Raw genomic sequence first — 115,343 nt, forward strand, 5'->3', positions numbered from 1 at the left:
AGACACCTGTACTTCTATCTAGTGAAGCGGATCAAGTCGAACGTCCGGAGGTAGCTGTAGGTCTAACCGGAACCGTGTACGGAGCCTGGATCACGACTGATCCGACAGGACGTTTTGTTGTTCGCCGTTCCTTTGATGGAGGAGTAACCTTTGAGCCTCCAGTTCTCGTCTCCACCGTTTCCCTCGTTCCTACCGTACTTCCCGTTCCCGGATACGGTTTTCGTGTCCTTACCTTTGCCAGCATTTCCACTGATCGCTCTATAGGTCCGAATACAGAGGCCGTTTATGCTGTATGGCAGGATTTTCGACTGGGGTACTCGGATATATTTATGTCCAAATCTACAGACCTCGGAGGAACCTGGTCTGCACCCGTAAGTATTACCGGCGCGCCAGCTGGTTCACAGAACTTCTTCCCTTCTGTTGATGTCGATCCACTTACCGGAGTCGTTAACATCATTTATTATAGCAATCAGATCAATGGGTTCAATCTTGATGTATATGTTGCCCGCTCCATCAATGGAGGTCAGACCTTTACTAACACACGGATCACCAATGTCTCATTTAATCCAAACGGTTCAAGTCCCACCCCAGTTCCGCTGATTGGTGATTACATTGATATTATCAGTGTTCCTCCAGGGGGTTACATTGGTGTCTGGACAGATACCAGTACCGGAGCTCAAACTATCTTTGCAGGATATTCGGATATTGTCATTACTTGAATCCATATACACCTGGTTTATTCGAACAAAAATAGATCATTCGTCAAAGAACGAATGATCTATTTTAACGCCTACATGCCTCTAACACTGCTATTTGAGTCTAAAGGATGCCGTACTGAGTGCAATCAGCTCTCCACGAGGATTCGTAATTCTCGATTCCGCCGTAATGGATCGGCCCGTTTCATGAACAATTTTACCGGTAACTTTAAGATACTCCTGCTTCGCAGGCATCACAAAATGTACATTCAGATTGCTGGTAACACTGGAACGATGAGGATACTTCAGCATTACGGCAACACCCATCGTATTGTCCAATAACGAAGATAGAACACCGCCATGTACGATTCCCATGAGGTTCAAATGATGTGGAAGTGGATCAAGCGACACGACGACTTCATCATTTCCCGCCTGCTCCAATTTACATCCTAAATAACCCCAAAACGTAGATTCAGCTGCTTTTGTAATCGCCTCAAGGTACTCTCGTTGTTCGTCTGTCTGGCTGTGAGCATCTTCTTGCTCACGATCGATCCTGACCACTGCGCTCCCTCCCTTCTGTATTCACATATTTATCTTGGGCTGAAGGGACAATCGACATTAAATTACGCTGTCGGCTGCTCCTCATCCTCCTCCAGCAATTTCCGCCTTAGTACTTTACCGACCATAGTTTTGGGCAAGGACTCTCTAAATACATATTGTCTGGGCACTTTGTACGCTGCCAATTGACTGCGGCAGAACTGCTCGAGTGAAGCTGGATCCGGCTCAGCACCATCCTTAAGCACAATATAGGCCTTCACAGACTCCCCGCGATAGCTGTCCTTCACCCCAACAACGACGGCTTCCTTCACAGATGGGTGCTCATATAGCACCTCTTCAATCTCTCTAGGATAAATGTTGAATCCGCTTGCAATAATCATATCCTTTTTACGGTCAATAATCGTAAAGTATCCCTCTTCATCCATCGTAGCCATATCGCCTGTAAAGAGCCATCCATTGCGGATCGTTTCAAAAGTTTCTTCCGGTCTTCCCCAATATCCCTTCATCACTTGAGGACCTTTGACAATCAGCTCACCCGGCTCTCCGACAGGCATTTCCTCCCCTGTTTCAGGATGAATCACTCTTGCGTCAGTGTCTGGAAAAGGGATGCCAATGGTGCCGATCTTGCGTTTGCCCCATATTGGATTGGCATGAGTTACGGGAGAAGCCTCCGTGAGTCCATACCCTTCGATAAGCCGTCCTTTCGTCATTTCCTCGAATGTATCCTGAACCTCTACAGGAAGCGCAGCCGATCCGCTGATACAAGCATTAATAGACGATAAATCATATTCCTTGATTCTGGGATGATTGATCAGTGCAATATACATGGTTGGAGCTCCCGGAAATAGTGTCGGCTTCTTCTTGCGGATCAGGTTCAAGATCATATTCACTTCAAATTTAGGTACTAGGATCATCAGCCCAGCTCTGTATATGGCCTGATTTAATACACATGTCAGCCCAAAGACATGAAAACAGGGCAGTGCTGCCAAATATCGCTCTTTACCATCCTCCACCTGGTGGCACCAGTTTCCCGACTGGATTGTATTTGCAATCAGGTTCATGTGTGTGAGCATTACACCCTTTGGTACGCCGGTTGTACCACCCGTATATTGGAGCTGTGCCAATTCTTCCTTGGCATCGACGGACTCCAATATGGGATCGGCAGCGGCGCTGTTGATCAGTTTGGTGAAGGAATGGACTTGGTTATTGTAAGAAACTACAGGTAAAGGTCCCTCTTTTTTGGCCTTGATCGGATACAGCCACTTCTTAATTAGAGGCAGATAGTCTTTAACACCTGTAACGATCGTGTGCTTGATCTCCGTTTCCTGTACAGTGTTCTCAACCCGGGAATAGAAGGTATCCAGTGTAATGATGATTTTCGCTCCCGAGTCCTTCATCTGGTGGGCCAGCTCACGTTCCATGTACAAAGGATTGGTCATCACCGCTACGCCTCCAAGCAGCAGCGTACCATAATACGCGATGACTACCTGTGGACAATTAGGCAGCATTATGGCTACCCGGTCCCCTTTCTTCACGCCTAAACCGCGCAGCACATTTGCCATCTGGTATGACAGCATCAGCAGCCTCTTGTAGCTAATCGACTTACCCATAAAATACATTGCCGGCCGATGGGGGAACTTCTGTGCTGATGTGACCAGAAACGCAGCCAAATTCTGATTCGGATATTCACACGTCGGGGCCACTTCGGCCTCATAAAACGGCAGCCAGGGCTTATCGTTCATGATAATCATCCCTTTCATTCTCTTTTATCGAGAATGCTTCCTCGCTGACCTACTCCTCATCCAATACCATTTGATCTCTTCAGATTAAACCGTATAACGCTCATTATGGATAACGCGGGCAGCGATGCTGCGTTTGTACAGATTCGTGTTAACCGGATTGCTTCTCGTCAGCTTTTTGAGCACGGATAATTGCATGCGCAGCATATCGCCCGACTCTATTGTCGTCAGCAGCTCTTTTGCCACAGATTCTACTCTGAGGAATGCTTCATAAGCAAACACTTTTGTCATTTCAATCATATTTAGTGCTTTCTCTTCAGAGGTTCTAGATGCTTGTTTGTTCGTACGGGCGAGTACACTCTCAAGTGCAAAAATATCAATCATCATATCGGCAAGACCTGCGAGCACTTCCTGCTCCTTCTCGAGCTTCGTCCCGTATTTCTGCACGGCAAGACCACCAACCAGCAGGAAAATCTTCTTACTCATCTCCAGGAAATGCCCTTCCTGCTCTAAAACACCTTCAAACGTTTGATTCGGCAGAATCTGCAGGATTTCGTTTTGAAGGGCCTGTGCCTTTTGGAGGAGTGCTAATTCCCCCTTCAGCGCCTTCTTCACCAGTGTGCCTGGGATCAAAAGTCGATTGATCTCATTCGTCCCTTCAAAAATCCGGTTAATCCGCGAATCGCGGTACAGCCGCTCAATTTTATATTCTTGGATATAGCCGTAACCTCCGTGAATTTGTACACCTTCATCCGCAATGACGTCCAGATTCTCGGAAGAAAACACCTTATTAATCGAGCATTCAATGGCATAATCGGAGATTGCCGCGGCAGCCAGTGTTCCTGCATCATCTGCTGTATAGTCAATATCCTGCATTGCCTCATCCAGCAGGCCAGCCGTGCGATATACCATACTCTCCACTGCAAATGTTCGAATATTCATCTCTGCCAGCTTCTTGCGGATCAGCGGGAAATTGGAGATCGGTGTCTCAAACTGTTTTCGTGTGTTGGCATATTTGGTGCTGAGCTCAACCGCTTCCTTGGCCGCTCCCACGGAGCCTGCCGCCAGTTTGTATCTGCCAATGTTCAGAATATTAAATGCAATTCGGTGACCTTTGCCAATCTCACCTAGCAGATTCTCCTTCGGTACCTTGACATCCTCAAAGTATAGCGGGCGTGTAGATGAGCCTTTGATTCCCATCTTCTTCTCTTCCGGTCCAAGTGTAAAGCCTTCCATTTCTTTCTCGACAATAAACGCAGTAAAGTGCTCCCCATCGATTTTGGCATATACAATAAAAATATCTGCGAATCCCGCGTTTGTAATGTAGAGCTTAGATCCATTCAGAATGTAGTGCTCACCGTCGTCCGATAACACAGCGGTCGTCTTTGCGCTCATTGCATCCGAGCCTGAGGTCGGTTCCGTTAAACAATAGGCGGCAATTTTGGTCCCTGAGGCAAGATCGGGCAAGTACTTTCCCTTCTGTTCCCGTGTACCGAAGAATACGATCGGCAGTGTTCCAATCCCAACGTGAGCACCGAAGGACAAGGCAAAGGAGGAGCCCTTCGCCAGCGATTCACTGATAATCGTCGAGCTCACTTTATCCAGTCCAATTCCGCCGAATTCTTCCGGCACATCTGCTCCAAGCAGTCCAAGATCACCTGCCTTTCGAAGCAGCTCTACGGTGAGATCATAGTTCAGCTTCTCGATCTCCTCATCTCTTGTCACCACTTCGCCGTCTATAAAATCGCGAACGGTCTCTGCAATCATTCGATGCTCCTCGGTAAAATCTTCAGGCGTCAGGATACGGTCAAGATCAGCCTTTTCAATGACAAAGCTTCCACCTTTGATCTTCGGTTCTTTGGTTTGGTTGTCGCTCATGAGTTTGGGCTCCTTTCGGGAATGGGGATGGTTGATTGATGAAGAATGTTCATGAATGTGAGTGGCTCGATGATGTTGCTGTGAGTGCGGCTGTGTGTGCGGCTGTTGGCGCTTCAATGATGCTGTGAGTGCAGCTGTGGGCGCTTCAATGGCGAATCGGGTTCCGAGCCTTCTTGCCCTTGGATTCTTCTGATTCCACCTTAATGGTGAGAATCCAAGGGCAAATACGCACGCTTCGCTTCTTCACTCCGATTTCGCCCTCTCCGCTTGTTGCTGCACTCCTTGCATGAAAAGCAATTCTTCCTCTCTCAACCTGTGGGGTGAGAGGGGGGACGGGCTTCCATTCTTCTTCTTATGGAAGTCGTCTGATTTTCTTATGTGAGTGATTCAATGATGAAATGAATCTGCTGGGCGCTTCAATGATGCTGTGAGTGCAGCTGTGGGCGCTTCGATGGCGAATCGGGTTCCGAGCCTTCTTGCCCTTGGATTCTTCTGATTCCACCTTAATGGTGAGAATCCAAGGGCAAATACGCACGCTTCGCTTCTTCACTCCGATTTCGCCCTCTCCGCTTGTTGCTGCACTCCTTGCATGAAAAGCAATTCTTCCTCTCTCAACCTGTGGGGTGAGAGGGGGGACGGGCTTCCATTCTTCTTCTTATGGAAGTCGTCTGATTTTCTTATGTGAGTGATTCAATGATGAAATGAATCTGCTGGGCGCTTCGATGATGATGTGAGTGCAGCTGTGGGCGCTTCAATGGCGAATCGAGGTCCGAGCCTTCTTGCCCTTGGATTCTTCTGATTTCACCTTAATGGTGAGAATCCAAGGCAATACGCACGCTTCGCTTCTTCACTCCGATTTCGCCCTCTCCGCTTGTTGCTGCACTCCTTGCGTGAAAAGCAATTCTTCCTCTCTCAACCTGTGGGGTGAGAGGGGGGACGAGCTTCCATTCTTCTTCTTATGGAAGCGCCGAGTACAAGCTAGGCTGTTCCAGCGCTTTGTGCGTGCACCTCGAACACCCCCGCTGCACCCATCCCTCCGCCAATGCACATGCTCACCACCCCATATCCTCCACCACGGCGCGCTAGTTCGGATACCAGGCTCACGGTAAGCTTCGCGCCCGTACAGCCGAGCGGATGACCAAGTGCAATAGCACCACCGTTCACGTTAACCTTCTCTTCGTCAAGGTTAAGAGCACGGATGATGTGCAGGCACTGGGAAGCGAATGCTTCGTTAATTTCAAACAGCGCCACTTGTTCCAGCTCAATCCCCGCCATTCTCAGCGCTTTCGGTATCGCTTCGACAGGTCCTACCCCCATAATTTCCGGCTCCACTCCTGCCAAGGCAAACGAGCGGAAGGTGGCCAAGGGTTCAAGACCGAGCTCCTCTGCTTTTTCCCTGCTCATTACAGCGACAGCTGCTGCCCCATCGCTGGTTTGAGATGCATTGCCTGCCGTAACGGTGCCTTTTACCGAAAATGCAGGTCTCAAACGGGCTAGCCCCTCTGCTGAGGTATCTGCACGCACCCCTTCATCGGTATCAAAAGTGAATTGACGGTTCCTGATCCGCCCGTTGTCATCAATGGTCGTATGGGTAACCTCGACAGGCACAATTTCAGCCTTGAATCGGCCGGCAGCGATTGCCGCATGGGCTTTACGGTGACTGTTCACGGCATAGGCATCCTGTGACTCTCGGTTCACCCCGAACCTGCGGGCAACCTCCTCAGCGGTGTGTCCCATTCCCATATATACTTCCGGCATCTCCTCCACAATTCGGTAATGTGGAGCAGGCTTGAAGCCGGTCATGGGAACATGGCTCATGCTCTCCACGCCGCCCGCAACAATGACTTCAGCAGAACCGAGCATTATTCGTTCCGCCGCAAATGCAATCGCTTGTAGTCCGGAGGAGCAGAACCGATTGATCGTCAGTGCAGGAACGGTAACAGGGAAGCCGGAATACAAGGAAATGATACGGGCAACATTCAATCCCTGCTCTCCTTCCGGCATTGCACAGCCGAGGATAATATCCTCGACATCTTCCTTTTTCAGCCCTGGCGCTCGTGCAATAACAGCTTCAAGCACAGCTTTGCCCAAATCCTCTACTCGTGTATCCGCCAGGCTACCTTTCTTGGCCTTGCCTACAGCGGTTCGGGCAAGTGACACAATGACTGCTTCTCTCAAACTAATCACCTCAACCTTTAATTGATATAAGTGAATCCGTTTCATAAGACTGCTGAAATGGATCCGGATAATGATGATTTTAAGGGATGTATTTAGTAAGCTCTGCCGTCTAATGCGAGTAATGCATTGTGATCCGCTAATTGCGAAGAGGCTTACCCTTGGCAAGCATGTGCTGCATGCGCTGCTGGGTTTTCACTTCACCTAGCAGGCTCAAGAAGGCCTCCCGTTCAAGGTCCAATAAATACTGTTCTGAGACAAGGGTACCTGCCGGAACATCTCCCCCTGCCAGAATATGAGCAAGCTTCTTCGCAATGAGGTAATCATGCTCGCTAATATATCCGCTCTGCTTCATACCCAGCGCCCCCAGCTGAAGCACCGCACGTCCGTCACGCCCTGCAACTCTTGCTTTACAGGCAGGAGCTGGTGTATATCCTTCACGATCCAATTCAAGCACGGCCTGCTTGGCTTCATAGATGCGATAATCCTGATTCATCACTACACGATCCTGGGATCGTCCATAGCCCATATGCAGTGCTTCATGCCCACTGGATGAGGTTTTGGCAAGTGCAATCATTTCAAAGATGCGGTTAAGCTCTGGCTGAAGGTCATCCTGCTGATCCGGAAAGCGATCGCTCGTCATCCGCACCAGCTCTTTGCAGCCTCCTCCGGCTGGAATCAGGCCTACTCCCGTTTCCACCAAGCCAAAATAGGTTTCTGCCGAGAAGATAATTCGATCTGCGGGTAGACAGGCTTCAACGCCTCCTCCAAGCGTCATCCGATGTGGGGCAGCTGCAACCGGTTTAGCTAATTGCTTGAGCTTCATCATACTGCCTTGGAACAATCGGATAATGTCATCCACCTCATCCCAATCTCCGCTTTGGGCTTCCATAAGCATCAGCATGAGATTCGCACCCACACAGAAGTTTCTGCCTTCATTGGCAAGAACGAGACCTCTATAGTTAGCTTCGACTTCTTCGGCTGCCTGCTGAATCATGACCAGAATGTCGGCGCCAATGGCATTGTTTGGAGAGGTGAATTCCAGAAGGGCAACATCATCTCCAATATCAATCAGATTTGCGCCTGTGTTTGAACGAATGATTTTGTTCTGAGCTTTAAGTGCTGCTAAGGATATAATCTCAGGACGAATTTCTACCACTTTGTACTCCCCTTTGAAATATTGGAATACGTCTCCTTCCTTCTGCAGATAAAAGGAATTGTTCCCTGCAGCGATCCAGTTCTTCACCCATGCAGGCACGATCAGACCTTCTGCTTCCATGCGATCAACCGATGCAGGCAGACCGATCAGATCCCAGGTCTCAAAAGGCCCCAGCTCCCAGTTGAATCCCCATTTCATCGCATGATCGATATCCTGGATGGAATCTGCGATTTCCCCCAGCTTCTCTGCGGAGTAGATCAGCACTTGCTTAAGCACATTCCATGCCAGCTCTGAATATCGGTCCTTTGTGTTCAGAAAAGCCCTGATCTTCTTCCTTGCTCCTTTGACTGTCTTCGCAGCTTCAATCGACGCTGAGCTGATCTTGGCGCTTGGACTGTACTCCATGTTAGCTAGACTCAGCGATAGAATCTGACTGCCGTGATCTCCTTTTACTTTTTTGTAGAACCCCTGACCACTCTTCTCACCAATCCAGCCTCTTGTTAACAATTCCTGCAGCGCGGCAGGCACTTTAAATACATCCCTCTCCGCTCCGTCCGGCACGGAATCATACACGTTCTGGGCCACATGAATAAAAGTATCGATCCCTACCAAATCGAGCGTACGGAACGTTGCACTCTTGAGCCTGCCGAGCGCTGGTCCTGTTGCGGCATCCACTTCCTCTACCGAGTATCCGTTTTCCGCCATTTCCCTCAATGTGACGAGCAGTCCATAAGTGCCAATACGGTTTGAGATAAAATTCGGAGTATCCTTGGCAATGACAACGCCCTTGCCCAGCCTTTTCTCACAGAATTCTTTCATGAAGGATGTGATCTCAGGATCGGTGTCGAACCCTGGGATAATCTCCAGCAGCTTCATATGCCGTGGTGGATTAAAAAAGTGTGTTCCTAGAAAATGACGCCGAAACTCCTCACTGCAATCCTCCACCATCGCATTGACCGATATGCCGGACGTGTTCGTGCTGACAATGGTTCCTTTTGCACGGACCGCTTCAATCTGCTTCATGATAGACCTCTTAATTTCCAGCTTTTCGGTAACAACTTCAATAATCCAGTCAACTTGTTTCAATAGATGCAAGTGATCCTCTATGTTGCCCGGTGTAATTCGTTCTGCAAAATGAGAAGCATAAAGTGGAGCCGTGCTTGACTTGGGAAGCGCAGCAATGGCACGATTGGCAAGCCGGTTGCGTACCGCAGGATGCTCCAGTGATAGCCCTGCCTGTTCTTCTTCTGGTGTTAATTGAGCCGGTACAATATCCAGCAGCAGACAAGACAGTCCCGCATTAGCCAGATGTGCAGCAATTCCTGCACCCATGACCCCGGAGCCGATTACGGCAGCTTTGGATAAGGTCCTCTTCGTAATTGCAGATGGATGAGTAGGGGTTAACATTTGGTTCACTTCGCAACGACCTCCTGTTCATTCATTTCAGAAACACCGAAGACGGAAGCTTCGAGTATTTCTGCAATATCCTTCGTTTGCACTTTGTCTTCTATTTCTATAAGCTTCGTTCCATCCTCCAGCATCGTCAGGCAGTAAGGACAAGCAGAGCTGATCATCGTCGGTGATACAGATAATGCCTGTTCTGTCCGTGCGAGATTTACACGCTTGCCGGTATCCTCCTCCATCCACATCTGTCCGCCGCCGGCACCGCAGCACATCCCGTTCTCTCGACTGCGTTCCATTTCAACGAGCTCGACGCCTGGAATAGCGCGCAGCACATCTCGCGGTTGATCGTACACATCGTTATATCTTCCGAGATAGCAGGAATCGTGATAGGTGATTTTTTCTGATAACGTGTGCTTGGGAATCAGCTTGCCGGTCTTCACCAGCTCATCCAAGAGCTCGGTATGATGAAGCACTTCGGCTGTAAGGCCAAAATCGGGATATTCATTCTTGAACACGTTAAATGTATGGGGACAGGCTGTAACGATTTTTTGAACATCATATTTATTAAAAATTTCGATGTTCTCCACACACAGCTGCTGGAACAAAAATTCATTCCCCATTCGTCTCGGTGTATCACCCGAATTCTTCTCTTCATTGCCCAATATCGCAAAGTTGACACCTGCCTCATTCAGCAAATGAACGAGCGAACGTGTAACCTTTCGGCTCCGGTTATCATAGGACCCCATCGAGCCTACAAACAGCAGAATGTCAAAGTCCGGGTTCTCCTTCACCGTCGGAATGCTCAAATTCAAGGTGCCGTCCGGGTCAATTTCCTTCACCCACTTGCTGCGTTCTGCCCGGCTGATCCCCCATGGATTACCTTGACGCTCAATATTCTGCATTGCTCGTTGTCCCTCATGAGGTACGCTTCCCTCCATCAGCACGAGATGACGTCTGAGATCTACAATTTTGTCCACATGCTCATTTGCAACAGGGCACTGATCCTCACAGTTACGGCACGTAGTACAAGCCCATATTTCTTCTTCTGTCATGACTCCACCGATGAGCTGCACATCCTTGGCGGTAACACCTTCAACTTGATGCCAGGCTCTTTTTTGCACACTCATGGTTGGACGAATGTCAGTTACTCCTTCCCCCGTCCATTCGCTAAGTGATAGATCGGCAGTTCTCATTTCGTGGACTCCAGCGTAACCAAACACACTGGCAGGCATCCAGGCCGACTTCGACGTCAACGCCTCGCCCTTCTCGGTTAAGTGGTCTCTTAACTTGATAATCATGTGCATGGGGGACAAGAGCTTGCCGGTATTGGTCGCCGGGCATACATTCGTACATCGTCCACACTCTACGCAGGCATAGAAATCGAGCATTTGCTTCTGGGTAAAATCTTCGATATGACCGACCCCATAGGACTCTGCCTCTTCATCTTCTAAATCGAGCTTACTTAGCTTGCCAGGTGGATCTGTTCGTCGCAGCAGGATGTTAATGGGTGCAGTAATGAGATGAAAGTGCTTGGATTGGGGTACGTATAGTAGAAAGGAGAGCAGGATCAGCAGATGAATCCACCAGAAAAAGAAATACACTGCGGACACCGCTACATCAGGCATCCAGGTAAATAACGATGCAATTCCAGATGAGATGGGTGCATAGGCTGAAGATGGCAAATCCTCTCTGAGACGTTCAAATGCCATTGTGAAGAGAACGGATATCATTAGAGATGTGATATAAAAGACAACAAGGCTTGGTTTCCAGCCTCTTTTTAACCGATGCAGCTTCTCCCCATATCTTCGATAGGCAGCATATGAGATGGCGAGGAGAATAAGCACGACCGTAATCTCCTGGGTCAATATAAATCCTTCGTAACCCGGTATAGGCAGACTGTGCCCTGTGAGCCCCTTCCAGATAATGTCCAGTGCACCAAACTGCAGAATAATAAATCCGTAAAAAACGATAAAATGCATGATTCCGCTTCTCGGATCCTTGAACAGCTTGCTCTGACCGAAGACCTGCACCATAAATGCTGCAATCCTGTCTTGAATGTCCTTGCGAAGATCCGCAGGTCTGCCTAATTTGATATATAAGTAACGGTGGTATACAACTCTGGCGAATAGATAAACCGCCCAGCCGGTAATGAGGGTAAAGAGCAGTGCATTCATCATTTGTAGAATCATCCTCATCAAGCCCCTTGTATTGATAAAATTTAATTTCAGCTTGCATGGCGGATAGCTGTTAGTTTGAGCTTTAGTAACTTACTATCTTTTGATGTGCAGCTTCACTCCTTTCGGGCACAACCCCCCTAGCCATTGACAATGGTAAGTTGATTCATTAATTAAGCGCTTACATTATGTCTGCAAAAACAGACCTCCACATCGTTTGTACTCTTTGACAATATCATTGTCATACTCGCTGCAAACTTCGATATGAACGCCTAATGAACCGTCTCAACCTTGTATAACGATTTTTCAATGAGACAGGGATTGAATCGTTGACAATGACTGGAACGTATTTTATAGTGGATACAAGAAATGAATGAGTATTCATTCAGAAATTTAACTGTATTCTAACACCGGGGTGAACATATGACAAGTAAAAAAACAGAAAAATATCAACTCATACTTCAAGGCGCCCTCAAAGTGTTTGCCGAGAATGGCTACCATCGGTCCCAGGTTTCCAAGATTGCTAAGGCTGCCGGCGTAGCCGATGGGACGATCTACCTCTACTTTAAGAGAAAGGAGGACATCCTGATTCATCTGTTCCAAGAGAAGCTGGGTGAGCTGGTGCAGAAATTCCATGACAGTGTCGCTGGCAGCTCTGATCCAGTTCAGGCCCTCCGCACGGTCTGCCGCATTCATTTTACAGAGCTTGAGAATAATCCTGAGCTTGCGTACGTCACGCAGATCGAGCTAAGACAAAGTGATATTGAGCTTCGCAAGGAGATTGGCAAATCACTCAAGCCATATATTGAGCTGATTGAGAATATTCTAGAGCAGGGCATTGAACTGGGACATTTTAGAGAAGACCTGAATCTCAAACTGGTTCGAAACCTCATCTTTGGCTCCATGGATGAAGCAGTTACCTCCTGGCTGATCTCAGGGCAGAAATATTCGCTTCAAGAACAGGTTGACGACACCCTTAGCTTCTTTCTTCACGGTGTTTCCAAATAAATAAATTCATAACTCATGTTTTGAAGGGAGACGATCGAATATGAAGATAGTTGTATTGTTAAAGCAAACTTTTGATACAGAGGAGAAGATCACTCTGCAGAATGGAGTCGTGTCTGAGGATGGTGTGAAATTTGTCATTAATCCATACGACGAATATGCGGTAGAAGAAGCTGTCAAGCTTCGAGATGAACACGGCGGCAGTGTAACTCTTCTCTCCGTCGGTCCAGACCGTGCTGCAGAAGCCCTGCGTACAGCGCTCGCGATGGGTGCAGATGAAGCGGTTCTGATCTCGGATGAGCGAATCCCTGACGACGAATATGTGATCTCCAAAGTGCTCTATTCCTACTTAAACCAAGAGAATCCGGATCTCATTCTTGGGGGTAATTTCTCCGTCGATCGTGGATCAGGTCAGGTCGCCATTCGTCTGGCTGAGCTCCTCGGCATTCCTCACACCTCATCCATTACCAAGCTAACGATTGAAGGTACAACAGCCGAAGTCCATCGGGATGCTGAAGGTGATCTTGAAGTGCTCCGTGTCACACTGCCTGCGCTGTTTACCGCTCAGCAAGGGCTAAACGAACCTAGATATCCCTCCCTGCCCGGCATTATGAAAGCGAAGAAGAAACCATTCAAGACACTGCTGCTTGAAGATCTAAATCTCACAGAAGCGGATGTTCAGCCTGCTACGAAGCAAGTCGAGCTGTCGCTCCCACCTGAACGAGGTGCGGGTAAGATCCTTAAGGGCGATGCCGAGCATGTTGCGCGTGAGCTTGTCGGCCTGCTGCGTACTGAATCCAAAGTCATTTGAACGATACAATGCGTGCTGAATCATACTGATTCGTAAATTCATTGTGCAACAGTGGACTTTGCCATGCCAGATCCTTCATTTTGTATGCGGTTTCAATAATGAGCATCTCATTTACCCCAAGTGTATGGCAAACAGAATGTCCGACATGCGTTATTTTTCCATTGGCTGTTCATGCATTCAAATTCAAATGACCCGAGGAGGTTCTTGTGATGAGTAAAACATTGCTTGTATATGCCGAGAATCGAGATGGAAGGCTTCGTCAGGTAGCACTCGAAACGTTAGGTGCTGCACAACAAATCGCAGGTGCTCAGGATCGGATCCAGGCTGTAGTGGCAGGTTCTGATATAACGTCCGCCGTAAGTGAACTCGTTCCCTATGGCGTCGATTTGATCTATACCATCGAGCATTCAGCGCTTGAACACTATAATCCTGAAGCTTATTTAGCTGCATTAAAATCCGTCTTACAGAAGGCAGCACCAGACCTTGTCCTCTTCGGACATACCGCTCTGGGTAAAGATCTGGCTCCATTAGTTGCAGCTCATCTTCAGGCAGGGCAGATCTCGGACATTACTTCTATTGATCTAGAAGGAGGTCATCCTGTATTCACGAGACCACTGTATGCAGGCAAAGCCTTTGAAAAACGTGTATTTGAGGCTGGACCAGCGGTCATTACCATTCGGCCGAACAATATTGCTGCAGCGTCTGCTGCTGAGAGCAGTACTTCTCCCATTGAAGATGTTGCTTACCCCTCTCCATCACTGCGTACGATCGTTAAGGAGGTCGTTCAGAAGACGACAGGCAAGATTGATCTCAGCGAAGCCAAGATCGTCATCTCTGGTGGCCGGGGCGTCAAGAGTGCAGACGGCTTCAAGCCTCTTGAAGAGCTCGCTGGTCTGCTTGGCGGAGCTGTGGGTGCTTCACGCGGTGCGTGTGATGCAGGCTATTGTGATTATTCGCTGCAGATTGGTCAGACAGGGAAAGTAGTTACACCCGAAATTTATATTGCTTGCGGCATCAGCGGTGCCATTCAGCATTTGGCAGGAATGAGCCAATCGCGTGTCATTATTGCGATCAATAAGGATCCTGAAGCACCTATCTTTAAGGTTGCAGATTACGGCATTGTCGGCGATCTGTTCGACGTTGTGCCTCTCCTCACGGCCGAATTTAGGAAGGTACTGGTATAGGCGTTCCATTATTGGACGCCGCTCTCCGGTTGCTAACGCAAAAGTCGTTCGTTATTCAAAAAATTTCACTTTGTAGCTGGGGAGGAATTCTTGGGGGTGGGGCTGGCGTTACATTTTTTGGCTCCCTCTCTCCGGTTGCTTCGCAAAAGTCGTTCGAGATCCAAAAAATTTCACTTGTAGCTGAGGGAAGAATTCTTGAGGTGGAGCTGGCGTTGCAATTTTTTGAGCCCCTCCCTTCGGTTGCTCGCAAAAGTCGATGGGCTCTCATAATTCCACTTTGTAGCTGAAAGGAAGAATTCTTGGGGGTGGGGCTGGCGTTACATTTTTTGGCTCCCTCTCTCTGGTTGCTTCGCAAAAGTCGTTCGAGATCCAAAAAATTTCACTTGTAGCTGAGGGAAGAATTCTTGAGGTGGAGCTGGCGTTGCAATTTTTTGAGCCCCTCCCTTCGGTTGCTCGCAAAAGTCGATGGGCTCTCATAATTCCACTTTGTAGCTGAAAGGAAGAATTCTTGGGGGTGGGGCTGGCGTTACATTTTTTGGCTCCCTCTCTCTGGTTGCTTCGCAAAAGTCGTTCGGGCTCCAAAAAATTTCACTTGTAGCTGAGGGAAGAATTCTTGAGGTGGAGCTGGCGTTGCAATTTTTTGAGCCCCTCCCTTCGGTTGCTCGCAACTGTTGCTGCTTCTCTAAATAACGTACTTGCTTTCATAAATCACCGGTGTTAGGACATACCATTTCCAGATGGTAACGTTCGATTAACTGCAGGATTGGACAGCCATTCATATCGCCGTTCCCAATCTTCTTCAATAACAGGCCTTAATGTTACTCGTTGTTCGCGTAGCATATTTCCTTTCTTGTATACACTCGCCTTCATGAGCTATTCAATTAACGCTCTTATCTTCCTAATATTAATATCTCTCCCTTATCATTTACTCCTCTAAATATAAATCCACTAGCATCTTTTGTATTTAGTTCATTGTATGATGCTGCAAAACCATCTTCTAAAATTAATTCGATAAATACTGTTGAATTCTCTTTTATTTCATCCATATCATACGAAATTACGTTATCAATATTATCATTACTTATGATTACTCTTTTAATTTCAGGATTATCTGATTCCACTCCGAAAATAGTATCGTACATATTTCTTGAGTTTAGTCTCGCCGACCATGTCCCCATCAGTTCCCCTTCTGTTCCGATCAACGGTTGCATGGACTGTAACACAGCTACATTTGATACTTGATATAAGAACCCCAATTTAATTTCAACTTGCTTCACATAATTGAAATTCTCGGTTTCCCATATAACCGCTTTATTATTTTCGAATTTTTTGTTATATACTACATCACCGTCTGTGAAAGGGTATGATATTCTTAAAGCTTGTTTCTCGTTTAGTGAATAGCCATACCTATAAAGAATGAAAAATACAATCGCTAAGATTACAACAAAGAAAATTGATCTTCTCTTTATTTTCTTGTTCATAGAGTCTCCATTCATCCTATTTGCATTGATTTCCAATAACGTTCTTGCATTAACTGAACCCGAAAGGCTTAAGTGAGTTAGCTAACGACACCCAACTCTGCTGATTCGTCAATCGCTTGATATTGTTATATCGCTTTAAGAAGCGATGTTTTACTTGCGTTTGAAAACCCTTCAAGGATAATTCCTCTAATCTCATATTTATATAACGGTTTCCTTCTTTACAATGATTTCGCCTAACGTCCTTGTATTCACGACGTCCGACGTAGTCGGATGTGTCCGGCAAATGCCGGACCGAGGACGAATGTCCGATGCGTGAATATATTGTTATCCGATGCTATTCTCTCTTGTTCATTTCTTTAGCTCTAAATAATTCATATTATAATCTTCCCCTGAGAAATTCATTGTTCCGGAATATCCACTTAATTCCCACTCATCGTTTTCGTTAGGCGTAAAAATATATTCTCTGTACCAATCCTTTAACTTTTCATCATCACCAACATACTCTTCCTTGATGCTTAATGTAGTTTGATTAAAAAATTCGTTCTCGAATTCACTCTTATAAACAACCGCTTTTGTTATCGTAATTCCTTTATGAAAGACAGTTGGGTATAATGTGTTTTTATTTATGTATATATCTGAATCGGGATCGGCATCTATATCATTAATAAAGAATATAGCTAAAATATCCTTGGCGCGATTTCCAAATTCTTCAGTAAAAAATTGCTCTATTTCTTTATACTCCAGTTTTGATACCTTTTCTCTCCAAGCTAAGTCAACAATCATTTTTTCTTTCTTTTTTACCATTTCCATTGCAGTGTTCCTGTCGAAATCAATGGTTTCTTCTGTTATCGGCTTTGATTCTTGTGAAGATTGACAAGCCGTCAACAGCAAAATAACCATAATAAATAAATTGACTTTTTTCATAATCAGCTATTCTCCTTGACTTCAACCTTTTTTGTCGTTAGGCCATTGATAAATTATCTTTTTAGTTAGTTTTCTTCTAGTTCACTACATACTGTTGGTTTTGAATAGTTTCGGATAACGTTTTGTATTCACAACCCGAGAAGCTTAAGGGACCAACGGGAGCCGGGTCAAAGACTTAGCCTCGCAGGAATTGTCTGGCTGAATCCACTTCCCTGAAATCCCTCGGTCCAGACCAAGGGCGAATGCCCGCAGCGTGAATACTTTGTTAGATGAGGTTACCTTGAGCTACTCACAAAATCCCTCATGCCCTCTCGTAACATGCTAACCCCTTCTTCTACACTCTTCATATTCTCATCGTCATTCATATTATTCCTTGCATGTAATAATGCCGGTCTTAATGATTCTACTGAATTTCCAAATTGGTACATCCATTCACATCTAGGAACCTTCCATAAATGAAAGTGATGTGTTGTATCTTCATTATAAAAATAATAGACCTTTTCAATTCCCAATCGTTTTCTTTGTTCACTTCTGAGCTTATGAATTAACAAAATAAATTCTAATCGCTCTTCATTTGTTAATTCATCCATGCAATAAAAATGCCTCTTTGAAGCCAATATAACTAACCCTTTAATTGGGTAAGCAATATCCTGATGGACATGAAAGTTGCTTGATTCAAAAATTACTCAACCTGTTGAAGAAATCAAACCACTTGTCAATGCGCAGCTTACACATTCAACTTCTACTGTTCTTCCATCACCCAATGTAATCTGTCTTGGCATTATACACCTCATTGTTTTTGATAAGAACTTGCATCGTAATTTCATCTAACGTTCCTGTATTCACGAAACGCCCCAGCCTTAGATAGCTCTTATCTTGGGCTGGGGCGTTTGTTGTCTGAACTTCTTCCACGATTATACATCTAAACAACCGAGGGGCGATAGCCCCGATGCGTGAATACTATGTTATATGATGGGGATGCCATCTTCGTTTTACCGTTCAACTTATCTCTTTTTTCTTATTATCACTTTCAATATTATTTCACGCTTTGATACATTTTTTCTTTGTGATATTATATATGTAATAAAGACCAAGTGCAGCGAACACTTGGTCAGTACAATTGGCTTGGATGGTCTATTCCCTTCTAAGTCGTAAAAGAACAAAACCCACCTCTGGCCTCAACCTTTGGGTGGGTTTTTACTTTTTCTTGTTGTTATTATTGATGTATGTTAAAAGAGCAAGAATGAACGTCCCAAAGAGGAACATAATCGTTAATGCATCTTTCACTTCCATGGCTTCACCTCCTTTCGAAGGGAAACCATGCCCACCCATGATTCAATTGTAGTTATATTTTACCTTTATTTATAACTGCGTACAAGTGTTCTTGATTTGGTTTACAATCTCTATCTTGCATCCCTTTCATATAACTCTTTTATCTCTGAACTTCGCGAATAACTTCTTCACTTAAATATTCGCGCAATTGTTGAACTGTCCTGCTCTTTCGTAATAGCGTTCATTCTTAAGAAATTAAAATCCTGCCAGTACTTATGTATTCATCACTTCGTTTTTACGCAGGAAGCAACGCAAAAAAGCTGGCTTATAAAGACCAGCTTAAACAGTTCATCTATTAATTCGCAGTAATATCACTCCTGTGGCTTTCTAAACCTTGTCCGGTTACCCACCCCGTTCGGTGAACTTAAACTTTTACTGCATCCAGCCATGCTCTTGCAATGAGGGCATGTCCTGCATCTGTTGGATGCACACCGTCTCCTGCCCAGTAGGCTGGCTCCGCCTTGGTACTCGCTTGAGCAAACAGGCCATCCAGCGGCACATAATATGTTCCGAATTCACGAGCCAGCTCTCGAATGGCATGAATTTTTGGATCAAGATCTACTCTCCATCCCTTGCGATCTTCCGGAACAGGCAGTACGAACGGTTCTATTAACACGATATTCGCATTCGTATGCTCTTTGGTCCGCACAAGCAGCTCACGATATGTACGATAAAATTCATCTGCAGAAGTCTCTGCCTTGGAATCGTACCAGCGCCACGTATCATTGATTCCAATATATATGGACACCCATGTTGGGTTATGCGCCAGGCAATCCTGCTCCCACCTTTGCTCAAGATCTGTAACTCGGTTTCCATTGATGCCGCGATTCATAAACTGAATTTGCTTCTCAGGATAACGAAAATTAAGTTCCGCTGCAACCATCATGGCATAACCTCTGCCAAGGTCACCCACATTATCGTAATTTCTGCCACAATCCGTAATACTGTCTCCGATAAATAGCACTGTAGCTTGATCTTCAATCCGTGTCATATGTATATTGGCTCCTTTAGAAATGATATAAAGCTCTGAACTAATGATAGCGCTAACAGAATGGTCTTGCAACGCCAGATACGACGAATATGTCAGAATATATTTTCATAGTTTCCCTTTATCAAAAGGATTTCGATCATACCTATAGAATTACCAATTGGTATACAATTCCAGGGGGTGTCTGATGAAAGCACTGTTAGTGATTGATGTACAGAATGCCATTGTCGAGCTAAAAGATTTCACAAAAGAACTCACATTAATAGAACAAGTGATTCAAGATTTTAGAAGCGATGGACATCCGGTCATTTTTATTAGACATATTGATGATCAGGAAGAAAGTCCATTGTACCGAGATTCAGAGGGCTCACATATACATGATTCAATTCTTAAATATGCTGAAACTGTAGTTGAGAAACAGACACCGAGTGCATTTTATAACACGAATCTTGCAGAGACTCTGGAGAAGTTAGGCGTTAAACATCTCTTCATCGTCGGCTTTGAGACGGAGTTCTGCTGTATGTTCTCAGCGATATCGGCTTATGACCGCGGGTATAAAGTGACTTTAATTAAGGATGCTTCAGGTACGGGTAATACGCAGGATACGTATGAGATGAAGGATCTGGACATCCAAGGTTTTGTCGGAAAAGTGCTCGATTGGTCAGGGGCAATTGAGGTGCTCGATCACGACAGCTATGTTCAGAATTATGCCGTACACAATACCATCTAAGTCTACAAATCTAAAATCTATTAATATACAAATCTATTTCAATATAAAAGGATGAGCCAAAGCAACCAGAGTGGATAGGCCGCAATTAATTTAACCTATGACTCTATGTAAATTGCCTTGCTCATCCCTAGTAATTATTTATAACCGTTAGCAGTTAAGCATTTTGAAGAGATTCGTCAAGCTCCATTTCCAAGAATACAGGACAATGATCACTTCCCATGATATGACAGTCTGCTCCTGAATCCTTCAAGTACGGTGCAAGCCGGGTCGAAGCAAGGAAGTAATCAATTCGCCAGCCGATATTCCGCTCTCTGACCTTCGCCATATAAGACCACCAGGTGTACACATCTGTCCGATCAGGATAAAAATAACGGAACGAATCTACAAAGCCCGAATCCAGCAGCATGCTCATTTTCTCGCGTTCCTCCAGCGTAAAGCCTGAATTACCACGGTTTGATTTGGCATTCTTAAGGTCAATCTCCTGGTGAGCTACGTTCATATCTCCACATACGATCACAGGCTTATGCTGGTCCAGCTCATTAAGATAGGCTCGAAAACGTTCCTCCCATTCCAGACGAAGAGGTAATCGCGATAAATCCCTTCTCGCATTAGGTGTGTATACATTAACTAGATAAAATTGTTCAAATTCCAGCGTGATCATTCGCCCCTCTGGATCAGGATCCTCCTCACTCATACCATATTGAACCGAAATCGGCTTGATTCTCGTAAACACCGCGGTTCCCGAGTAACCTTTTTTCTCTGCATAATTCCAGTAATCCTCGTAGGAGTCGCCTAACTCCATTTGAATTTGTCCTTCTTGCAGCTTGGTCTCCTGCAGGCAAAAAATGTCCGCATCCATCTGCTTAAAATAATCCATAAACCCTTTATTTACACAGGCTCTCAGCCCGTTTACATTCCAAGATACAAGTTTCACTACGCTGTATATCCCCCTGTAAGTTAAGAATAATTCACATCTCTCTATCAATAAACGAACAAACGTATTATATCATAGAAAGTTTATGTTTCTGCGTAAACTAAGACAGTATTCAGAACATCTTCATCATACGACACAACGTACAATAATCGTGCAAAGATTCTCTCATTCATCAGCTTATCAATAAGAAGCAATTCTTCAACGTTTAAAATAGGTCATTGCAAAATATTTTTAAAGGAACTATCCTTCAGTTGAAGGCGCCTTCGACTAGAGGAGGAATCATATGAACCAAGATGAAATAATGAAAATAGAACAGTTGATACGATCCGATTACAATAATACAGCGGGCATTGTTATTCAAAGAAATGGAAAATTGGTATACGAAAAGTACTTTAACGAATGTAGTGCTGGCAGTCCGGTTCATATTTTTTCTGTCACCAAAAGTATAATTTCTCTATTGATCGGTATTGCAATTGACAAGAAATCTATTAAGGGTGTTGATGAGAAAGTAGTGGATTTCTTTCCGGAATATGCAGCTGAGAATGAGCAAATGTCTTCACTTCATGTAACCATCAAGGATTTGTTGACGATGACCGCTCCTTATAAGCATACAACGGAACTATATGGAGATTATTTTTCAAGCTATAGCTGGGTTAAGTATTCACTTGATTCATTAGATGTTGAAGATGCAGCGAAGGTATTTAGATATACCCACATCATCGGACCCGATATTTTATCAGGAATTCTTGTTCGTGCAACAGGACAATCCGTGTTTGATTTTGCAGCAGACCATTTGTTCGGACCACTAGGTATTCATGTGGAGAATATCCTATTTTTCTCAAATACAGAGGAGCAATTGGCTTTCTATACAGCCAGAGATATTAGCGGCTGGGTTGCTGCTCCTGATGGAGTGAATTCGGCTGGCTGGGGTTTGACTCTTAGCTGCAGAGATATGGCACAAATCGGTCAGCTGTACTTGAATAAAGGAATGTGGAAAGATCAGCGAATTGTATCATCTCAATGGATAGACGAAAGCACCATTGAACACAGCCGATGGAGAAAGCTCAATAGGGCATATGGCTATTTATGGTGGCTATTGGACGATAGTGAGTATGCTGCTATGGGTGATGGCGGGAATGTAATCTATGTTAATCAAAAGAAAGATATGGTCATCTCGATCGCTTCTTATTTTGTCGAAAATGCTAAAGACCGAATTCAATTTATTAAGGAATATATTGAACCGTTATTTGAAGTTCAAGAATAACTGGCAAGCCACATTAAATCAGCCACAGGAATTATCCTGTGGCTGTAAATGTAAGGCTCATCTGTAAATCATCATGAATGACAGAGGAGATCTACGTTCTATTCTTCAAACTCCACATTATGATACACTTGCTGCACGTCCTCAAGATCCTCAAGTACATCAATCAGCTTCTCGAACTGAGCAAGCGCATCGCCTTCCAAGGATACAAAGGTTTGCGGAAGCATCGTAAGTTCAGCTACTGTAAACTCGGTTACTCCTGCATTTTTAAAAGCATCTTGAACGGCATGGAATTGGTCCGGTTCCGCATATACGATAACCGCTTCATCTTCTTCTACAATATCACGGACATCGAGATCAGCTTCCATCAGCAGCTCAAGCACTTCGTCTGCAGATTTGCCTTCCACCCCGATGACTGCCGTAGAGTCAAACATATAGCTGACAGAACCACTTACGCCGAGATTACCGCCATTCTTCGTAAAGGTTGAACGAACTTCAGAAGCCGTACGGTTTACATTGTTCGTAAGGGCATCAACAATGACCATGGATCCGTTTGGACCAAAGCCTTCGTAACGCAGCTCGTCAAAATTCTCTTCCGATCCGCCTTTTGCTTTTTCCAGTGCACGGTCAATAATCGCTTTGGGTACATTGTATGTCTTAGCACGCTCTAGAACGACCTTCAGCGCGCGGTTCGATTCCGGATCTGGCTCGCCTTGACGAGCTACAACATAAATCTCACGTCCAAACTTCGCATAAACACGACTCGTGCTCGCGTCTTTGGATGCTTTCTTCTCTTTAATATTATTCCACTTACGACCCATATCAATATTCGCTCGCTTTCATAGAGATTCTAAACAATCCTTTATATTATAGCTTTTATGGGCCAGCTTGAAAAGTTAGCATCTTGTGGCTCCTTTATTCTGACTCAGTATAGAGGAATCTTAAACCCACCTGATTTATATCCTGTGTATTCGTATATCGGAAACGTAAGCGGCTGTTGATACTCCTCATTCGGAATGTAGTAATGATACAGATGCGTATGCTTATCTCGTTCAGCTGAGATCTGAGCCGTTAACTCAATCTCAGGATTTAGAAGCTTGAACTGCTTCCCCAAGGCATCTATAAATACTCCTCCGTACGTAAGCAGGGAAATGTCATTTTGAATGCTCGGTCCAGGAAACTCGTAATTGTCTAGCCGAAGCTTGATGGTCATATACTCTTCATTTTCTAAAATGTCCAGCAACTGTAGATGTTCATCCGGTGCCTCAATAATCTTCTTTGTCTCAGAGTTAATAATCATGGTCATATTCTTGTCAGAAGCATACACTCCTTCTGATATCAGATACAATTGTTCTGGATCTTCAAAATATAGTCCATCAAAATTAGCCGTATACATTCCCTCGCTAAGTGAACCTGAGCTTAATTCACTCTGATTCCATTGGTGCTGACCTGTATCATCTATTAAAGATAGAGCAAATAAATCATTCACTTGCTTTTTATTTGACTGTAGTGTTTCCAAGCGTATGGTCGTCCTCAAAGGCAGCAGTTCCATTTCACGCAGTAATACAGTCTGGTTGTCTATCGGTATTTCCCTGTTAAATAGAACTTTCTTTCTCAAACCCGCGAACCGGGAGTGATCTACAGAAAAATCCACTTTAAGCTCCTGCTCTCCCAAACGTAACACAAGTCCCATATTTTGCGGAAATACTTCACCTGAACTCAACTGAACTTGGTATGTCATGTACGATTTAGTTGCATCTTCTTCTATAGAGGGATTAAAGTAAGGTGCCGCATAATGAAGCTCTTCATCAGATATTAATTCTACCGAGTACTCGTTTAATTTGCCATTCAAATCAGGACCGCTCAGGGAATATAAGATGACTGCATTCTCTTCATCCGCGATGATTCCACCCAGCGTCAATTGATATTCCCCGCTCGTATCGGACTGATGAATTTCCTGCAACAGATTGTTTTCCGCAGCGAGCATGAGTGTCCTGTTATCGTTTATTGGCTCTAAATATTTGACCATTTCTGGTGAGTAAGATCTGTTTAGGTCCTCATCCCAAATGACATTCCAGGCCAGCGTCAAACCAACCACCAGCAGTAGGGTCACCACAGTTGTAAGCAATACTATTTTATTACTTTTTTTTGATGGCACTACTATACCTCCCGCCCATACATAACTAACTTATATATAATGTAAGAACACTAGCCGGATATAAAAGGTTCGCTTTACAAAAACATTTTGTTATTTTATTGGCAGCGTGATCTTTTTCTCAATAGAGCCCGGGTGCTTGTAGATCTTGAATTACAAAGGCTGCTCGAAATCCTTCGCAGGCACGACATAATCGTATTGCCACGTCTGAGTGACATGATCTAATACTAAGAAAAACCGCGAGGATTCGATCGGATATGAATTTCCCACTGCATCCGTAATCTCTTCGGTGATTTGAAACATTTGGGTGAACGTTTGGTTCGTATTCATTTATAAATTTTAATGACTGTAGGCTATATTGATGGCTCATCCACAGTCCTTACCATATAGAGCTTCTCATTGAAGCCAAGTCTCTTGCGAAACCATCTTTGCTTTACGGCCTTATAGATGTGAAAACCGTGCTTCTCATAAATGGATCGTGCCGCATGATTCGTATCAACGACTTCCAGCTTAAAGACCCGATACGGCAAATGATGCATCAGATGGAGCAGCATGGATGTCGCGATCCCTCTTCCCCGATACATAGGGTCTGTGGCAACCGCTTCTAGAAAGCACTCATCTCTATAAATTGGGGCGGGTATGTGAAATTGTTTTGCCAGAAAATAATGTACAACACTCCCCTGAACATTACCTAGAATGCTTTTTAAGAACTCTTTATCAAAATACTGCGAGCGAGTAATGCTTGTGGAATATGCCATAATGCCTACGACTTGGCCTTCAATAATCGCAGCATAGAATTGATCTACAACAAAAGACTCTTTAATTATTCTTTTTAACATCATTTTATCTTTCGACATGGAGGTTAATTCGTTATAATAACTATTCACGTAGACGTCTGCCGCCTGCTGCAGCTGCTGCTCCCTAAGCTCTGTCATCCTGACAATATTTATCGATTCCATCATGTTCCCCCTCCATTTAATAGCCAACGGTTTATACTAAATCTACCGTGCCTGGGCTAGACAATACATACATCTGGAGACCGATTCTGATTCATTTATAAAGGAGATTCTACATACGATGCCATTTACTTTTGCCCATCCTGCTGCCGTTCTGCCGTTTTCACGCAAGAGCAAGTATCTTCATTTTACTGCGCTCGTATTGGGCAGCATGGCCCCTGATTTTGAATATTTGCTAAGAGGACAGCCTGCGGGCATGACCGGACATACTTTTGCGGGGTTCTTCTATTTTAATTTGCCGCTGGTCGCGTTGGTCTACCTGATCTATTATTTTTTCATTCACCAGACTCTAATGGATCATTTGCCTGTATTTATGCAGGATCGTTCTGAGCGTACGTCTAATTTCGGATTACCGGTCAAGATCATTATTTTCTGTTATTCAGCCTTACTCGGCATGTTAACGCACGTCGTGTGGGATGCTTTTACGCACCAGCATGGATTTGTTGTTGATCGGATTCCGCTGCTCAGCGTTGACCTCCATGTACTCGGTTACGAAATTCCCATCTACAAAATACTGCAGCATGGCGGGACGCTGGCCGGACTTTCGTTAATTCTGATTTACATCCTTTATCGAGCCAGAAAATACAATAGTCTAGCTAATCGAAGTACACCGTCTGCACAAAAATCGCTGTATTGGCTATGCATTGCCCTATTGTCTATTGTATTCTTCATTATCTGGTTTATCGCTGATCCGGTGGCTATTCATAGCATTGGTGTTCATGTGGTCAGAGTCATCGATTCTGGTTTGCTTAGTCTGCTCTTCGTTTCCATCTTTTTTAAATTCAAAAAGAACAAGGTGCGCCTCCAGCGTTGAGGCGCACCTTGTTTCATTTTATAAGATTACGTTCGATTCTCCAGGTAATCATAGGCTGACAATGCCACCTCGGCTGCGGCATACCCGTCCTCTCCCGTAATCGCTACAGGCCTTCCATCAAGAATACGATTCACAAAGTCCTGAAGCATATAATAGTCCATCTTGTCTCCAAAGTAGCTGTACCGTGCTCTGCCTTGCTCTATGCTGAACACTTCATTGACTTGGGCAAAAGCATCCATTCTTATGATCCCTTCCGTTCCAATTACATCCAGCTTCACATCTCCCCAATAAGGAAACACAGGATTTCGAGACCAGCTTGTATCGATAACCCCAATTACGCCATTGTCATATTCCAGATGGACCATACCCGAATCCTCGACAGCAATATCATGAAACAGTGTCCCTTTCTCGGCGTGAACAACACGGGGCTGTACTCCCAGCATCCAATTCAGCATATCAGCAACATGTACCGTATGATCGAGCAGTGCACCGCCGCCAGATTGCGCCGGATCGACAAACCAGCCGCCGGGCATGCCGCCTCGGTTATACCCTTTAACAGCGATGACTTCACCAATCTCACCTCGGGCTACGGCTTCCTTAACTCGAATGACCGACGGAAGGTAACGGCAAGGAAAGGCCGTCATGAGCTGCACCTGCAGTTCATGACAAATATCAATCATTTGCCGCATTTCAACGCGTCCTGTCCCAAGCGGCTTCTCGCACAATATATGCTTGCCTGCCTTCGCACTGTCCGTGACTAGGGCGGCATGATGCCTATTTTCCGAACAAATAATGACCGCATCTATATCCGGCAGCTCGAGCAGCTTCAGATGATCTGGATAGAATTGAACATGGTTACGTTCAACTATCGCCTTGACCCGATCATAATAGGGATCTGAGATTGCAGTTACCTCCGTATTTTCAATCAGCTGCAGCTGTCTGTAGTAGCTGAAGGCATGGGAATGGGCGAAGCTGATCATACCGATACGAAGCTTACGCATCCCGCCACCACCCATCGGTTAAACGGAACGACCGCATGGTCACTGCCTGGCCGTTACTTGCCGAATAAGCTGCCGCCTGGATGACAACCGCAGTCTTCCAAGACTCCTCCAGCGATATTACCGGTTCAGTCTTATGAGCTGCAATATTCAGCACGGATCGTATAAATCCATCGATCGCATCCTCAAATGCAGGGCTGACTAAACTGAATTCGGAACCCCCTCTTCTGATCTCCACCGAAGCGCTCATCTTCGGACTGGAGCGAATGATCCCTTGATTTCCTGCCATCTCGAATTCAGATGTTGCCGGACTCGGGTAACCTAATATACCTTCCATATTCACAATAGTGCCGCATTCGTATTTCAGTGTGAGCAGCGCATACTCAGTCCGTTCTTTGCGAATATGCTGTGCGAATACGCTCTCCACTTCGCCCAGAAGATAACTCATAAATTCAATTTCATCGATAAACAGCGTCATAATGGGTTCAATACGATGATCAGTGGAGAAAGGCAAACGACTGCCGTAAGCTTCCTCTCCAGTCATCATACGCCGAACATGAACTACGCCTGGACTGCCGATCACACCTGCTCTCACTTGCCTTGCCAGATCCGAATATTCCGGTCTGAACAAGGCCTCGTGAGAAGGAATAATCTGTACGCTGTGCTGTCTGCATATGGCAGCCAGCTGTTTCAGATCCGTAGCTAACAAGCCGAAGGGCTTCTCACAAACCACATGAGCACCCGCTTCCGCAGCGATGTACAGATCAGGCAGATGCTCCTTGACCGGAAGCGCAAGATGAAGGATATCCGGCTTCTGCTCTGCCAGCAGCTCCGGCAGGCTGCGGTATACAGTGGTTTGAATGTGCTCTGCCCACTCCTCGCGCGGATCACATATACCTGACAGCTGAATCGCAGGATGTTCTGCATAGTACTTGGCATATTTTACTGAACCCGCTTTGTAACCCATAACGGCTATCTTCACTTGTTGCTTAGCTTGCATTATAACGCTCATAAGCAGCCTGGTAGATCTTCATATACTCTTCAAGTCCCATTTTATTAATAGTCTCCACATACGTATCCCACTCATCAAAAGAAGCACTGCCATTTACGAACTTCGCTTCCATTTCATCAATATAATCATGGATGTCTTTACCGACAGAGGACATGAAATCTGTCTCTTCATTCGTAAAGTTGAAGTTATACCAGATGTCTTCCACGGCGTGCGGCTCGGCCTTCTCTGCAGCTTCCATCGAATTTGGCAATGTTTCGGATCCTTTAAAATATTCACCTTTCACATAACCAGGGTAGCTTCCGCCCGTCCAGGTAAAATATTGAGTAAGCGCCTGGTCCATCGTAAGCCCATTCGGATTATTTGTAATATCTTCAATGTATTCAAGCTCGCCGTCAGCATTTTTGTTATACGTGGTACCCTCTTCCCCCATGAAGAAGAACGTTGCACCTTCCTGCCCGAAGAAGTGATCCATCCAGCGGATCGTTGCCTCCGGATGCTCATTCTTATCTGTAATGGCAAAGGCTCCTACGTGCACCATCGGAACCTTAACATGGGAGTACAGCTTGTCACCATGCGGTCCTTCCAATGCACCCAGACCAATATAATTGTCCTTGCCCATTACGGTATCCGGATTCGGTACAATGGTCGATCCCAGCAAGTCAGCCTGCCCCTTGGCGTTCAGAGCACTGCTCTCAATGGTGAATATTTCTTTGTCAATTAATCCTTCTGAGTACAGCTTGTTCATAAATTGCAGCATTTCCTTATACTCTGGCAGTGTCTTCGTAAAACGAAGCTCATTCGTGTCTGCATCCACATCGACGAACTTATGACCCAGACCCTTCGTGCCTAGACCCCATGCCCCTTTGACCTGATCAATAATAGAAGTAATCCCGGTTCCTCCAAATGGAATCTCATCATTTTTGCCATTTCCATTCAGATCGGTCTCCTTAACTGCCTTCAGATAATTGTAAAATTCATCAATGGTATCCGGCTCATCCATTCCCAGCTGCTTAAGCCAGTCTTCATTAATCCATAGAGGCGTTCCGATCAGCATGGATAAGAAGTTGGGATCATAGAAGGAAGGCAGCGAGTAAATATTCCCGTCCGGCATCGTCAGTCCTTTACGAATACCTGGATTCTCGTCCATCAGCTTCTTGAAGTTGGGAGCGTACTGATCGATTAGATCATTCAGCGGGATAAATACCCCTTGTGGTCCATAACGGGTCAATTCAGCAGAGCTGACTCTTGCGGAGTAGAAGACGTCGGGATAATCTCCACCGGCAAGTGCCAGATTGCGCTTCTCTGTCAATGTTTCAAAAGGAACCAGATTGAAATTCACATCGATATTGGACATTTCCTGATACTTATCCCACACGAGCACTTCATCATAATTGCTGCTGTTTCCGGCCCACTTCCCGGTGAAAAAATCAAGCGTAATCTGCTCGTTAACGATGGGCATCCCTGTCTCATTTAGATTAGACGTCACTTCTGGTGCCTGTTCTCCTTCTGCTTCTCCGCTGCCTTCACTTGAGCCGCATCCCGCCATTAAGCTTGCCGCAATAACTAGTGATAATGAAAGACTCCCCCATTTTTTCCACATACGCTACTTCACTCCTCGATTTTAGTATAGAACCTCAGTTAATGAACCTCAGCTATCCTTTAATAGCGCCGATCATGACACCTTTAATGAAATATTTTTGCAGGAACGGATACAGGATCAGCATCGGCAGATTTGTCACCATGACTGCAGCGTATTTGATGGCTTCAACCTCCATCAGGCTTTTGGAATATGTATCACTGCCTAAGTCCACCATATTCTGCATTTGATCCTGAATTAGAATTTCTCTTAAGAACAGCTGCAGTGGATACTTGTCCCTGTCGGATAGATAGATAAGTGCGTTAAAATAGCTGTTCCAATGACCGACGGCATAAAATAATACCATAACCGCCAGCACCGGCCCGGACAGAGGAAGGATAATCCGGACAAGCAGCTTCAGATTGGAGCACCCATCCAGAAATGCGGCCTCCTGCAGCTCTTTTGGAATAGAGCTTTGGAAGAAGGTTCTCATAATGAGAATGTTCCACACGGATACCGCTGTAGGCAGTATCATTACCCAGAACGTATCAAGCAGTCCGAGATCCTTAATCAACAGGTAAGTCGGGATCATGCCTCCACTGAAGAACATCGTAAAAACGATCAGTACCGTGAATGCGTTTCTCCCCTTGAAATCCTGACGAGACAGCGGGTATGCTGCAGCAATCGTCATGACAACGTTCAGAGCGGTACCGATGACCGTGTACAGAATCGTATTGAGGTAACCCTTCATCAATTCGTTATTTTCAAAGATACGTTCATAACCAACAAGAGATAGACTCTTCGGCCACAGCCATACCTTGCCCAGCATAACCTCCTCCGGACTGCTAATAGAGGCTATCAGTACAAAATATATCGGATATAAGACGATGAAAGAGACAAGTCCGAGCAGAATGTATATTGCAGTCATGACGTAACGATCTCCCCGGCTTTCTGCCATGCTTACAGGCCTCCTTTCTACCATAGACTGCTTGAACTGACTTTACGCGCAATCCGGTTAACGATGAGCAGCATAATGAAATTGACGACTGAGTTGAATAATCCAACGGCAGCTGAGAAGCTGTACTGTGCACCGAGTATGCCGCTGCGATAAACATTCGTAGAGATTACATCAGAGCTCTCCATATTTAAGTCGTTTTGCATCAGGAATACCTTCTCGAATCCTACTCCAAGAATGGAGCCCATGTTCAGGATGAGCAGTACGATAATTGTGGGTGCGATGCCCGGTAAATTGATATGCCATATTCGGCAGAGTCTGGATGCTCCATCCACTCTGGCTGCTTCATGAAGCTGCGGATCAATTCCGGCAAGCGCAGCAATATAGATAATGGAGCTCCAGCCCATCGTCTGCCATACACCTGACCATACATAGATGCTCTTGAACCAGCCCGGTTCTGTCATGAAGCTGATCGGCTCCCCGCCAAATAACAAAATGACTACATTAATGAGTCCAGACGCGGGTGACAAGAACATCATGATCATGCCCACCATGACAATCGTGGATAGAAAATGCGGCATGTACGTGACGGTCTGCACGAATTTTCTAAACTTGCCTGTTCTCAGCTCATGGATCATGAGCGCTAGGATAATCGGAATCGGGAAACCTACGACCAGCTCATAGATACCGATCCCCAGCGTGTTCTTAATAATTCTCCAAAAATAGAAGCTGTCAAAGAATCTCTCGAAATGCTCGAATCCGACCCAAGGACTGCCCATGATGCCTTTGTTCGCGATGAAATCCTTGAAGGCGATTTGCACTCCATACATCGGAATATAGTGAAAGATAATAAAGTAAGCGAGCACGGGCAGAAACAATAAGTAGAGCTCCCAATTACTAGTCCATGATCGCAGAGTGCTTCTCTGCTTCCATTTCTTTCTCTCTGACGCCTGCACCTCTGATCCTATTTCCTTCCCAATACTTACACCCCCTTTTGACGGTTACGAATGCTAAGCACCGTGATTCACTTGCAAGTCACATGATACAAGAGCTATGACGAGAAAGGTATTTACCGTTCTTTGGATTGTAGACATCTATTCAGAACTTTACGAAACCTAACATCTTTTCGTAAAAACACAATACAATCTTAAAAAATACACAGCTGGATTTTACATCGGATTTACAATGGAGTCCCTGCGAGTTAATACTGTCTTGCTACAATAAGCCGATTAAGAAGGATTCGGTCAAGCCTTAGCAGCACAGAAAAGATTAACGTTAGGAGATGATCGTACGATGAGGTGGATCTGGGCACGCAAGCGTTCTTTATACTTCAAAATATTTGTGAGCTTTCTCACCCTCATTCTGTTGTTTGGGTGCTTCTATGTACTTATCTATAAAATGTTCCGTAATGGTCTTGAACAGGAAATTATGCGCAGCAGTCAGACGCAGACCGAGAATACGGCGGAGAGATTTGCCCAGCATTTTGAGAGAATACAGATTCTGCTCTTCGATCTGTATCACAATCCGGATCTGATCAGCTTTAATAGTGAACTGAACAGGTATGGTATAGACGGAGCGAATTTCTTGAAGGCTAAGGAGGTCATCGAGGAGATAAGAAGAGAGGCATACAATCCGTTATTTATGGTTCAGGATGTCATTGTCCATCTGGATCAGGCGGATCTTGCATTTGGCAAGAGCGGCAGCAGCAGCAATGAATATATGTTTGAACGTTTTTATCACAATGTGAATTACACCTTATCCGATTGGCAAGCAGAGCTGAATCAGAAGACTTCATTTCAAATGCTGCCTGCGTCTACCTTCGAGCTTGCGGCTAAGAATATCGAAGCTAAGAAGCTGCTGCCTTATGTGTTCCATTATCCGGACACGTCTTATCAGCTTGTTGCGATGATTGATATTGAACAAGCTGCAGATGCATTTTATGGGACCGCAGCAGAACAAGGAAATTTGATGCTGATGGACGAAGCCGGACATATCCTGTACAGCAGGAATGAAAGCGCTCAAGCTGAGCAGATCCCCCTATTCCCTGATGGCAGAAGCATGGCGAAGCATAATGGGGTATATTATTTCAAGACTACAGGCAGTGATGGATTAACCTATGTTACATCGACTCCAGACACGCAAATCACCGTTCAGCTTCAGCAGTTGTCCAAGTATTTACTGCTGGTGTTTGTCGCTTCACTCGCTGTTGCTGTTATCGCTGCTATCTTGCTTAGCAGAAAGCTCCATTCTCCTGTGAAGCAAATGCTCTCAAGTCTGTTAGATCGAGCTTCGGGCGGTGCTGGTGTAAGTGAACAGGATCTAGGGATTGACTCCAATGCTGCGGGCCAGATATGGGAATATGATCTTATCCATACTCGGATTCAGCAGCTTCAGAAAGAAAAAGAGAGCATTATCCAGCGGATGAAGGAGCAAAAAGCAGCGCTCCAAAGCTATACTTACATGAATCAGCTCAAAAATATCAACACCGACATCAATGAGTGGTCAGATTTCCTAAACAGCTCAGGTCGTTATCATATTGTTTATTATGATATTCGTTTTCGCCAAGCCGAAAGTAAGGCTCGGGATGAGGTGGGCCGGGTTATCCGCCATTTGCTGGAGCATATTCATCTGATCTCTTCCGAATGTGTACAAGATACACATACATTCCAGCTGGAGAGCGATGAAATTGTCTCCGTATTAAAAGGAGCCTCTTCACAAGATTTGAGCATGCTGCTGGAACGAATCAAGCAAACATTTGATGCAGATCATGAGCATTATATCGTCACCGTTGGCGTCAGTCCGCTGGTTGCGGATGCATCGGGTTTCAACGATGCGTATCAACGATTGCGAAATCTCTCTTCACAAGCCTATATAGCAGAAGAAACTCAAATTATATTCGAGGAAAGAGAGCTCCCTGAGCTTCCTCCCCTGTCTTCGATCATGCAAAAAAATCTACATCAGGCTCTTCAATCCGGCGATGAGGAACGCGCGATGGAACTGATTCAGGAACTGCTGGTACCCTTTTATGAGCAAGGAGCCGGCGTACTGCAGTTTCAGGAGTATGCTCATCTCATTGCTATAAAAGTGATGGAGAGTACAAACGAGCTTCTGCCAGGTGAAGCTTCCTTCCCTGCACTCAAGCTGTGGATGGAAGGGATCAAGCACTGCCATACCCTGTCTGATTATCATCAAAGCTTCCTGTCATTTGTCCATGCTGCATGCGCACTTACCCGGAAGCGCCAGGACCTGTCATCTGAGCCTCTTGTCGTTATGTTCTACGAAATCATTCAGCACAAGTATATGGAGGACATCTCGCTGGATTACTTGTCCGATAAGCTCAATTTGTCCAGTGCTTATCTCTCAGCTTATATTAAAGAGAAGACGGGGATGAATTTCAGCGAGCATTTGCAGGGAGTGCGCATGTCCAAGGCTTGTGAACTGCTCGTGACAACGGATCTGAACGTGAACGAGATCAGCCAGCTCGTCGGATATCATAACATCACCTCCTTCAACCGATCATTCAAGAAGCTGACGAACATGACGCCTGGCGCTTACCGGAAGCAGCATGTCCTCCAGGAGCACAAACGAAGTATTGGGTAAATGCAGCTACTGGCCGCAATTCGATAACTTTACAAAAAAAACACCTTCAATTGAAATGCCTGCATCTTGACGTAATAGGCAGGTAATTCATTGAAGGTGTTTTGTTATTTTTTATTTCGAACGGGCAACTTCCGCGACTCTAAACTCTGAAGCTTCTCCTTCGAGTTCCTTTATCACCTCTGCAGCCACCATTAGAGAGGTTCGATTCAGTGCTTCCTCTGTTGCACCGGCAACATGAGGAGTCAGGATGCAGTTCGATACACTGAATAACGGATGATCTGACGGAGGAGGCTCTTGCTCCAATACATCCAGCACTGCTCCTGCGATTTCACCTGCTTCGAGTGCTTCAACCAAATCCAGTTCATGAACGACTCCGCCACGCGCTGTGTTAATGACATACGCAGTAGACTTCATTCGCTGCAGTGCTGTACGGTCAATAAGGTGACGAGTCTCTGGCAATAAAGGTACATGAAGACTAACATAGTCGGATTCTGCCAGCACCTCCTCCAACGTTTTTAGTGCGATCGCATTCTCTGTCGTTGTACCAGGCTCATACATCGGGTCATATCCGATGACATGGAGTCCAAGGGCCTGTGCTTTGCTGCCTGTCAAGCGTCCGACCTGTCCGACACCGATAAGACCTAAAGTGGTGCCTTGAATTTCTCTGCCGCCGAATTTTTTTCGATCCCAACCGCCCGAAATGACATCTCTTGTAGCTGCAATAAGTGGACGGTTCACAGTCAGAATTGAAGCCATTACATATTCAGCAACCGATGCTGCATTCGCGTTCTTTGCACTTACAATAGGTATACCTTTAGACGAAGCAGCCTCGACATCAATGTTATCCAAACCTACGCCAAGCCGACCAATGACCTTAACACGAGGAAGTTCATCCAGGAGCTCACGTGTAAGTTGTGTTTGATTACGGACAATAAGGACTTCAGCATGCTCAGACGCTTCGATCAGACGACGATGATCTGACCATAAAGTCGGATCATATTTGACTGAATATTCACTCTTCTGGAGCAGTTCTAAACCGGTCTCACCCATCGCTTCAACTATGACAATCTTCGTCATCTATACACGGCTCCTCTCTATTTTTTTAGTCCAAATTTATCAGCAAGCTCACCATAATATTCGGTTTCCCGAGTAATGAACTCATTAAATTCATCCTTGTTCAAATAAGAGGACGACATCTTCATGGCAGCCAGTTTCTCTTGGAATTCGGGATCTGCCGCTAGTTCCTCCAGTGTGTCATTCCATTTCTGCACAATGTCCGCAGGTGTACCCTTAGGCATGCTTAGTCCAGTCCACCAAGTCGCAGACAGGTTCGTAAAGCCCTCTTCTGTTGTAGTTGGTACATCAGGGAAGTGTGGACTTCTTTCCGCGCTTTGAATGGCCAGGATTTTCAAGTTGCCCGAATTCACCATCGTCGCGACTTCACTTACAGGATGGACGGCAAGGACAGCATTCCCCCCTGCAATCATGGGGAGTGATTCCGCTGTTCCTTTGGTTACAATCATACGGGTCTTGGAGATGTCCACTCCAAGCTCGTTCAGCCATTCAGCGACAACATAGGTCGCATATCCTGTGACACCTGAGGTTGTCCAGCTGAGCTGCTCGGGATTTTGCTTGACCCATTCGGAGAATTCGTTCAGGTTCTCCCATTCTGCATCTGATTTCACCGTGAAGGTTGGAGCATCTTCTACAATACGTGCAACGAGCTCCTGATCTTCAAGCTTAATTGCTGGTGAGGCATAGCTCGCTTCCATCATCGAAGTATTAGATACCACATTCGCCAGTACCGTATAACCATCCGGATTTGTTCCAAGTGCATATTGTGCTCCCGTTGTTCCACCTCCACCTGCTTTATTAACTACAGAGACGGGCTGTCCCCATTTCTCGCTGACTGCATCTGCTACAACACGAGCAACGAGATCCACCCCACCTCCTGCGGCATATGGAACAACATATTCTATGGGCTTACTTGGATAATTATCAGCAGAAGAGCCATTTGTTGCTGCATCCTCGTTAGCAGTCCCGCCCCCGCAAGCGGCCAGAACAAACATACTGGATAATACAGCCAGAGTGGTAAGACGCTTTCCTGCACTTGTGATATATGAACGATTCATTTTACATCTCTCCCAAGATCGTATTTTTATTAACCAATTAAGATATCGAATTTAGATCAGAAGCTCCTGCTTCCACCAGCCTTCTTTTTGTGCGACGAATAAGCAAATTCGAAACAATAATCATGACTAGAGATAAGATTAAGAATATTAGAGCTATCGGACGAGTCAGGAATATCGTAAAGTCTCCGGCAGACATGGCCATGGTCTGTGTAAAGGACTGCTCCAACAGCGGACCAAGGATAAAGCATAGGACAAGCGGCATCACCGGCCAGTTATATTTATGTAAGAAGTACCCGATAAAGCCGAATAGCACAGCAATCACAACATCAAACAAGCTGTTCCGGACCGAATAGGCACCAATAACACATAGTACCAGGATGATCGGCCCCATAATGCCAAAAGGAACTCTCGTCAGCTTAGCCCATACACCCACGAGCGGAAGATTGAGCAGCAGCAGAACCAGATTACCAACGACCATGCTCGCAATAACCGTCCATATAAAGCCGCCTTGCTGTTCAAACAGCATCGGACCTGGCGTTACACCATAAATCATCAGACCAGCAAGTAGTACGGCAAGCGGTGGTGAAGCAGGAATCCCTAGTGAAAATAGAGGAATGAAGCCAGCCGTGCTTGTTGCATTGTTTGCTGCCTCAGGTGCAGCTACACCTTCTATGGCTCCTTTTCCAAACAGCCGTTTACGCTTGGAGAATTTCTTCACAATATCATAGGATAAGAATGAAGTCACTGCGGCTGAAACACCTGGCAGAAGCCCCATTACAAACCCAATTGCACTCCCTGTCAGGGCAGCTCCAGAGCTCTGCTTCATATCCTTAACAGAGGGATATACGCTGCCTATTTGATCAGAGGAAATGGCTACTTTCTTCTCACCAAAGGTCTTGAATACTTCTGTTATCGCAAACAGCCCAATGATGATGCTGATCATTTCAAACCCGCTGGACAAGGACTCCAAGCCAAATTGATATCTAAACATTCCTGTGGAAGTACCAAGCCCGACTAATGACAGCATGAATCCAAACAATCCCATGATAGCCGCTTTGACCATAGATCCTCCGGCGAGACCTGAGGTTACTGTCAACGCAAGAATCATGACCGCAAACAGTTCAGGCGGGCCAAATTTAATAGCTTGTTCCGCGAGAAATGGTGCAAAGAACACAAGTCCGACAAGACCAAGCATTCCGGCAAAGAATGAAGAAATGGCAGCAATACCTAACGCAGGTCCCCCTCTTCCCTGCTGTGCCAAAGGATACCCATCCAAGCATGTAGGCACAGATGAAGCCTCACCGGGGATGTTTAGAAGAATGGCAGTTGTTGAGCCTCCATACATCGATCCGTAGTATATGCCTGCCAGCATAATGATGGCTTGGGATGGTTCTAGAACTGCTGTAAGAGGCAGCAGGATGGCAATTGCAGAAGTTGGGCCCAATCCTGGAAGAACGCCAACAAATGTGCCAATCAGTGCCCCGAGTGCAGCCATTAACAAATTCATCGGTGTTATAGCACTCGCGAAGCCGCTGCCTAAGGAAATCAATGAATCTAACACGTGAGCACCTCCTGCTACAACCAACTGCCGCTAGGCAGAGGTGTGTTCAGCCACTCTACAAATATGAAGTAAAGAGCCGCTGTTAAGATTAGAGATCCGCCGATAGACCAATACCAGCGAAATTTTCCGATAAGATGGAACAAAATAATGGAAGCGATAAAGGTTGCGATTAGATAACCTGACCAATCGATAAGTGCTACATATAGGAGCAGGACGACAGGAATGACATATATAAGGTGAGATACTTTAACTTCAGATCTGTCATTCGTTGTACCCTGGGATATCCGATCCCCCCTAATGCTCAGCATCATTCCGAATAACACCAATCCAAGTCCAACGATAAACGGAAATACATGATCTCCATTAAATAATGCAATTCGGTAGGCATATAGCTTCCATGCTTCTGATAACGACAGTAAGCCGATTAAGACAGCAACGATTCCGGCAATCCGATCAGCTGCGCTAACCTTCATCAAGATCCTCCTCACTTCTATGAAAATATATACGAGTGATAACCATCATTACTTAATAATTCCGATAGTTTAAGTATGTATTTAGGAAGATATTACTTTTTCACCCCTCTATTGTCAACCACAATGATTTCCAGTTCCACTTCATAATTCCATTTTAAATAATAAAAGAACCTCTATTATTAGAGATTCTTTTCCAAAATCATATCATTTCGTATTCATGGATAAACTTGCCCATCCGCCTCGCTGCTTCCATGAGTATTTCCTGTTCTTGTACAAGAGCAATCCGGACATACCCTTCTCCTTCGGTTCCGAAGGCCTCCCCAGGTATGACCACAACCCCTGTCGCCAGCAGCAATTCACGAGCGAACCTCCGTGAGCTCCATACTTCTGCATCACCCTGTGGCACTTTAAAGCATGCTGGGAGCGGGGCCCATATGAACATTGTCGCCTTAGGCTTAGGAACATTCCAGCCTTCGACTGATAGTGCCTCGACAAAAGCATTTCGGCGGGCTTCATACAAGGGCGCGACTCCCCGGTCACCTTTTCCCTTATTCATCGCCTCTTCCAGTGCGGCAATTGCAGCCACCTGAATCGGTTCAAATACTCCGTAATCAATGTTGCTCTTCAGGTCACGAAGGGCAGATATGACTTCCGAATTCCCGGTTAGGAAGCCAATCCTGCATCCGGCCATGTTAAAGCTCTTCGAGAAGGAATGAAATTCAACAGCGATATCTTTAGCTCCGGGTAGTTCTAGAATGCTCATTGGACGGTAATCATCAAATGCCATCTCCGAATAAGCCAAATCATGTACAATGAGCACGTTCCACTGTGCTGCAATTCGAATCAATTTCTTATAAAATGCTGTATCCGCCGTCACCGCAATCGGATTTCCTGGAATGTTAAGCAGTATGAATACAGCTTCCTCCCAGACTTGATCAGGAACACTATCTAAATCAGGAAGAAAATCGTTCTCTTCCTTCAGTGGAAGATACCAGGGCTTCACTCCCGCAATGGCAAGAGAACCGGAATAGATCGGATATCCGGGATCCGGAACAATGGCCAAATCTCCAGGATTACATATAGCCTGAGCGAGGTGTGCCAGCCCGTCCTGAGAGCCCATAAGTGCGAGAACCTCTGTATTCGGATTGACATCCACCTCAAATCGATGCTTCATCCATGCAGCTGCCTGCTGACGAAAGGACAGAGTACCGGAAGTGCCAGGGTAAGCGTAATTGCTCTCTTCAAGCACGGCTTCACTTAATACATCTCGAATATGAGCCGTAGGTCCGCGGTCAGGACTTCCAATGCCCAGATCAATAATCTCTTGTCCAGCAGAGCGTGCTTCTTCTTTCCATTCTGCAACTTCTGAAAAGATAGACGAGCCTAAATGAGATAATTTCTCTGCCCGCCAAGATCGCTTAGTTCGTTCAAATGTCAATGCAAGCACCTACTCTTTTTTTATCCATTATAGCAGGCAGGATAAATGATAAAAACCCTGCCGGCCCGGGAGCCAGCAGAGTCGTTTGCACCATTTATTACAAAAAATTCTAATGGTAAACTAAACTAGGTTACACATTATCAGATACCAGAGTACCGCTGAAGCTCTCCGGACCTACGCGAACAGCTCCTAGCAGGTTAGATGTAACAAAAGCGGTATAGGTTAATTGCGGTGTTACCGGTGGATTAAAATCTGCTGCATTAAACGCAATAACCTGAGGAGCAAGCACACTCAAATCAAATGTTGAGGTCGCTGAATACACGAGAGGATCTGTTGGAGCCGTACCTCTGACAATCGTAATGGTAATCCCTACGAGGGCAAGCGGAAGCTGCAAAGATATGGTTCCTTGTAATACAACACGAGGGTTTGTACCAACCCCTGCGGTTTGAAGGCCGATTTGACCAAATAATTGCGGTGTACTAATAAGCAGAATTGGAATCGCAATCGAGTTGGCAAAGCTGGCATTCTGTGAGGTTCTGGCGTCTACAAACTCAGCCATAGACCTTACCTCCTATCCTATTAAGATACTATATAGTATGTAAAATGGCAGATATGGTATAGGTAATTAATAGGAGGCAAGTATCTAAATATATCACTGCGTGCTAGACATCTTTAGTCTGAACGGACTGAGGCTGAATGAGTCCTCTTCCTATTACGTTTGCAGATAGAGGAGCCTTACCCATCTCCCTTGCCCACACTGATATTTGTCCTAGATGATGGATCTGGTGTGCAATGGTATGCCGCATAATTTCTCCCCATGCATCGACGTGCACTTGACCCGTTGGCTCGTGAAAATAAAAAGGAGTTGTCTCTAAATTATCGTTCCAATTCTCGATAAAGTCTTTGATGTCGAGACGGTAACGTCGATCGAGCTCCTGAATCTTGTCCACTGTATTGTATTCGTCGAAATTTTCCTCATCATGAGGTTTTCCTTGCATCATTTGGATCCAGCTCCACTCCACGTCAATTATATGAAAGAGTGTTCGCATGATGCTGCCGACTCCGCCGGTCCGCTCTTTCACCAGCTCCTCATATGGAACTTCCTGGCACCATTCATACCACTGATCTCTCAGCAGCCAATTATGCTTAAACCACAGCTTCATTATAACAACCTCCTGTAAAATAGTAGAACTCTTTGCAATCATATCAAATTATTCGCCGTTTGTAAGCACATATGTTCTCAATTATATAAATTGTATAAATCTCAAATTATACACTTATAGACTAGTACTAGTTTATAACCGTTAAATTTAACGGTTTGTCTATCCAAAGCATGAATAAAATAAATAAAACTGCGGAGATTCCGCAGTTTTATTTACCAGCTTACGGGTAGGAATTACATCAATAAACTGAGTGTAAGTAAATTAAACAATGTGAGCGGCAGTATTACGTTAGGGTTAGGTCCGGGGCCGAAACCTGGGCCATACCCTGGACCCGGTCCGTGTCCAAATCCCGGTCCGCCGTGACCAGGTCCATGACCGCCACCAGGTCCCCAGCCCGGGCCAGGTCCTCCATGTCCGGGTCCTCCATGTCCAAATCCAGGGCCAAACCCAGGGCCGCCGAACCCCCGCTGTTCATGAAGTCTGATATATACATGATGCGGGTCTACATTTACAATCGTACCTTCAAACGTTTCCCCGTCCAATGTTTGTATGCTGACGTCATAGTTCATGAATTGCTCACACGATTCCTTTACATAGTGCCGATACTGCTTCAGATAATCCGCGATCTCATGTTCACACTGAAACATCAATTGACGTTCACGCTGAGTAGACATGACGTTCCTCCCTATTCTCATCTTGATAGACAGTATATGCAAATGCCCATGTATAAGTGTTTGACCACCAGAAGATGTCAATATAATAAAGTCGATTGACATCCACAGATCACATATTCACCTTGAATCCGGGCACCTTGATAACACCAATTCCCTGGCGTATAAGGCTTGACGTGCTGGGACACACAATCCGTGCATTTGCTCCTGAACCCTACAGGGTCACTGGTGTACCACCACCCCGAAGGATGCGGACACAAGCCCCTGCAGCCCATAAGTGCGTTGTATGTTGTGCATGTCGCATAAGTGGAAGGACAGGCACCGTCTGAACCACACTCACGGCACAGCTGACCATGTGGGGGAAAACAGCCCCCTGAGAGATAAGAAATTTGAGCTGTATTTCGATCTCGAATGAACAGCCGGGCTAGTGCTGCCGCAATCGCACCTGCTGCTTTATTCAAGGCCTTTTTCAGCCCATGAGCATGATTCCATTCTCTAACTTGTCTGCTGATGTAGTCCTGTATCTGTTCATCTTTATTTTTAGGATTACGCCACATACTTCACCTCTTCATGAAGCTCTTGAAGCCCTAATGTACAGCTCCAGCTGGTCTCGGCTGTTAACCAGTCCTTTATGCTTGATGATCCCATTACGGTCGATCGCATAGGCGAACGGTGTAACCTGAACATCCAGTTGATTGGCCAAGTCCGGATTTACCAGCATTACTTCATCTGTGTAATTAATCTTTCTTACATACTCAGCAGCAAGCTCAGCCGTTGAAAACAACAAGAGAATGGGCTTTACCTCATTTATTTCCGCAATACGTTTAAAATCGGGCATAATCTCTGCACATTCTCTGCAGGTCGGAGAACCAAACAGCATTAAGGAAGGGGCACCGAGCAACTCGGCCGTCGACCATTCCTCCCCTTCTAACCGGAAGGCTGCAGCTTGAGGGAGCTTATGTCCTATTGGAATTCCGGACTGATTCACTCCTCGGGCCGTTCCCATAATCATGATTCCGAGCTGCCTGAACAGCACCAAATTCAGAATAACGAGCGGAACGACGAGCAGCCAGAGCATAATATACGACAGCCAAAATAAAGTACTCAACTTCTGCCTCCTCTCTGCTTGACTACGACTTGCCGGTTAAGACGGGCAGCAGATCGGTAAGCTGCTATGGCATATAGTGCATCAGGCACACCTACAGCAATGAATAAAGCGAGAAGGATAAGAATCACATAGATGACTGCCCCTTCAAGCATAATAACGGGATCGTAGATTGAATAAGTCAAATAACAGATTATAAGGGCAGCTAAGGCAAACGACAGATTCAGTAGAACAAGCTTATAGCTCAATTTGGAGTTCACCTGTGGACCCAGGCAGCCACATTCTACCTTGCCTTTTTTACGCATAATGATCAGAACCCCTACAGCTTGGGACAGATACAGCAATGAAAGAAGGATGAAGCTGAGGGGGGCTTGGTAAATGAAGACAATAAGTACAGCCAAAATTTGCACACTAATAAGTATGTTATAGAGGATAGGATGAGCTGGAAAATTACTCGGATCGCCTAGTGCTTTTCCCCAAATGAAGCTTGCTGCCGACATGAGTAACGGAAAGGCCAAAAGGACAGCAAGAAATTCGTACATACCCTCCACCCCATTCCGCATTGTCTTCGATAAGTTAAGAAATTAACAGTACCGCTATAGAACCTAATATAAGCAAGTAAGACAGCGTCAGCCTTATAGCCGTGAGGAGTGTATAATGGCCCGCTCTTTTTTCAAGCAGTCGATACACCCACGAACGGACCTTCGGAATACTGTAAACGATCCCTCTTATACATCCGAAACTGCAGCCGGCTGCAATACTTGCCCACCACGGAGATATGAATAATGAGACAAAGACATACGTATGAAACAGGACGCCCGATTGCAATGTAATGAAGCCAAGCCCCAGTATATTTCCCCACAAGGCAGCGGTACGGTAATCCGCCTTACTGATCCAGGATGAAGGCACGATAAAATTACCTGAAGGCAAAATCGCCGACTTATTAAACATCTCCAGAAGCAGCACGATAATAAACCATGTAATGAGAATAGGCACATAATAGGCAGAGAGCGTGGTGAGGCTGATAACCACATTCAGCCCGCTGATGATCAATCCGGTCGCCGAACCGCCTGCTGTGCAAGAAATAATGTAGATGAATGCATACTTAATCTTGCTCCCCTTCGTATGCTCAAGGCTCCCCAGCACATTAAGCCCACAAGTTGTATCTACACTTGCAATCGCCGAACCGATGGCAAACAGGAACAGAATTATTAGCAGCAATAGGAGTTCTCTCCTCCCTTCGAATGCTCTTTACGCCCCATCTATTTCAGCATATGAATCATTAACGTAATTTATATCTTAATTCAAGAATGCAGTGCATGCGCCGAGCATGACTCAGATCGCGAGCGGAGCAGGAAGCTTCAGCACCGAAGCCCTGCTTCCCTAATATGCTGGACGGTTAAAAGGTGAAGTCTCTGCTGTAAGGTTTACACTTTTTAGCAGCGAAGCACAGCCTCATAATAAAGACATCAAGAAGGAGGTCTTTATTATGAATGATTATACACAGCACAAGCTGCATGAATATCAGCTGCAGATTTGGGAACATCAGGATCGTGTTGGGATTATAAGAGCTTATTCAAGCAGCAGAGCAAAGAGAAGAATGCTTCATAGTTCACCTTTTCATTTTTTTAATTTAAGCCTGTTTTATGGTTTCTTTCGGAAACGCCGGTCACGATAAGCATCATCCGCTTGAATAAAGAACGATGGGACGTATTTGGATCAAAAAGAGCAGGTCTGCTATCTAGCAGCCTGCTCTTTTTCTTAGCATTTTCACCATTCATGCGCTTCGCTTGATTAAGCTTTCCAAATCTCCTTGAAATCAATCCATCCTAGTGAATTAATAGCTACGCCTTTAAAGGAGGCATCGGATTGAATTTGAAAGCTTGAATGATTGAGAAACAGAACATGCGCTTCTCTTCTCAAATATTCCTCCACCTCTTCGAGGATCGCCATTCGTTCATCGGCCCCTCTGCAAGCCAGCGCTTGATCAATCCGCTCATGTACCCAATCCGTTATACCGGGGTCAAGCAATTCCTTAACATAGCTGCCTTGCTGCTCATAATTTTCGATCAAACACACCTCTTCACCCGGAAGCACGACGGAATGAATAATACAGTCCAGCTCTTCTACTAAATGATCCGACAGAATATTAGTCATGCTCTTGGCAACGACCACCGCCTCAATGTTCAATTCAGCAAGGATGCCCTTAATCCATTCTGCTTCACGCACGTGCAGTCCATAGCTCCCGATTACGATCGTTGATCCATCGTACCCCGATTCCTTCAATAACTGTCTGGCTTGCTGTTCATCCACAGCATGAGCTCGCCTTGCATAGCGGTTGTCTGCAAGAAAGGAATGTGCCGGGTGGGAAGGATGTTCTCCTAACTCCTCTATCATTCTTGCTCTGTCCAAATACAGATTAACCGCATGACGGAACTTAGCTTTCTGATGATACCCCTCCTTTGTCATATTCCAGGAAAGAAGTCCGGTACAGTAATGCTCAGAAGCGATATTATCAAGCGACTGCGAATGTGGAGTATCCGTACTGATGTCCATGCCATTCACAGCAGTGACACTGTTCAGACAGCTCCATTTCTTAGACGAGCCCCCTATCAATCCAGCCTCCGCCGGCAACGTAGCAACAATGACGCTGTCCAGGTAAGGCCGGCCTTGGTAGTAATAAGGATGAGCGTTCATCGTGAAGCAGTCTTCCGTCCATTCTGCAAACTGAAAAGGTCCTGTTCCAATCGGATGCTTCCAATACTCCTCTTCAGAGAGTCCTGCATAATCCTTTGGAAGAATCGACATACACACTGCGGTTACGAATCGGAGAAAGATCCAATTCGGACGATGTAATACAAAGCGAATAGTATGAGAAGACGGAACCTCGATCTGCTTCAGAGACCGGAGAATCCAGCTGTTTCTTCGATCTGAGGCTAGGCGTTCTAACGTAAAACGGACATCTTCAGCGGTTAACTTTGCTCCATTATGAAACAAGACACCCTTTCTAAGATGAAACGTCCACTCCGTAGCATCTTCACTGGATTCCCAGTGGTGTGCCAGGGCTGGGATAAACCGCTCTGTATTGATATCGTAGATCACTAGCCGGTCAAAGAGCTGTTGTATCATATGTGCGGACAGACTGCAGAAGCAATCTGCAGGGTCCATGGTATGGATGCGCGAATAGATCGGGATTCTTAGTACATCCTTTGTTTCACTACCCGTTTTATGTTCTTTTTCAAGTCCAAAATACCCATCCAGCCATAAAGAGAACTGATCTATCGAATTCGGTTTACCATGAGTATGGAGCAGCTCGAAAGCAGGCTTGAATTGTCCTCTCTCTGCCAGCTCTCTGGCCATCGTTAGCAGCATGTCTTCGCGATCAACAAGGAATGTAAGCCTTGAACGATTCCCCCTGCCTCTGCCTGATACGAAGTTAATCAAGCCTTGTTCAGTCATTTTTCGTATAACCAATTTCGCATTTCTCGTCGTGCAGAACAGGATCTCAGCGATACGCTCAACCGTAACCTCAATCGGGATATCGTCTGCCCCCCTGGTGTGCAGCTTCTCGTTTAGTAACAGATATTGCTCATTCAGCATGATCACTCAGCCCCTCCTTCGGTCAGAGCGTTTCCTATCCATACATTGTACTCCCTCGGATGAAGCTTAGGAATTATTTTTTTACAGCAAAAAACCATCCGCAATGAAAATTACGAATGGTTTTGCTTGTCGCTTGCATGTGATTAATATAGAGCTGCTCTCTACAACCTTATGGGTTAGTTGACCACATGCCGGCTGATTTAATGAAGATACGTGAATTCAGCTTCAGCTGTGCCAGCATATACTCAGCAAGATCTTCCGGCTGCATTACTTTTTCCGGGTTGCCGTCTGTCAGATTCAGTTCTACCGCCATATCGGTCGCAACTGTGCTAGGTGTTAGGGCGCTCACACGAATATTGTGTTTTCTCGCTTCCAGCATTAGAGATTCTGTCATCGCGAGTACTGCCGCCTTCGATGCGCTATAAGCGCTGGATACTGGAGACCCCTTCTGCCCTGCGGTAGAGGATATATTAATGATGTCACCGCTCTTGCGTTCGATCATTTGTGGTAATACCGCTCTGGTAACATAATAAACGCCAAGCACGTTTACTTTGATAATATGCTCCCACTCCTCTGGCTCAAGCGCAAGGAATCCGCCAAATTTGCCGATACCGGCGTTGTTAATCAGAATATCAATAGGTCCCAGCTCACTCGTAATGTGTTCCACCGCTTGATTGACAGATGCAAGATCAGCCACATCGGCGCTTGCCAGTGATACACGAACTCCATATTCAGTCAGCTCAGCCGCTACCTTCTCAAGGTTCTCGATACTTCTTCCAATCAGTCCAACATGAATGCCTTCCTTGGCAAAATAAATGGCGGTTGTGCGTCCAATTCCTCTGCCAGCTCCCGTAATGAGCGCGGTTTTACCTCTTAGATCCTGCATGTAGATCCTCTCCTTTATCTGTATCTAGAATTTATGTAATTGACAGTCTACTTCATTATAACTTTATCCCATCCCTCATTTCCAGCCGTTGATAGCTAGATGCGCCTTGAACATTTCGCTTGTGTTCGGGTGCTCTTCCTTCGGAATCCATTGATCCTGGCTCCAGAGACCTCCCTGCTTAAAAGCCCGAGGGCAATGCACGAAGCACTCCTCAACCTCAACTACAACGGCAAGTCCCGTCATTTTACCGTCCCAGCCTTGGGATGCAATGAACTCCTCATTTCTCGTAATGACCGCTCGTCCATTAATTCGAAGCACATCGTTAGATCCAGGAATAACGAAAATCATGCCAACCTGGGGATTCTCAATGATGTTTTGAAGTGAGTCCGCTCTCCGATTACCCGGACGATCTGGGAAGGCGAGATGCTTCTCGTCCAATATCTTCACAAAGCCCGGTTCATCTCCACGAGGGGAAACATCTGCTTTACGCTCCAAGCTCGAAGTAGCCAGAAAAAAGATCGAGGATTTGGACACATAATCCCGAATCGTTTCATCAATTACACTGATCGATTTCATCACAATCGCTTCATGAGGCTTATCTATGCTTTCTCTCAGCTGTTCTGCAGAGGTAATTTGATCCTTCATCCATATCGGTTCGTTGTTCATAACGTCCCCTCTCGCTTCCTTCGTATGTAATGTTGTTTTGCTTCCCATTATTATAGGCTCGACGACAGACTCACTTCAAACCATTTTCAAGTGCAGCAGTAAGAATATGAAAAAACATTGACAAGGCTCCAGACCTTTCCTATAGTGATTGGTACACTAACTACTATTACATCAAAGGAGACAACTGACCTCGTGGAAGAAGAAATCTATCGATCACTTCAAAAATTAGGCTTCTCCGCCTATGAATGCAAGGCTTATATCGGCCTATTGAAGCACTCACCAATTACAGGCTACGAAATCAGCAAACGTACCGGTGTACCGAGATCTATGATCTATGAAGTACTTGGGAAGCTGCTGGATAAGGGGGCTGTTCACACGGTACCCAGTGATCCCGTAACCTACGCTCCTCTGCCGGCGAGAGAACTCATCCATCGAACTCGCAGCGAGTTTGAGCAATCCTTTCACTATCTCGAAACGAAGCTCACTGCTCTGGAAGGAGAACGCGAGGTAGATGTCATTCATCGTATTCACAGTGATACACATGTCATTGCCGAGATGAACTCGATGATCAAGCAGGCAGAAGATGAACTGTGGTTCTCCATTTGGGAGAACGAATTTTCATATATACAGGACGAAGCACTGATCAGACAGGAGCAGAAGCTCCCCATTTATGCGATTGTATTTGGTCCCGATCAGATGAGGCTCGGGTTCACAACTCACCACAATTACATGTCTCCGCAGGTGGCAGAAGAACGCATGGGAGGCAGACTGACCATTATTGCCAGAGATAATAAAGAAGTGCTAATTGCTAATTTCTCACCGGAATCAACAGCTTGGGCTATCAAAACAGAAGATCCTGCTCTCGTCCTGGTTGCCATGGAATACATACGCCACGACATGATGTTCTCAGAGCTCGTCAAGGAGGTCGGTTCCGATAAGGTAGAAGCATTATGGAGAGGACACAAGGATTTGTATCATGTTGTAACAGGTAAATGGGCAGGAAATCAAACGGAGGATTTGAAAAATGAACACTCAAGCTAGAAGCAATATCCCTATGTCTAGAGATCAAAATTCATTTCTGCAAGGCATTAAAGATTGTGTGCCTACCCTGCTGGGTTATATGAGTATTGGCTTTGCCTTCGGAATTGTAGGCGTATCATCGGGGCTAAGTATATTAGAGATCGCGCTTATCTCTATTCTCGTCTATGCGGGTTCCGCTCAGTTCATCATTTGTGCACTGCTCGTTGTAAACACGCCGGCTTCAGCCATTATTTTCACTACTTTTATTGTCAATCTAAGACATTTTCTACTGAGCCTGACGATCGCACCTTATCTGACAAAATATTCGATCTCCAAAAATATTGGCTTCGGCGCACTCCTAACTGACGAAACGTTCGGGGTAGCCGCAAATCGTATTGCAGAACAGGGCTCTCTATCAGGAAAATGGATGAATGGTCTTAATCTGACAGCTTATATATGCTGGATTGCAGCCTGCACCTTTGGAGGAATATCAGGCCAGTGGATCGCGAATCCGGAAGCATTGGGACTAGACTTCGCTCTTGTTGCCATGTTTGCAGCCCTGCTTGTCCTTCAGCTCCATAGTACCGAGAAATCCAAGCTGAAGCATCGGCTATCCCTCGTTCTATATATGGTTATCTGCATGATCGTACTCTCTTATCTCGTACCTTCGCATGTAGCCGTATTACTCTCCACCATCATTGTAGCAACAATCGGGGTGGTGACTGAGCGATGAATACAAGCATGACGATGATTTGGCTGTTCGTGGGCTGTGCGCTTGTTACTCTGCTGCCCCGGATTATACCTTTCATTTTTGTTCGAAGCGTCCGTATGCCAGATGTTGTACTCAAGTGGCTCTCGTATATTCCAATCTGTATTTTGTCTGCCCTCGTTATTGAGAGTATGATAACAGAGACTAATGATCAGATTGCGATGGATTGGAGCACCGTCATTGCTCTTGTTCCTACGCTTGTAGTTGCGGTATGGACCAAAAGCTTGTCTGCAACGGTGATTGTCGGTGTTGTATGCATGGCCGTCCTTAGGCTATTTTTCTAAGTGATTAACCCGATTGCGTCCTCCATAGTGCACTTGTTGCACTCATATGAGACAAGGGTACAATATGAAGGAGTAGAATATTGATGGTTGGAGGGATTCGATGCTGCAAAAATTGGCACTGAAAACATTCAGTAGAGATGAGATGCGGGATGTTACGGATGAAGTGAGGGCTGCTGTGGCGAAGAGTGGTATAACCGAAGGGATTGCGATTATTTATTGTCCTCATACTACTGCCGGGATCACCATTAATGAAAATGCCGATCCCGATGTCAAGCACGATGTGCTGCTAAGGCTTGATGAAGTATATCCGTGGAATCATCCCAAATACTTGCATGCCGAAGGAAATACGGCTTCTCACTTGAAGGCAATCACGACGGGAACGTCCCAAACGGTAATTGTCCAAAATGGAAGACTGGTGCTCGGCCGCTGGCAGGGTATTTACTTCTGTGAATTTGACGGTCCCCGAGATCGAGAATACTATGTGAAGATCATGGAAGGCTGACCTAGAAACATCAAAACCGGCTTAGGAATTTGACATTCCAAGCCGGTTTTTGCTGCTCTTTTGAATAAACTAATCCATCTACAAAGGCATTCATTACGCTGTAAATCATCTGCCCTGAATTACTCAGCCCTACTTCTAATGTTATTAATCCGAGTACAGCTGTCCATTGAACGTTTCCGGACCTACCCGAATGGTCCCAAGCAAGTTGGCAGCGACAAACGCAGAATAAGTAAGCTGTGGCTGAATCGGCGGATTGAAATCCGTAGCTGTGAAATTAATAATTTGCGGTGCAAGCAAGCTTAAATCAAAGGTTGAAGTAGCTGAATAAACGACAGGATCGTTTGCTAGAGTACCTCTGACTACCGTTATTGTAATACCAGCTAGCGCCAGCGGAAGCTGCAATGCAATGGTTCCACTGAATACTACACGCGGGTTTGTGCCGACACCTGCTGTCTGTAAGCCAATTTGCCCGAACAGCTGCGGCGTTCCAATGACTAGAATCGGTATAGCAATCGAGTTGGATGTGCTCGCATTTTGAGAAGTTCTTGAATCGATGAACTGAGCCATTTTTCACTACCTCCTGACAAGAATCGTTAACATATCCTATGTCAGCAGATCATAATTCAGTACTTTTACGGTAACAGCCCGAGCATACTTCGTTGTCTAATTCACATCTACTACGGTGAGATGGGCTCACCCTTCTCATTATAATATTGGAAGGAGTAGCTGTACTTATCTGCTTCAGCCAAGTCAATCCAGAGCGCGGATTGTTGACCGGTCTGAATCTCCTGAGGAATGACTTCATTATTCACACGAAGCGCAAGCTTCGCAGCCTGATTCTGTTCGCTCGTCATAATCATGAACTTCGGTGGATGATCCTCTTTTGGTAAACTTCTAATGAGAAAGGCTTGGATATTAGGATTACCTCCTGTCTGCATCACAACCTGACCGTAATTCCCTTCCTCATTTTTGGTAAACTGTACGTACCCAGGCTTGTTATCAAAATAAAATCCCACGATTCGATTATTATCAAAATCAGCTATGTCAACGATCTTGATTTCACTGGACTCTAACCCTTTAGTTGACTTAATGGCTTCAATGATGGAAGCTTCATCATTCCCATAAATAACAGGATCCTTCTGTACATGATTAAACATAAATACAGCTGACAGGAGGATTATTCCTGCTGCTAGAAATCCAATACCCCGCCTTGCTTTCCTATTCTTGAGCATATATATGGCCCCTTCTCTTTAAAACATTTCATTTATTTGAACGCTTGGTTTATGTAAATGTTGCGTTCTGCCCGCAAAAAAACAAGCCAGGAAGGTAAGTAAGCTGCCTTCTTGGCTTGCATTCGTACTTCATTATTGGTTATCCTGCTTAACACGAAGCAGAGATTCGAGCAGCCCTTTTAGATCCGTATCTGGTAAAGCCTTGATTAATACTTCATTAAAGGTATGAAATGCTTGGTTCACTTTCTCCTGGCCGATATCTGTAAGTGAAGTATACACACTTCTCCGGTCTTCTTCACATGCTGATCTTCTCAGTGCACCGCATCCTTTGGCCTCAAAGCGGGCCACAAATCTAGACATGGCACTCTGGCTAAGTCCTACCATCGACTCCAGCTGCTGCAGCTTCAGTCTTTTTAGCGGGGCTTGAGATAAGAAGTACAACATATAAAATTCATTTAATGACAGATCATGTTTAGCCTGCAGTGACTGATCAAGCAAATTCTCTATATTCATTTGGATGTGAGTCAGTGATAACCAGCTCGTTATAAGGTCATGCTCTTGATTCATGTCCATAAGTAATTCCCCTCAGCTTCATAAGATGAATCTCTAACAATAATCCTACTACTCATCATCTCATTATAACAAACAACTTCAGATTACAGAAGTTCGATTCATCCTGAAGTAGCAGAGAGATTAGCTTAAGCGGAATCCGCCTGCGTATTGTCTTGGTACATCCGTCTGCTTGCGCAGAGACTCTGCAGCAGTTAAAGGCCAGTACGGATTCTTAAGCATCCCTCTGCCTACAGCGACCAGATCAGCATCCTCATTGCCGATAACGGAATTGGCTAATGCCGGCTCATCCAGTCTCCCTACAGCAATGACCGGAACATTCAAGCCCTGCTTGATTTCTCTGGCAAGCGGCACCTGATAAGCTGTATGAGTGCCTGGTCGTCCATCCGCACCTATAGGGCCTTCTCCTCCAGAGCTAACATGGAACATGTCAACGCCTGCTTCTTTGTAGGCCTTGCTAAATTCAAGGCTTTCCTTGATGCCATATCCGCCCTTCACATATTCTTTAGCGGAGATCCGCATAATGAGCGGCATATCCTCCGGCATTTCACTCTTCGCAGCACGAATAATCTCCACGCCGAATTTCGTTAGGTCCTGACCATATTCATCCGTTCTTCTGTTCGTGAGCGGAGAGTGGAATTGATGGATCAGGTAGCCGTGTGCACCGTGAAGTTCGATAACATCCACACCGGCCTGTACGGCACGGCGAACAGCAAGTCTGAATTTTTCCACCATTCCCTTCACTTCCTCAGTAGAAAGTTCACGCGGAGTCTTGGATTGTTCATCAAAAGCAATAGGTGAAGGAGCAACTGGTACCTCTGCATCCTCCGCTTTACGACCGGCATGGGCGATCTGAATACCCACTTTTGCACCATATTTGTGCGCATCTTCTACAATACGTGCCAATGGAGCAACCTGTTCGTCTGACCACAGGCCGAGATCATAATCACTAATTCTTCCGTCGGGTTCTACATCTGTCATCTCAACGATGATTAGTCCGGTACCTCCAATGGCACGACTGACATAATGCGTATGATGCCAATCATTCGCTACGCCATCTTTTTTGGCAACCGAATATTGACACATCGGAGGCAGAACAATCCTATTCTTAAGCTCAAGACCTTTAAGTTTATACTCGCTGAACATATCAATCATGTAACGTATCTCTCCTTTTAATATCGAGGTTTTAACTAAGCTAAAAAGCTTCATCAGTTAAATAAAAGTGATGCATGCACATGCATGTATGTTAACCGATTCCAATTGCTGTGTCAATGATATGTGCTGCGATCATTGAGATATTTGAAGTCCCTCTCAGCACAGCTGAATGCTGGGAAGGACTTTATCTTTATTATGGATCTTATATAACAGCGTATTCACCAAACTGATGTCAGTCGTGATGTTTCTTCCAACCATCCTTCAAGGAAACGGTCCGATTGAAGACGAGGCCTGCTGATTCAGGAGATTTGGGATCTGCACTGAAATAACCATGCCGTATAAATTGATATGTCGCGTCTTGAAGTGCCGATGTGATCATCGGTTCAATCCATGCATTCATCACTGTCATGGAATGGGGATTAACCAGATCTTCCCAATGATTATCCGATTCCGCAATAACCGCGTCCTCTTTAAGCAAATGGTCATATAATCGGACTTCTGCTTTCTCCGCATGTGTTGCGGAGACCCAGTGAATGGTCGATTTCACTTTTCGTCCATTGTATCCAGTTCCGCTCTTGGTTTCAGGGTCGTACGTACAGTGAAGCTCCACAATTTCCCCGGTAACCGGATCGTTTATGACAGATTCGCATCGGATATAATATGCCCCTTTTAACCGTACCTCTTGTCCGGGAGATAATCTAAAATATCCTTTCGCTGGGTGCTGCATAAAATCTTCTCTCTCAATATATAGCTCTCGGGAAAAAGGAACCTCCCGCTCTCCGAAATGCTCATTTGTTTCATTGTTTTTGATGGGAAGCATCTCTACCTCACCTTCAGGATAATTCGTGATAACCACTTTGAGTGGATCTAGTACAGCCATGACATTGATCGCTTTGCCCTTCAAATCCTGACGAATGAAATGATCCAGCATCGCCGATTCTACGGTGCTGTTCTGACGCAGCATGCCCACCTCGGTCATAAACTGAAAAATACTCTCAGGAGACACCCCCCTCCTGCGATAAGCCATCAGAGTTGGAAGCCTTGGATCATCCCAGCCATCAACGAATCCGCCTTCCACCAGTTCTCTTAAATACCGTTTGCTCGTCACTTGACCCGTAAGATTCAATCGTCCAAACTCTCTTTGCTTAGGAGGCTCCGGTATTTCCAGCTCCTGCAGCACCCACTCATACAACGGGCGATGCTCCTTGAACTCTGCCGAGCACAGCGAATGGGTAATCCCTTCGATTGCATCTTGTATCGGATGGGCAAAATCATACGTCGGGTAAATACACCACTGTGTCCCTGTACGGTAATGTGGAGCATGAATAATCCGATACAATACCGGATCTCTTAAGGTGATATTGGGCGAGGACATCTCTATCTTCGCACGAAGCACCTTGGCTCCGCTCTCAAATTCCCCCTTCCTCATTTGCTCAAACAAATATATGTTTTCTTCTACTGAACGCTCCCGATATGGACTATTCTTGCCTGGCTCTCTAAGCGTGCCTCTGTATTCTGTCAGTTGTTCTGGACTCAGATCACATACGTATGCCTTTCCTCTACGGATCAAGGTAACCGCTGCCTCATAGATGCAATCAGAATAATCCGAGCCAAAATAAACCTTTGGCGTCAGTCCAAGCCAGCGGAGATCCTCCTCAATCGCTTGAACATATTTCAAATCTTCCTTGAGCGGGTTCGTATCGTCAAAACGGAGATTAAATACACCGTCAAAATGCTTCGCAATCGACGAATTGACATGAATTGCATACGCACTTCCGATATGCAGATAACCATTTGGCTCTGGAGGAAACCGCGTGTTAATTGTTCTGTTATAGAGCCCTTCCTCCACATCTTGCTGAATCAGACTGGTTAAAAAATCACTTGCAGCTTCCCTCTTGTGTTCTGCTTCTTTCATTGTTCACTACCTCCTGTGGATTGCGTCCATTTCATAACTTCATCAAAAGGTGAATAAAAAACAAAAAAATCCCGACTCCAAGACATCTGTCTTGGGGACGAGATTTGATCAACCGTGCTGCCACCCCTGCTTCATGAATACATCACTGTATCCACCTCTTCAAGTACGGCATAATGCCTTGGCATTATACTTATACTCTAGCTCTATAACAGGAGCTCCTGTCACACCATCGCCTTAAATCCTAGGTTCCGATGTGCTGCTCAGAGGCTTGTTTCAATGACAGACTTCCTGCTCCTTCTCAGCTTCCGGAGCTCTCTGATGAGGAATTCTGTTCATTTACTCTTCTCTTCATCGCGTTTATTCATCCATTAATTTTTATAATAGTATCACTTAGAATACCGAATGTAAACCAGATCAATTCATGTCTAATTCCTTTTCTTTCTGACATACATAGATGAGTTCCGGTTTGCTGTCCACAGGCGGGTTCTCTTCCCAGTCCCCGTAGAGCTCAATCACTCGGAATCCGTGTCGGGCGAGCAGCCGCTCCATTTCCATCGGGTACGTGTACCGCAGCTGGATCGTCGTTCTAAGCTCGTTCTCAATCGTCAGGTCATCCTGTTTCATTTTCCGAACAATAATATAATTCTGTACTTGAGTCAGTGCATCATAATGACTAGTCGTATATACATCCACTTGTTTTCCGTCATCCGTTACATAGGTTCTCCAGTACTCTTCCTCAGCAGCCTGCAGCAGCTCTTCCGCACTCGGAAACCGGGTGTTGAATATGAATACACCGCCTGACTTCAAATGAGCAGCTACAGACCGCAGTAGCTTATCCTGCGCTTCATTCGTCAGAAAATGCTGGAAGGCGTTACCCACCATATAAATCATGGAGCTCTTCATATCCAATTCCAGCTCTTCACAATTCTGTAGTTCGAAACGGATGTCCGTGTGCTCTTCCTCTGCCTTCAGCTTGGCTCTCTCCAGCATCCCTTCGTGTAAGTCTACACCAATAACGGAATAGCCTTTCTCAGCGAGAGGATTAGCCGTACGTCCTGTACCACAGGCTAGATCAATAAGAGTGCCTCCCATTAAAGATGCCCATTTCTCAATAAATGCAAAATCACCATCAAATTCGTCATTCTCCATGTCATACATTGTTGGATCATTATACTCTTCCAAATTCGGTGAATGCGTATGATTACTTAAGCTCTTCTTCATGTCCATATTCAGCTTCCTCTTTTTAACCCATTTTGGATATTGGAATGAATTGCAAAATACTGACATTAGAATAACGTTTTTTGATGGTGATTTCAAATGTACTCCACTAGGCTCTACAACAACAGCTGAGTCAGCACATGGATGCACTGGTCCAGCACCAATCTGGTCTCCGTACGCTGTGCGTGGTCGATTAGCGTAATTGGCATAAGCCCTGTCTCTGTCTCTGCTTCATTCGATTGGACCGATTCGATTCGAATTGCGTATCTCAGCGTGAGCTCATTCATGATCTCGTTCGGGTATATGGTTCTGGCAGCGATACCCGCCTCCTCAAGCTCAGCCGCCGCTCTGGACGCAGCTTCACTCCACTGAGGAGCAGCAATCACTGAGATCAACTCTGCCTGTTCTGCTCGATTCGTCAATTCCAGCTCCGCTGTCAATTTCTCTATAGCCTTAAGGTCAATGTTTAATTTCACCCTGGAATCCGAAGCGTTCGAAACATACACAGACCGGGCAAGCAAGCTCTCACCTTGATCGTTAAAGAGAGTGTAGATTACTATTTCTTCATCTCTGCTCTGTAACTCTATCTCTGAATCCGTTACAAGAAGATGCGCGATTCCTGTTTTCTCGAAGATTATTTCAGCTTCTTCAGCTGAGAGTTCCGCTCTACGAAGCCACCCCGTATTCCACTCCAGCTGAACAGGTATACCTAAGTGATCAAACAAATTGAGAGCAGCAACAAGCAGCTGTGCTTCTGCTTCATATCCCGCTTGTTTCGATATAGTGAGTGAGCAGGAATGCTCCATGAATCCTAATTTTTCCATTTCCTCTTCTATAGACGTTTGTCGTTCATTGCTTTGATTGGTTAATTCATTCCATTTCATCGATTGCATGTGTTTCACCGTCTCCCTTCATTTGGCAAAAATAAAAAACGCGCCGGACCCCATTGGTCCTGCGCGTTTCATCTATGCCGCAGGGGGGCCGAACGCGAAATGCGTTAGCCCACCTGTTAATGACGTATCAGGTGTGCTAACGCAGATTAAAATGATAATATTGTTGTAAGTGAGATAACCTCATAAATTTCAATCTCCTTCAACATGACAAATTTAAGTTGTCATTGATTATATACGAAGCATCCGAGGTCTGCAACATATATTTAGAGACCATTTATGTACTTTCAAGAGCTTATTGTCTTATAATGAATTCTAGTAACCAGTCAGGGACCATGCATTACAGCATGGGGAAAGGAGTCCATATGCTTGCAGCAGAAAGACGTCAATACATTATGGACATTGCACAGAATGATAAACGTGTGCTGGTGTCAGAGCTCAGCCAGAAGTTTAATGTAACAGAAGAAACCATACGACGTGATCTGGAGAAGCTGGAGAAGGAAGGAATTTTGACCCGTACATATGGCGGAGCCATTATTAATAAACATACGAATGAGGACCTGCCTTTTGTGACTCGGCAGCGGGCCAATCTGGAGATCAAGCAAGCAATCGCTCGTAAGGCGTTGAATTATATACACGACGGAGAAACATTAATGATGGACCCCAGCTCCAGCTCCATGGAGCTCACGAAACTGCTTAAGCACCGAAGCAATTTGACTATTATCACAAATTCGGCTCTCTCTATGCATGAGCTGGCAAGCACAGGACACCAGATGATTTCAACCGGGGGTACCCTGCGTGCATCCTCGATGTCTTTGACAGGCACGGTTGCACAGGACACTGTCCGCAAATATCACGTGGACAAGCTTATCTTGAGCTGCAAAGCTCTCTCGCTGAATAAAGGAATCATGGACTCCAATGAGCCGGAAAGTGAACTTAAGCGAACAATGCTTCAGCAGGCAGCTAAAGTGATTTTGCTCGCGGATCACACCAAATTTGATAAGACCGCCTTTGTCCAATTAGCCAGCTTCTCAAATATTGACATGCTCATCACTGACCAAGAGCCTGCTCCGGAATGGATTCAGCTTCTGCAGGATCAGGAGATTGAGCTTGTATATTAGAACGTCAATCCGCCAGTACCTATGAACCATAATTCCGGCACTGGCGGACCTTTTTATCTTATTCTTTTCTATAGATCCATTCACCTGAGTTCGCATCTATATATACAGAACGTGAATGCAGTAGCCCTGCCTCGCTCTTATACCTCACCACAGGTTCATATACAAGCTTGTATTCCTTCTCTCCCGTAGACGCCGTATGTAAGAACCATTTCAGCTGTACATCCATCTTCTGGCTATATCTTTGATACGCTGCCTCTGCCGTAAGCTTCGGTTGATGCTCCAAGGACATTAACTCCGTTATCAAATGTGGACTTAACCCCCGGTAGCTGCTAATTCGTCCATTGCTTGTATTCACAACGACCATAACTTGCTCGTAAGCAACCGGAATACCAGACATAAATAAAGGGTAGAAGAAAAATTGCTTTTTTCTCGGCTCCTCATTCTCCAGGCCGCTATCCATTTCTCTTTGCAAAAAAGCCCCATACTCTGGAAAAACGTCTGCGAGAAACCGCTCGGCGATCTCCCTGCAAGCTGACCTGCTAAGCGTCTCCTGCGCTGTCTCCGTATCCCCTTCCTGTTCAGTTGCATGAAATGATAGAAGACGGCTTGTATTTTTATCGATTGCAAGCTTGCACGAATAAAGCATCCGGTCGAATATATTTCCCCATTTTCGTTTAACGTAGACTTCTGCCTGAAGCGGGTTTGATACTTGATTACCGTATTGATCCATGTCCTTATTCTGGTTCCTTAATGTATATAAACAGCGGATCTCTCCTGCTTCTTCCTTCATTTCTTCCCGCTCAAAAATGGAGAAATCTATCCCTAAACGTTCCTCCCACTTCTTCAGCACGGAATCTATTGAATCAGACACAGTCTCGAATTGAAGTTTCAGTTCAGCGAAGGATTCATCACCTGCTTGTACCATAGGCTCACTTCTAGGCAATCTGAAATGATCTTTATCGAATAGATCCTCACCCGTAATTGCACAGATGATTTGTCGTTCAGGAACCGTGGTGTATACAAGTCTAAATGCGGAGACTGAACCTTGGTAATCATATAGCGTGGAATAAAAATGTTGGATTCTTAGCTCCATGTCAACTGTGCTCAACAGGTTTGCTCTAATCATGTCGGGTTCGATCACCTCATGCGGCCATTGAGGGAGTGATCCGGAATTAGGCTTATGACCTTCAAATCTAAATCTGAATAATTCCAAGTCTCTGGTAAAAATGAACTCGCAGCCCGTATGAGGAAGTGGAAGACCTCCGATCTGCAGTCGATAATCCACCTTCACTTTATCCTCAATATACTTCATTTCGTTAAACATATAACGATCCGGTTCTTGTAAGTACTGCTCCAACATCTCGTGCGCCCTATCCCTTATACTTCTATCAGAAGGTGAGCTTATCGAAGAGAGTTCTGCTTCTCTGTAAATTTGCAGTCTCAAGAGTTCCTTGCTGTGAAGATCCAAATCGATCTCAATGGTTTCCTCTGCATTGTCAGGATTCTCCCACACAAATACGCGTTGCAGCGGATTCTCCTTCGGTAAACTATCTTCCATGACCAATGCGTAATGCGCTGGTGGCTCAGCATACTTCTCAGCAAGCCTGCGCATATGATCGTAGTCCACTTATCATTCCCCCTTTATTCGATTGTACAAAAAATCATGAAAAAAAACAGACCGTCCCGACATGAATCGGAACGATCTGTTCTGCATAGCTCTACACCCGTTCTACACCAGGACTCGCATCAACCGCGCATCAGCCTCTAATCCTTACATCTCGTCTTGCCCGAAGTGCAAGGATAAAGCACAGGAATAAAATAAGGCTTGCTGATATATACGGAAAGTTAATATTGATATCAAATAGGAATCCGGCGATCGCTGGTCCGAGTACGTTACCCATACTCGTAAATGCCGAGTTAAGTCCAGCAATATAGCCCTGCTGCTCCATTGCCATCTTGGACATCTGGGTACTCAGCGTCGGTCTCAATATATCCATGGATAAAAATACGATAAAAGTAACGACGAGGATGAGCCAGTAGTTGTGCACGAACAGCGTCAAGATAATGAACAGTCCGGCAGCAAACAAACAGACGGCTACCACGTTCTTCTCTCCGAATTTATTTAGAATCCAGCTAAAGATCGTGACCTGCACCACTGCACCAGCTATTGAGCCAAATGTAATAATAATGGCAATATCCCGTGTCGTAAATCCAAACTTCTCATCGACGAACAAGCTGAATACCGTTTCATAATTGGCAAGTCCAAACGAAGCAACGAACACAATAATGAGTGCCAGGAAGTAGGGCTCACGATAAGAATAGCGCAGTTGAGTGAACAGGCTTTGACTCGGGAGCTTCACCACTTCCTCCTCGCTCTCCGTGCTGAGCTTAGATTCTGGCAGAACCAGCAGCGTAATGACCGCTGCCACCACACCTGCTGCAGCTGCTGCATAGAAAGGAACCCGGACGCCATATTCGGCCAGAAATCCACCAATCCCTGGGCCGATAATAAATCCGGTTGTTATGGCCGCATTAATATATCCCATTCCCTTGGCCCGCTCTTCACCAGAAGTAACATCCGCCGTGTAGGCCATGACAGCAGGCATAATCAATGCAGCCCCAATACCTCCCAGAAATCTGGCGAGAAAGAGAAATAATGCCGTATTCGACATTCCAAACATAAGCTCAGATATGGCAAAAATGATCATCCCAATAATAATAATTTTCTTGCGTCCAAGTGCATCGGACATCCTGCCTGCTAGCGGCGAGAACAAGAACTGGGTCATTGAAAAGGCGGCTACGAGCAGCCCAACAATGCTTCCGGTCATGGATAGCTCCTTCATGAAGGTCGGCATGACCGGAACGACGAGTCCTATTCCTGTGAAAACGATAAATATATTAAGCATTAACAGGAGAATCGCTCCCCTGTTTCTTAACATCAGTGACATGTGTCTTAAGTCCTCCGTCTATATTTCATCTGTAGATTACATCTCTAGTTTGCTCTTCTTAATAATCCTATTGATCTCTTCCATCGTTTCTGTCATTTGAATCAGTTTGGGCAGATCAATCTTTGAGTAATATTTGTCAATCATCACCCGGTCAATATCAGCCAGCTTGGCAATAAAGGATTCTCCTCTCTCCGCAAGCACGATAAAGGATTCTCTTCGGTTATCCGGGTTCACCCTCTTCAGTATCATCTCTTCCTGCTCGAGCTTGGTCAGCACCTGACTGACGGCACTTTTGGTAATATCAAAAGCATGCGAGATTTCGCTCGTTGTAATTCGCTCATGCTTGGATATGTAAATGAGAATGACTTCCTGCTGAGAAGTCAGGTGATAATCATCTAAATCCTTCACTTCTTTTGTAATTAAAACATTAAACTCATCGAGCACCTGATTCATCCGTGTAACCACCTGGATATAATCGTTCATGTATTTAATATCAGCCCCTTTGCGGAGGATTTGGCTAACTTCCTCTTATGATTAAAAATTAACGTCACCGCTACAGTTTAGTTCAGTTAACTAAACTGTACTAAACCAATATAGAGACACTTTAGAAGCTTGTCAATGAATATTGATGTTATCGTACTATAAACCGGATGATCACGATGGATCATCCGGTTATCACACTTGCTACGCTTTTCCCAGCACAATAGCTTTAATCGTCTCCAGAGGCAGCTTAGGTACCCGATCATAGGTAAGTAGTCCATTGATCTCTTGCTCCACATCCGTAAGCTGTGTATAACAGAAGCCCTGCACTACACTTGAACGATGCAGCGGATCAATGACAGCCTGAAGGCGGGCCGCATAATCATCATCATTTTCTGCACCAGAGTATCCCCAGCCCTCCCACTCACTTTTCTTATATGCAATGCCTCCAAATTCACTGACTAGAACGGGCTGTCCTTCATAAGGGAATCCCGTTACCGCCAGCTCCCGATTAGAAGGTCTTGAAGCCAGTACATGATCGATGGTCCGATAACGCTCTTCCAATACTTCTTTACGCCATTCGTAATCATGAATATTAAACAGATCCGTCTTCGTCATTTCCCAGCCGTCATTGGAGACGACCGGTCTCGTCGGATCCAGAGATTTGGTCAGATAATACATCGCCAGCGCATGATATTGCTGCTGCTTATCTACCCATATATTCGGGACCCCCCAGCTCTCATTCAAAGGAACCCAGCCAATGATTGAAGGGTGATTATAGTCTCTCTCGATCGATTCCTGCCATTCCTTCGTAAATCGCTCTACGTATTGCTCTGAGAATTCATAAGCATTCGCCGCTTCACTATAGACGAGAAGTCCAAGCTTGTCGCACCAGTATAGGTATCTTGGATCTTCCAGCTTCTGATGCTTCCGTGCGCCGTTGAAGCCCATGGCTTTGGTTAATTCAACATCCTGTTTAATCGCAGCATCGCTTGGAGGCGTAAGATTTCCATCAGGAAAGTAGCCTTGGTCCAGAACCAATCGTTGAAAGTACGGCCTGTTGTTCAGACACAGCTGTCCGTTCTCTATTGAAATCTTCCTCATTCCGAAGTAGCTCTCCACCTGATCTAATACGCTTCCATCCTGAAGCAGCTCGAAGGTCACATCGTACAAATTCGGATTCTCCGGTGTCCACCATCCGCCTAATCCATGATCATTAAAGTCATGAAGCTGTATGGATCTGGTTTCACTGGCTGCAGTGACAAGGCACTGATCCTCTGCAATCAGCTTGCCTTTGAATTCGATACGAGTCTTGAGGTATTGCCGTGTCTTCGTCTCATAACCTTCGATAAACGCTTTGATCTCAATCTGCTTCCGATCAATATCCGGGGTCATACGTACTTTGGCAATGTAAGAAGAAGCTACTGGCTCCAGCCAAACCGTCTGCCAAATGCCGGTGGTACGTGTATAAAAAATGCTCGCTGAATCCTGCAGCCAATACTGTTTCCCACGCGGAAGCGTTACATCTGTGCTGTAATCCTGTGCACGAACGACCACTTCATTCTTCCCATCTTGTATAAAAGGTGTAATATCTGCGCTAAACGGTGTATGTCCTCCGGAGTGTGTCATCGCCAAATTTCCGTTAACCCAGACAGAAGCCTCATAATCCACAGCGCCGAAATGCAAAATGATGCGTTTCCCTTTATACTTTTCAGGCACCTGAAATGACCTGCGATACCATACTAGATCATGAAAATCGGGCTCAGCTATTCCGCTCAGCTTGCTCTGATAAGCAAATGGAACCTGAATCCGCTTGGAGTACTCTTCCTGCCTCTGCCACCACTGATCCTGGTCACCCTTCCCGTGATCATCAAATTCAAACTCCCATTCTCCATTAAGATTGAGCCATTCCTTACGTACGAACTGAGGTCTTGGATAATCATTTCTATAAACTTCTGACATGGTCTCTGCCTCCATTTTGTTAATTTAAAAATTAATTTAAATAATCTGAAGGAAACTTTATACATGCAAAATTATGCACCTAATGTATGAAAACGTCAACAATAAGTTGAATGATTAACTTTTAAGTTATATAATCTCATACAAAACGATATCGATGTAAAGGATAAACGACAAATGAATATTCGTGTAACTTCAGAGCATTTTCATTTTCTTGAAGCGTTTGCTTCTGAGACCAGAGTTAAGATAATTGAAATACTGAATGAAAAGCCTAGAAATATTAAAGATATGGCCGCTGAGCTGTCGCTATCGTCAGCGATGATCACCAAGCATATTCAGAAGCTTGAAGAGGCCGGAATTGTGGGTACCGAAAGCTTGTCCGGAGCACGTGGCAGGCAGAAGATATGCCGGCTTATCCAGGACTCAGTCACCCTGCAGTTCACCTCACCGGTTAGTACAGATCGCAGCGGTTACTCGGTCAGTATTCCTATAGGCCAATATACTCGCTATCAAGTCAACCCAACCTGTGGGCTGGCCTCCGAGAGCGGCCTTATAGGTATGATGGACGATCCGCGCTATTTTGCCGATCCTGAACATGTAAAAGCGAAGCATTTATGGTTTGGCAGCGGTTATGTTGAATATTCCATTCCCAATTATTTAGTAGGAGATCAAGTGATCAAGAGTCTCAGTATCACACTTGAGATTTGTTCGGAAGCCCCTGGATATAATGAAGACTGGCCATCAGATATTACTTTTTATATTAACGATACCGAGCTTGGCACTTGGACTTGTCCTGGAGACTACGGTCATGCGCCTGGTGTATTCACTCCTGGATGGTGGACGCTCGGAACACAACACGGCTTGTTAAAAACCTTGATGCTCCGAGCAGAAGGAACCTTCCTGGATGGGATTCGGCTGTCTGATCGGACTGCAAAGCAGCTAAATGTTAGAAAAGGAGATGACATCCGTCTTCGGATCGAGTGCAAATCGAGCTCCGAGCACCCCGGCGGAATCAGTTTGTTCGGATCCGGATTTGGCAATTACAATCAGGATATTGATATTCATGTCTTATATGAGTGACAAATAAGCAGCAGAGCCTATGATTGTTCATCATAAAGCCCTGCTGCTTTTTCGATGTTGCTTATAATTTAAGATGGTTTATATCTTGTTTTACGCAGAAATCTTGTTTTGTCATTAAGTTCTATTGCAGTGTCTTTCGTTTTCTCTTTCTGATTGGTCTCTCCACTTCGTTTCTATCTATTATCTTATCTTTCTATTCATTCTACTATCTCACACTTTTAGCTCCGTTTATCGGAGGCTCTTGGGACGCATATCTGTCCAATGTACTTCGATATAATTCTGGCATGCCAGCTTATTATCTGTACCATACACGATCGTCCACCCTGGCGGCACATCGATCGTTTCCGGCCACATGGAGTACTGCTCCTCATCGTTGATCAGCACAACAAAGCTGCCATTTTCATTGTCAAAAGGATTTGCCATGATTCTTTCCTCCTCATTAGACATATACTCTATTCCTGTGCGCTAATCGCTCTGCGATAATACGCCCGATTTCTTCCAGTGGTCCCGCCTGGCACATGTCCTTATGTCTGCAATTCAGATCGTATTGTTCCATTGCTCCGCCGATATAAGGCTCCCAGGTCTCAGGAGCAATCGGATTGAACCAATCTGGGATGATCGTTGATTTAAAGAACAGAAGATCCCCATTGTAACGGACAGGAACGTAGGATCCGAGTATACGCACAGAATTGACATACGTATCTTTCAGGTTGACCAGCGTCTCCTCCGATAGACTGGCAAGTGCGCTTCCATCCCTTTGAAGAATTTTAAATGCAAGCTCGGGGGTAAGCTTATCATTCGTCACATCGTCCGGATCATATCCACCTAGAGCCAGTAACGCAATTAAGGCTTCTTCCTCGCTTGGACCTGTTCCGAGCGGCAAGAAATGTCCCGGATACGCGTCCAGCATAATCAGTATATCAACCTTTTCACCTTGAGCTTCTAACTGGACCGCAATCGCATGAGCAACGTTTCCTCCGAGTGACCAGCCGAGCAGACGATATGGGCCGCTTGGCTGTACCTCGCGGATATGCTCGATATAATCTGCTGCCATCTCCTCAATGGATCCAGGCAGCAGCTCCTTCCTCCCAATACCTCTGGCCTGCAATCCATAGATCGGCACACTTGAAGGAAGTGTCTTCATGAGTCCTGCGTAACACCAGCTGAGTCCACCGGCAGGGTGAACACAGAACAGAGCAGATTCCCCACCACTCTTTCTGAGCGGCAGCAGAACATTTAGCGCACTAAGTGAATCTCCCGCTTCCATTCTGTCGCTCAGCTTCGCTACCGTTGGTGCCTCGAACAGATTGCCGATTCCAAGCTGAATCCCAAGTGCATCATGAATTCGACTCATCAGCTTAACTGCGAGGAGGGAATGTCCTCCGAGATCGAAGAAGCCATCATCTATGCCTACTCTGGATAAGCCTAACACCTCGGCAAACAGCTCACATAATAGCTCTTCCTGTGGATTCCGCGGTCCACGGGTTCCCACCAGATGACCGTAATCCGGTGCAGGCAGTGCCTTTTTATCAAGCTTGCCATTTGCTGTGAGCGGCAGCCGATCCAGGATGACAAAAGCGCTCGGAATCATATATTCCGGTAATACAGCTCCAAGCGAACGTCTCAGCTCCATCGTATCCGGCATCTCTTCATTACTAGCTACGATATAGGCAACCAAGCGTTTGTCACCGATTTGATCCTCTCGGACCACAACAGCGGTCTGCAGCGCAGAAGAATGCTCAGCAATTACGGTTTCGATCTCGCCAAGCTCAATTCGGAAGCCGCGTATCTTCACCTGATGGTCGGCACGGCCAATGTAATCCAGATTCCCATCCATAGTCCAGCGAGCAAGGTCTCCGGTCCGGTACATAACTTCTCCAGGCTTACCATATGGATCAGCGATGAATCGTTCTGCTGTTAATCCCGGTCTCCCCAAATAACCTCTGGCAAGACCGGACCCTGCTACATACATTTCCCCTGTAATTCCCCAAGGAACAGGCTGGAGATAATCATCAAGCACATACAGCTTCAGGTCGGATATCGGTTCACCAATTAAGCTGCTCTGCGCTCTCGTCTCGGCTGCTTCCTGACTCAGAGGATTAAATGTCACGTGTACGGTCGTTTCCGTAATGCCATACATATTCACGAGTAGTGGGGCTTGTTCAGGGTACCGGCTATACCATGATTTGAGACGACCCAGCTCCAGTGCCTCTCCACCAAAGATCACATATCGCAAATTCAAATCCGCGGCTGTACCACCCTGCTCTTGATCCGCCTGCATCAATGAATAGAACGCAGATGGGGTCTGATTCAGCACCGTAACCTGTTCCTCAATCAGCAGCTGATGGAATTCAGCAGGCGTTCTCGTTACGGAATGAGGAACAATGACAAGCCGTCCACCATACAGCAAAGCCCCCCAGATTTCCCACACGGAGAAATCAAACGCATAGGAATGGAACAATGTCCATACATCACTTTCATTGAAGGAGTAAGATTCATCCGTCGCTTTGAATAAACGTACAACATTTTGATGAGGGATCATGACCCCTTTCGGTTTGCCTGTGGACCCTGATGTATAAATAATATAAGCAGTATTCGCTTGTCTCAGTGGTACGGGCATATCATCCTCCCCAGGGTTATGGATGGACAACGTACCCAGCAAATCCTTAATAGATTCATCGTCCATAACAATCTGTGGAATCCCATCCAAGCCGGGAATATGAGACATCACATCCGAATGAGTGATGATGCTTACAGGTGCAGCGTCTTCAATCATATAAGATAACCGGTCCTGCGGGTATTCCGGATCTAGTGGCAAATAGGCGCCTCCGGATTTAATAACCGCCAGAATTCCAATAATCATGGATAAGGATCTAGGAAGAGCAAGAGCTACAATCTTCTCGGGTCCGACACCTTGATGTATGAGCAAATGTGCCAGCTGATTCGCCTGTGTGTTCAGCTCTTCATAGGTAAGACTTTTCCCTTCATAAGTAATCGCGGTATTATTGCCTGATCTTGCCGTCTGCTGCTCAAACCATTCCTTGATGGTCATTTTTGAAATTTCAGGAGCAGCCGGGGTACCCAGCTCAAGCATAAGCTGTCTTTCGGATACATCCAGCATAGACAGTCGCTCGATCGGCAGATCTGGATCTGCTGCTGCGGATTCAAGCAATTTTATATACCAACTCGCCAAGCATTCCACCGTTTCCTCGTCATACAAGGCTTTATTATATTCAAACCAGCCGTGAATTCCGTTTGAAGCTCCTTCGTTAGTTCGGTGTTCACGAAGCTCCAGCGTTAGATCAAATTTGGCTGATCCGGTATTCATAATCTCTACCTTGGTGCTGAGATTTGGAATGTCAAGAACTGGATCCGGTGTATTTTGGAAAGCAAACATCAATTGGAATAGTGGATGTCTACCGCTTACCCGATTCGGATTCAAGTGTTCAACGAGCTGTTCAAACGGTATATCCTGATTCTCAAATGCCATCAGATCAGATCTGCGCACTCTGTCCACGAGCTCTCTGAATGTTGGATTCCCCGAAGTGTCCGAGCGAAGCACCAGATTGTTAATGAACATACCGATCATATTCGTCAGCTGATCATCGTTACGACCGGCAATTGGGCTTCCGATTGGAATATCATATCCTGCACCGAGACGAGTAAGCAGAGCCGCAAGTCCGGAATGAAGCACCATGAACAGGCTGCTCTTCGTGTCCTTGGCCAGTTTAGAGAGCTGATCATGAAGCTCGGCTCCTACCTCAAGCCTCACGATTCCTGCTGCATTACTGTGATCGGATACCCGTGGACGATTGCGAATCAGCTCCAGCTCCTCCGGCAGACCTGCAAGCTGTTCTTTCCAATAATCGAGCTGCTCTGTCAGCGGATTGCCATCTTCCTGCTTGCGCCCGTTAAACCACTCTTCCTGCCATGCGGCATAATCCGCATATTGAAGCGGCAGCGGCGCAAACGCAGGTGCTTGTCCCGTCGTTCTTGATTGATACGCCTCGGACAGATCGTTTAATAAGGGGTTCAGTGACCAGCCGTCACATGCGATATGATGCAGGAGCAGGACAAGCACATATTGATTAGAATTCAGAACGAACAATTCTGCCCGGACCGGCACCTCTGCCTCAATCTGAAACGAATACTTGACCGCCTCATCAATTCTCGTGCACAGCTCCATCTCATCAATCTGGCTGATCTCAAATCGAGGTCTCCTCTCTCCCTCAGATAAAACGAGCTGTCTGGCACTGCCGTGATGTTCAGGATATAAGGTATGCAGCGCTTCATGCCGATTCGTTACATCATAAAAAGCCTGCTCTAGTGCCGCTATATCCAGCTCACCGGTCATTTCTATCACTGCCGGAATGTTATAGGTTGGCATGGGACCTTCCAGCAAATGCTGAAACCAGATGCGTTTCTGAGCAAAAGACAGCGGGATTACCTCTGGTCGTTCCGCAAGCTGAATAGACGGACGCGATCTCTCAGCTGTCGTCAGCTTTTTGGCCAGCTTGGCTACGGTCGGTGCTTCAAACAAATGTACGATCGAAATATCCTTATCAAACACATCCCGAATTCGAAGCAGAAGCCGTCCTGCTAGAAGGGAATGGCCGCCAAGATCGAAGAAGCTGTCATCAATTCCCACTCTCGGAAGCTTCAATATTTCTGCAAAGAGTTCAGCCAGCATGCCCTCCTGCGGGGTCCGTGGAAGTCTCGAACCAGCTTCAGCAGAGAAATCAGGCGCAGGCAGTGCTTTACGATCCAGCTTCGCATTGGGCGTTAACGGAAGCTCCTCCATGAAGACGACAGCAGATGGCACCATATATTCAGGCAGCTGCTCACTAGCATAGGCACGTAGATCACTAGAATTCAGCTGTCCTCCTGCATCAGCTACAACATAAGCGACCAGCCGCTGCTCACCGGAGGCATCACCTCTCACAACGACAGCAGATTTGAGTACAGCATTATGACTCATGAGTACGGATTCGATTTCTCCAAGCTCTATGCGATAGCCTCTGATTTTGAGCTGATGATCACTTCGGCCAATATAAGCGATTGTCCCGTCTGACTGCCATCGGGCGAGATCTCCGGTTTGATACATTCTTGATCCAGGTTCTCCGTATGGATTCGCGATAAATCGTTCGGCAGTGAGTCCCGGGCGATTCAGATAGCCTCTAGCCAGGCCATCGCCTGCAATGTACAGATCACCGGCAATTCCTGGTGGAACGGGCTCAAGTCTCGAGTCAAGAATATACATTTGTGTATTTCTAATGGGACTGCCTATGACAGGTGCCTGTCCTCTCCGCTCATGAAGCAGCGCTGCAGAGGACCAGATGGTCGTCTCTGTCGGTCCGTATAGATTCACGACTTCACAATTAAGCTCGTTGAAGCGCTCGAAGAGCTCTTTTGTCAGGGCTTCCCCTCCTACCAGTACCTTGATACCTGTAATCTGATCCGGACAGCTTAACACCAGAGACTGCCATAATGTTGGTGTTGCTTGCATCATTGTCATACCTGATACAGAAGCGAGTCTTGAGAATGCTTCAGGGTCCTGGACTGTTCTTTTGGGAGCTATAATCACTTCAGCCCCATGTAGAAGTGGAAGAAACAGCTCGAGAACCGCAATGTCAAACGATACCGTTGTTACCGCTAGCAGGCGATCAGAGGAGTTCACCTTGAGCAATTCCTGCATGGCGATGAGGAAATTACTGACTCCGCCTCGAGTGACAACGACACCCTTTGGTTTACCCGTTGAACCGGAAGTATAGATGACATATGCCGGATGCTCGGAAGATAGGGACTCAGCTACTACCTTCTCATGCGCTGTGAATGGATTCCCTGAGGATGCAGACAGCTCTGCAGCAAACAAGGAATCATCCACCACAAGCAAGGAGAGCTGCTCCGGAATAAAGGCTCTTTCTTTCATTTCATGCTCAGTGATCAACAAGAGTGGTTTAGAATCGAGAAGCATGTATTCCAGCCGTTCATCCGGAAATTCAGGGTCCAGAGGCAAGTATGCAGCGCCGGACTTGAGAACCGCCAGCATGGATACGACCATATCCACGGATCTGTTCAGCAGGATGGCTACTTTTTCTTCCGGTCCTGCTCCCTTCTTGATCAGCAGCCTTGCGAGTCGATTCACTCGAATACTTAACTCACGATAGGTTACTAATTCGTTGTTATAGGTAATTGCTGTATGATCAGGTGTTTTATCTGCCTGCTCTTCAAACCACGCTATAACGTGCTTCACATCTTTCACAGAGTCCTTTGTTCTGTTCCATTGATACACTACAAGTTCTTTCTCCTCAGGAAGGAGGACCTCTGTATGCAGGAAATAGTCATCCTGACGATGGCTCGCCAGACTTTCAATATAGGCGCTCAGCCTGAGCAGATGCTGATTAATTTCCTCCTTACTATACAGCTGTGGGTTAGCATCGATATCAAATCTCAGCTTTTTCCCATCCGCCGATCCGTATATGTTAAATGTCAAATTCTCCACAGGTCCAGCAGCCAGATTGTAAACAAGGCCTGTCGTTCCCCCGCCCCATTTCAATGTGGATTCAAAGGGCATAATATTAATGATTGGACCATATAAGTTCTGAGCTTTTAGATTAAGCTTCAAGTCGCGCCTTAACTCCTCATGCCGATAGCTTTGGTGCTTTCGTATTTCCCTCATACGAGAAGCTGTCTGCTGAATCAATGCTGTGAAAGAATGACCTTCCTGCAATTGCAAGTGAAGCGGAACCACATTCATTACTGTACTGGGAACAGACAGAGCTCCAGAACCCGTTCGGTTCATCATGGGCAGTCCAAACACGATGTCCTGTGAACCCGTCAGACGGTGCATATAGGCGGCGATGGCAGCAACGATAACTTCACTCCATACCGATCCACTGTTTTTGGAGGCTCGCTGAAGACTGTCGCAGCAGGATTCTGTCAGATACAAGCTTTCACGAAAAAAAGAATCCGCTTGCCCCGATGCCGCTGCTTCCTGAGCTAGACTAGGAATTTCAATCCCATCCTTGTACTTTGACAGCCAAAAATTTCGGTCAGCGGCTTTTTCCTCAGAAGTCCTGTAGGCATTCTCCATTTGAAGAATGGAAGATATTGAACCGAATTTGCTCGGCATCGGCTGTTCGTTCTGAGCCAGTGCAGCGTAGATCTGGGCTGCTCTTCTTAGAAGCAGCGTTACGCCAAATCCATCAATTGCGATGTGATGCACACGTTGATACCAATAATAGCGGTCTTTACCCAGCTTAAACAGTGCTTCGGCAAAGATAAGATCGCTTCTCAGGTCTACAGGCGTCCTCAGGTCCATCTGCATCCAATTCAGTGCCGACTGCTCAGGATTGGAAAGATGACTGACATCAATGATCTCTAGATCCCATTTCATATCCGTACGGATAAACTGATAAGGTCCTTCTTCTCCTTCTTCAAAGGTCACGGTTAACGTACCCGATTCCTCTACCATCTGCCGAACTGCCATCTCAAACCTGACCTCATCAAGAGGTCCCTGAATTTCAATGTATTCCGCCGTATTATAAATCGGATTATCCGGATCAAGCTGCTGAGCATACCATATCCCCGCTTGCGCTTCCGTCATCGGAATCCTGTTACTTGAATTCGTTCCAACCGTCAACTCCATCCCCTCCTATTTCAGCATGTAGTCCAGATTGGGAAGAGATTTGTTAACTTCTGCAAGCTCGCCTGCTCTTGCCAGCTCAGTAAGCATCTCCGACCATTCCGCAATCGTTGGCTTGTCCAATAGATCAACAAAAGTAATCTCCATTCCAGAGGATCTCCATTCCTCAACCAATGTCATTATTCGGATGGAGTCCAGCCCGAGCAGGGTCAGATCTTCATGGTCACTTAGTTCGGATTTATCAATCCCCATAAGATTCGCGATTTGATTACGCAGTTGTTCCGATGACCATTGGTTATCCGATACAGTGCTCTTCTGAGCTTGTATGCCCTGCAATTCATCCACTAGCTGCTCGGTTGACACCACCATTGCACAACGCTCGGAAGCATACTTGAGCCCCAGCTTGTGATAATCCTCAGAGAAATCAGCCACTGCATCTGCCACATAGAATGGCTTGATCTCCTGCATGTAGGCTTCCGCAGCAGTCAAGAGACAGCCGATATGAGCGTAAATGCCAGTAATCATCATTTGATCCCTGCCCATTTGTCGAAACTGCTCCAGCAAATTTGTTTTCTGAAACGCGCTATAGCGCCACTTGGTGAGCACGGTATCCTGATCTGACGGCTCCAGTTCAGCAATAATCCGCTTCTGCTCTGAACCGTCGTCAATGCCCGAACCCCAGAAATCCTGAAGCAGTCCACGCTGTTCCAGTGTCTGACCACCTGGCTGTGCCGAATATATAACAGGGATTCCGAGCTGATGAGCTGCTTCTCTGAGTCTTGTAATATTTGCGACAAGTTCCGTAACAGGAGACTCCTGTGGCGTAAATGCGTCTACAAAATATTGCTGCATATCATGAATTAAGAGCACAGCTTTAGCGGGATCGACCTGCCAGTTTACCTTATTTTCAGGAAGGTCTGCATTTGCCGGCATAGAATAGCTTTGGATTTTCGGAATTGCCATGATGATTCATCCTTTCTAAGTGCGTGTTGTTATTTTTTTGACTATATAGCTTCGAGTTCACCTTATTCATGTATGAGATGGATTCAGTTCTGCTGCAATTTTTTCTCTCAATGCCTTCTTACTGACTTTGCCCACGGCAGTCATCGGGAAAGACTCGACACACTCCACGCGGTCCGGTATTTTGTAATCTGCGACTCCACGATCACGCAAAAACCTGCGTATGTCCTGCAAGGTCAGCTTGGTATCCTTCGGTATAATGTAGGCACAGGTTCGCTCTCCCAAGAAAGCATCCGGCATGGAAACAACGGCCGCATCATATACCCCTTCATGGGCCAGCAGGTGGTTCTCCAGCTCTTCTGCGGCTACTTTTTCACCGCCTCGATTGATCTGATCCTTGGCCCTTCCTTCGACAACGAGATAGCCTTCCTTCGTCAGACGAACCAAATCGCCTGTCCGGTAGAAACCATCCTTCGTGAAGGCCTTCTTGTTATGCTCATCCGCCTTGTAGTAACCCTGTATCGTATAAGGTCCGCGGGTCAGCAAATGCCCGATTTCTCCCGGTGCGACCGGTACATCGTCTTCGTCTACGATCCGAATTTCGTCATCAGGAGAGATCGGTTTGCCTTGTGTATACAAAATAAGCTCTTCCGGATCATCAAGTCTCGTGTAATTGACAAGGCCTTCCGCCATCCCAAACACCTGCTGCAGCGTACAGTCAAATGCCGCATTCACCTTGATGGCAGCTTCTGTCGTAAAATTTGCTCCCCCCACCTGCAATACTTCAAGGGAAGACAGATCCTCCTTACGCGTCTTGGCTGCTTCGAGCCATACAAGGGCTAACGGCGGAACGAGAGCCGTAATGGTTACCTGTTCCTGCTCAATCAGCCGAAATGCCTCATCCGGGCTCGGTCCCGGTGACATGACCACTCGACCTCCCGCATATAAGGTTCCCAGCACTCCTGGAGAGCTCAGAGGAAAGTTATGAGCAGCAGGAAGTGTAGCCATGTATACGCTGGATTCATTCAAGCCGCATATTTCTGCGCTTCCGTGAAGGCTGTAAATATATTCATCATGCGTCCGTGGAATCAGCTTCGGCAGCCCTGTGCTTCCTCCGCTCAGCTGCAGAAAAGCCACATCTCCCGAACGAACATCTGGCAGCGGCAGCGGTTCCTGATCGAGCTCTTCAAAGGATAAAAATGAGCCAGGGTCACCGACCACGATGACATGCTGCAATGAAGGCAGCTCGGTAACAACCTCCTCTGCAAGGCTGCAGTAGTTAAAACCGCTGTATTTATCAGGAATAATGTAAGCAACAGCCTCAGAGTACTCGGCCAAATATTTGATCTCGCTCTTTCGATGAGATGGGAGAGCAAACACAGGCAGTGCACCCATTCGAAAAAGCGCAAAGATCACCAGTGCGAATTCAGCTATATTAGGCAGCTGGAGTACAACACGGTCTTCCTTCTTAATCCCCAGCTTCATGAGCCCCGCAGCCACTCGATCAGCCTTCTGATCCAGCTCGCGATAGCTCCATCTTTTTGAACCGCTGACAACGGCAAGATGATCTCCATATTTCGCAGCTCTCTGTTTCAGCATTTCTCCAAACGTAATTCCCTGCCAGTAACCCGCTTGACGATATTTATCTGCTGCCTCCTGCGGCCAAGCTGTGAAGCCATCCAGCATTAAACTCCCTCCTTGTTCACCATCGTCTCGGTTTCGTTCTTAAAGCCGATTGCCTTAAGAAATGTTCCCATCTTGGCTGAAGTCTCCCGCAGCTCATCCTCAGGCCTCGAACCCTCTACAATTCCAGCACCGGCATACAATCTGATATATCTTTTTCCAACCTCAGCGCAGCGGATCGTGACCGCCCATTCCCCGTCTCCATCTGCATTACACCAGCCCACCGTTCCGGAATAATAACCCCGGTCAAATCCTTCAAGCTCCTTAATGAGCTCTCTTGCTTCATCCGTCGGTGTTCCGCATATGGCAGGAGTCGGATGGAGAGCATAAGCCAGCTCCAAGGAGGAGGTATCCGGGCTTAGAAGCTCTCCTCGAATCGTTGTAGCCAAATGCCACATGGTTTCGGTTGCAACAAGTGACGGTTTGTCTGGAACTTCAAGGTGTTTACAGTAGGGTCTGAGTGCTTCTGCAACAGCTCTTGTCACAAAAGCATGCTCATGCAGATCTTTAACCGACTCCATTAATCCGGCAGCCCGCTTCCGATCCTCTTCCGGATCATCACTGCGTGGTATAGAACCCGCAAGCGGACTGGATATCACTTCAAGTCCCTTCTTCGAGACGAGCAGCTCAGGGCTAGCGCCTAATAGCGTCGTGCCTGATTCTAGGCGCAATGCCTTGTGCTCGTCGTTAGCTGGGGACGTCCGCTTAGTCTCGATGGGTACAGCAAACGTATACCCGCTTGTATTCTGAGCAGCGAGCTGGTGAAGCAAGATACGAGCATCTACTGGCTGATCAGAGACCAAATGAAGGGAACGTGCAAGTACGGCCTTGTTCACACGACCTTGTCGGATATGTTCAAGCAGCCGGGCAACCCCTTCCTGATACACCTCCGGCTCTGGAACCGGCGTTGCTGTATAGTCTGATATATTCAGTTCGTGCTGCGGTGTTTCAGACGTTAATGTCAGGCCTTCTGCCTGCTTAAATGAACTTGGTATATAGAGCTGGACAGGATCATTACAGTCAAATGGCACTGCGCCGACAAGAATGCAGGGCTTCCCGGTTGATTGCTCTTGAATATGCAAAATTTCGGTCGCTTGTTCGGCCAGCTCTTTCCAATCCCTCACTTCCCCATTCGTCAGAACCCGGAGAGCACAGCCTTCTGTTAACAAAGTGTGGTTATGTGTTGCAAAAAAGAAGCTCTCTCCCGGTGTATATTGTTCTAACAGCTGCTGTGAAGGGCTGACTTCTTTAACACCCGTTCTCATTAACCCCCGCCTCCTAAATCGTTCATATATTCACACTACACACCAAGTGTAGCGCCGCCATCTACTCTGAGCTCACACATCGTGATATGCTTCGCCTTATCTGAGATTAAAAAAGCAACCGTGTCTGCAATATCCTCTGCTTCGGCAATTCTGCCGAGCGGGATGCCGACCCGGTAATTCTCCAGAGAACCGCTAATAACCGCTTCAGCCCCTAGTTCATCAGTCCACATGCCTCGCTGCATGTCTGTATCCGTTGAACCCGGTGACACAATGTTGCACCGGATTCCATGCTGAGCCAGCTCCAGTCCGAGACATTTCGTAAAATGGGCTGCAGCTGCTTTGGATGCAGCATAGGCTGACATATTTACACGAGGCATGGCATATGCGTTGGAGCCGACAGTGATGATTACGCCTGTTTTCCGTGGAATCATATGACGCGCTGCTGCTCTGCTCACATAGAAGACCCCGTGTGTGTTAACAGCAAATGTCTGATGCCAATCCTCATCATCCATAAAAGCTACCGGTCCTATATCAAGGACACCGGCTACATTGACGGCTACATCGATATGGTCCATTTCCCGGATGATTTGCTGCATTGCATGATCGACAGAGCTGCTCTCCCGCACATCCGCAGGAAATGCCGCTGCAGTATAGCCCTCCCTTTGTAATTCCTTTACGGTATCGTGAAGCTGTGATGCATTATAATCAATTAGAGCAACCTGAATTCCGTCAGCAGCAAGCACCTTTGCTACCGCTTTTCCAATTCCTTGGGCTGCTCCTGTGACGACAGCGACTTTTCCTGACAGGCTTGCTGAAGCCATTTCGACAACACCTCTGTTTTATTGAGAATGATTATCAATTTGTTGATAACGGTTCTCATTATAAGGTTACGTTATGCTGCTAACCATGGATTTTATCCGGTATTTTCCATCAAAAAATCACGCGTTTCTTGTCGTATTCGACATCACATACCTGACAATAGCACTAATTTTATGTCCGAATTACCCTTCCGGCATCTATACTTATTGGGATTAAAACGGGGATGTATAGGCATCAATTTTTCATTGGCATCATCTCAAATTCCAGCGAACGTCTATATTGGACATCCCTAACTCCAGTTCGAACCGACGCACCTAAAGACTAAAATATGGCTTTCATATACTGCGACCCTTGACCTACCTCAGACTGAGGCTTTAGCACATGGACATCGACCGGAAATTTGATAAAAAAACTGCAATTTTCAGCTCAGTTATGCGTTGTTTCTACTATATAAATAGCTGCCTTTTTCTGTATTAAAAAAAGAGATTGCATATGATAATGAGAATTGTTATCATTCTATAGTGATTTACATATAAATTAGGGGGAACCAAAATGTCGAAATCCAAAAAGAAAATAGCCTCGCTTCTGGCGAGCTTACTGCTCGTGTCCACATTTCTTGCCGCCTGTGGCAGCAGTGAATCGGGTACAGATAGTAACACCGCTCCAAACAATGCTTCACAGACGGAGACGGAAACACCTGCCAGCGAGGTTGAGGAATCGGCAGAAGAGCCTGCTGAGAGAACTGTAACTGACGCCATGGGGCACGAGGTTACCATCCCAGCAAATCCACAGCGTATACTCGCGACTTATCTAGAGGACAACCTGGTTGCTCTCGGTGTAACACCAGTAGCGCAGTGGTCTGTAGCTAACGGTATTCAGGATTACCTGCAAGGCTCGCTCAAAGATGTTCCAACTATTCCACATGATCTTCCATTTGAACAAGTAGCAAGCTTTGAACCTGATCTGATTATCCTCGATTCGGCTGATATGGCGAGCGGAGATAAATATGAGCAATATTCGAAGATCGCTCCAACGTATGTTATTGGTTCAGAACAGAACAATGATTGGAGAGATGAGCTTCTCAAGATCGGGGAAGTGCTTGGCAAGGAAGAAGATGCACAGAAAGTGCTTGATGATTATGACGCCAAGGCGGCTGAAGCCAAAGCCGCGCTTAGTGAAGCGGCACCAGGAGAATCCGCTGCTGCCATCTGGCTCGTATCCGATCAGTTCTATATGGTAAGCGAAGACCTCTCCAGCGGAACAGTAATGTACGATGATCTTGGACTAGCTGTTCCTGAGGTTGTGAAGGAAATTTCAGCAACCGGCACTGGCAACTGGCTGCCAATCTCACTAGAGAAGCTGGCCGAGCTTGACGCAGACCACCTTTTCCTGATCAACAGTGATAAAGGGGCAGGCGGCGAAGCATTAAACGATCCTCTGTGGAAGAACATTCCTGCAGTGAAGAATGGCAATGTATATGAATTCAGTGCTGACACAAGCTGGCTCTACACCGGTACGGTGGCCAATACCCAAATCGTTGATAGCATTGTAGAGAGCATTACAAAGTAAAATTCTTATCATAAAAAAACCTTTGAGATCCGTGTGAACCTATCACACCGCTCAAAGGTTTTTTGCATTTATTATATAATCTCCTTATGAGGAGTAGCTTTCAGTTGGATTTCCTCCGCTCTCTTCCTGCCGCTTCCGGCCTGCGAGCTGAGGATAGGCGATGCCAATCAGAATGACGGTAATACCGATCCATTGCAGGACGGATACCCTCTCATTAAGCACGAATATAGAAGCAAGTATGGCAACAGGAAGTTCTCCAGCACTTAGAATAGAAGCCAGTCCAATACTAATCTTTGGTGCACCAAGAGCTAGCAGAAGCACCGGTATGACAACACCGAAAACACCAAGGATCAGTCCGTATATCCATAATCCATTCTCGAAAGAAACCTGCAATACAGCTGATGGGCCATACATCGTGACATGAAGCACCAGCAGGAGCAGCAAACTCCCTGTTGAGGTGAAGAAGCTTCTTGAAATCGTAGGCATTGCTGTCTCGACCCGTCCGCTGAAAAATATGAACAGCGCCATCATAACCGCAGCCATGAGCCCAAGAAATACCCCCTGCACACTCAATTCCATTGGATTCGCCCCAATAACACCTCCAGCCAGTACGGTGCCCAAGAGCAATAACAGAATGGATAAGACTGTTGCTTTCGAAGGTCTTTGCCGTGTTGTGATGACTTCTATAACGACTCCTATCCAAGTAAATTGAAACAGCAGCACCACGGCGATCGACGCAGGAATACTCTGCAGTGACAAATAGTAAAACACTCCTGTCAAACAAGTGCATGCCCCCACACCGGCAAGACGAATAAATTGTCCCAGCTTCACCTTTTTCCTGGAGAACATAAGCATGAGAATCAGCATGATCAGCCAGCCTGATCCAAACTGCCCAAGGGTCACCTCCTGGAATGTAAACCCCTGCTGGTAGGCAAGCTTAACGATGCTCGACAAAATCCCAAACGAGCAAGCTGCCAAAAACACATAAAACGAGTTCTTCATAAGTTGTAACAAAGCTGTTAACCTCCATAAAAAGACCCCGCTCCTATTGTTTTAGAATCCAGAAAACAATAAAAGTGGGGTCCAATTCACGTTCTATTTAAATTACAGAATAAATATTAATCTAATTTGTATGGATTGTAAACCTCTATTTTACCGTTACAACGATCTTGTCTGTTTGTGTAACGCCGGCATCGTTAACCAGCTCCGCAACATATTCATAGGTTCCAGCAGCGCGATTCTGAATGGCAATCACCGCTTGCTGACCATTAGGAGAGCTCGGCACAAGTGTTGTAGCCTCGAGGAGCTCTCCGTTCTCATATAGACGATAAGTATGAGCGTTTGTTCCCCACCACAAGTTCATGAATACGGAGTAGTTGCCATCTTGATCCCAGTTGTCATTAGAGAGTACTGCTTTTCCTGGATTCGCATCGGTCACCGTAACAACAAGCTCGGAGCCTGTAGTCGTTCCATAAGTATTCGTCAGCTCGTAAGTATATACGTACGTACCATTGCTTTTGCCAGTAATCGAGGTCGTTGCTGTTTGTCTCTCCGGAGACTTGTCACTGAGCTTCTGCTGATCAATGAGTTCACCGTTCTCATACAGCTTGTACTCTGTTGCATTGTTTCCCCACCACAAATTCATCGTTACATCATAATTCCCATTTCTCAGCCCCGTGTATCCGTGATTGCTCGTCAGTGCAGCATGTCCAGGCACACCGCCAGGAAGTACCGGTTCTTCTGGAACCTCTGGTTCTTCAGGCTCTTGAGGCTCTTCCGTTTCCTCCGCTGCAACAATATCCTCAATTCCCCTTGGTTTCAACTGATAATTCCCACGAAAAATGGCAGAAACTCCGGTAATACTGACTTTGTCGCCTTCCTGATAAGGGAACTCTTCGAGGCTTAGTCCTGTTCTTGTATCTACCCGAATATGATTCGTTTGATCTGAAACGGCATCAAATTCGAAGGACCCCGTCGGAGCAGCCGTAATAATGTTCTGAATGGTTACATTGTTTAATGTAACTAGCTGACCTTGATTACTATCATTGATAGCTGTCACTTCCTTGGATTGTGGAAGATCAGCGGTGCCTGTCTTCTCAATGGAGACAACATCCGCCAGCTCAAGCTCTGTATTATACAGTGTTAAAGGTGCAGTAATCTGCACCTTATCACCTGTATTGAAGCCGCTTTGTGTTTGATAAACATAAATCCCTGCTGTTTCATCCTGAATGTAGAACGCCTGACCGCCAAATGCACCGGGCTGAGTTGTAATTACACCCTCAACTTTGACCACAGTGCCTTCAGGCTGGAGACGTGCTTCACTGATCGGAATTAAGCTTATCTGGGGAGACTCCTCTTCTTCATCGGGTAACGGTTCGGCGGATACATTCGCAATCGTCACCGGGGAAGTCAGGAGGTTGGAGCCATTTAGTCTAAGTCTCAAGTTCGCAGCACCTGTCGTTCCCGGTTTGATCTGTACAGTCAGATCCTTGTAAGCCGTGCCTTGACTATTCGCCGTTACACTGAAGGCTTGACTATAGCCGTATGCGCTCGGCCACGTGCCATTCTCATTTTGCACCTTCGCAACCTGTGTTCCGCCTGCTAAATAAATTCCTGCACTATATCCTGATACCGTACTGTTCGGAGCAAGATTGTTGATCACAACCCGAATCTGGAACGTTTCTGCATTCGGGAGCTCGTCTTGGTGAACAAAGCTGTAAGCCGGGTTCGAAGGTGCTGGAGTTGTGCTTCCATAAGATCCTGGCTTGAACGTCGATGGATCCCACCACTTGTATCCTGCTGCCGGTTGAGACCAAGGCTCTGCTTGAGGCTCGGTTGATGCAGCTGGTTCTTCAAAAGCAAGCAGCTCTGTCGGCTGATCGAGCTCAAGACCGGAAACCTCTGTCAGATCCGTATAACTCTCTTGATCTGTCAACCAATTCATCAAATTCACCAGCAGCACGGCATCATCCTGCTCCTTGAAGCCGTCATACGTTGTCTTCTTGCTTCCTGTTTCTTCCCGCAAATACTTCGGTGTAGCATCCTCGACCGGTGAGGAATCACCTATAAAGGCTGCTTTACCCTCGCCTACTTTAGATACGGCCACATAAGGTCCTTCCTCAATGCCGCCGCCATTGTATACGCCCTGATCTACTGCATTGCCCCATGCCTCATTCGTCTCAGGCACGTACACGATGCCCTTTGCCTTCTCCGGGTCAGTAATAGCAAGCGTGGAGCCCGCATGCATCGCTACAGAGTCTACCCCTTCAGTTATGCCGAAGGATTGTTCTGGTTCCACAATGACATTCGCATCCACATCGCCAAGTGCGTTATAGCGGAAGCGGACACCAAAATGATCCGACAGCCAGTCCGAACTAACGACTCCTTGCATAGCAGCCGAGTTCTTCTCCTCGGTACTCATACCCTTGGCCGGATCTGTCCATGCGCCTCTACGATACCCGTTGAAGGATTCAGAGCCATCCCAACGGTTCTTGTTGCGGTCTGCGTTATAATGGTCACCAATGAAAAAAATGCTTCCACCCTGCTCTACATATTGTTCCATGGCTGCTTGTTCACTTTGTTTGAAAGGGACATTCGGTTCTGCGATGACAAAGGCATCGTAGTCAGACAAGTCGCTGAGTGTGATCGGAGTGGATTTACGAAGCTCTTTTACATAGAAGCCATCTGCTGCCAAAGCATTGCCAAAATCGGAAAAACCACCGTCAATAACCCAATCTGCCGCACCTGCCGTCTGTGCATGCGTATTATCAAACAATATTTTCTTCCCGGCATTCTCGTTAACAACTTTTGCGTTGATAAATGGTGCCGGATCCGCAGGACCTTCTGCATGAGCGGAAGGAACGTCAATCCCCCATCCTGTGTGAATAGTAGCCGCAAGGGATAATGCGGTAACCGCTTTAAACCATTTGCTGCGTCTGATCCATCCCGAAGCTTCTCTCATCCTTCTCCTCCTAATAGTAAATATTTGGTATATAGCAATTTATTCTATCATTTGATTAATAAAAAATATCGTACATTATGTAAAATACAGATCAATTTAATAAGCTCTTCCCTGAGAATGATGCAGGATTTTGTAGTTTGGTGACGAATTCACTGCATTCTTTATCATTCATCTTACAAAAACAAAAAAACCGTCTTATTTTGAAAGACAGTTTTTTCGCTATAGCATCGAAACCATTTCATAATATTCAATTGATTAACCTGCAGGAATAGCGACAAAATGACCTTTTGACACTTCAACCAGCTGCGAATTTCGCAAATTGTACCTATCCTCACTTGTCTGCTCTTCCAGGAGTCTTCTTGTCTTCTGGGCTTCAACCTTGGGATCCGGCACAGGGATTGCAGCAAGCAGAGACTTCGTATATTCGTGCTGGGGATTGGAATACAGCTCCTCACTCTCAGCAAGCTCTACGATTTTCCCGGCGTACATAACTGCAACTCTATCACTAATATGCTTAACCATTGAAAGATCATGGGCAATGAACAGATAAGTCAGCCCAAGCTTATGCTGCAGCTCTTCGAGCAGCTTCACTACTTGAGATTGGATCGATACGTCCAGAGCAGATAAAGGCTCATCACAGACGATAAACTTCGGCTCGACCGCAAGCGCACGTGCAATTCCGATTCTTTGCCGCTGTCCGCCGGAGAATTCGTGCGGGTAGCGATCTGCATATGCCGGGTCGAGGCCGACCATATCCAGCAGCTCCTCTACTCTCTTCTTACGAGCTTCCTTGCTGCCGCTGAGACCATGTACATCCATTGCTTCACCAATAATATCGACAATTTTGAATCTCGGATTCAAAGACGCATAGGGATCCTGGAAGATCATTTGCATGTGACGGCGCATCATTTTCATTTCCTTGGCCTTTAATCGGTTGACGGGCATGCCTTGATACAGCACTTCACCTGCCGTCGGCTCATGCAGTCTCAGTATCGCTCTTCCTGTCGTTGATTTGCCTGAACCCGATTCACCAACGACCCCAAGCGTCTCGCCTGGTTTAACGTAAAAGCTGATATCGTCAACGGCTCTAATTACGTTTCCTTTGCCAAGATCAAAATATTGTTTAAGCCCATTCACCTCCAGCAGAGGTTCATTGCGAAATGGAGTAATAATCTGAGGTGCCGGCTTCGGCTTCTTCTTCTCATCCAGTCTTGGCAATGCATTCAGCAGCTTCAAAGTATAGGGGTGATCAGCCTGCTCGAATATTTCCGCTGTCGTTCCCTTCTCTACAATTTCTCCATCCTTCATCACCACGACACGATCACACATTCCGGCTACAACGCCTAAATCATGAGTAATCAGTATAATAGAGGTTCCGAATTTCTCCTGCATATGCTTCATGACATTTAAGATCTGGGCCTGAATGGTAACATCCAGCGCCGTCGTCGGTTCGTCCGCAATCAGTAATGAAGGTCTGCATGCAAGCGCGATGGCAATCATCACACGCTGTCTCATCCCTCCCGAGAATTCATGAGGATACTGATTATACCTTGCCTCTACTTCCCTAATTCCGACCAGCTTCAGCATTTCGATCGCTTCCTGTTTCGCTTCCTTCTTCGACATGTTCCGATGCTTGATCAGACTTTCGGCAATTTGCTTGCCAATCCGGATCGTTGGATTAAGAGAGGTCATCGGGTCCTGAAAAATCATGCCGATGTCTCTTCCACGGATCGATTCCATCTCCTTCTCCGATTTGTGAGCCAAATTCTGACCCAGGAACAAAATCTCCCCATCCTTCATGCGGGAAGGAGGTGATGGCAGCAGCCTCATGATCGAGCGGGCAGTTACACTCTTCCCGCTTCCCGATTCACCGACAATTCCCAGGGTCTCTCCCTTCTTCACATCAAAGCTGATCCCTTTAACTGCATCAAATTCCCGTTCCTGTGATCGGAAGGATACTTGCAAATTATGAACCTGTAAAATAGTCTCCACGATGTTCACCTGCTTATAAAGTTAATGAATAGAATTCAATCTCTTAACATCTGAGAGTTATGAAATTGATAAATGAATTGACCTTATGTAAATTTTGTCACTATGGTGATTGACAAGGTTCTAAACCGCAAATAAAATATACTATATTGATCGGAATAATGCAATTTCTTTAGAAAGGAGGTAAACGATATGGAAATTGCGAGATCACCGGAACCTTCCCAGTCACCTGTGCATTTCCGTTTTTCAGATATTATCAGTGAAGCCTATGGCAAAATGCTGCATCGCCCCTTGTATGCCTGGGCACTGATCATCCTGGGACTGCCTGTTCATTTGGTCACTTTCTTCATTCATTGGTCTCGGAGAGGCAAACAATCTTCCTCTTCACTCATGGAGCAAATTAGAACAGAGCTGATCGCTTCAGGCGACCGGGATGAATTGAAACGAAAATACATAACCCAGCTGGAGCGCAAGCATGCTTTTTTCAATCAGAAGGTATCAGCAGCACAGCTTGAATCAGAGGCTGAACAATGGACAGAGGAATCTTTCCAGTCCGCAGTATTGCTCCAGGCTGAAGAACGAGGAAGAGCCCTTGGTCTGGATCAGCGAAGCTATCATCAGAGGTTTCAGTCCTGGCTGCAGCAGCCTTTGTTCCTTGGTATTTCATTACTTCCAGGACTATTGATGTACATACTTATTCTTCTGTACAGCAACCCCTACGTGAAGTATATCTTTGAGAGACTGATCATGAGCTTTTTCGTCATCATAGGAGTCACCATTGCAGTATTTTCAATCCTGTACCTATCTCCTTTCGATCCGGCTGCCAACATTCTCGGCGAAGGGGCGACGAAGGAGCAGATCGCGAATTTTAATCACATTTACGGTCTGGATCAGAGTTATTTCGCACAGCTGTGGAACAATCTGAAGGGAATAGCGTTGTTTGACCTCGGTACTTCCTACACCGGCAATGAAGATGTAGCGTCGAGTATCGCACGTAAATTTCCGATTACACTTACTTTGACCCTGATATCACTTCTTATGGCCATCATCATTGCGATTCCTGTAGGCATAATTTCAGCAACCAAGCCTAATTCCTTTTTTGACTACACCTTTATGTTCGTCGCACTGATCGGTCTGTCCATCCCGAACTTCTGGCAAGGGCTCATCTTTATAATGAACTTCTCAATTAAGCTGGGCTGGCTTCCCGCCACCTTTAATCCTGAGAATGCAGCTTCGATCATCATGCCGACCATTGTGCTCGGTACCGGCCTTACCGCCGCCGTTGCTCGAATGACCCGTTCTTCTACATTAGAAGTCATTCACGAGGATTACATTACTACAGCCAAAGCAAAAGGACTTAGTAGAAGAGCCGTACTCTGGAAGCATGCCGTGGGCAATGCCATTATCCCGATCATTACGGTCATTGGGCTTCAGTTTGGCGGAATGCTCGGCGGTGCTGCAGTAACGGAGAAAGTGTTTAACATCAGCGGTATCGGAAGCTACATCGTCGATAAGCAGTTTATACCTGATATCCCTGGTATTCTAGGGGGAGTCGTATACACCGCAATCACGATCTCCATCGTTAATGTCATTATCGACATTTTGTATGCGTTCTTTGATCCTCGGATCAGATCCAGAATGAAACAATATTAAAGCAGGTGCTTCTTATGTCCATGGTATTAAAGCATGCTTCTCGTTCCGGACAGCTTAAACTATCTACCGAATATGTACAATCTCAATTTACATGGGTTGTCTCTCTTGCTCTTACGCTGATCTTTCTATTTAACAGTTTCGATTGGGGCACCGGCAGTATACAGACTATTGGCTTCACTGCTTTTGCAGCCTATGGCCTGTTTACAATTCTGCAGATCATCATCACTGTTCTTATAAGGAAAGATCTGATGAAGCATGGCGAGATCCGCGGCTCTACAAGAGCGCTGGGATATGTGCAGCTGCTGTCCGTTGCGACAGGCAACATTTTTATCGTCGCTTCCGCATTCCATTTGATTAAGAAGAAAAAGTCCGCCGAGTATACACTCGCCGTATACCTACTTCTTACTCAGCTGTTTGTCATTGTACTATCTGCGTTGAATCTATTTAAGCCTTATGTATCCGACACATTTCTTCCTGCCATGTTTGTACTTGCGGTCGTCCTTCTATTCGATCTCATCGTCCTTGGCTTGACAGCGAGATATGTCAGCTATGATCAGGCACCAAAATGGATGGTTTACATCGCAGTTCCACTGATCATCACGAGCATTACAGGCAACCTGTTTGCTTTACTGTTAGGTGTGAGTCTGCTGATTAAAGTACGCAGCTCTTATACGGTAACTTCCGGCAAGTGGGAACGCGTGTGGGGAAAAATTACGCAAAATACGACTTCGATGCTGGGTCTATTTTTTATCATCCTAATGTTCGCCATATCGGTATGCAGCTATTTCACATTTGACTATGATATGGCCATCGAGAACAATTACAGCGCTATCTTGCAGACACCAAGTCTGAGCTATCCCTTGGGAACCGATCATTTCGGACGAGACTTGTTCTCCCGTATCGTATTCGGCGCAAGAATATCGCTCATCGTAGGCTTCATGTCTACCTTAATTCCGGTTATTATAGGCGGAATACTTGGAGCACTAGCAGGCTATTATGGTCGACGTGCTGACAATGTGATTATGCGTTTACTGGACGTTCTGTACGCTATTCCCGGTATATTGCTGGCCATCGCCATCATCGCTGCATTTGGTGCAAACACAACGAACTTGATCATTGCACTCAGTGTCGGTTCGATACCGACCTACGCAAGAACGATGCGCGCTAACGTACTCATGGTATCGAATTTCGAGTATGTCGATGCTGCCCGTGCCTTTGGCTCAAGCAACCTGTCTATCATTTTCAAGCACATTGTACCAAACTCGCTTGCGCCTATGATTGTCAAGTCGACACTTACGATCGGCGGAGCTGTTATTGCAACAAGTAGTCTAAGTTACTTGGGATTAGGCGTGGAGCCTCACATTCCGGAATGGGGCAATATTCTGAAGGTGGGCAGTACTTATCTTGAATCTCACTCTTATCTCGCCATCTACCCAGGTCTAGCGATCGTTGCGCTTGTCTTGTCGTTCAACTTCTTGGGAGACGGACTGCGTGACGCCCTTGATCCCAAGCTTGATTAAAGCCATCATGTTCATTCATACATTATAAGGAGGAATTTTCCCATGAAAAAAAGTCTACTGCCTCTCTTGCTTGCACTCGTTATGGTTGTAGCAGGATGCTCTGTCAATACGAAATCGGATGTTGCGGAGCAAAATGAACCTACAGCTAACGAACAAACGCCCGAAGCCGGTGCAGTTCAAATCGAGCTGCTTGCTACCAGTGCCAATGAATCCGATGTCAATATTATTCGCGATCAGCTCGTGAAGAACGGATTTGACGTCAAGCTGAATCTGCAGCCAGACTACGGCAGCTTCAAAGCTCAGCAGGATGCAGGCAATTATGATGTAGCCCTCTCCAGCTGGACTACGGTCACAGGGAATCCGGATTATGCTGTCCGCTCTTTGTTCAAGAGCGGCGGAGATTACAGCATCATGGCAGATCCCGAAGTCGACAAATTAATTGATGAAGCAAGTACACAAGCACCTGATGAATATCAGGCGACGTACAAAGCTCTTGAAGATTATCTGGTCTTCGACAAAGCTTATATCGCACCGCTCTACATCTCTCTGAAGAGCCAAGGTATTAACCAAGACGTTCTGAATGCAGATACCGTCCGACTGTCCAAGTCCCGTTCTCAGGTATGGGAATCCATTGACTTCAATGATACCAGCAAGCGTGACACAGACCCGCTGCTCCTTACACAATCCATCTCCACTCTGACTTCACTGGATCCAATTAAGGGGAATGACGGTTCAATCAACGCATTGAATACCAATATGTATGTTCGTCTTGTCAATCTGACAGACGATGACCAAATTACTTCAGAAGGCTCATTGTCCTTAAACAATGTCATTGCTGAAGGAAATTCAGAATACTATTTTGTACTGCGTGACGATATCCATTTTGCCAAAATTACGGATAAGCAAGCTGCAGATTCGGGAGAGCGCGTCGGAGCAGAGGATGTTGTATTCTCTCTGAATCGTGCTAAGGATCCTAACTCCGTTCCGGATCACCGCACCTACTCTCTGCATGAGCACATTCAAGATGTTGAGATCGTGACCGATCTGGCTGCACTTGACGCTGTACAGCAAGCAGGCAGCGGAGACAGCGTGAAGCAAGCACTTGAGACTGGCCTTGACGGACAAATTACAGAGCTTGTCGCTGACAAAACACAAGCAGATAACAAAGCAGGCAAGTATCAAGTTGTGAAGCTGACGACTACAGAGCCTTTCCCTCAGGTTCTTAACTATCTGGCTCACCAATCCGCAGGAATCGTGTCCGAGAAGCAAGTGAAGAGCATCAACACTTATGATGTAGCAAGCTTCGACGTTAACAAGGATATTCCTTATGGTGATCAAAACACAGTAACCGAAGGCGACAAGTACAACAATACACTATATGCGAGTGGTCCTTACATTCTGTCCTACAAGAATGACTACGAAGCTGTATTCTACAAAAACCCGGGCTATATGACCGGAACTGAGCATGAGCCTAAGATTTCAACGGTGATCGTGAAGTTCATTAAAGACGCTGACAGTGCTCTCTCTGCTCTTCGCAGTGGTGAGATCCATATGTATTACGGTGTTCCAGAAACGAAATATGATCTGGTAGAACAAGACAGCAAGCTCAAGCTTCAAACGATGGAAAGCAACGGAGTAAGCTACCTCTTGTTCAATACAAAGGGACGAGATGTAGCAGAGAGTGAAGATTTGAGAAAAGCCGTACTTTATTCCATTAATCAAGATGAGATTCTTACCTTCTATAATGGAAACAAAATCAAAGCGTCTTCAACGGTAAGTCCGCTTGTGAAGACTGGAAATGAGCTAGTAGCTGATTCGGCTAAGGTTAAAGAATTCCTTGCCAGCTATCAGGCGAGTAAACAGTAAGCTCTGTCCAGTATAGCCCTTCAGTACAAAGAGGATAGTCTCCCTAGAACCGGGAGCGCTATCCTCTTTGTTATATTAGGATTTTGTCTCTATTTTCCAGTATTCGCTTAGTCTGAATTTCACCTCTTCTAACGCATAGGATCCCTTCCATGACCGTATACATAGAGATACACTCCACACACATCACAATATGGATACTGCCCCCATATTCACATACTTCTTGAAATTCATGTTAATAAGACAATATTGTAATAATCCTAGTCTTAAGACTAGGATTCATATAGACTATAGTCAAGATGCAAAACAATACCCCAGTACGTTTATAACTGCTTGCTAACAAGCTAGAATGGGTTTATCGATTTGTTGGAGGGGAAAAGTTACATGTCAGCGAATAGTTACATTTATATCGTTCTGACTTCTTCAGGTACGTATTTTTCTAAAATGATTAAATATTATACGAAAGCACCGCTGAACCACGCGTCGATTGCTTTTGATGCTGAACTGAACGAAGTTTACAGCTTCGGCCGCAAGAACGCAGCGAATCCTTTTAATGCCGGACTGGTCCGCGAGGATTATCGCTCTCCCTTCTTTCACTCGTCCGAGTGCGCAGTATTCAGACTGAAGGTTACAGCTGAGCAATATGAAACTATGCATGATCTGGTGAAGGAAATGATGAACAAGCAGCATACCTACAAGTACCATCTATTGGGGTTAATCGGTGTTATGCTGCAGATTGAGCTGCATAGGGAAAATGCGTATTTTTGCTCTCAATTCGTATCCTATGTGCTCAGCCAGGCCGGGGTCTCTCCTGTTCGGAAGCCGCCTCACTTTGTTAAACCATCGGATTTTGAAGATGCGGATATGCTGCAAGAGCTGTTCCGGGGAAGGCTCGCTGCCTATACGAAGCAGCCCGAATCTCTTAATACAGGCGGTATGGAGATCATCAAGGCCCGTATAATATAATGCGGGTTTAACTGATTTACATTTTGGATTAAGATAGGATGTTTATATCAAATGGGCTATGAAATTTTATTAGACCTCATAGGAAGTATTGGATACTTTGCCTTATTCCTCGTATTATGCCTTGGCCTGATCGGTCTTCCGATTCCCAACGAAGTCGTCGTCATGACAGCAGGTATGCTCGGAGCATCCGGAGTTCTGATTGAGGTGCCTGCTTTTTTGGCAACAGCTCTGGGCATCTGTTCGGCCATGACTGTGGGGTATGTCGTTGGACGGTACTTAACACAAACTAGTATCTTTAAAAGTTTAAGGAGAACGGAGAAGACAGAGCGTTTCTTCGCGCTTTCGGAACGATGGGTTGCCAAATATGGCGGCTTCGCCATCAGCCTGAGTCTCTGTCTGCCTATATTGAGACATGTTACGATGTATGTGGTGGGCATGAACTCCATGTCTTACCGCCGGTTTGCGGCCTTTGCCTATCCATCTGCCTTTCTATGGACTCTAGTTTATTATCTGATAGGCAGAACGCTCGGTGATCATATTCTTGAGATCGGTGCGCTCATTAACCAGTACGGTATGCTGATACTGATTGCACTAGTTGCTCTGCTCGTCCTTTATGTGCTGTATCTGTACTTCCGCAGCAAGCAAAATCCCGAGAATAAGGAAAAGTCGATGAAGATTTAAATGGGTAAGGCTTGTAATCCCAATCCTACGAAAATGGAGGCTCTTAACCATGCATCATCTTGAATCGCAGCTTACAGTACAGGAAATAGCTCATTTCTTCAGCGGTTTCCAGCCGGAATTACACAGCAATCCATATCCATTCTATCAGCGCTTACGAAGCGAGCATCCGGTTATCTATCTGGAGGATCGGTGGATGTGGATCGTTTCCAAATATGAGCATGTGCAGTCCATACTTAAGAGTCCTCTCATGATACGTGAAAGAGAGCGTCTCCTGACAGAACAGGAACGGGAACAATTACCTCCTGCCCGCTATCAGAATATCCAGTCCCTTGTGAAGGACTGGATGCTGTTTCGTGATCCGCCTGAGCATACCCGGCTTCGCAGTCATGTTGCCTATGCATTCACGCCAAAGACGCTCGAGCAGAGCAGGCCGAAGATATATTCTATTGCGGAATCCTTGGCAGATCAATTGGAGATGAACCCGGATTCCAACTTTATGCAGACCTTTGCCTTCCCGCTCCCTGTCGTCGTTATTGCGGATATGCTGGGTGTGCCGGATGAAGACCAGGAGTTTTTCAAAAAATGGTCGAACACGCTTGCCAAACTGCTTGATCTGTCCTTGATGGATGATCAATTCTTTGAAGAAGCAGATCGCTGTTCAGCAGAAATCAGAGACTATTTCAAGCAATTCGTACAAGAACGGAGAAAATCCCCTCAGGATGACATCATCAGCCAATTAATTCATGTGCAGCAGGAAGAGCACAAGCTTAGTGACGAAGAACTTATTAACAATTGTATCCTGCTACTGGTTGCCGGACATGAGACGACGGTGAACCTGATCGGCAATGGTATGAAGACGCTGCTGGAGCATCCTGAATCCTATGAAATGCTCGCTGCCAATCCGGAGCTCACTGCATCTGCCGTTGAAGAGATGCTAAGATATGAGTCTCCTGTGCAATTCACCAATCGGGTGGCTTCTGTCGATGTGGAATATGGAGGTAAGCTGATTCCGCAAAAGGCAGAGATTATCGTTAATCTGGGAGCTGCCAACCGGGATCCAGATTATTTTCATGACCCAGATGTATTTGATATTACACGCAGCAAGAACCGGCATTTGTCCTTTGCAAGTGGTGCTCATTTCTGCCTTGGTGCTCCGCTTGCGAGAATGGAAGCCGCTATTGCTTTCGAAGTGCTTACTCGCCGTTTTCCTCATATGACAATGGGTGGAAGATCTCCTGTGTGGCGGGATAATGTGCTGCTCAGAGGACTAGAATCCTTGTATGTGAAGGTATAGAAATTACTGCGTTATCCTTATCGCAACACAGCAGAAGAGCCGGTTTGCTGAGTCATTAGATGATGACCCAGCAAACCGGCTCTTTATTTTTCCCTAATTTATAGCATACTGTAATCCTTGCCTGCGTTCAGTTCTAATATTCTCCATTGCTCGTCTGTTCTAGCATCGCATACATAATATACACGGTATCATTGAATGCAATTTCTGCTTGCAGTGCTGTCTCGTCTTTAGGACTAAAAGTGTTTATCCTGTTCTTGGTGTTCATGCGCAGGACACCTAATATTTGAGGTTCACCCAACTGTAGCTCAACGCGCTCCTCATCAGTGAAGCCAGCGTCCCAAGCCACTGAAAAAGGAGCGTCTTCATTCATTTGGATGGAGGGTAATTCCGTAAGACTGGTACTTCCACTTCCGGCGTACAGCTTGCCGTATTTATGCTGCTGACCCTTATCCAAGATCAGGAATCCCCATTTGGTTCCTGATAACATATCAGGGTCAAACTCAGAAGCAAGCCCCAATATTTTGTCCTGCAGCTTCCCATTCAGGTAAACGTCAGTCCACATGCTAATTCTATGCGCCTGATCCTGCAGTTCATTTGGAATCGTAAGATCATAGAATCGAGCTGTTCCCAATCTCAGGTCTTCGAATGTTTGGGAATAAGCCGCTGAATCAGAATACTCAAGCGTAACTGCACTCGAATCCTTAGCACACCCTCCTATCAACAACATACTGCTCATCAGTAATGCAATCCATTGATTACGTTTCACGTCTTAAACTCACCTCATTGCTATAAACATTATTTATAGTAAGAAGTTTGTTTAAAATTTCGCGCAACAGCGGCAAGCAGGTAACAAAACGATCGATTATGTCCTATATAAAAAGAAGAAACATCATACCTGCCTCTGCCTGGTTCATACGTAACCAGAAGCCGATTTCCCATCCGTTCCATGGCATACTGCACAAAATATTCGGTAACCGGACCATCAAGCATGGTAACATAAGCATATAAGGAGTGATCATCCGCCTCATCCAATATACTGACTCCTGCACACGAAAATTCAGTTGGAATGGAAGCTTCCTGCAGTGCCATTAAAGCCGGGTATATTGCAGCATCTACGTACACTCCATTAAAATCACACAGCGCTTTGCCTGCGGTTATCGGTTTGGGACGCTCGATCCAGGCAGCCAGCTCTCTTCTCCTTCTCGTCCACAGGTTGGAGGATTGCTGACTGATGAGCAGCTCTTTCTCTGCTTCCAGCATAATGAAGCCACCACACTTCTTCATTTATATTTATTATTACTATATAGCAGCTCTTGGTTTAAATCCAACGATCGTAAGAGATCGTTCACTAGCTAACATTCCTAAATTTAATTTATTGCTTTTTAAGCTTGTGTCTGCACCCATGGTAAAGGATTTGACAGCTGAGACCAGTCCATCGTCATCTCCGCATCGGTGAGCAGACATTCGTCCAATTCAGCCTCAAGCATCGACTGATCCATCTCAATTCCAATCATTACGATCTCATTCATTCGATCACCGAATTCGTCATCCCATTTGCTTCGAAGCTCCGGTTCCTCAGCTAAGAGCTCGTCACGCTCCTGCTCCGGTAATGCAGCCACCCAGTATCCTGCTGGGCCAAATTGAATTGAAGGTCCCGCTTGGCTGATACTTGCCGCCATATCCTCCTGTGCTGCAATCCAGGCAAGTCCTTTAGCCCGAACAACCTCCTCCGGCCAGGTTCCCATAAATTCAGCCAGGCGCTCGGGGTGAAAGGGCCTTCTACGTCTGTAAACAAAAGAACTTATGCCGTATTCGTCTGTTTCTGGTGTATGTGTCTCCTTCTGCAGCTCTTTAATCCAGCCGGGCGACAGACTTGCCTTCTCAAAATCAAACCTACCTGTATTTAAAATTTCCTTCGGATCGATCTGTCCCTGAATAGTCCGAATAAAATGCGCCTCTGGCTGCAGCTTGCGCAGAATACTCTCCATTCGAATGAGCTCTTCCTCGTGGACAAGATCACACTTGTTCAAAACAAGTACATTGCACATTTCAATCTGGTCGATGAGCAGATCTACGACATCTCGTGTGTCTTCTTCTCCAGTTCCCTGATTGCGGTCAAGCAGACTCTCTCCGGAAGAGAAGTCATGCCAGAAACGGTTGGCATCAACTACGGTGACCATACAATCCAGTCGAGCATAAGACGTTAAATCAATGCCTGAAGCCTCGTCATCATAATAGAAGGTCTGCGCAACTGGCATGGGTTCCGAGATCCCCGTTGACTCGATTAATATATAATCAAATCGCTTCTCTTCCGACAACCTTTTGATCTCATGCATCAGATCCTCACGTAATGTACAGCATATACAGCCATTAGATAATTCTACCAGCTGCTCTTCTGTTCGAGATAGATTCGCACTTCCTTTGACCAATGCTGCATCAATGTTAATCTCACTCATATCATTGACGATGACTGCAACCTTCAAGCCCTCACGATTGTTCAGAACATAATTAAGCATGGTTGTTTTCCCTGACCCTAAATATCCACTAAGTACGGTAACTGGTATTTGTTCTTTCAAAGGTAGATCCCCCTGTACTTTTCTTATTAGTAATTATTACGATTAACAAAAGCGAATATACCTCTCTTTCTCTCACTTGTCAACTCTAATTACGGCTTCTTTTTATCAAATCGATAAATTTGGTACAATCAATACATATTCCAAGAAGGAGAATCCAAATGTTTAAAATAATGATCGTTGAGGATGACCGATCTCTGGTATCACTGCTTGTTGAACACTTACATAAATTCGGATTCGAAACCCACGCGGTGCAGCATTTTGATTTCGTACTTAGGGAATTCAAAGACTACCAGCCCCATCTGGTACTGCTGGATGTCAATCTTCCCAGCTATGACGGCTACTACTGGTGCAGACAAATCCGCGGTATCTCAACCTGTCCGATCGTGTTCATCTCCGCAAGGGACAGCAAGATGGATCAAGTGATGGCACTCGAGAATGGAGCCGATGATTATCTTACCAAGCCCTTTGATTATGATATCGTCATTGCGAAGCTGAACAGTCATCTGAGAAGAGCCTTCGGTTCGTACGCTGCTCCTTCGAGTGACCGGACGGTTACACTTGCTGGTCTTACTCTTGATATGGAACGGCTTGCCTTATTTTATATGGATCAGAAGCTTGAAATCAGTCATACCGAAGCTAAAATGCTGGATGAATTCATGAATAAACCAGGGCAGGTTGTCAGCCGCGACCGACTATTGGAGAAGATCTGGGATGAGCATTCCTATGTAGATGACAACACACTGAATGTATACATAACACGTGTTCGCAAGAAGCTTGCCGGACTTGGACTGCCGGGTGTCCTTGAGACGATTCGCGGTATAGGCTATCGTCTTCACCCCGAGCTTCAGGTGGAGTCCAAGACATGAAGAAGGGATTTAGACTGTTTTTGCGGGAACAAACACCTCTTATCTTTATTTATTTCATTCAACTCGCTGTCATCACTTTTGTATATTGGCTTGGCGGATTCAAGAACTGGCCCATTGCGCTGTATGCAGCCCTTCTCAGCGGTGCGCTGTTTGTTGGTTATATGACATACCGATACTTGACCCACCGCCGATTTTATAAGCGGTTATCTGAGCCCGTAGCCTCGGTAGAAGAGATCACCTACACTTCAGAGCACGCTCCCTTGCCTGAAAGTTTACATCAGCTTACGCTAAGCCATAATCGTGTATATCAAACTCGTCTTCTTGGTATCAAGGAGCAGCTTGATCAGCATATCCATTTTATTCATCAGTGGGTGCATCAGATGAAGACCCCGCTGTCCGTGCTGCATTTGATGAATCAAGGACGTGATGATGAAGAGTCCGCGGCGATAGGAGATGAGCTGGACCGGATGCGCAAAGGACTTGATATGGTGCTGTATGCGGCAAGACTCGATTCATTCGAGCATGATTTATATATTGAACCCGTATCACTAAATACCTTGGTCAGATCCGTTACTTCTGAGCAAAAACGTTTGTTTATTCGTAATCATGTCTTTCCTTATGTAGATATTGACCCTCAGCTACAAGTGATCTCCGATGAAAAATGGCTGAAGTTTATCGTTACTCAGCTGCTGACGAATGCCGTGAAGTATTCAGGAGGAAGGAACAAGAAAATCCAGTTCCGCGGATATAAGCAGAAGGATCAAATTATTCTATCGGTGGAAGATGAGGGAATCGGAATTCCGAAGGAGGATATTAACCGTGTGTTCGATCCTTTCTTCACAGGGGAGAATGGAAGAACGGTCCAGGAATCTACAGGGATGGGACTCTATTTGGTTAAGGAAGTAGCCGACAGACTTGGTCATTCCATCACTTTAAGCTCCGTACAGCACCAAGGAACAAGGATTGAATTGATTTTTTAGCTGTCGCAGCGACTCCATTGCTGATTGTCTTACAAATCTGTAAGCTAACTGTAAGCCTGCATACTAGCCATCGATTGGGGCGGTTCATTATAATGAGTACAACGAAATAAAGAAAGAGAGGTGACTGTGACCGTGCCGCTGCTGGAAGTACAGAACGTGTCCAAAATATATGACGGTTACTCACATGATAAAGCACTGGACAATGTTCGGTTTCAAGTAAGAGACGGGGAGTTCGTTGGCATTATGGGACCATCGGGCAGCGGCAAAACGACGCTGCTAAATGCCATAGCGACGATCGATCCTCCCTCTTCTGGAGAAATTCGGATCAGCGGTCACAATGCATATCAAATGACAGCCGAGGAAATGGCGCTGTTTCGCAGACGCAGACTTGGCTTCGTATTCCAGGACTTTAACCTCTTAGAATCACTCACTGTCGAAGAAAATATATTGCTTCCACTGACATTTGACCATGTGCCGCAGGACGAAATGCACAGAAGACTCAGCCATGTGCTGTCTAGACTTGGCATTGAGTCTATACGAAATCGAATGATCTACGAAATCTCAGGAGGACAGAAGCAGAAGACAGCGATTGGAAGAGCCATTATTCATGAGCCTGCCGTCGTGCTGGCGGATGAGCCCACTGGAAATCTGGATTCCAAATCGGGCAGAGATGTCATGAATCTGCTGAAGCTGCTGCATGAACAAGAGCAGGCGACACTGCTCATGGTGACGCATGATGCATACGCTGCAAGCTACTGCGAGCGTGTCATTTTTATTAAGGACGGGAAGCTGTATAACGAAATTTACAGAGGCGACAACCGGCAGGCTTTTTTCCAAAAGATTATGGATATGCTGGCACTGCTCGGTGGAGATCGCCCATGACGGTAAGACAACTGGCCTTAAGGAACGTCATCCGGGGCATCAGAACGTATGCGGCTTATTTTTTATGCAGTGCGTTTTCCGTCATGATTTTTTTTGTAAATGCCTTGCTCATTTTTCATCCGGATATCAGAAACGGGCTAAGCTCGGAAACGGCTGTTCAAGCATTTGTAGTCGCAGAATGCATGATTTTTGTATTCTCCTTCTTGTTTGTGCTGTATTCCGTCAGCTCTTTTCTCTCCTCGAGAAAAAAGGAATTCGGCATCTTTATGCTGCACGGCATGACGCTGGCCCAGCTTGGCAAGATGATATTCCTGGAGAACATGATTATTGGATTGCTATCCATTATCTTTGGAACGTTTGCAGGAACATTGTTTGCCAAGCTGTTCTTTATGGCCAGTGCCAAAGCGCTTGAGATTACTTCACTGCCATTTTATCTGTCGCCGTCTTCCCTGCTGCTCACGATCGGGGCATTCGTGCTGCTATTTCTGCTCATATCGGCATACACATCTAGAATGGTAAGGACAAGCAAGCTGATCGAGCTATTTCAAGCAGTTCCTAGGAGGGAGAAAGCACCACATGCCTCTCCTGTTCTATCCGCTCTGTCAATTATATTGCTGCTAATCGGGTACATCTTCGCAGTCACAGCGGACACGTATACGATCTATGACAGGGTTGTACCTGTCGTGCTTATTACGACAGCAGGGACTTATCTGCTATACTCGCAGCTCGGGGTGTACTGTCTCCAGTATTTCCGGAAGACACGCGGCAGAAGAATGAATGGCAGACATTTACTGACCTTGATCGGGCTGTCTTCCCGGTTAAAGGAGCATTCCCGTATGTTTTTTGCAGTGACCATGTTATCAACGATTTCCTTCTGCTCGCTTGGTGTATTTGCTTCCATTAATGTCGTGTCTGGACTGTTCGAAGAGGATTATCCTGCTGCTGTCGGGTATGTATCCAAGACCGGCAATCCTTATCGTGAGGAGCATCTGGCAGATATCAGAGCAGAGCTAACCGAGCGAAAGCTTGACTATAGGGAGTATCAAATCAAGATCAAATATGCTCCCGTTCAGCCAAGCTCTGAGTATGTTCACATTGCAAGAAATGAGCTTCCTGTCGTTTCGTTCGCAGATTACAAGCAGGCTGTGCTGCAGGCCGGATTTACAATGACTGAGCAAGCTCCGGCCTACAATGAGGCGATCCTTATGATCAGCTCACAGAATGACCGCAGCAAGACAAGGCATTGGAACAAAAGAGAATACATGCTGAAGGAGCCTCAGATCTCCATTACAGAGATCGGATTTACGAATCATGTCATTATCCCGGATAATTTGCTGGATGACTTTGACGAGAGCTTTGAAGCCGTTATTATACATGATGAGCTCTACCAACAGATCAAGCAGCCTGCGAGACAGGATGTCTATACCGGCTTTTATTTGGACGATTTTACTCAAACGGCCTTTGTTGCTAGTGATTTAGCGGATCATGGACGTACGCGTTACGATGCTCACAAGTCCTACTCCATCTCGGTCAGTGGAACCTTGTATATCTTGAGAGAGAGCATGTACCGCATCCTGCTGTTTATTGCCATGCTCCTTGCAGCTGTGTTCTTCATCGCTGCTGGCAGCTTCCTGTACTTCAGGCTGTATGCCGATCTGGATCGAGATCAGAAGCAATACCTGACATTAATGAAGCTGGGCTTAACTGACAAAGAATTCAAACGAATGGTAACCGGCCAGCTCGCAACCATGTTCTTCTTGCCGACTTTCGTAGCAGTCATTCATAGCATATTTGCGTTCATTGCATTGCAGAGCTTGTTCTACTTGTCCATTGCTACTAAAATGGGAGTTGTGCTTTTTAGCTTTATGCTTGCTCAGGTGTTATACTTTTTCTTTATTAGGTTTCATTATTTAAGAAACTTAAAGAAAACGCTCCTCTAGTAAATGAGGAATATGACTAGAAAATTTATAGGATTTACAGGAGGTATATCTTGCAAAACTGGATTACTGATTTTATGGAGCAGTTTGGCTATATCGGCATTGCTCTGATCATCGCACTTGAAAATGTATTTCCACCGATTCCTTCGGAAATCGTACTTCCTTTTGGCGGGTTCATGACCACTTATTCGGACCTTACCGTACCGGGAGTCATCTTAGCAGCTACCATCGGTTCTGTTGCCGGTGCCATCATTCTGTACGGAATCGGTCTGCTTCTCGATGTGGAACGTCTGGAGAAGATCATTGACCGTTGGGGTCATATATTACGCGTCAAAAAAGAAGACATCCGTAAAGCCGATGCTTGGTTTGATAAATACGGATACTGGACTGTTCTATTCTGCCGGATGATTCCGTTGATCCGAAGCCTGATTTCAATCCCTGCCGGTATGTCCAACATGAAATTTGGACTATTTCTATTGTTCACAACGATAGGTACGGTCATCTGGAATACCATTCTCGTAATGGTCGGAGCGGCTCTCGGTGAGAACTGGCACTCGATTACTGAATTTATGGATGTATACTCCAATATTGCGTACGCGGTTATTGCTGTGGCTGGTATCGCCTTTTTGATCTGGTTCTTCCGCCGCAACAAAAAACGTGCTAAATAAAATGCTAAGCTGTTACCAGATGTTAAAGGAGAAGTGAGTATTTCATGGAATTTGATTTTATTAATTTACTTAAATCGATCATTCTAGGGATCGTGGAGGGTTTAACGGAGTTTGCTCCGGTATCCTCAACAGGTCATATGATCATCGTGGATGATATGTGGCTTAACTCCAAAGAGTTCTTGACTCAATATGTTGCCAATACGTTCAAGGTTGTTATACAGCTCGGTTCGATCCTAGCCGTTGTTGTCGTCTTCAAAGACCGATTTATTAATCTGCTTGGGCTTGACCGATTATGGAGCAAGAACAAAACCGCTGCTATACCTGCTTCGGGAACGAATCGTTTGAAGCTGATGCAAGTCATTGTTGGCTTAATTCCTGCAGGTGTGCTTGGTCTCTTGTTCGAGGATTATATCGATGAGCATCTATTCTCGGTAAACACCGTACTTATCGGGCTTGTAATTGGTGCGTTCTTCATGATCGCAGCTGATCTCTTCGCTCCGAAGACACCTAGAGTAGAGACAGTAGATCAGATGAGCTACAAGCAAGCTCTTTCCATTGGACTCATTCAATGCTTGTCCTTGTGGCCAGGGTTCTCCAGATCTGGTTCGACGATCTCCGGTGGTGTACTCTTAGGGATGAGCCATCGTGCTGCTTCCGACTTCACCTTCATTATGGCGGTGCCTGTCATGTTCGGTGCAAGCTTCCTGTCCCTTGTGAAGAACTGGGAGTACTTTACGCTTGATGCATTGCCATATTTCATTGCTGGTTTTGTAGCTGCATTTATCTTTGCACTCATCTCCATTCGCTTCTTCTTGAAGCTCATTAACCGTGTGAAGCTGGTGCCGTTCGCAATTTATCGTATCATTCTCGCAGCTATCATTTATTTCGTATTTGTGATGTAGTGGAATCATATCATTTAAAAATAACAGAAGAGGAGACCTGTATAGATTCTACAGGATCTCCTCTTCTGTTATTTTAACAAGACAGACTTAACGTTTACTGGAACTCAGCTGAATAATCATCAAGATGAGCACAAGCAGCTGGATGAGCAATTCCGCACTCATGACAAATCCCTCCTGCTATCTTAATGCTCCTTCAGCCCGTTCCCTCCTCTGTTTCCATCGGTGATCTATACGTTTCCCATACTATACCTATGCACAGAGCTCTTCGATTATGATCATCACTTGCTTAAGCACTTGTCACTCTTATGGAATAAATGTCATACTTGTCCTATACAATAATGAAGCATTAATCACAATGCGCCCCTATCTATAGAAGTGAAAGGTCGGTTATTATACATGAATGATGCTAAGCTGAAACGAACATTCTTGCCTCTTCTGCTCATGACGATCATCCTGCTGCTTACCGCTTGTGCCAAAGGCGAGGCCCATGTAACGGTAAATACAGACGGTACAGCAGACGTGAAATTTAATATTCAGATGAGCAATCAAAACCTGGAAATCATCGGTCAGCCCGAGCTGATCAATAAGTTGAAGGATACCTTTGCAGAGCAAGGATTTGAGACGGAATCTGCAGCTACTAAAGATACGCAAGGGCTGACGGCTTCGAAGCAGATTGACATGAGCTCGGCAGATCAGAAGCTGGAAATACCGGATAGTGTTAAATTTACTCACGACACGGAAGAGAAGTTCTTCTATTCAACCCATCGTATTGTGGTCGATGCAGATCTGATGAGCGCAATTCCTGTCAATGATTGGACAGATACGCTCAACTCCATTCCTTCCTTTGTTCGTAACCTGGTGTTTAAAGAGGTAGATCTGGACTTTAAGCTTACGCTGCCGATCAAGCCAGAATCCAGCAACGCCAATCAGACGAGCGAGGATCATAAAACGATGACGTGGAACATTAATCCACTGTCGAATAACCACCTGGAGTTAACCGTTAATGTACCTAATATTCAAAATATTCTTATCGTTTCCATTGGCCTGCTCGTCCTCATGATCGTCACCACCATCTTCTTCGTCAGAAGAAGAAAAAAGAAAAAGACCTCCTAGTACGTAGGCCACTGGCACAGATTCGTGAGATCCAAAGGACCGGAGAATTGCTCCCGGCTACCGTACAATCACAATCTAACTCAAGCTAGATAGATACCTCTTAGTATATATATCAATAATGCAAAATTCTGAGGTAAGAAAAAAAGACGAGCTCCATTCTATAAAACAGAATGGAACTCGTCTTTTAGGTAATCGATTATCCTTTTACTAAGCAGGCTGGTCTACAGCCGTTCATTCGCCTCAATTAAATAAGCTTATTTATTATTATCCTTGTCAGATATAAACTGATCGGCAGCTTGATCAATGATCTCCATAAAGGCGTTCGGCAGCATGAATTGCTGATCCCTGATAATAATCTTACGAGGGTCCTCTTCCTCTGCCTGAAGATCCTTTATTTCCTGGATTTCATGATGCAATCTCTCCATCTTATGATCCAGATGGTTTGCTGCATCCGCCGCGCTCTTCAGCTCTCTAAGCATATGCTCAGGAACGTCCTTGTTATATTTGTAAAATATTTTGTGCTCCAGGCTCGCCCAGAAGTCCATCGCGATCGTTCGAATCTGAACTTCAACGCAAACATTCTCTGTCCCGTCAGACAGAAATACGGGTACTTCAATAATCAGATGCAGACTTTTGTAGCCATTCGGCTTGGGATTGGCAATATAGTCCTTCACATCCAGCACTTTGATGTCACTTTGCTTCTGCAGCATATCACTGACTTTATAAATATCGGATATAAATGAACACGTGATTCGAAGGCCTGCGATATCCTTGATATGCTCTTTAATGTTGCCAAGCGAAATCGGATAACCCTTGCGATACAATTTCTTTAGAATGCTCTCCGGAGACTTCAATCTGGACTTGGTATGTTCAATAGGACTGTAATCATGAAAGGCTTCGAACTCTTCTTTTAGAATATCGATCTTGGTCTCAATTTCGTCCAGCGCAAATTTGTATACCATCACAAAACGGGTAATTTCATGCTTGATTCGCTTCATCTGATCTAGCTGACTCATTTGATTCATGTGTATTTCTTCCTTCCTCACTCTAGGTGATCCTACAGAAATAACTTGATTAATATTCTTTTCCTCATTTCATTGTACACGATCTGGACTCCCCATTTCAAAACAGGCAGCTTTATCGAAAAAAAGAACAAATTTACAGGAATGGAGGCATAAGATGATATAAATAGTTAGACATCATGATAAGATCGCGCTCGGCAGGTTCATTCATTTATACACTTAATCCATATTTTTCAAGGGGGTGACTCCAATTCCTCTTGTTTTACGTGCAACGTACAATGCAACAGGCGCAATCACCTTTACTGGTAATACACTCGGCTTAAGCCGCTCCGTCACGGAGGGTGTGCCAGGTACCTTGGACAGCATCGGCGCCTTTATCACAACGAACTCGGCAGTCAGATTCGGTACATACCCGTTAGGCACAACCAGCTCATACCAGAGCAACAATTCATCAGCGGTGCTGGTACTTCCCTCAGGAAGTACGGTACTCTATGCCGAGCTTATATGGGGCGGCTCTTACATCAACGGCAGTGTCAATTTAAGTTCGGCAATCAACAACCCGGTAATCTTCACGACTCCTGCCGGCACCAGCAGCGTGACACCTGACCCCACTACTTATAATGCCTTTGATCTTGGTAACGGAGCACAGGCTTATGTAAGATCGGCCAATGTCACTTCCCTCGTTCAACAAGGGGGAGCAGGGACTTACATTACCGGCGGAGTCGTGGGAACGATCGTTGTTAATAACGATACGACAGCTAATCATGCGGGATGGACGCTTGCCGTAATCTACAATAACCCGACGCTGCCTTTTCGTAATATGACGCTTCGGGCAGGCGGTCTTCTGGTTAATGCGTCCAATCAATCGACGATAACCGGATTTGCCACCCCTACTTCAGGCGCACTTGGAGGAAGAGCCCTCTTTAGCGCCCAGGAAGGAGATGCGAACCGTACCGGAGACTCGGCACAGTTCGGACCGACCGCAGCTACGCTCGTGTCTTTATCCGGGCCGAACAACTTCGCGAACAACTTCTTCGCCTCACAAATTAATAATGATGCGGGACAGTTGAATACAACAGGAAGCTTTGGCACGTCCAATCAGACGAACGGTGCACCAGGGACGAATATCATCGCCGGACGTCAGGGCTGGGATATTACAAACGTAGATATATCCGCCAGACTTGTCAATAATCAGACCTCAGCGGTGCTTAATCTTACAACCTCCGGCGATGTTTATATCGTGAATGCCAATGCACTGCAGATCAACATTAATTCACCCAATATAACGGTATCCAAAAGCGCAAACGTATCTGGCCTGGTTGTTGGCGACACCGTCATTTACACCGTTGTTGTTGCAAATACAGGTACAGCAAATGCAGCCAATGTCGTCCTTACCGATGTGCTGCCTGCAGGTCTAACCTTTGTTACGGGAAGCGTTACGGTTGCAGGAACTCAAAGACCAACGCTGGATATTCGTTCAGGCGTACCAATCGGCACATTGAATCTGTCAAGCAGCGTGACGATTACGTATCGTGCTACAGTAACGTCCATCCCGAGCCCTCAGCAGGTGGTGAACACGGCGAATGCCGCTTTTACGTTCCAAAGCGTTGCGGGTGGAAGCACTATTACCGGCGTTATTCCGTCCAATGCTGTAACACTTCCGGTGTATGCTCCCATTTTTAATCTAGTCAAATCCTCCAACATCGCTAATGCAACCGTCGGGGATACTCTTACTTATTCTATTGCAGTTACAAATTCAGGGAATATCGGGGCGACCACCACTTTTACTGACAATGTTCCGGCCGGCACCAGCTATGTGCCAGGAAGCTTTCAAGTGAATGGCAGTACCATCGCAGGGGCAAATCCTGCGACAGGAGTGAATATCGGAGTCGTTGCGGCAGGCAGCACCTCACAGGTCACATTCCAGGTCGTTGTAAATTCCTTGCCTTCTCCCCCGACACTAAACAATCTAGCCTCCGTATCCTACACCTATCAACCACCGGATGGTCGTGTATTTAGTGGATCAGCTGCCTCCAATACCTTGTCAACGCCTGTATCATTGCCAAATGTAGCTGTCAGCAAAACAGCAAATCTGACGGATGCCGCAGTAGGTGAGGTGCTCACCTATACAACGGTGATAGCGAATAACGGTACTACAGCCTTGGCAAGCATCGTATTTACGGATGTTATTCCTGCAGGAACCTCCCTTGTACCCGGAAGCATCACGGTTAATGGAGTAACCCGCAATAATGCGAATCCCGGAAGCGGTATTTCGCTGCCAAGTATCCCAGGAGGAAGCTCATCGACCGTAACCTTTCAGGTGCTCATCCAGTCTGTTCCTGCGAGCGGGCAAATCGTCAATCAGGCCAGTGTCGCATACCGTTCAGGGACTTTTAACGGTCTTGGCACCTCGAACACGGTATCTACTCCTGTATATCAGCCGATTATCAGTGCTGTGAAATCATTGAACGACAATTATGCTACAATCGGCGATATCATTACAGTAAACATCTGCCTGCAAAATACAGGTAACATCGGTGCACAAGTATCAGTCACAGATCCTATACCTGCTGGTACCCTTTTTGTCCCAGGGAGTGTTACGATTGGAGGCACCAGTGTGCCTGGCGCTGATCCAGTATCAGGCATATTTATCGGGACACTGACAGCGGGAATCACCAATACGATTACTTTTCAGCTTCAGGTTGCGTCTCTACCTGCACCGCCTTCCATATCGAATACGGCCTCGGCTAATTACTCCTATGTGCTTCCAAGCGGCCGTACACTAACAGGCTCAAGTTTGTCCAATACTGTCACTATTCCTGTATCGGCTCCAAATGTAACCGTTGATAAAATTGCCAACGCAGCCGAAGCCGCAATCGGTGATGTTATCACTTATACCCTTACTGCTTCCAACAATGGCGTAGAGCCTGTCAGCAATGTCATTATCTCGGATACCATCCCGCAGGGAACCGTCTTTGTTCCGGGTTCAGTAAGAGTTAACGGTGTGGTGTCTCAAGCTTCCAATCCTTCTGGTGGAGTGGCCATCGGGTCTGTACCTGGTCAGTCCTCCGTCGTAGTCAGCTTCCAGCTTCAAATTGTTGCCCTCAACGAATCAGGAATAGTAGCGAATCAGGCAAGTGTCGCTTTTACCAGTGGTACATTCACCGGGGCATCTGTATCCAATACTGTTATCCTGCCTGTCTATAATGCGAATGTATCACTAACCAAGTCTGCTAACAGATCAAACGTCACTGTAGGTCAAACCTTAACGTATACTTTTATACTCTCTAACACAGGAAACACACCGGCTTTTGCCACACTCTTCGATGAGCTTCCGCCAGAGGTCGTATTTGATGCTAACAGTGTTGTCATTGATGGTCAGCCTACTCCAGGCGCAGACCCGGAAACAGGGATCAACATTACCAGCATTCCTGCGGGCGGAACGACAACAGTCACCTTCATTGCGACCGTCAATGATCTGCCGTTATCCCAGCGGGTGATCAATCAGGCTGACGTGAATTACTTCTACCAGACAGGAAGCGGAAGAACATTAACCGGTACTGCTTCCTCCAATTCGGTCACGGTTAACGTCTCGGCTCCAAATGTGACACTTAGTAAGACTCCCTCCAGAACAACGGCTATTGTGGGAGATTCCATTATTTATACGATTGTCGTTACAAACAATGGAGGCGCACCAATTAATAACATCGTACTCAGCGATAGGCTTCCATCCCAAGTTTCCTTCATTCCTGGGAGCGCGACTGTAAATGGAACTCCTCTTCCATCTGCATCTCCGCAATCAGGTATTCCAATCGGCAGCTTGGCTCCTGCAGTCAACGCGACCGTAACTTTTGAGGTGAATGTGACCATGGCAGTGCCTTCAGAAATTAATAACCAATCAACCGTAAGCTTTACATCCGGCGTCTTCTCAGGTACTTCGAACTCCAATACATCTACCATTCCTGTCATACAGCCGCAAATTTCTCTGCAAAAAACAGCAAGTACAAGTAACGCAACAGTGGGTGATACCATTGTATATACCGTTGTTATTACCAACGCAGGCAATCTGGCAGCCGATTTGGTTCTGAGCGATACCGTTCCGGCAGGAACCACATTCTCGCCTAACAGTGTTATTGTTCAGGGCAGCCCGGTTCCCGGTGTGGTCATTAGTGATGGGGTCAGTATTGGTACCATTGCTGCAGGACAGAGCGTAACCGTCTCTTTTGCCGTCGTGGTTACTTCCCTGCCGTCACCACAGCTGATCACCAATCAGGCATCCTCTGTCTTTACTTTTACACCTCCGGATAATCGGACGTTGACGGGCACTGCGGTATCGAATACCGTCAGCTTCCCCGTGTCCGCTCCAGATGTAGAAGTGACGAAATCGAGCTCACTGGCCGATGTTTCAGTGGGAGATATTATCACCTTTACGGTAACTACCCTTAATGAAGGGATTGCTCCGGTCACGAACGTCCTGTTCTCAGATCCTACGCCAGGCACGACCTTCATACCGGGAAGTGTGACCATTAACGGGGTGCCTGACCCTTCTGCTTTTCCTGCGGGAGGGATTGAACTGGGTACCATTACACCCGGAACCTCCACTACAGTAACCTATAACGTAAGGGTGGACACTGTACCTAGTCCTCCTCAAATTACAAATCAGGCGGCGGTTACCTATACATCAGGCGCTTTTACAGGGACCACCTATTCCAACACGCCGATTATTCCGGTATATGAGCCTGTTCTCAGCGCTGTCAAGTCAGGGAGCTCCATCAATGCGACCGTCGGTGATACGATCACCTATACCATTAGTGTCACGAATTCAGGCAACTATGCTGCATCATTCACATTAACGGATCCGATACCAGTTGGGACGTCCTTTGTCGTAAACAGTGTATTAATTAACGGCCTTCCGGCTCCTGGAGCCGATCCGGCAGTAGGTATTCCCGCGGGCGTCGTGGCTCCAGGTACTTCAACAACCATCATATTCTCGGTCGTCATTGATACTTTGCCGAGTCCGCAAATTCTGTCAAATCAATCGTTTATTGCTTATGCTTACACGCTTCCTTCCGGCAGAACCTTAAGCGACAACACCGCCTCCAATGTCTCTGTTATAACCGTCTCTGCTCCAGATGTCGCGGTAGTAAAAATTTCTGCGCTGACGGCGCTATCAGTAGGTGATGTAAATACTTACAGTGTAAATGTCACGAATAACGGCATCGCAGCGGTAAACAATGTAATTCTGAGTGACCCGCTGCCTTCATTTGCAACCTTTGTTCCCGGAAGTGTAACGGTAGATGCAGTATCTATTCCCGCTGCCAATCCTTCTACCGGCATCAACATTGGAAGCATTCCGCCGGGTGCCAGTGTCAATGTTACTTTTCAGGTACAGGTAAACGCTCTGCCTCCGACAACACCTGCTGAGCTTACTAACCGCACAACGGTTACCTTTACTTCCGGTACCTTCTCAGGAAGTACCTTCTCGAATACCGTGACGACTCCAGTATTCCAACCGATCCTAACGGCCGTAAAGTCCGCCAATACGGCTAATGCAACCGTCGGAGATACCGTCGTTTACAGCATCGTATACTCGAATGCAGGTAATTATGGAGCTAATGTCATTCTTACTGATAACATTCCCGCCGGAACAACACTGGTCCCTAACAGCGTCATTGTAAATGGAGCTCCTATAGCAGGTGCAAATCCGGCTGCAGGTATTGACCTCGGGGTCATCTCGACAACAGCTACTGTCCTCTTCTCTGTAACGGTAGACAGCCTGCCTGTAAGCCAGCAGCTATCCAACCAGGCGAATTCAACCTTTACTTATACATTGCCTGACGGCCGTACGTTAAATGGCTCCTTTGCTTCCAATCTGCTGCAGATTCCGGTCTCTTCGCCGAATGTTTCATTAGTCAAGAGTGTCTCGGTGCCTACAGCAGTGGTTGGCGATACCATAACTTACAGTGTTGTAATTACCAATAGCGGGATTACAAATGTCAGTAACGCGGTTCTATCTGATGTTCTACCGTCCCAGAGCAGCTTCGTTCCTGGCAGTGTTACGATTAATGGCGTTACCCAGCCTAGTGCAAATCCAGCCGGAGGGATCAGCATCGGTACACTTGCACCCGGAGCATCAGCAACCGTTAATTTTGCAGTCAGTATCAATGCTTTGCCCCCAGCGCCATATATTATTGAGAACCAATCATCGATCAGCTTTACAACAGGAACCTTTACGGGAGCTTCTTATTCCAATACGGTATCTACTGCAATCTATCAGCCGATCTTGAATCTCGTCAAAACGGCAAGCTCATCCAACGCGACCGTTGGGGATACAATTGTGTATTTCCTGAGCTTGACGAATAACGGCAATCTGCCAGCAGATATGGTCTTGTTTGATGACTTGCCAACAGGCACCGTGCTCATTCCGAATAGCGTACTCATTAATGGAGTTCCGCAACCGGGAGCAAATCCGGGCACCGGCATACCAGTCGGGCTGGTACAGCCTGGAAATAGCGTATCCATTACCGTTACCCTTCAAGTTGTTGTTGATACGCTGCCGAATCCTCAGCAGTTAGTCAATCAAGCGACCGGCAATTATACGTACTCACCGCCAGATGGGCGTGTATTGTATGGAACCATCAGCTCTAATGTGCTGGTTATTCCGGTATCATCGCCAGATGTTACTGTAGTGAAGAGCTCCCCTGCAATTGATGCTGTCGTGGGAGATGTCATCACATATACTGTCGTTATTACCAATAACGGGATTACAGAAGTGAACAATGTCATCATGGTTGACCCTGTACCAATTGGCACAATTTTTGTCACAGGCAGTGTTACCGTAGAAGGTGTACCAAGACCTTCAGCCAATCCAAATTCAGGCATCAATGTAGGGACGATCGAAGAAGGTACCTCTGTCGCAGTTACATTCCAGGTGCAGGTTGTCTTGATATGAGCCTGGATCCGAATCAGGAACGCCTTCTTCAGAACCAAACGTCGGTTACTTTTATATCAGGAGCAACAGGTGGTGTAGCTTATTCCAACCTGGTGAGCATTCCACTAACCGGACCGGTAATCACGATTCAAAAATCAGCTTCCGTTACGCAAGCTGCATTAGGCAGCATCATCACATACGAGCTGAACATTGCTAACACAGGGAACGCCGATGCAGAGGTTATTGTGCAGGATGCGATCCCGGAAGGTCTGCAATTTATTGTTAACAGTGTGCTTCGGAATGGGCAGCCTCTTCCGGGTGTAGACATTTCTTCACCTCTGAATATAGGTATCGTTGCCAGCAGCTCAGCAGCCAATATCAGTTTTCAAGCCATTGTCACCAGCCTTCCGCCTTCTAACGAGATCTTCAATGTGGCAAGCGCAGCGTATACTTTTCAAACTTTGGATGGTCGAACCATCACGAGATACGTCACTTCTAACGGTGTGCGGATTGCAATTGCCAATGCGCAGCTGACCATATCTCAGCGTGCCAACACGCTTCAAACCTTTGTTGGAGATGTTATTACTTTTACTGTAACGATTCAAAATACAGGCTCCGTACCCGTGCTCAATGCGAGATTGAGCGTAGTGCTCTCTGCAGGAATGAGCTTTGTTCCGGGGAGTGTGATACTTAACGGTATCATCTCCCCGGGTCTTGATCCTGTTCAAGGCTTTATACTTCCCGTCATTAATCCTGGAGAGGTTGTACAGCTGACATACCAAGTTCGTGTGCTCAGCGTTAGTAGTCCTTTATCGAGCGAAGTACTCGTTGCTTACACCTCTGACGGCGTGCCTGTACAGACCAGTTCCAATGAAGTCGTACTTTCCCCAGTTGAACCCGTCGTGAACATGGTCGTAACGGTCATGCCTGGTCAAGTCACCTATGGAGGCGCTGTTCAGTTTACTGCTGTGATACTAAATGAAGGGGATCTCCCGATCGAGGCTGTTTACTATATGAATTTTCCACAAGGTCTTATCTTCGAAGATTATTCGGTTCAAATCAACGGGGTCGAGGTTCACAATGCCAATCCTGTGCTAGGCATAAGGCTGGGTACTTTGTTTCCTGGATCCAGAACGGTCATTACGTACCGAGCCCTTGTATCCTTCACCCCCTATTCCCGAATTACGCAGATGAATCTGATCAATCAAGCAGCTCTCCAGTTTACGTATCGACTGACCGATAGCAGAACGGTCTCGCTTCGTGAGGAGACAGAGGTCCAGGTATTATTTCTTGCACCTGTTATTCAGGCGGAGCTCACTTCACAGCCTGTCCGGGTTGAGCGGGGTGATGATGTCACCATACGAATCTTGGTTCGCAATACTGGAAATCTTGCAGCAGCTCTATCGCTGCGAGGTCTCATTCCACCGGGTACAGCGCTTATGAGGGGAATCTTGCACTTCCAGGATGGGACCATAAAGCCCTTCTCAATACAAGATTTGATAGACGGGATACTCATCATAGGGGTTCTTGAGCCGGGACAATATGCAGAGATTGAATATATCGTTCGTGTGAATATCGAAGGACTTCTGCCATCCGATTTGTTAAAAGGGTACGTTACTGTATTATTTACTTATTTGTTTGAGAACAAGGAATATACACTGGAAGTTCATTCGAACGAATATATCATTGTAATCGAGCAGCACGATGAATAGAAATATCATAATCATCATATGAAAATCCCTCACTTCAATCCTGGAAGTGAGGGATTTTCTATTCTTGGATGATACTTAACTCCTCAATCTACTAAATTCGACAAAAACTAATGACAAGTTTGTCAGAAATTTATGAACGAATGAACACCTTCCAAAGTTCCTATACCTTCGGTTTAACGAGCACTTCACGATTTATTTTACACAACAACGAAAAAACTATGCCAAACTTCGGAAAAGAGAGTTGATAAATATACCAGTGAATGATAAAATCCAAAAGTAGATAAAGTAACAATTTCGTAATCATTAATGTCACTTTCGTTGTCGAAATCATTAGGTGTATGACTGATAACTGCCGAATTCTCGCACCAAGAAGCGGGGGACCCGACCATTTATGGGTGAATTGATCAATATTAAAGTGATCATAGGGAACCTTCAACCGAATCCTTAGCTAACCTCGCAGGCATTGGAAGGAGTATTATTTACTTTGAAAAAGACACTAACAGCAGCGGCACTAGGGTTCGCTCTATTATTCTCCGCAGGAGTTACAGAAGCATCCGCATCTATTCTATCTAAAACAGTTAACAATACCGTAGGCATACCTTACCAATTTGGTGGTTCCACTCTATCCGGATTCGATTGCTCCGGATTTACTCGTTATGTATATAAGCAGCTTGGTGTGAATCTGCCTCACAGCTCCAAACAGCAATTCCATAAAGGACAGGCTATCAAGAAATCCGAGCTTGTAAAGGGAGATCTTGTCTTCTTTAATACCAGCGGATCCGGTGTTTCACATGTGGGAATTTACCTTGGCAACAATCAATTTGTGTCCGCTACCTCATCCAAAGGGATCGCCATTACACCGATTAACAAAGGATACTGGAGCTCCAAGTACTACGGAGCCAAAAGAATACTGAGCCCGGCCTCTGCTGAGAGAGCTGGATTATAATTACATTACCCGATATATTATCGTTCAAACAATAGTACAAGCATATAAAATAATTGTAGAAGGTCCAGGAATGATTCCTGGACCTTCTGATGTATATGACACAGCAAGGGCTTGGAGCATTACGTTTAGATTTGGCTGCTCTTCGCAATGACATAGGGCTTCTTGGCATCACCGATCAACCTGCGATCCGCAGACAAGTGTACATCCTTATCCAATATCACGTTCTCAAGCACCGCATTCTCCTCAATTACGCATTTCTGCATAATAATCGAGTTACGTATTCGCGCCCCGCTATGTATCTTAACACCCCTAAAAATGATACTGTTCTCCACCGTTCCCCCAATAACGCATCCATTCGCAATTAAGGAATTACTGACTTCGGCCTGTTCCAAATAACGAGTTGGCGGCTCATACTTAATCTTGGTATGCACCTCATGATATTTAAACAGCTGATTGTACTGTTCCTGCTGAAGCAGCTCCAGACTGTTGCGGTAATAGCTGTCCACAGAGTTAATCACGGCATGATATCCATCATAAGCATAAGCTGCGATTTTGAGATTGGTCAGATTGTTCTGTATTCCATCTCGAAAGAAATGATTGTGGCCATGAGCAATACAATGATCTATTAATTTCAGGAACAGCTGCTTCTCTACAATAAATGCACCTAAATAGATATTGGGATGTCCACCTTCCCCATGCATCCCCGTGACCCATCCGTTATCCACATCGATTCGGATGCTTGATTCATATTCTGGGAGAATTTCATCTGCTTTTTTATACAGCAGGGTGATGTCAGCCTGTGTTTCCATATGATAATTAAACATCTCTCTATAATCAGCTGTGTAGAGATGCTGGCTGCCGGTATGAATAATATGTGTTCCAGACCCTCTCAGGAAAAAATCACGATTGTTATGAAAATGCTGCAGGTCTCCTTTTGACCTGTCCGTTGGATCATTCCAATCCGGCGGCAATATGAATAATCCTCCATGCTTGCGGTCCAGATCCCATGGCGCGCCTTCCCCTAAATGATCCATCAGGGATCGATATTTACGACGAACAAACAAAGCGATGTTATGTACTCCGGAATGCATCATATTGGACAGGACAAAATCGATCAAACGATACCTGCCTGCAAATGGAACGGCTGCGCCGCAGCGAAAATAAGTTAATTCGTTCATTAAATCGAGTTCATGATCCAAGTTCACTACACCCATGAGCTGTTGCATATAACGGCCACCGTCCCTGTTCATATTATTTCAAACCATAGGTATGAGGTCTGTAAGCTTCATCAACGAGCAATATTTCATCCTGATCCTCTCCACCTATGATAGAACCGTCTCTGATGATCATATTTTCACTCACGATCGCTTTATGAATCTTGACGTTCTTCCCAATCTTCACCTTAGGCATGATCACCGAATCTGTAATTTCGCTTCCCTCTCCAACCTCAACGCCATAAAATAATACAGACCTGTTCACATCACCGTGCACTACACAACCTTCATTCACGATACTGCTGCGTACTTGCGCATCCTTGGAGATGT

At 45.8% G+C, this 115,343-nt stretch carries 93 protein-coding genes, 1 pseudogene, 1 riboswitch and 1 other annotated feature (2 of these 96 only partly in view); of the genes and pseudogenes, 32 read left to right on the top strand and 62 right to left on the bottom strand.

Going from position 1 to position 115,343, the window contains the following annotated elements; all coding sequences use genetic code 11:
* Nucleotides 1-719, top strand: partial view of a sialidase family protein gene (locus tag BK126_RS00995; protein WP_076310885.1) — the 3' portion only. Its footprint begins 526 nt before the window's first position; 719 of the gene's 1,245 nt are visible here — the last part of the coding sequence; its start codon lies off the left edge, out of view; it ends in the stop codon at nucleotides 717-719.
* A gap of 90 nt (nucleotides 720-809) precedes the next feature.
* Here BK126_RS00995 and BK126_RS01000 read toward each other — a convergent pair whose 3' ends face one another.
* The 6 genes from BK126_RS01000 to BK126_RS01025 all read right to left on the bottom strand — a co-directional run bounded on the left by BK126_RS01000 (nucleotide 810) and on the right by BK126_RS01025 (nucleotide 11,797).
* Nucleotides 810-1,256 (bottom strand): PaaI family thioesterase, encoded by a 447-nt coding sequence (locus BK126_RS01000; RefSeq protein ID WP_076310886.1) that lies wholly within the window; start codon nucleotides 1,254-1,256, stop codon nucleotides 810-812.
* 62 nt (nucleotides 1,257-1,318) lie between these two features.
* Complete coding sequence (locus tag BK126_RS01005) at nucleotides 1,319-2,995, bottom strand: long-chain-fatty-acid--CoA ligase (protein WP_179085496.1); 1,677 nt, start codon at nucleotides 2,993-2,995, stop codon at nucleotides 1,319-1,321.
* Nucleotides 2,996-3,079: 84 nt separating this feature from the next.
* Complete coding sequence (locus BK126_RS01010) at nucleotides 3,080-4,870, bottom strand: acyl-CoA dehydrogenase family protein (protein WP_076310887.1); 1,791 nt, start codon at nucleotides 4,868-4,870, stop codon at nucleotides 3,080-3,082.
* Between the two features lie 978 nt (nucleotides 4,871-5,848).
* Complete coding sequence (locus BK126_RS01015; protein ID WP_076310888.1) at nucleotides 5,849-7,048, bottom strand: acetyl-CoA C-acyltransferase; 1,200 nt, start codon at nucleotides 7,046-7,048, stop codon at nucleotides 5,849-5,851.
* A 136-nt stretch (nucleotides 7,049-7,184) separates the two neighbouring features.
* Nucleotides 7,185-9,611, bottom strand: coding sequence for a 3-hydroxyacyl-CoA dehydrogenase/enoyl-CoA hydratase family protein (locus BK126_RS01020; protein WP_076312484.1), 2,427 nt, complete (start codon nucleotides 9,609-9,611; stop codon nucleotides 7,185-7,187).
* A gap of 5 nt (nucleotides 9,612-9,616) precedes the next feature.
* Nucleotides 9,617-11,797: a (Fe-S)-binding protein gene (locus BK126_RS01025; RefSeq protein ID WP_076310889.1), complete on the bottom strand. Its 2,181-nt coding sequence runs from the start codon at nucleotides 11,795-11,797 to the stop codon at nucleotides 9,617-9,619.
* A gap of 408 nt (nucleotides 11,798-12,205) precedes the next feature.
* Here BK126_RS01025 and BK126_RS01030 point away from each other — a divergent pair, with 408 nt between their 5' ends.
* The 3 genes from BK126_RS01030 (at nucleotide 12,206) to BK126_RS01040 (ending at nucleotide 14,782) form a co-directional block, all read left to right on the top strand.
* The gene (locus BK126_RS01030) at nucleotides 12,206-12,790 is read left to right on the top strand and encodes a fatty acid metabolism transcriptional regulator FadR (protein ID WP_047913975.1); all 585 of its coding nucleotides are present in this window, start codon (nucleotides 12,206-12,208) and stop codon (nucleotides 12,788-12,790) included.
* Nucleotides 12,791-12,830: 40 nt separating this feature from the next.
* The gene (locus BK126_RS01035) at nucleotides 12,831-13,598 is read left to right on the top strand and encodes an electron transfer flavoprotein subunit beta/FixA family protein (RefSeq protein ID WP_076310890.1); all 768 of its coding nucleotides are present in this window, start codon (nucleotides 12,831-12,833) and stop codon (nucleotides 13,596-13,598) included.
* A gap of 209 nt (nucleotides 13,599-13,807) precedes the next feature.
* A complete protein-coding gene (locus BK126_RS01040; RefSeq protein WP_076310891.1) occupies nucleotides 13,808-14,782 on the top strand; it encodes an electron transfer flavoprotein subunit alpha/FixB family protein in 975 nt (324 codons plus the stop codon).
* Nucleotides 14,783-15,672: 890 nt separating this feature from the next.
* Here the strand turns inward: BK126_RS01040 and BK126_RS01055 are convergent.
* The 6 genes and pseudogenes from BK126_RS01055 to BK126_RS01070 form a co-directional block, all read right to left on the bottom strand.
* On the bottom strand, nucleotides 15,673-16,263 hold the full coding sequence (locus tag BK126_RS01055) for a hypothetical protein (RefSeq protein WP_076310893.1): 591 nt from the start codon (nucleotides 16,261-16,263) through the stop codon (nucleotides 15,673-15,675).
* A gap of 348 nt (nucleotides 16,264-16,611) precedes the next feature.
* Nucleotides 16,612-17,187, bottom strand: coding sequence for a hypothetical protein (locus tag BK126_RS01060; protein WP_076310894.1), 576 nt, complete (start codon nucleotides 17,185-17,187; stop codon nucleotides 16,612-16,614).
* A 275-nt stretch (nucleotides 17,188-17,462) separates the two neighbouring features.
* Nucleotides 17,463-17,969, bottom strand: a pseudogene (locus BK126_RS01065) (HIT family protein).
* On the bottom strand, nucleotides 17,944-18,099 hold the full coding sequence (locus BK126_RS29240) for a hypothetical protein (RefSeq protein WP_179085490.1): 156 nt from the start codon (nucleotides 18,097-18,099) through the stop codon (nucleotides 17,944-17,946). The pseudogene BK126_RS01065 and the gene BK126_RS29240 overlap by 26 nt, the downstream one beginning before the upstream one ends.
* 285 nt (nucleotides 18,100-18,384) lie before the next feature.
* Nucleotides 18,385-18,480 (bottom strand): competence inhibitor ComI, encoded by a 96-nt coding sequence (gene comI / locus BK126_RS29690; RefSeq protein WP_019419116.1) that lies wholly within the window; start codon nucleotides 18,478-18,480, stop codon nucleotides 18,385-18,387.
* Between the two features lie 403 nt (nucleotides 18,481-18,883).
* Nucleotides 18,884-19,510 carry an SGNH/GDSL hydrolase family protein gene (locus tag BK126_RS01070; RefSeq protein ID WP_076310895.1) on the bottom strand — a complete coding sequence of 209 codons (627 nt, stop codon included), beginning with the start codon at nucleotides 19,508-19,510 and terminating at the stop codon, nucleotides 18,884-18,886.
* Between the two features lie 184 nt (nucleotides 19,511-19,694).
* On the opposite strand from BK126_RS01070, the gene BK126_RS01075 reads away from it, so the two are divergent.
* Nucleotides 19,695-20,237 carry an isochorismatase family protein gene (locus BK126_RS01075; RefSeq protein ID WP_076310896.1) on the top strand — a complete coding sequence of 181 codons (543 nt, stop codon included), beginning with the start codon at nucleotides 19,695-19,697 and terminating at the stop codon, nucleotides 20,235-20,237.
* A 154-nt stretch (nucleotides 20,238-20,391) separates the two neighbouring features.
* Here the strand turns inward: BK126_RS01075 and BK126_RS01080 are convergent, their stop codons facing one another.
* Nucleotides 20,392-21,171 carry an exodeoxyribonuclease III gene (locus BK126_RS01080; RefSeq protein WP_076310897.1) on the bottom strand — a complete coding sequence of 260 codons (780 nt, stop codon included), beginning with the start codon at nucleotides 21,169-21,171 and terminating at the stop codon, nucleotides 20,392-20,394.
* A gap of 283 nt (nucleotides 21,172-21,454) precedes the next feature.
* Between BK126_RS01080 and BK126_RS01085 the strand changes: the two genes are divergently transcribed.
* Nucleotides 21,455-22,435, top strand: a complete 981-nt coding sequence (locus BK126_RS01085) for a serine hydrolase domain-containing protein (RefSeq protein ID WP_076310898.1) — start codon at nucleotides 21,455-21,457, stop codon at nucleotides 22,433-22,435.
* 98 nt (nucleotides 22,436-22,533) lie between these two features.
* On the opposite strand, the gene BK126_RS01090 is transcribed toward BK126_RS01085, so the two are convergent.
* The 3 genes from BK126_RS01090 to BK126_RS01100 form a co-directional block, all read right to left on the bottom strand.
* On the bottom strand, nucleotides 22,534-23,253 hold the full coding sequence (locus BK126_RS01090) for a YebC/PmpR family DNA-binding transcriptional regulator (RefSeq protein WP_076310899.1): 720 nt from the start codon (nucleotides 23,251-23,253) through the stop codon (nucleotides 22,534-22,536).
* A 104-nt stretch (nucleotides 23,254-23,357) separates the two neighbouring features.
* The gene (locus BK126_RS01095; protein WP_076310900.1) at nucleotides 23,358-24,590 is read right to left on the bottom strand and encodes a DUF4179 domain-containing protein; all 1,233 of its coding nucleotides are present in this window, start codon (nucleotides 24,588-24,590) and stop codon (nucleotides 23,358-23,360) included.
* A 350-nt stretch (nucleotides 24,591-24,940) separates the two neighbouring features.
* On the bottom strand, nucleotides 24,941-25,549 hold the full coding sequence (locus BK126_RS01100; RefSeq protein WP_083655669.1) for a GNAT family N-acetyltransferase: 609 nt from the start codon (nucleotides 25,547-25,549) through the stop codon (nucleotides 24,941-24,943).
* 115 nt (nucleotides 25,550-25,664) lie between these two features.
* On the opposite strand from BK126_RS01100, the gene BK126_RS01105 reads away from it, so the two are divergent.
* A complete protein-coding gene (locus BK126_RS01105; RefSeq protein WP_076310902.1) occupies nucleotides 25,665-26,417 on the top strand; it encodes a DUF4184 family protein in 753 nt (250 codons plus the stop codon).
* A 26-nt stretch (nucleotides 26,418-26,443) separates the two neighbouring features.
* Here the strand turns inward: BK126_RS01105 and BK126_RS01110 are convergent, their stop codons facing one another.
* Genes BK126_RS01110 through BK126_RS01130 form a run of 5 tightly spaced genes read right to left on the bottom strand, consistent with a single transcriptional unit; the run spans nucleotide 26,444 to nucleotide 31,914 of the window.
* Complete coding sequence (locus BK126_RS01110; protein ID WP_076310903.1) at nucleotides 26,444-27,418, bottom strand: Gfo/Idh/MocA family protein; 975 nt, start codon at nucleotides 27,416-27,418, stop codon at nucleotides 26,444-26,446.
* The gene (locus BK126_RS01115; RefSeq protein ID WP_076310904.1) at nucleotides 27,411-28,415 is read right to left on the bottom strand and encodes a Gfo/Idh/MocA family protein; all 1,005 of its coding nucleotides are present in this window, start codon (nucleotides 28,413-28,415) and stop codon (nucleotides 27,411-27,413) included. Before BK126_RS01115 ends, BK126_RS01110 begins: the two co-directional genes overlap by 8 nt.
* Nucleotides 28,405-30,027 carry an extracellular solute-binding protein gene (locus BK126_RS01120; RefSeq protein ID WP_076310905.1) on the bottom strand — a complete coding sequence of 541 codons (1,623 nt, stop codon included), beginning with the start codon at nucleotides 30,025-30,027 and terminating at the stop codon, nucleotides 28,405-28,407. The genes BK126_RS01115 and BK126_RS01120 overlap by 11 nt, the downstream gene beginning before the upstream one ends.
* Nucleotides 30,028-30,079: 52 nt before the next feature.
* Nucleotides 30,080-30,961 (bottom strand): carbohydrate ABC transporter permease, encoded by an 882-nt coding sequence (locus BK126_RS01125; protein ID WP_076310906.1) that lies wholly within the window; start codon nucleotides 30,959-30,961, stop codon nucleotides 30,080-30,082.
* A 17-nt stretch (nucleotides 30,962-30,978) separates the two neighbouring features.
* Entirely contained in the window at nucleotides 30,979-31,914 is a 936-nt protein-coding gene (locus BK126_RS01130; RefSeq protein ID WP_076310907.1) for an ABC transporter permease, read from the bottom strand.
* A gap of 337 nt (nucleotides 31,915-32,251) precedes the next feature.
* On the opposite strand from BK126_RS01130, the gene BK126_RS01135 reads away from it, so the two are divergent.
* Nucleotides 32,252-34,558 (top strand): helix-turn-helix domain-containing protein, encoded by a 2,307-nt coding sequence (locus tag BK126_RS01135; protein WP_076310908.1) that lies wholly within the window; start codon nucleotides 32,252-32,254, stop codon nucleotides 34,556-34,558.
* A gap of 111 nt (nucleotides 34,559-34,669) precedes the next feature.
* Here BK126_RS01135 and BK126_RS01140 read toward each other — a convergent pair whose 3' ends face one another.
* The 12 genes from BK126_RS01140 to BK126_RS01195 all read right to left on the bottom strand — a co-directional run bounded on the left by BK126_RS01140 (nucleotide 34,670) and on the right by BK126_RS01195 (nucleotide 44,322).
* On the bottom strand, nucleotides 34,670-35,635 hold the full coding sequence (locus BK126_RS01140; protein ID WP_076310909.1) for a hydroxyacid dehydrogenase: 966 nt from the start codon (nucleotides 35,633-35,635) through the stop codon (nucleotides 34,670-34,672).
* A gap of 17 nt (nucleotides 35,636-35,652) precedes the next feature.
* Nucleotides 35,653-36,690, bottom strand: coding sequence for a tripartite tricarboxylate transporter substrate binding protein (locus tag BK126_RS01145; protein WP_179085497.1), 1,038 nt, complete (start codon nucleotides 36,688-36,690; stop codon nucleotides 35,653-35,655).
* 37 nt (nucleotides 36,691-36,727) lie between these two features.
* Entirely contained in the window at nucleotides 36,728-38,197 is a 1,470-nt protein-coding gene (locus BK126_RS01150; protein ID WP_076312486.1) for a tripartite tricarboxylate transporter permease, read from the bottom strand.
* A gap of 68 nt (nucleotides 38,198-38,265) precedes the next feature.
* Entirely contained in the window at nucleotides 38,266-38,724 is a 459-nt protein-coding gene (locus BK126_RS01155) for a tripartite tricarboxylate transporter TctB family protein (protein WP_076310910.1), read from the bottom strand.
* Between the two features lie 199 nt (nucleotides 38,725-38,923).
* Entirely contained in the window at nucleotides 38,924-40,162 is a 1,239-nt protein-coding gene (locus BK126_RS01160) for an aminotransferase class I/II-fold pyridoxal phosphate-dependent enzyme (protein ID WP_076310911.1), read from the bottom strand.
* A 130-nt stretch (nucleotides 40,163-40,292) separates the two neighbouring features.
* Nucleotides 40,293-40,721, bottom strand: coding sequence for a hypothetical protein (locus tag BK126_RS01165; RefSeq protein ID WP_076310912.1), 429 nt, complete (start codon nucleotides 40,719-40,721; stop codon nucleotides 40,293-40,295).
* 103 nt (nucleotides 40,722-40,824) lie between these two features.
* Nucleotides 40,825-41,325, bottom strand: coding sequence for a DinB family protein (locus BK126_RS01170; protein ID WP_076310913.1), 501 nt, complete (start codon nucleotides 41,323-41,325; stop codon nucleotides 40,825-40,827).
* Nucleotides 41,326-41,558: 233 nt separating this feature from the next.
* The gene (locus BK126_RS01175; protein WP_083655673.1) at nucleotides 41,559-41,999 is read right to left on the bottom strand and encodes a hypothetical protein; all 441 of its coding nucleotides are present in this window, start codon (nucleotides 41,997-41,999) and stop codon (nucleotides 41,559-41,561) included.
* 77 nt (nucleotides 42,000-42,076) lie between these two features.
* Nucleotides 42,077-42,553, bottom strand: coding sequence for a hypothetical protein (locus BK126_RS01180; protein ID WP_076310914.1), 477 nt, complete (start codon nucleotides 42,551-42,553; stop codon nucleotides 42,077-42,079).
* A gap of 11 nt (nucleotides 42,554-42,564) precedes the next feature.
* Nucleotides 42,565-43,104, bottom strand: a complete 540-nt coding sequence (locus tag BK126_RS01185; protein WP_076310915.1) for a TlpA family protein disulfide reductase — start codon at nucleotides 43,102-43,104, stop codon at nucleotides 42,565-42,567.
* Nucleotides 43,101-43,643, bottom strand: coding sequence for a MauE/DoxX family redox-associated membrane protein (locus BK126_RS01190; RefSeq protein WP_076310916.1), 543 nt, complete (start codon nucleotides 43,641-43,643; stop codon nucleotides 43,101-43,103). The genes BK126_RS01185 and BK126_RS01190 overlap by 4 nt, the downstream gene beginning before the upstream one ends.
* A 34-nt stretch (nucleotides 43,644-43,677) precedes the next feature.
* Nucleotides 43,678-44,322, bottom strand: a complete 645-nt coding sequence (locus BK126_RS01195) for a hypothetical protein (RefSeq protein ID WP_076310917.1) — start codon at nucleotides 44,320-44,322, stop codon at nucleotides 43,678-43,680.
* Between the two features lie 268 nt (nucleotides 44,323-44,590).
* Between BK126_RS01195 and BK126_RS01200 the strand changes: the two genes are divergently transcribed.
* A complete protein-coding gene (locus BK126_RS01200; RefSeq protein ID WP_076310918.1) occupies nucleotides 44,591-44,779 on the top strand; it encodes a hypothetical protein in 189 nt (62 codons plus the stop codon).
* A 116-nt stretch (nucleotides 44,780-44,895) separates the two neighbouring features.
* On the opposite strand, the gene BK126_RS01205 is transcribed toward BK126_RS01200, so the two are convergent.
* The 3 genes from BK126_RS01205 to BK126_RS01215 form a co-directional block, all read right to left on the bottom strand.
* Nucleotides 44,896-46,701, bottom strand: a complete 1,806-nt coding sequence (locus BK126_RS01205) for an ABC transporter substrate-binding protein (protein WP_076312488.1) — start codon at nucleotides 46,699-46,701, stop codon at nucleotides 44,896-44,898.
* A gap of 169 nt (nucleotides 46,702-46,870) precedes the next feature.
* Nucleotides 46,871-47,587, bottom strand: coding sequence for a 3-ketoacyl-ACP reductase (locus BK126_RS01210; RefSeq protein WP_076310919.1), 717 nt, complete (start codon nucleotides 47,585-47,587; stop codon nucleotides 46,871-46,873).
* Nucleotides 47,588-47,662: 75 nt separating this feature from the next.
* Nucleotides 47,663-48,253, bottom strand: a complete 591-nt coding sequence (locus BK126_RS01215; protein WP_076310920.1) for an MSMEG_1061 family FMN-dependent PPOX-type flavoprotein — start codon at nucleotides 48,251-48,253, stop codon at nucleotides 47,663-47,665.
* 192 nt (nucleotides 48,254-48,445) lie between these two features.
* Here BK126_RS01215 and BK126_RS01220 point away from each other — a divergent pair, with 192 nt between their 5' ends.
* The 4 genes from BK126_RS01220 to BK126_RS01235 all read left to right on the top strand — a co-directional run bounded on the left by BK126_RS01220 (nucleotide 48,446) and on the right by BK126_RS01235 (nucleotide 50,828).
* Nucleotides 48,446-49,294 carry a TrmB family transcriptional regulator gene (locus BK126_RS01220; protein ID WP_076310921.1) on the top strand — a complete coding sequence of 283 codons (849 nt, stop codon included), beginning with the start codon at nucleotides 48,446-48,448 and terminating at the stop codon, nucleotides 49,292-49,294.
* Nucleotides 49,278-50,006 carry an AzlC family ABC transporter permease gene (locus BK126_RS01225; RefSeq protein ID WP_076310922.1) on the top strand — a complete coding sequence of 243 codons (729 nt, stop codon included), beginning with the start codon at nucleotides 49,278-49,280 and terminating at the stop codon, nucleotides 50,004-50,006. Before BK126_RS01220 ends, BK126_RS01225 begins: the two co-directional genes overlap by 17 nt.
* A complete protein-coding gene (locus BK126_RS01230; RefSeq protein WP_076310923.1) occupies nucleotides 50,003-50,326 on the top strand; it encodes an AzlD domain-containing protein in 324 nt (107 codons plus the stop codon). The genes BK126_RS01225 and BK126_RS01230 overlap by 4 nt, the downstream gene beginning before the upstream one ends.
* 100 nt (nucleotides 50,327-50,426) lie before the next feature.
* Entirely contained in the window at nucleotides 50,427-50,828 is a 402-nt protein-coding gene (locus BK126_RS01235; protein WP_076310924.1) for a secondary thiamine-phosphate synthase enzyme YjbQ, read from the top strand.
* 144 nt (nucleotides 50,829-50,972) lie between these two features.
* On the opposite strand, the gene BK126_RS01240 is transcribed toward BK126_RS01235, so the two are convergent.
* The 7 genes from BK126_RS01240 to BK126_RS01270 form a co-directional block, all read right to left on the bottom strand.
* The gene (locus tag BK126_RS01240) at nucleotides 50,973-51,395 is read right to left on the bottom strand and encodes a hypothetical protein (protein ID WP_076310925.1); all 423 of its coding nucleotides are present in this window, start codon (nucleotides 51,393-51,395) and stop codon (nucleotides 50,973-50,975) included.
* Between the two features lie 110 nt (nucleotides 51,396-51,505).
* Nucleotides 51,506-52,060, bottom strand: a complete 555-nt coding sequence (locus BK126_RS01245; RefSeq protein ID WP_076310926.1) for a hypothetical protein — start codon at nucleotides 52,058-52,060, stop codon at nucleotides 51,506-51,508.
* A gap of 132 nt (nucleotides 52,061-52,192) precedes the next feature.
* A complete protein-coding gene (locus BK126_RS01250) occupies nucleotides 52,193-52,633 on the bottom strand; it encodes a MarR family winged helix-turn-helix transcriptional regulator (RefSeq protein ID WP_076310927.1) in 441 nt (146 codons plus the stop codon).
* 120 nt (nucleotides 52,634-52,753) lie between these two features.
* Nucleotides 52,754-53,785 carry an NADH:flavin oxidoreductase/NADH oxidase gene (locus BK126_RS01255; RefSeq protein ID WP_076310928.1) on the bottom strand — a complete coding sequence of 344 codons (1,032 nt, stop codon included), beginning with the start codon at nucleotides 53,783-53,785 and terminating at the stop codon, nucleotides 52,754-52,756.
* 232 nt (nucleotides 53,786-54,017) lie between these two features.
* A complete protein-coding gene (locus BK126_RS01260; protein ID WP_076310929.1) occupies nucleotides 54,018-55,700 on the bottom strand; it encodes a glutamine--tRNA ligase/YqeY domain fusion protein in 1,683 nt (560 codons plus the stop codon).
* Between the two features lie 90 nt (nucleotides 55,701-55,790).
* Nucleotides 55,791-56,061, bottom strand: a binding site (T-box leader).
* A gap of 53 nt (nucleotides 56,062-56,114) precedes the next feature.
* Nucleotides 56,115-56,927 (bottom strand): class I SAM-dependent methyltransferase, encoded by an 813-nt coding sequence (locus BK126_RS01265; protein ID WP_256702668.1) that lies wholly within the window; start codon nucleotides 56,925-56,927, stop codon nucleotides 56,115-56,117.
* 107 nt (nucleotides 56,928-57,034) lie between these two features.
* Nucleotides 57,035-57,811, bottom strand: coding sequence for a hypothetical protein (locus BK126_RS01270; protein ID WP_076310930.1), 777 nt, complete (start codon nucleotides 57,809-57,811; stop codon nucleotides 57,035-57,037).
* A gap of 362 nt (nucleotides 57,812-58,173) precedes the next feature.
* Between BK126_RS01270 and BK126_RS01275 the strand changes: the two genes are divergently transcribed.
* The gene (locus BK126_RS01275) at nucleotides 58,174-58,929 is read left to right on the top strand and encodes a DeoR/GlpR family DNA-binding transcription regulator (protein WP_076310931.1); all 756 of its coding nucleotides are present in this window, start codon (nucleotides 58,174-58,176) and stop codon (nucleotides 58,927-58,929) included.
* Nucleotides 58,930-58,987: 58 nt separating this feature from the next.
* Here BK126_RS01275 and BK126_RS01280 read toward each other — a convergent pair whose 3' ends face one another.
* The 4 genes from BK126_RS01280 to BK126_RS01295 form a co-directional block, all read right to left on the bottom strand.
* Nucleotides 58,988-60,556, bottom strand: a complete 1,569-nt coding sequence (locus BK126_RS01280; protein ID WP_076310932.1) for a YcdB/YcdC domain-containing protein — start codon at nucleotides 60,554-60,556, stop codon at nucleotides 58,988-58,990.
* 130 nt (nucleotides 60,557-60,686) lie between these two features.
* Nucleotides 60,687-61,877 (bottom strand): MFS transporter, encoded by a 1,191-nt coding sequence (locus BK126_RS01285; protein ID WP_076310933.1) that lies wholly within the window; start codon nucleotides 61,875-61,877, stop codon nucleotides 60,687-60,689.
* A 36-nt stretch (nucleotides 61,878-61,913) separates the two neighbouring features.
* Nucleotides 61,914-62,360, bottom strand: a complete 447-nt coding sequence (locus BK126_RS01290) for a MarR family winged helix-turn-helix transcriptional regulator (RefSeq protein WP_076310934.1) — start codon at nucleotides 62,358-62,360, stop codon at nucleotides 61,914-61,916.
* A gap of 201 nt (nucleotides 62,361-62,561) precedes the next feature.
* A complete protein-coding gene (locus tag BK126_RS01295) occupies nucleotides 62,562-64,319 on the bottom strand; it encodes a glycoside hydrolase family 2 protein (RefSeq protein ID WP_256702669.1) in 1,758 nt (585 codons plus the stop codon).
* A gap of 174 nt (nucleotides 64,320-64,493) precedes the next feature.
* Here BK126_RS01295 and BK126_RS01300 point away from each other — a divergent pair, with 174 nt between their 5' ends.
* Nucleotides 64,494-65,396 (top strand): ArsR/SmtB family transcription factor, encoded by a 903-nt coding sequence (locus BK126_RS01300; protein WP_076310936.1) that lies wholly within the window; start codon nucleotides 64,494-64,496, stop codon nucleotides 65,394-65,396.
* A 228-nt stretch (nucleotides 65,397-65,624) separates the two neighbouring features.
* Here the strand turns inward: BK126_RS01300 and BK126_RS01305 are convergent, their stop codons facing one another.
* The 6 genes from BK126_RS01305 to BK126_RS01330 all read right to left on the bottom strand — a co-directional run bounded on the left by BK126_RS01305 (nucleotide 65,625) and on the right by BK126_RS01330 (nucleotide 77,770).
* Entirely contained in the window at nucleotides 65,625-65,819 is a 195-nt protein-coding gene (locus BK126_RS01305) for an MbtH family protein (RefSeq protein ID WP_076310937.1), read from the bottom strand.
* 16 nt (nucleotides 65,820-65,835) lie between these two features.
* The gene (locus BK126_RS01310) at nucleotides 65,836-73,002 is read right to left on the bottom strand and encodes an amino acid adenylation domain-containing protein (protein ID WP_143757709.1); all 7,167 of its coding nucleotides are present in this window, start codon (nucleotides 73,000-73,002) and stop codon (nucleotides 65,836-65,838) included.
* A 48-nt stretch (nucleotides 73,003-73,050) separates the two neighbouring features.
* Nucleotides 73,051-74,004 carry an isochorismatase family protein gene (locus BK126_RS01315; RefSeq protein WP_076310939.1) on the bottom strand — a complete coding sequence of 318 codons (954 nt, stop codon included), beginning with the start codon at nucleotides 74,002-74,004 and terminating at the stop codon, nucleotides 73,051-73,053.
* A 66-nt stretch (nucleotides 74,005-74,070) separates the two neighbouring features.
* Nucleotides 74,071-75,687, bottom strand: a complete 1,617-nt coding sequence (locus BK126_RS01320; protein WP_076310940.1) for a (2,3-dihydroxybenzoyl)adenylate synthase — start codon at nucleotides 75,685-75,687, stop codon at nucleotides 74,071-74,073.
* A complete protein-coding gene (gene dhbC, locus BK126_RS01325) occupies nucleotides 75,687-76,949 on the bottom strand; it encodes an isochorismate synthase DhbC (RefSeq protein ID WP_076310941.1) in 1,263 nt (420 codons plus the stop codon). The genes BK126_RS01320 and dhbC overlap by 1 nt, the downstream gene beginning before the upstream one ends.
* Before the next feature lie 35 nt (nucleotides 76,950-76,984).
* Nucleotides 76,985-77,770: a 2,3-dihydro-2,3-dihydroxybenzoate dehydrogenase gene (locus BK126_RS01330; protein WP_076310942.1), complete on the bottom strand. Its 786-nt coding sequence runs from the start codon at nucleotides 77,768-77,770 to the stop codon at nucleotides 76,985-76,987.
* 550 nt (nucleotides 77,771-78,320) lie between these two features.
* On the opposite strand from BK126_RS01330, the gene BK126_RS01335 reads away from it, so the two are divergent.
* On the top strand, nucleotides 78,321-79,337 hold the full coding sequence (locus tag BK126_RS01335; protein ID WP_076310943.1) for an iron-hydroxamate ABC transporter substrate-binding protein: 1,017 nt from the start codon (nucleotides 78,321-78,323) through the stop codon (nucleotides 79,335-79,337).
* An 84-nt stretch (nucleotides 79,338-79,421) separates the two neighbouring features.
* Here the strand turns inward: BK126_RS01335 and BK126_RS01340 are convergent, their stop codons facing one another.
* The 3 genes from BK126_RS01340 to BK126_RS01350 form a co-directional block, all read right to left on the bottom strand.
* Entirely contained in the window at nucleotides 79,422-80,351 is a 930-nt protein-coding gene (locus BK126_RS01340; RefSeq protein ID WP_179085498.1) for an EamA family transporter, read from the bottom strand.
* Nucleotides 80,352-80,484: 133 nt separating this feature from the next.
* Nucleotides 80,485-83,298, bottom strand: a complete 2,814-nt coding sequence (locus BK126_RS01345; protein WP_076310944.1) for a DUF5689 domain-containing protein — start codon at nucleotides 83,296-83,298, stop codon at nucleotides 80,485-80,487.
* Nucleotides 83,299-83,553: 255 nt separating this feature from the next.
* On the bottom strand, nucleotides 83,554-85,290 hold the full coding sequence (locus BK126_RS01350) for an ABC transporter ATP-binding protein (RefSeq protein WP_076310945.1): 1,737 nt from the start codon (nucleotides 85,288-85,290) through the stop codon (nucleotides 83,554-83,556).
* Between the two features lie 189 nt (nucleotides 85,291-85,479).
* Here BK126_RS01350 and BK126_RS01355 point away from each other — a divergent pair, with 189 nt between their 5' ends.
* The 6 genes from BK126_RS01355 (at nucleotide 85,480) to BK126_RS01380 (ending at nucleotide 93,264) form a co-directional block, all read left to right on the top strand.
* Nucleotides 85,480-86,940, top strand: a complete 1,461-nt coding sequence (locus BK126_RS01355) for an ABC transporter permease (RefSeq protein ID WP_083655675.1) — start codon at nucleotides 85,480-85,482, stop codon at nucleotides 86,938-86,940.
* 20 nt (nucleotides 86,941-86,960) lie between these two features.
* Nucleotides 86,961-88,460 carry an ABC transporter permease gene (locus BK126_RS01360; RefSeq protein WP_076312491.1) on the top strand — a complete coding sequence of 500 codons (1,500 nt, stop codon included), beginning with the start codon at nucleotides 86,961-86,963 and terminating at the stop codon, nucleotides 88,458-88,460.
* A gap of 42 nt (nucleotides 88,461-88,502) precedes the next feature.
* Entirely contained in the window at nucleotides 88,503-90,326 is a 1,824-nt protein-coding gene (locus BK126_RS01365) for an ABC transporter substrate-binding protein (protein WP_076310946.1), read from the top strand.
* A 381-nt stretch (nucleotides 90,327-90,707) separates the two neighbouring features.
* Nucleotides 90,708-91,289 (top strand): hypothetical protein, encoded by a 582-nt coding sequence (locus BK126_RS01370; RefSeq protein WP_076310947.1) that lies wholly within the window; start codon nucleotides 90,708-90,710, stop codon nucleotides 91,287-91,289.
* Between the two features lie 51 nt (nucleotides 91,290-91,340).
* Complete coding sequence (locus tag BK126_RS01375) at nucleotides 91,341-91,970, top strand: DedA family protein (protein WP_076310948.1); 630 nt, start codon at nucleotides 91,341-91,343, stop codon at nucleotides 91,968-91,970.
* Between the two features lie 49 nt (nucleotides 91,971-92,019).
* The gene (locus BK126_RS01380) at nucleotides 92,020-93,264 is read left to right on the top strand and encodes a cytochrome P450 (RefSeq protein ID WP_076310949.1); all 1,245 of its coding nucleotides are present in this window, start codon (nucleotides 92,020-92,022) and stop codon (nucleotides 93,262-93,264) included.
* Nucleotides 93,265-93,397: 133 nt separating this feature from the next.
* Here the strand turns inward: BK126_RS01380 and BK126_RS01385 are convergent, their stop codons facing one another.
* From BK126_RS01385 to BK126_RS01395, 3 genes are all read right to left on the bottom strand, one after another.
* Entirely contained in the window at nucleotides 93,398-94,030 is a 633-nt protein-coding gene (locus BK126_RS01385) for a hypothetical protein (protein WP_076310950.1), read from the bottom strand.
* A 29-nt stretch (nucleotides 94,031-94,059) separates the two neighbouring features.
* Nucleotides 94,060-94,524: a hypothetical protein gene (locus BK126_RS01390; protein WP_076310951.1), complete on the bottom strand. Its 465-nt coding sequence runs from the start codon at nucleotides 94,522-94,524 to the stop codon at nucleotides 94,060-94,062.
* 122 nt (nucleotides 94,525-94,646) lie between these two features.
* A complete protein-coding gene (locus BK126_RS01395) occupies nucleotides 94,647-95,840 on the bottom strand; it encodes a GTP-binding protein (RefSeq protein WP_076310952.1) in 1,194 nt (397 codons plus the stop codon).
* A gap of 158 nt (nucleotides 95,841-95,998) precedes the next feature.
* On the opposite strand from BK126_RS01395, the gene BK126_RS01400 reads away from it, so the two are divergent.
* The 7 genes from BK126_RS01400 to BK126_RS01430 all read left to right on the top strand — a co-directional run bounded on the left by BK126_RS01400 (nucleotide 95,999) and on the right by BK126_RS01430 (nucleotide 103,188).
* Entirely contained in the window at nucleotides 95,999-96,706 is a 708-nt protein-coding gene (locus tag BK126_RS01400) for a response regulator transcription factor (RefSeq protein ID WP_076310953.1), read from the top strand.
* A complete protein-coding gene (locus BK126_RS01405; RefSeq protein ID WP_076310954.1) occupies nucleotides 96,703-97,686 on the top strand; it encodes a sensor histidine kinase in 984 nt (327 codons plus the stop codon). The genes BK126_RS01400 and BK126_RS01405 overlap by 4 nt, the downstream gene beginning before the upstream one ends.
* A gap of 132 nt (nucleotides 97,687-97,818) precedes the next feature.
* A complete protein-coding gene (locus BK126_RS28955; RefSeq protein ID WP_076310955.1) occupies nucleotides 97,819-98,568 on the top strand; it encodes an ABC transporter ATP-binding protein in 750 nt (249 codons plus the stop codon).
* Nucleotides 98,565-100,508 carry an ABC transporter permease gene (locus BK126_RS01415; protein ID WP_076310956.1) on the top strand — a complete coding sequence of 648 codons (1,944 nt, stop codon included), beginning with the start codon at nucleotides 98,565-98,567 and terminating at the stop codon, nucleotides 100,506-100,508. Before BK126_RS28955 ends, BK126_RS01415 begins: the two co-directional genes overlap by 4 nt.
* Nucleotides 100,509-100,558: 50 nt before the next feature.
* Complete coding sequence (locus tag BK126_RS01420; RefSeq protein ID WP_076310957.1) at nucleotides 100,559-101,173, top strand: DedA family protein; 615 nt, start codon at nucleotides 100,559-100,561, stop codon at nucleotides 101,171-101,173.
* Nucleotides 101,174-101,217: 44 nt separating this feature from the next.
* On the top strand, nucleotides 101,218-102,075 hold the full coding sequence (locus tag BK126_RS01425) for an undecaprenyl-diphosphate phosphatase (RefSeq protein ID WP_076310958.1): 858 nt from the start codon (nucleotides 101,218-101,220) through the stop codon (nucleotides 102,073-102,075).
* A 396-nt stretch (nucleotides 102,076-102,471) separates the two neighbouring features.
* Nucleotides 102,472-103,188: an EGFR-like transmembrane domain-containing protein gene (locus BK126_RS01430; RefSeq protein WP_076310959.1), complete on the top strand. Its 717-nt coding sequence runs from the start codon at nucleotides 102,472-102,474 to the stop codon at nucleotides 103,186-103,188.
* Nucleotides 103,189-103,442: 254 nt separating this feature from the next.
* On the opposite strand, the gene BK126_RS01435 is transcribed toward BK126_RS01430, so the two are convergent.
* Entirely contained in the window at nucleotides 103,443-104,213 is a 771-nt protein-coding gene (locus tag BK126_RS01435) for a GTP pyrophosphokinase (protein WP_076310960.1), read from the bottom strand.
* A 238-nt stretch (nucleotides 104,214-104,451) separates the two neighbouring features.
* Here BK126_RS01435 and BK126_RS01440 point away from each other — a divergent pair, with 238 nt between their 5' ends.
* The 3 genes from BK126_RS01440 (at nucleotide 104,452) to BK126_RS01450 (ending at nucleotide 113,799) form a co-directional block, all read left to right on the top strand.
* Nucleotides 104,452-111,162, top strand: coding sequence for a beta strand repeat-containing protein (locus BK126_RS01440; RefSeq protein WP_076310961.1), 6,711 nt, complete (start codon nucleotides 104,452-104,454; stop codon nucleotides 111,160-111,162).
* On the top strand, nucleotides 111,159-112,853 hold the full coding sequence (locus tag BK126_RS01445) for a DUF11 domain-containing protein (protein WP_076310962.1): 1,695 nt from the start codon (nucleotides 111,159-111,161) through the stop codon (nucleotides 112,851-112,853). Before BK126_RS01440 ends, BK126_RS01445 begins: the two co-directional genes overlap by 4 nt.
* Before the next feature lie 340 nt (nucleotides 112,854-113,193).
* A riboswitch (cyclic di-AMP (ydaO/yuaA leader) is annotated at nucleotides 113,194-113,331 on the top strand.
* A gap of 6 nt (nucleotides 113,332-113,337) precedes the next feature.
* A complete protein-coding gene (locus BK126_RS01450; protein ID WP_076310963.1) occupies nucleotides 113,338-113,799 on the top strand; it encodes a C40 family peptidase in 462 nt (153 codons plus the stop codon).
* Between the two features lie 125 nt (nucleotides 113,800-113,924).
* On the opposite strand, the gene glgD is transcribed toward BK126_RS01450, so the two are convergent.
* Nucleotides 113,925-115,025, bottom strand: coding sequence for a glucose-1-phosphate adenylyltransferase subunit GlgD (gene glgD, locus BK126_RS01455; RefSeq protein ID WP_076310964.1), 1,101 nt, complete (start codon nucleotides 115,023-115,025; stop codon nucleotides 113,925-113,927).
* Nucleotides 115,026-115,050: 25 nt separating this feature from the next.
* Nucleotides 115,051-115,343, bottom strand: the end of a protein-coding gene (locus BK126_RS01460) for a glucose-1-phosphate adenylyltransferase (protein WP_076310965.1). The gene runs 856 nt beyond the window's last position; only the last 293 of its 1,149 coding nucleotides appear in the window; the start codon falls outside the window, past its right edge; its stop codon occupies nucleotides 115,051-115,053.

It is taken from the genome of Paenibacillus sp. FSL H7-0326 (genome assembly GCF_001955535.1).
In the GTDB taxonomy this organism is placed as follows: Bacteria; Bacillota; Bacilli; order Paenibacillales; family Paenibacillaceae; genus Paenibacillus; species Paenibacillus shunpengii.

What these genes read in the sequence shown, in the direction of transcription:
- BK126_RS01135 (WP_076310908.1), top strand. Translation starts at nt 32,252, where the DNA reads ATGAGGTGGATCTGGGCACGCAAGCGTTCTTTATACTTCAAAATATTT.
- BK126_RS01265 (WP_256702668.1), bottom strand. Translation starts at nt 56,927, where the DNA reads ATGGACATGAAGAAGAGCTTAAGTAATCATACGCATTCACCGAATTTG.
- BK126_RS01275 (WP_076310931.1), top strand. Translation starts at nt 58,174, where the DNA reads ATGCTTGCAGCAGAAAGACGTCAATACATTATGGACATTGCACAGAAT.
- BK126_RS01060 (WP_076310894.1), bottom strand. Translation starts at nt 17,187, where the DNA reads ATGAAAAAAGTCAATTTATTTATTATGGTTATTTTGCTGTTGACGGCT.
- BK126_RS01070 (WP_076310895.1), bottom strand. Translation starts at nt 19,510, where the DNA reads ATGACACGGATTGAAGATCAAGCTACAGTGCTATTTATCGGAGACAGT.
- BK126_RS01380 (WP_076310949.1), top strand. Translation starts at nt 92,020, where the DNA reads ATGCATCATCTTGAATCGCAGCTTACAGTACAGGAAATAGCTCATTTC.
- BK126_RS01150 (WP_076312486.1), bottom strand. Translation starts at nt 38,197, where the DNA reads ATGAATTTGTTAATGGCTGCACTCGGGGCACTGATTGGCACATTTGTT.
- BK126_RS01230 (WP_076310923.1), top strand. Translation starts at nt 50,003, where the DNA reads ATGAATACAAGCATGACGATGATTTGGCTGTTCGTGGGCTGTGCGCTT.
- BK126_RS01245 (WP_076310926.1), bottom strand. Translation starts at nt 52,060, where the DNA reads ATGCTCAAGAATAGGAAAGCAAGGCGGGGTATTGGATTTCTAGCAGCA.
- BK126_RS01330 (WP_076310942.1), bottom strand. Translation starts at nt 77,770, where the DNA reads ATGGCTTCAGCAAGCCTGTCAGGAAAAGTCGCTGTCGTCACAGGAGCA.
- BK126_RS01210 (WP_076310919.1), bottom strand. Translation starts at nt 47,587, where the DNA reads ATGCAGGATCTAAGAGGTAAAACCGCGCTCATTACGGGAGCTGGCAGA.
- BK126_RS01105 (WP_076310902.1), top strand. Translation starts at nt 25,665, where the DNA reads ATGCCATTTACTTTTGCCCATCCTGCTGCCGTTCTGCCGTTTTCACGC.
- BK126_RS01405 (WP_076310954.1), top strand. Translation starts at nt 96,703, where the DNA reads ATGAAGAAGGGATTTAGACTGTTTTTGCGGGAACAAACACCTCTTATC.
- BK126_RS01445 (WP_076310962.1), top strand. Translation starts at nt 111,159, where the DNA reads ATGAGCCTGGATCCGAATCAGGAACGCCTTCTTCAGAACCAAACGTCG.
- BK126_RS01030 (WP_047913975.1), top strand. Translation starts at nt 12,206, where the DNA reads ATGACAAGTAAAAAAACAGAAAAATATCAACTCATACTTCAAGGCGCC.
- BK126_RS01345 (WP_076310944.1), bottom strand. Translation starts at nt 83,298, where the DNA reads ATGAGAGAAGCTTCGGGATGGATCAGACGCAGCAAATGGTTTAAAGCG.
- BK126_RS01115 (WP_076310904.1), bottom strand. Translation starts at nt 28,415, where the DNA reads ATGCAAGCTAAGCAACAAGTGAAGATAGCCGTTATGGGTTACAAAGCG.
- BK126_RS01435 (WP_076310960.1), bottom strand. Translation starts at nt 104,213, where the DNA reads ATGAATCAAATGAGTCAGCTAGATCAGATGAAGCGAATCAAGCATGAA.
- BK126_RS01310 (WP_143757709.1), bottom strand. Translation starts at nt 73,002, where the DNA reads ATGACGGAAGCGCAAGCGGGGATATGGTATGCTCAGCAGCTTGATCCG.
- BK126_RS01295 (WP_256702669.1), bottom strand. Translation starts at nt 64,319, where the DNA reads ATGTCAGAAGTTTATAGAAATGATTATCCAAGACCTCAGTTCGTACGT.
- BK126_RS01205 (WP_076312488.1), bottom strand. Translation starts at nt 46,701, where the DNA reads ATGCTGAATGAGCAATATCTGTTACTAAACGAGAAGCTGCACACCAGG.
- BK126_RS01175 (WP_083655673.1), bottom strand. Translation starts at nt 41,999, where the DNA reads ATGTCTACTCAGCGTGAACGTCAATTGATGTTTCAGTGTGAACATGAG.
- dhbC (WP_076310941.1), bottom strand. Translation starts at nt 76,949, where the DNA reads ATGAGAACGGGTGTTAAAGAAGTCAGCCCTTCACAGCAGCTGTTAGAA.
- BK126_RS01145 (WP_179085497.1), bottom strand. Translation starts at nt 36,690, where the DNA reads ATGAATCGTTCATATATCACAAGTGCAGGAAAGCGTCTTACCACTCTG.
- BK126_RS01360 (WP_076312491.1), top strand. Translation starts at nt 86,961, where the DNA reads ATGGTATTAAAGCATGCTTCTCGTTCCGGACAGCTTAAACTATCTACC.
- BK126_RS01315 (WP_076310939.1), bottom strand. Translation starts at nt 74,004, where the DNA reads ATGGCAATTCCGAAAATCCAAAGCTATTCTATGCCGGCAAATGCAGAC.
- BK126_RS01025 (WP_076310889.1), bottom strand. Translation starts at nt 11,797, where the DNA reads ATGATTCTACAAATGATGAATGCACTGCTCTTTACCCTCATTACCGGC.
- BK126_RS01020 (WP_076312484.1), bottom strand. Translation starts at nt 9,611, where the DNA reads ATGTTAACCCCTACTCATCCATCTGCAATTACGAAGAGGACCTTATCC.
- BK126_RS01285 (WP_076310933.1), bottom strand. Translation starts at nt 61,877, where the DNA reads ATGTCACTGATGTTAAGAAACAGGGGAGCGATTCTCCTGTTAATGCTT.
- BK126_RS01165 (WP_076310912.1), bottom strand. Translation starts at nt 40,721, where the DNA reads ATGGCTGAGTTTGTAGACGCCAGAACCTCACAGAATGCCAGCTTTGCC.
- BK126_RS01090 (WP_076310899.1), bottom strand. Translation starts at nt 23,253, where the DNA reads ATGGGTCGTAAGTGGAATAATATTAAAGAGAAGAAAGCATCCAAAGAC.
- comI (WP_019419116.1), bottom strand. Translation starts at nt 18,480, where the DNA reads ATGGAAGTGAAAGATGCATTAACGATTATGTTCCTCTTTGGGACGTTC.
- BK126_RS01365 (WP_076310946.1), top strand. Translation starts at nt 88,503, where the DNA reads ATGAAAAAAAGTCTACTGCCTCTCTTGCTTGCACTCGTTATGGTTGTA.
- BK126_RS01370 (WP_076310947.1), top strand. Translation starts at nt 90,708, where the DNA reads ATGTCAGCGAATAGTTACATTTATATCGTTCTGACTTCTTCAGGTACG.
- BK126_RS01425 (WP_076310958.1), top strand. Translation starts at nt 101,218, where the DNA reads ATGGAATTTGATTTTATTAATTTACTTAAATCGATCATTCTAGGGATC.
- BK126_RS01140 (WP_076310909.1), bottom strand. Translation starts at nt 35,635, where the DNA reads ATGACGAAGATTGTCATAGTTGAAGCGATGGGTGAGACCGGTTTAGAA.
- BK126_RS01110 (WP_076310903.1), bottom strand. Translation starts at nt 27,418, where the DNA reads ATGCGTAAGCTTCGTATCGGTATGATCAGCTTCGCCCATTCCCATGCC.
- BK126_RS01200 (WP_076310918.1), top strand. Translation starts at nt 44,591, where the DNA reads ATGAATGATTATACACAGCACAAGCTGCATGAATATCAGCTGCAGATT.
- BK126_RS01170 (WP_076310913.1), bottom strand. Translation starts at nt 41,325, where the DNA reads ATGAAGCTGTGGTTTAAGCATAATTGGCTGCTGAGAGATCAGTGGTAT.
- BK126_RS01225 (WP_076310922.1), top strand. Translation starts at nt 49,278, where the DNA reads ATGAACACTCAAGCTAGAAGCAATATCCCTATGTCTAGAGATCAAAAT.
- BK126_RS01040 (WP_076310891.1), top strand. Translation starts at nt 13,808, where the DNA reads ATGAGTAAAACATTGCTTGTATATGCCGAGAATCGAGATGGAAGGCTT.
- BK126_RS01400 (WP_076310953.1), top strand. Translation starts at nt 95,999, where the DNA reads ATGTTTAAAATAATGATCGTTGAGGATGACCGATCTCTGGTATCACTG.
- BK126_RS01235 (WP_076310924.1), top strand. Translation starts at nt 50,427, where the DNA reads ATGCTGCAAAAATTGGCACTGAAAACATTCAGTAGAGATGAGATGCGG.
- BK126_RS01390 (WP_076310951.1), bottom strand. Translation starts at nt 94,524, where the DNA reads ATGCTGGAAGCAGAGAAAGAGCTGCTCATCAGTCAGCAATCCTCCAAC.
- BK126_RS01320 (WP_076310940.1), bottom strand. Translation starts at nt 75,687, where the DNA reads ATGCTGGATGGCTTCACAGCTTGGCCGCAGGAGGCAGCAGATAAATAT.
- BK126_RS01120 (WP_076310905.1), bottom strand. Translation starts at nt 30,027, where the DNA reads ATGTGGAAAAAATGGGGGAGTCTTTCATTATCACTAGTTATTGCGGCA.
- BK126_RS01260 (WP_076310929.1), bottom strand. Translation starts at nt 55,700, where the DNA reads ATGAAAGAAGCAGAACACAAGAGGGAAGCTGCAAGTGATTTTTTAACC.
- BK126_RS01075 (WP_076310896.1), top strand. Translation starts at nt 19,695, where the DNA reads ATGAAAGCACTGTTAGTGATTGATGTACAGAATGCCATTGTCGAGCTA.
- BK126_RS01290 (WP_076310934.1), bottom strand. Translation starts at nt 62,360, where the DNA reads ATGAACGATTATATCCAGGTGGTTACACGGATGAATCAGGTGCTCGAT.
- BK126_RS01250 (WP_076310927.1), bottom strand. Translation starts at nt 52,633, where the DNA reads ATGGACATGAATCAAGAGCATGACCTTATAACGAGCTGGTTATCACTG.
- glgD (WP_076310964.1), bottom strand. Translation starts at nt 115,025, where the DNA reads ATGCAACAGCTCATGGGTGTAGTGAACTTGGATCATGAACTCGATTTA.
- BK126_RS01335 (WP_076310943.1), top strand. Translation starts at nt 78,321, where the DNA reads ATGTCGAAATCCAAAAAGAAAATAGCCTCGCTTCTGGCGAGCTTACTG.
- BK126_RS01430 (WP_076310959.1), top strand. Translation starts at nt 102,472, where the DNA reads ATGAATGATGCTAAGCTGAAACGAACATTCTTGCCTCTTCTGCTCATG.
- BK126_RS01055 (WP_076310893.1), bottom strand. Translation starts at nt 16,263, where the DNA reads ATGAACAAGAAAATAAAGAGAAGATCAATTTTCTTTGTTGTAATCTTA.
- BK126_RS01355 (WP_083655675.1), top strand. Translation starts at nt 85,480, where the DNA reads ATGGAAATTGCGAGATCACCGGAACCTTCCCAGTCACCTGTGCATTTC.
- BK126_RS01255 (WP_076310928.1), bottom strand. Translation starts at nt 53,785, where the DNA reads ATGATTGATATGTTCAGCGAGTATAAACTTAAAGGTCTTGAGCTTAAG.
- BK126_RS01305 (WP_076310937.1), bottom strand. Translation starts at nt 65,819, where the DNA reads ATGGCAAATCCTTTTGACAATGAAAATGGCAGCTTTGTTGTGCTGATC.
- BK126_RS01180 (WP_076310914.1), bottom strand. Translation starts at nt 42,553, where the DNA reads ATGTGGCGTAATCCTAAAAATAAAGATGAACAGATACAGGACTACATC.
- BK126_RS01125 (WP_076310906.1), bottom strand. Translation starts at nt 30,961, where the DNA reads ATGGCAGAAAGCCGGGGAGATCGTTACGTCATGACTGCAATATACATT.
- BK126_RS01035 (WP_076310890.1), top strand. Translation starts at nt 12,831, where the DNA reads ATGAAGATAGTTGTATTGTTAAAGCAAACTTTTGATACAGAGGAGAAG.
- BK126_RS01190 (WP_076310916.1), bottom strand. Translation starts at nt 43,643, where the DNA reads ATGTACGAATTTCTTGCTGTCCTTTTGGCCTTTCCGTTACTCATGTCG.
- BK126_RS01415 (WP_076310956.1), top strand. Translation starts at nt 98,565, where the DNA reads ATGACGGTAAGACAACTGGCCTTAAGGAACGTCATCCGGGGCATCAGA.
- BK126_RS01100 (WP_083655669.1), bottom strand. Translation starts at nt 25,549, where the DNA reads ATGATGGAATCGATAAATATTGTCAGGATGACAGAGCTTAGGGAGCAG.
- BK126_RS01155 (WP_076310910.1), bottom strand. Translation starts at nt 38,724, where the DNA reads ATGAAGGTTAGCGCAGCTGATCGGATTGCCGGAATCGTTGCTGTCTTA.
- BK126_RS01375 (WP_076310948.1), top strand. Translation starts at nt 91,341, where the DNA reads ATGGGCTATGAAATTTTATTAGACCTCATAGGAAGTATTGGATACTTT.
- BK126_RS01300 (WP_076310936.1), top strand. Translation starts at nt 64,494, where the DNA reads ATGAATATTCGTGTAACTTCAGAGCATTTTCATTTTCTTGAAGCGTTT.
- BK126_RS01240 (WP_076310925.1), bottom strand. Translation starts at nt 51,395, where the DNA reads ATGGCTCAGTTCATCGATTCAAGAACTTCTCAAAATGCGAGCACATCC.
- BK126_RS01215 (WP_076310920.1), bottom strand. Translation starts at nt 48,253, where the DNA reads ATGAACAACGAACCGATATGGATGAAGGATCAAATTACCTCTGCAGAA.
- BK126_RS01270 (WP_076310930.1), bottom strand. Translation starts at nt 57,811, where the DNA reads ATGCAATCGATGAAATGGAATGAATTAACCAATCAAAGCAATGAACGA.
- BK126_RS01010 (WP_076310887.1), bottom strand. Translation starts at nt 4,870, where the DNA reads ATGAGCGACAACCAAACCAAAGAACCGAAGATCAAAGGTGGAAGCTTT.
- BK126_RS01005 (WP_179085496.1), bottom strand. Translation starts at nt 2,995, where the DNA reads ATGAACGATAAGCCCTGGCTGCCGTTTTATGAGGCCGAAGTGGCCCCG.
- BK126_RS01085 (WP_076310898.1), top strand. Translation starts at nt 21,455, where the DNA reads ATGAACCAAGATGAAATAATGAAAATAGAACAGTTGATACGATCCGAT.